This is a genomic window from Geomonas propionica (genome assembly GCF_016458235.1).
Taxonomy (GTDB): domain Bacteria; phylum Desulfobacterota; class Desulfuromonadia; order Geobacterales; family Geobacteraceae; genus Geomonas; species Geomonas propionica.
In genome coordinates this window covers 1-115,343 of the sequence record NZ_JAEMHK010000016.1, presented here as the reverse complement: position 1 = coordinate 115,343, position 115,343 = coordinate 1, and the positions used below count along the sequence as shown (strand labels likewise).

The 115,343-nt window shown below is 63.2% G+C and carries 88 protein-coding genes, 1 tRNA gene, 1 other RNA gene and 1 riboswitch (1 of these 91 running past the window's edge); of the genes, 69 read left to right on the top strand and 21 right to left on the bottom strand.

The genetic code is table 11. The features are described from left to right. On the top strand, nt 1–745 hold the 3' portion of the coding sequence (locus tag JFN90_RS18690; RefSeq protein ID WP_199396634.1) for a formate dehydrogenase accessory protein FdhE. Its footprint begins 206 nt before the window's first position; 745 of the gene's 951 nt are visible here — the last part of the coding sequence; the start codon falls outside the window, past its left edge; the stop codon is at nt 743–745. Continuing rightward, complete coding sequence (gene mobA, locus JFN90_RS18685; protein ID WP_199396633.1) at nt 742–1,386, top strand: molybdenum cofactor guanylyltransferase; 645 nt, start codon at nt 742–744, stop codon at nt 1,384–1,386. The genes JFN90_RS18690 and mobA overlap by 4 nt, the downstream gene beginning before the upstream one ends. A 27-nt stretch (nt 1,387–1,413) precedes the next feature. On the opposite strand, the gene JFN90_RS18680 is transcribed toward mobA, so the two are convergent. Continuing rightward, nucleotides 1,414–4,281 (bottom strand): hybrid sensor histidine kinase/response regulator, encoded by a 2,868-nt coding sequence (locus tag JFN90_RS18680; RefSeq protein WP_199396632.1) that lies wholly within the window; start codon nt 4,279–4,281, stop codon nt 1,414–1,416. Nucleotides 4,282–4,461: 180 nt separating this feature from the next. On the opposite strand from JFN90_RS18680, the gene JFN90_RS18675 reads away from it, so the two are divergent. Further along, entirely contained in the window at nt 4,462–5,958 is a 1,497-nt protein-coding gene (locus tag JFN90_RS18675) for a hypothetical protein (RefSeq protein WP_199396631.1), read from the top strand. Here JFN90_RS18675 and JFN90_RS18670 read toward each other — a convergent pair. The 5 genes from JFN90_RS18670 to JFN90_RS18650 all read right to left on the bottom strand — a co-directional run bounded on the left by JFN90_RS18670 (nt 5,955) and on the right by JFN90_RS18650 (nt 12,194). Then, nucleotides 5,955–6,545, bottom strand: coding sequence for a DUF4337 domain-containing protein (locus JFN90_RS18670; protein WP_199396630.1), 591 nt, complete (start codon nt 6,543–6,545; stop codon nt 5,955–5,957). The genes JFN90_RS18675 and JFN90_RS18670 overlap by 4 nt on opposite strands. 216 nt (nt 6,546–6,761) lie before the next feature. Then, nucleotides 6,762–7,367, bottom strand: a complete 606-nt coding sequence (locus JFN90_RS18665; RefSeq protein ID WP_199396629.1) for a hypothetical protein — start codon at nt 7,365–7,367, stop codon at nt 6,762–6,764. Between the two features lie 254 nt (nt 7,368–7,621). Next, the gene (locus JFN90_RS18660) at nt 7,622–8,410 is read right to left on the bottom strand and encodes a PTS sugar transporter subunit IIA (RefSeq protein WP_199396628.1); all 789 of its coding nucleotides are present in this window, start codon (nt 8,408–8,410) and stop codon (nt 7,622–7,624) included. Further along, nucleotides 8,410–11,094, bottom strand: a complete 2,685-nt coding sequence (gene mgtA / locus JFN90_RS18655) for a magnesium-translocating P-type ATPase (RefSeq protein ID WP_199396627.1) — start codon at nt 11,092–11,094, stop codon at nt 8,410–8,412. Before mgtA ends, JFN90_RS18660 begins: the two co-directional genes overlap by 1 nt. Nucleotides 11,095–11,554: 460 nt before the next feature. Continuing rightward, a riboswitch (M-box (ykoK) riboswitch) is annotated at nt 11,555–11,723 on the bottom strand. Nucleotides 11,724–11,921: 198 nt separating this feature from the next. Next, nucleotides 11,922–12,194 (bottom strand): hypothetical protein, encoded by a 273-nt coding sequence (locus tag JFN90_RS18650; RefSeq protein WP_199396626.1) that lies wholly within the window; start codon nt 12,192–12,194, stop codon nt 11,922–11,924. Nucleotides 12,195–13,206: 1,012 nt separating this feature from the next. Here JFN90_RS18650 and JFN90_RS18645 point away from each other — a divergent pair. Continuing rightward, nucleotides 13,207–15,351 carry a methyl-accepting chemotaxis protein gene (locus JFN90_RS18645; protein WP_456237448.1) on the top strand — a complete coding sequence of 715 codons (2,145 nt, stop codon included), beginning with the start codon at nt 13,207–13,209 and terminating at the stop codon, nt 15,349–15,351. Between the two features lie 121 nt (nt 15,352–15,472). On the opposite strand, the gene JFN90_RS18640 is transcribed toward JFN90_RS18645, so the two are convergent. The 8 genes from JFN90_RS18640 to JFN90_RS18605 all read right to left on the bottom strand — a co-directional run bounded on the left by JFN90_RS18640 (nt 15,473) and on the right by JFN90_RS18605 (nt 26,658). After that, the gene (locus tag JFN90_RS18640; protein WP_199396624.1) at nt 15,473–18,055 is read right to left on the bottom strand and encodes a sigma 54-interacting transcriptional regulator; all 2,583 of its coding nucleotides are present in this window, start codon (nt 18,053–18,055) and stop codon (nt 15,473–15,475) included. Nucleotides 18,056–18,220: 165 nt separating this feature from the next. Continuing rightward, nucleotides 18,221–18,604, bottom strand: a complete 384-nt coding sequence (locus JFN90_RS18635; protein WP_199396623.1) for a hypothetical protein — start codon at nt 18,602–18,604, stop codon at nt 18,221–18,223. A gap of 230 nt (nt 18,605–18,834) precedes the next feature. Next, nucleotides 18,835–20,067, bottom strand: coding sequence for a hypothetical protein (locus JFN90_RS18630; RefSeq protein WP_199396622.1), 1,233 nt, complete (start codon nt 20,065–20,067; stop codon nt 18,835–18,837). Next, nucleotides 20,064–20,870, bottom strand: coding sequence for an outer membrane lipoprotein-sorting protein (locus tag JFN90_RS18625; protein ID WP_199396621.1), 807 nt, complete (start codon nt 20,868–20,870; stop codon nt 20,064–20,066). Before JFN90_RS18625 ends, JFN90_RS18630 begins: the two co-directional genes overlap by 4 nt. A 333-nt stretch (nt 20,871–21,203) precedes the next feature. Further along, entirely contained in the window at nt 21,204–23,756 is a 2,553-nt protein-coding gene (locus JFN90_RS18620; protein ID WP_199396620.1) for an ABC transporter permease, read from the bottom strand. Further along, entirely contained in the window at nt 23,753–24,442 is a 690-nt protein-coding gene (locus JFN90_RS18615) for an ABC transporter ATP-binding protein (protein WP_199396619.1), read from the bottom strand. Before JFN90_RS18615 ends, JFN90_RS18620 begins: the two co-directional genes overlap by 4 nt. A gap of 148 nt (nt 24,443–24,590) precedes the next feature. Next, on the bottom strand, nt 24,591–26,051 hold the full coding sequence (locus tag JFN90_RS18610; protein WP_199396618.1) for an ABC1 kinase family protein: 1,461 nt from the start codon (nt 26,049–26,051) through the stop codon (nt 24,591–24,593). Then, nucleotides 26,041–26,658 carry a TetR/AcrR family transcriptional regulator gene (locus JFN90_RS18605; protein ID WP_199396617.1) on the bottom strand — a complete coding sequence of 206 codons (618 nt, stop codon included), beginning with the start codon at nt 26,656–26,658 and terminating at the stop codon, nt 26,041–26,043. The genes JFN90_RS18610 and JFN90_RS18605 overlap by 11 nt, the downstream gene beginning before the upstream one ends. A 277-nt stretch (nt 26,659–26,935) precedes the next feature. Here JFN90_RS18605 and JFN90_RS18600 point away from each other — a divergent pair, with 277 nt between their 5' ends. From JFN90_RS18600 to JFN90_RS22450, 14 genes are all read left to right on the top strand, one after another. Beyond that, nucleotides 26,936–27,319: a cytochrome c3 family protein gene (locus JFN90_RS18600; RefSeq protein ID WP_236019068.1), complete on the top strand. Its 384-nt coding sequence runs from the start codon at nt 26,936–26,938 to the stop codon at nt 27,317–27,319. A 105-nt stretch (nt 27,320–27,424) separates the two neighbouring features. Next, the gene (locus tag JFN90_RS18595) at nt 27,425–31,042 is read left to right on the top strand and encodes a hypothetical protein (protein WP_199396615.1); all 3,618 of its coding nucleotides are present in this window, start codon (nt 27,425–27,427) and stop codon (nt 31,040–31,042) included. Nucleotides 31,043–31,106: 64 nt separating this feature from the next. Beyond that, nucleotides 31,107–31,700 (top strand): DUF1318 domain-containing protein, encoded by a 594-nt coding sequence (locus JFN90_RS18590; protein WP_236019067.1) that lies wholly within the window; start codon nt 31,107–31,109, stop codon nt 31,698–31,700. Further along, on the top strand, nt 31,685–40,024 hold the full coding sequence (locus JFN90_RS18585; RefSeq protein WP_199396613.1) for a CHAT domain-containing protein: 8,340 nt from the start codon (nt 31,685–31,687) through the stop codon (nt 40,022–40,024). Before JFN90_RS18590 ends, JFN90_RS18585 begins: the two co-directional genes overlap by 16 nt. Nucleotides 40,025–40,073: 49 nt before the next feature. Next, nucleotides 40,074–40,583 (top strand): SH3 domain-containing protein, encoded by a 510-nt coding sequence (locus JFN90_RS18580; protein WP_199396612.1) that lies wholly within the window; start codon nt 40,074–40,076, stop codon nt 40,581–40,583. A 10-nt stretch (nt 40,584–40,593) separates the two neighbouring features. Beyond that, nucleotides 40,594–41,484: a M48 family metalloprotease gene (locus JFN90_RS18575; RefSeq protein WP_199396611.1), complete on the top strand. Its 891-nt coding sequence runs from the start codon at nt 40,594–40,596 to the stop codon at nt 41,482–41,484. A gap of 287 nt (nt 41,485–41,771) precedes the next feature. Beyond that, nucleotides 41,772–42,779: an ABC transporter substrate-binding protein gene (locus JFN90_RS18570; protein ID WP_199396610.1), complete on the top strand. Its 1,008-nt coding sequence runs from the start codon at nt 41,772–41,774 to the stop codon at nt 42,777–42,779. Further along, nucleotides 42,763–44,712: a sensor histidine kinase gene (locus JFN90_RS18565; RefSeq protein WP_199396609.1), complete on the top strand. Its 1,950-nt coding sequence runs from the start codon at nt 42,763–42,765 to the stop codon at nt 44,710–44,712. The genes JFN90_RS18570 and JFN90_RS18565 overlap by 17 nt, the downstream gene beginning before the upstream one ends. A 19-nt stretch (nt 44,713–44,731) precedes the next feature. Further along, entirely contained in the window at nt 44,732–45,382 is a 651-nt protein-coding gene (locus tag JFN90_RS18560) for a response regulator transcription factor (protein WP_199396608.1), read from the top strand. Between the two features lie 125 nt (nt 45,383–45,507). After that, on the top strand, nt 45,508–45,801 hold the full coding sequence (locus JFN90_RS18555) for a hypothetical protein (protein WP_199396607.1): 294 nt from the start codon (nt 45,508–45,510) through the stop codon (nt 45,799–45,801). A 210-nt stretch (nt 45,802–46,011) separates the two neighbouring features. Beyond that, on the top strand, nt 46,012–46,191 hold the full coding sequence (locus JFN90_RS18550) for a CsbD family protein (RefSeq protein ID WP_199396606.1): 180 nt from the start codon (nt 46,012–46,014) through the stop codon (nt 46,189–46,191). Nucleotides 46,192–46,342: 151 nt separating this feature from the next. Next, nucleotides 46,343–46,534, top strand: a complete 192-nt coding sequence (locus JFN90_RS18545; protein WP_199396605.1) for a Thivi_2564 family membrane protein — start codon at nt 46,343–46,345, stop codon at nt 46,532–46,534. Nucleotides 46,535–46,589: 55 nt separating this feature from the next. Further along, nucleotides 46,590–46,739, top strand: a complete 150-nt coding sequence (locus JFN90_RS18540; RefSeq protein WP_199396604.1) for a lmo0937 family membrane protein — start codon at nt 46,590–46,592, stop codon at nt 46,737–46,739. A 72-nt stretch (nt 46,740–46,811) separates the two neighbouring features. After that, a complete protein-coding gene (locus tag JFN90_RS22450) occupies nt 46,812–47,636 on the top strand; it encodes a hypothetical protein (protein ID WP_199396603.1) in 825 nt (274 codons plus the stop codon). A 92-nt stretch (nt 47,637–47,728) separates the two neighbouring features. Here JFN90_RS22450 and JFN90_RS18530 read toward each other — a convergent pair whose 3' ends face one another. After that, on the bottom strand, nt 47,729–50,299 hold the full coding sequence (locus JFN90_RS18530) for a sensor domain-containing protein (RefSeq protein WP_199396602.1): 2,571 nt from the start codon (nt 50,297–50,299) through the stop codon (nt 47,729–47,731). Between the two features lie 183 nt (nt 50,300–50,482). On the opposite strand from JFN90_RS18530, the gene JFN90_RS18525 reads away from it, so the two are divergent. The 9 genes from JFN90_RS18525 to bfr all read left to right on the top strand — a co-directional run bounded on the left by JFN90_RS18525 (nt 50,483) and on the right by bfr (nt 60,468). Continuing rightward, entirely contained in the window at nt 50,483–52,078 is a 1,596-nt protein-coding gene (locus tag JFN90_RS18525; protein WP_456237447.1) for a mercuric reductase, read from the top strand. A gap of 60 nt (nt 52,079–52,138) precedes the next feature. Further along, entirely contained in the window at nt 52,139–52,810 is a 672-nt protein-coding gene (locus tag JFN90_RS18520; protein WP_199396601.1) for a TVP38/TMEM64 family protein, read from the top strand. A gap of 79 nt (nt 52,811–52,889) precedes the next feature. After that, nucleotides 52,890–53,945 (top strand): pyruvate dehydrogenase (acetyl-transferring) E1 component subunit alpha, encoded by a 1,056-nt coding sequence (gene pdhA, locus JFN90_RS18515; protein WP_199396600.1) that lies wholly within the window; start codon nt 52,890–52,892, stop codon nt 53,943–53,945. Then, the gene (locus tag JFN90_RS18510) at nt 53,945–54,907 is read left to right on the top strand and encodes an alpha-ketoacid dehydrogenase subunit beta (RefSeq protein WP_199396599.1); all 963 of its coding nucleotides are present in this window, start codon (nt 53,945–53,947) and stop codon (nt 54,905–54,907) included. Before pdhA ends, JFN90_RS18510 begins: the two co-directional genes overlap by 1 nt. A 134-nt stretch (nt 54,908–55,041) precedes the next feature. Beyond that, complete coding sequence (locus JFN90_RS18505; RefSeq protein ID WP_199396598.1) at nt 55,042–56,352, top strand: dihydrolipoamide acetyltransferase family protein; 1,311 nt, start codon at nt 55,042–55,044, stop codon at nt 56,350–56,352. Nucleotides 56,353–56,437: 85 nt separating this feature from the next. After that, complete coding sequence (locus JFN90_RS18500) at nt 56,438–57,274, top strand: rhomboid family intramembrane serine protease (protein WP_199396597.1); 837 nt, start codon at nt 56,438–56,440, stop codon at nt 57,272–57,274. Between the two features lie 212 nt (nt 57,275–57,486). Next, nucleotides 57,487–58,116: a uracil phosphoribosyltransferase gene (gene upp, locus JFN90_RS18495; RefSeq protein ID WP_199396596.1), complete on the top strand. Its 630-nt coding sequence runs from the start codon at nt 57,487–57,489 to the stop codon at nt 58,114–58,116. Nucleotides 58,117–58,179: 63 nt separating this feature from the next. Further along, nucleotides 58,180–59,460 carry a uracil-xanthine permease family protein gene (locus JFN90_RS18490; RefSeq protein WP_199396595.1) on the top strand — a complete coding sequence of 427 codons (1,281 nt, stop codon included), beginning with the start codon at nt 58,180–58,182 and terminating at the stop codon, nt 59,458–59,460. A 540-nt stretch (nt 59,461–60,000) separates the two neighbouring features. Then, nucleotides 60,001–60,468, top strand: coding sequence for a bacterioferritin (gene bfr, locus JFN90_RS18485; RefSeq protein ID WP_199396594.1), 468 nt, complete (start codon nt 60,001–60,003; stop codon nt 60,466–60,468). Between the two features lie 70 nt (nt 60,469–60,538). Here the strand turns inward: bfr and JFN90_RS18480 are convergent, their stop codons facing one another. Continuing rightward, nucleotides 60,539–60,979 carry a PAS domain-containing protein gene (locus tag JFN90_RS18480; RefSeq protein WP_199396593.1) on the bottom strand — a complete coding sequence of 147 codons (441 nt, stop codon included), beginning with the start codon at nt 60,977–60,979 and terminating at the stop codon, nt 60,539–60,541. 207 nt (nt 60,980–61,186) lie between these two features. Here JFN90_RS18480 and JFN90_RS18475 point away from each other — a divergent pair, with 207 nt between their 5' ends. After that, nucleotides 61,187–63,268, top strand: a complete 2,082-nt coding sequence (locus JFN90_RS18475; RefSeq protein ID WP_199396592.1) for a methyl-accepting chemotaxis protein — start codon at nt 61,187–61,189, stop codon at nt 63,266–63,268. A 663-nt stretch (nt 63,269–63,931) separates the two neighbouring features. Then, nucleotides 63,932–65,530 carry an acetyl-CoA hydrolase/transferase C-terminal domain-containing protein gene (locus JFN90_RS18470; RefSeq protein ID WP_199396591.1) on the top strand — a complete coding sequence of 533 codons (1,599 nt, stop codon included), beginning with the start codon at nt 63,932–63,934 and terminating at the stop codon, nt 65,528–65,530. A 174-nt stretch (nt 65,531–65,704) separates the two neighbouring features. Here the strand turns inward: JFN90_RS18470 and xerC are convergent, their stop codons facing one another. After that, nucleotides 65,705–66,580 (bottom strand): tyrosine recombinase XerC, encoded by an 876-nt coding sequence (xerC, locus tag JFN90_RS18465; RefSeq protein WP_199396590.1) that lies wholly within the window; start codon nt 66,578–66,580, stop codon nt 65,705–65,707. A 61-nt stretch (nt 66,581–66,641) separates the two neighbouring features. Here xerC and JFN90_RS18460 point away from each other — a divergent pair, with 61 nt between their 5' ends. The 5 genes from JFN90_RS18460 (at nt 66,642) to JFN90_RS18440 (ending at nt 73,291) form a co-directional block, all read left to right on the top strand. Further along, the gene (locus JFN90_RS18460) at nt 66,642–67,778 is read left to right on the top strand and encodes a DUF362 domain-containing protein (protein WP_199396589.1); all 1,137 of its coding nucleotides are present in this window, start codon (nt 66,642–66,644) and stop codon (nt 67,776–67,778) included. Between the two features lie 440 nt (nt 67,779–68,218). Beyond that, nucleotides 68,219–69,730, top strand: a complete 1,512-nt coding sequence (locus JFN90_RS18455) for a lytic transglycosylase domain-containing protein (RefSeq protein ID WP_199396588.1) — start codon at nt 68,219–68,221, stop codon at nt 69,728–69,730. Nucleotides 69,731–69,787: 57 nt separating this feature from the next. Further along, a complete protein-coding gene (locus tag JFN90_RS18450; protein WP_199396587.1) occupies nt 69,788–70,516 on the top strand; it encodes a tetratricopeptide repeat protein in 729 nt (242 codons plus the stop codon). Nucleotides 70,517–70,620: 104 nt separating this feature from the next. Next, on the top strand, nt 70,621–72,426 hold the full coding sequence (gene typA / locus JFN90_RS18445) for a translational GTPase TypA (protein ID WP_199396586.1): 1,806 nt from the start codon (nt 70,621–70,623) through the stop codon (nt 72,424–72,426). A 76-nt stretch (nt 72,427–72,502) separates the two neighbouring features. Next, nucleotides 72,503–73,291: an outer membrane protein assembly factor BamD gene (locus JFN90_RS18440; protein WP_199396585.1), complete on the top strand. Its 789-nt coding sequence runs from the start codon at nt 72,503–72,505 to the stop codon at nt 73,289–73,291. A 54-nt stretch (nt 73,292–73,345) separates the two neighbouring features. On the opposite strand, the gene JFN90_RS18435 is transcribed toward JFN90_RS18440, so the two are convergent. Further along, entirely contained in the window at nt 73,346–74,632 is a 1,287-nt protein-coding gene (locus tag JFN90_RS18435) for a sensor domain-containing diguanylate cyclase (RefSeq protein WP_199396584.1), read from the bottom strand. Nucleotides 74,633–75,017: 385 nt separating this feature from the next. On the opposite strand from JFN90_RS18435, the gene JFN90_RS18430 reads away from it, so the two are divergent. The 24 genes from JFN90_RS18430 (at nt 75,018) to JFN90_RS18315 (ending at nt 101,294) form a co-directional block, all read left to right on the top strand. After that, the gene (locus JFN90_RS18430) at nt 75,018–76,142 is read left to right on the top strand and encodes a THUMP domain-containing class I SAM-dependent RNA methyltransferase (protein WP_199396583.1); all 1,125 of its coding nucleotides are present in this window, start codon (nt 75,018–75,020) and stop codon (nt 76,140–76,142) included. Nucleotides 76,143–76,217: 75 nt separating this feature from the next. After that, nucleotides 76,218–76,294: transfer RNA gene (locus tag JFN90_RS18425), tRNA-Ile, on the top strand. Nucleotides 76,295–76,414: 120 nt separating this feature from the next. Continuing rightward, nucleotides 76,415–77,533: a Nif3-like dinuclear metal center hexameric protein gene (locus tag JFN90_RS18420; RefSeq protein WP_199396582.1), complete on the top strand. Its 1,119-nt coding sequence runs from the start codon at nt 76,415–76,417 to the stop codon at nt 77,531–77,533. Between the two features lie 47 nt (nt 77,534–77,580). Further along, complete coding sequence (locus tag JFN90_RS18415; protein WP_199396581.1) at nt 77,581–78,297, top strand: zinc ribbon domain-containing protein; 717 nt, start codon at nt 77,581–77,583, stop codon at nt 78,295–78,297. A gap of 132 nt (nt 78,298–78,429) precedes the next feature. Next, nucleotides 78,430–78,848: RNase P RNA component class A (gene rnpB, locus JFN90_RS18410), an RNA gene on the top strand. Nucleotides 78,849–79,045: 197 nt separating this feature from the next. Further along, nucleotides 79,046–79,540: a hypothetical protein gene (locus JFN90_RS18405; protein ID WP_199396580.1), complete on the top strand. Its 495-nt coding sequence runs from the start codon at nt 79,046–79,048 to the stop codon at nt 79,538–79,540. 19 nt (nt 79,541–79,559) lie between these two features. Continuing rightward, a complete protein-coding gene (locus JFN90_RS18400) occupies nt 79,560–79,886 on the top strand; it encodes a hypothetical protein (RefSeq protein ID WP_199396579.1) in 327 nt (108 codons plus the stop codon). A gap of 277 nt (nt 79,887–80,163) precedes the next feature. Then, the gene (mraZ, locus tag JFN90_RS18395) at nt 80,164–80,646 is read left to right on the top strand and encodes a division/cell wall cluster transcriptional repressor MraZ (protein ID WP_199396578.1); all 483 of its coding nucleotides are present in this window, start codon (nt 80,164–80,166) and stop codon (nt 80,644–80,646) included. Next, nucleotides 80,647–81,585 carry a 16S rRNA (cytosine(1402)-N(4))-methyltransferase RsmH gene (rsmH, locus tag JFN90_RS18390; protein WP_199396577.1) on the top strand — a complete coding sequence of 313 codons (939 nt, stop codon included), beginning with the start codon at nt 80,647–80,649 and terminating at the stop codon, nt 81,583–81,585. It begins immediately after the preceding gene. A 14-nt stretch (nt 81,586–81,599) separates the two neighbouring features. After that, the gene (ftsL, locus tag JFN90_RS18385) at nt 81,600–81,935 is read left to right on the top strand and encodes a cell division protein FtsL (RefSeq protein WP_199396576.1); all 336 of its coding nucleotides are present in this window, start codon (nt 81,600–81,602) and stop codon (nt 81,933–81,935) included. Then, nucleotides 81,932–83,896, top strand: a complete 1,965-nt coding sequence (locus JFN90_RS18380) for a penicillin-binding protein (protein ID WP_199396575.1) — start codon at nt 81,932–81,934, stop codon at nt 83,894–83,896. Before ftsL ends, JFN90_RS18380 begins: the two co-directional genes overlap by 4 nt. Before the next feature lie 13 nt (nt 83,897–83,909). Further along, complete coding sequence (locus tag JFN90_RS18375; RefSeq protein WP_199396574.1) at nt 83,910–85,424, top strand: UDP-N-acetylmuramoyl-L-alanyl-D-glutamate--2,6-diaminopimelate ligase; 1,515 nt, start codon at nt 83,910–83,912, stop codon at nt 85,422–85,424. A 252-nt stretch (nt 85,425–85,676) separates the two neighbouring features. Then, on the top strand, nt 85,677–87,086 hold the full coding sequence (locus JFN90_RS18370) for a UDP-N-acetylmuramoyl-tripeptide--D-alanyl-D-alanine ligase (protein ID WP_236019066.1): 1,410 nt from the start codon (nt 85,677–85,679) through the stop codon (nt 87,084–87,086). Then, the gene (mraY, locus tag JFN90_RS18365) at nt 87,086–88,162 is read left to right on the top strand and encodes a phospho-N-acetylmuramoyl-pentapeptide-transferase (protein ID WP_199396573.1); all 1,077 of its coding nucleotides are present in this window, start codon (nt 87,086–87,088) and stop codon (nt 88,160–88,162) included. The genes JFN90_RS18370 and mraY overlap by 1 nt, the downstream gene beginning before the upstream one ends. A 114-nt stretch (nt 88,163–88,276) precedes the next feature. Next, on the top strand, nt 88,277–89,638 hold the full coding sequence (murD, locus tag JFN90_RS18360) for a UDP-N-acetylmuramoyl-L-alanine--D-glutamate ligase (protein ID WP_199396572.1): 1,362 nt from the start codon (nt 88,277–88,279) through the stop codon (nt 89,636–89,638). 20 nt (nt 89,639–89,658) lie between these two features. Beyond that, the gene (gene ftsW, locus JFN90_RS18355) at nt 89,659–90,738 is read left to right on the top strand and encodes a putative lipid II flippase FtsW (protein ID WP_199396658.1); all 1,080 of its coding nucleotides are present in this window, start codon (nt 89,659–89,661) and stop codon (nt 90,736–90,738) included. After that, the gene (gene murG / locus JFN90_RS18350; protein ID WP_199396571.1) at nt 90,735–91,814 is read left to right on the top strand and encodes an undecaprenyldiphospho-muramoylpentapeptide beta-N-acetylglucosaminyltransferase; all 1,080 of its coding nucleotides are present in this window, start codon (nt 90,735–90,737) and stop codon (nt 91,812–91,814) included. Before ftsW ends, murG begins: the two co-directional genes overlap by 4 nt. A 161-nt stretch (nt 91,815–91,975) precedes the next feature. Further along, the gene (gene murC / locus JFN90_RS18345) at nt 91,976–93,361 is read left to right on the top strand and encodes a UDP-N-acetylmuramate--L-alanine ligase (RefSeq protein WP_199396570.1); all 1,386 of its coding nucleotides are present in this window, start codon (nt 91,976–91,978) and stop codon (nt 93,359–93,361) included. After that, complete coding sequence (murB, locus tag JFN90_RS18340; RefSeq protein WP_199396569.1) at nt 93,358–94,260, top strand: UDP-N-acetylmuramate dehydrogenase; 903 nt, start codon at nt 93,358–93,360, stop codon at nt 94,258–94,260. The genes murC and murB overlap by 4 nt, the downstream gene beginning before the upstream one ends. A gap of 31 nt (nt 94,261–94,291) precedes the next feature. Next, nucleotides 94,292–95,209 (top strand): D-alanine--D-alanine ligase, encoded by a 918-nt coding sequence (locus tag JFN90_RS18335; protein WP_199396568.1) that lies wholly within the window; start codon nt 94,292–94,294, stop codon nt 95,207–95,209. A 154-nt stretch (nt 95,210–95,363) separates the two neighbouring features. Then, nucleotides 95,364–96,188, top strand: a complete 825-nt coding sequence (locus JFN90_RS18330; protein WP_199396567.1) for a cell division protein FtsQ/DivIB — start codon at nt 95,364–95,366, stop codon at nt 96,186–96,188. A 15-nt stretch (nt 96,189–96,203) separates the two neighbouring features. Then, nucleotides 96,204–97,442 carry a cell division protein FtsA gene (ftsA, locus tag JFN90_RS18325; RefSeq protein WP_199396566.1) on the top strand — a complete coding sequence of 413 codons (1,239 nt, stop codon included), beginning with the start codon at nt 96,204–96,206 and terminating at the stop codon, nt 97,440–97,442. Nucleotides 97,443–97,553: 111 nt separating this feature from the next. Next, nucleotides 97,554–98,708, top strand: coding sequence for a cell division protein FtsZ (ftsZ, locus tag JFN90_RS18320; RefSeq protein ID WP_199396565.1), 1,155 nt, complete (start codon nt 97,554–97,556; stop codon nt 98,706–98,708). 420 nt (nt 98,709–99,128) lie between these two features. Further along, on the top strand, nt 99,129–101,294 hold the full coding sequence (locus JFN90_RS18315) for a sensor histidine kinase (RefSeq protein ID WP_215906865.1): 2,166 nt from the start codon (nt 99,129–99,131) through the stop codon (nt 101,292–101,294). Here JFN90_RS18315 and JFN90_RS18310 read toward each other — a convergent pair. The 3 genes from JFN90_RS18310 to JFN90_RS18300 form a co-directional block, all read right to left on the bottom strand. Then, complete coding sequence (locus tag JFN90_RS18310; RefSeq protein WP_199396564.1) at nt 101,260–104,382, bottom strand: DNA polymerase III subunit alpha; 3,123 nt, start codon at nt 104,380–104,382, stop codon at nt 101,260–101,262. The genes JFN90_RS18315 and JFN90_RS18310 overlap by 35 nt on opposite strands. Nucleotides 104,383–104,552: 170 nt before the next feature. Beyond that, a complete protein-coding gene (locus JFN90_RS22560; RefSeq protein WP_199396563.1) occupies nt 104,553–105,803 on the bottom strand; it encodes a DNA polymerase Y family protein in 1,251 nt (416 codons plus the stop codon). Beyond that, a complete protein-coding gene (locus tag JFN90_RS18300; RefSeq protein ID WP_199396562.1) occupies nt 105,779–106,570 on the bottom strand; it encodes a LexA family protein in 792 nt (263 codons plus the stop codon). Before JFN90_RS18300 ends, JFN90_RS22560 begins: the two co-directional genes overlap by 25 nt. A 383-nt stretch (nt 106,571–106,953) precedes the next feature. On the opposite strand from JFN90_RS18300, the gene JFN90_RS18295 reads away from it, so the two are divergent. From JFN90_RS18295 to JFN90_RS18245, 11 genes are all read left to right on the top strand, one after another. Further along, on the top strand, nt 106,954–107,703 hold the full coding sequence (locus tag JFN90_RS18295; protein ID WP_185244103.1) for an SDR family NAD(P)-dependent oxidoreductase: 750 nt from the start codon (nt 106,954–106,956) through the stop codon (nt 107,701–107,703). Beyond that, nucleotides 107,703–108,743 carry an AraC family transcriptional regulator gene (locus JFN90_RS18290; RefSeq protein ID WP_199396561.1) on the top strand — a complete coding sequence of 347 codons (1,041 nt, stop codon included), beginning with the start codon at nt 107,703–107,705 and terminating at the stop codon, nt 108,741–108,743. Before JFN90_RS18295 ends, JFN90_RS18290 begins: the two co-directional genes overlap by 1 nt. Before the next feature lie 74 nt (nt 108,744–108,817). After that, on the top strand, nt 108,818–109,645 hold the full coding sequence (locus JFN90_RS18285) for an SDR family NAD(P)-dependent oxidoreductase (protein WP_199396560.1): 828 nt from the start codon (nt 108,818–108,820) through the stop codon (nt 109,643–109,645). Between the two features lie 86 nt (nt 109,646–109,731). Then, nucleotides 109,732–110,406, top strand: a complete 675-nt coding sequence (locus JFN90_RS18280) for an NAD(P)H-binding protein (RefSeq protein ID WP_199396559.1) — start codon at nt 109,732–109,734, stop codon at nt 110,404–110,406. A 328-nt stretch (nt 110,407–110,734) separates the two neighbouring features. Further along, nucleotides 110,735–111,304 (top strand): hypothetical protein, encoded by a 570-nt coding sequence (locus tag JFN90_RS18275; RefSeq protein WP_199396558.1) that lies wholly within the window; start codon nt 110,735–110,737, stop codon nt 111,302–111,304. 16 nt (nt 111,305–111,320) lie between these two features. Continuing rightward, a complete protein-coding gene (locus JFN90_RS18270; RefSeq protein WP_199396557.1) occupies nt 111,321–111,725 on the top strand; it encodes a hypothetical protein in 405 nt (134 codons plus the stop codon). Between the two features lie 1,259 nt (nt 111,726–112,984). Beyond that, nucleotides 112,985–113,413: a hypothetical protein gene (locus JFN90_RS18265; RefSeq protein WP_199396556.1), complete on the top strand. Its 429-nt coding sequence runs from the start codon at nt 112,985–112,987 to the stop codon at nt 113,411–113,413. Nucleotides 113,414–113,527: 114 nt separating this feature from the next. Continuing rightward, a complete protein-coding gene (locus JFN90_RS18260; RefSeq protein WP_199396555.1) occupies nt 113,528–113,914 on the top strand; it encodes a DUF6228 family protein in 387 nt (128 codons plus the stop codon). 67 nt (nt 113,915–113,981) lie between these two features. Further along, nucleotides 113,982–114,353: a hypothetical protein gene (locus JFN90_RS18255; protein WP_199396554.1), complete on the top strand. Its 372-nt coding sequence runs from the start codon at nt 113,982–113,984 to the stop codon at nt 114,351–114,353. Nucleotides 114,354–114,435: 82 nt separating this feature from the next. Next, the gene (locus JFN90_RS18250) at nt 114,436–114,774 is read left to right on the top strand and encodes a hypothetical protein (protein WP_199396553.1); all 339 of its coding nucleotides are present in this window, start codon (nt 114,436–114,438) and stop codon (nt 114,772–114,774) included. Between the two features lie 217 nt (nt 114,775–114,991). Further along, a complete protein-coding gene (locus JFN90_RS18245) occupies nt 114,992–115,270 on the top strand; it encodes a hypothetical protein (RefSeq protein WP_199396552.1) in 279 nt (92 codons plus the stop codon). Nucleotides 115,271–115,343 lie beyond the last annotated feature (73 nt).

The following is a 115,343-nucleotide window of genomic DNA, read 5'->3' as shown; positions in this document are numbered from 1 at the left end:
CGTCGAGGTGGACGTCGATGCCGCGGCCGCCTTGCTGCTCGCCATGCTGCGCGCAGTGCAAGCCGCCGAGTTGCCGCGCGGCGCATGGCGCATCTGGGACCGGTCGGCGCCAGGCTGGAGCGAGCCGGACATCGCCGCCTTCGCCGCCCTGCGCGGCCAGGCCGGGACGCTTGCTGCGGCGGTGGACGCCGGGGTAGTGGACGCCGGCGAAATGCTGGCGCTTGCGGCGGCAGGTGACCGGGACGGGTTCAGCCAACGGGTGCAACAGGTGACGCCGGGGTGGGAACTGATGTGGACCCTGTCGCACCACGCGCTCAGGCCCTTTCTTCACGAGGTGTGCAGGCAGGCGCCCCTCGAGGAGGTCGGGGTTTGGGAGCAGGGGACGTGCTACGTGTGCGGCGCGGGTGCGACGCTGGCGGAGCTGCAGGACGACGACCAGGTGAAGCATCTGCGCTGTGCCCAGTGCGGCGCCGACTGGCATCACCCGCGCCTGCAGTGCCATCACTGCGGCAACGAGGACCGCACGACGCTCAGATACCTCTACGTCGAGGGGCGCGAGCACCGCCGCGTCGAGGTCTGCGACGCCTGCCGCGGGTACTTGAAGGTGATCACCTCCTTCACCCCGACACCCCCCGAGTTGCTGGTGGTGGAAGACCTGGCGACCCTGGAGCTGGACTTCCTGGCGCAGCAGCAGGGGTACCGCATGCCGCCCCCGGGCGACAGCGGGCGGCAGGTTGCCCCATGAAGCGATCCCGTCCCGTTGCCTTTCCCGACGTGACCGGGGTCATCCTGGCCGGGGGGCAGTCCAGCCGCATGGGGAGCAACAAGGCGCTCCTGCCCTACGGCAACGGGCTGCTCATCGAGAACATCCACCGGCTGCTGGCACCGCTTTTCGGGGAGATGCTGATCGCGGCCAACGACCGGGAAACCTACGCTTTCGTCGGGTGCCGCGTCGCCCCGGATCGCTACCGCGGTCTGGGCGCCCTGGCCGGGCTCCATGCGGCCCTGGCCGGGAGCCGGACCCCGTACATCTTCGCCGTCGCCTGCGACATGCCCTTTCTCGACCTCGAGCTGATCCGGGCGCTGGTGGCGCTGCGCCACGAGGCCGACGTCGTCATCCCGGAAGGAGACATGGGACCGGAGCCGCTGCATGCGGTCTATGCCACGGCATGTCTGCCGCAGGTAGAGGCCGCGCTGCAGGAAAACCGGCGCCGCCTGGTCTCCTTCTTCCCCGCAGTCCGCGTCCTGACCATGGCACCGGACCGGGTGGCCGCTTTGGACCCGACCTTCGCTTCCTTCTGCAACGTCAACACCCCCGCCGAGTACTTTGCCCTGCGCGGGCGCAGCTTCGTTGGGGGCGCAACAGCCGACAGGAAACGGTGCTGATGCCGTGACAGCAACTGCCCGGCACCGTCACTGCGCCAGCATCTGCGCGATCTTCTCGTTCAGCTTCCTCGCGTCCAGCGGTTTCGGGATGTAGTGCATCCCCTCTTCCACTATGCCGCGCTGCGCCACGATATCGGCGGTATAGCCCGACATGAATAACACCTTCACCTCCGGGCGGATCGCCCTGATCCGCTCGGCCATCTCACGCCCGTTCATTCCCGGCATCACCACGTCCGTCAGCACCAAGTCGATCCGCTCCCCTTGGTCGCAAATTCCGATCGCCTTCGCCGGGCTCTGTGCCTGGATCACGGTGTAGCCCATCTCCTCGAGCATCCTGGTCGTGGTCCATAAGAGCATCTCCTCGTCCTCGACCAGGAGCACCGTGCCGCTGCCGGTGGAGGGGATGGCGACATCCATTTCCTCGACGTCGGCTTCGGCATCGTGGAGCCGCGGGAAATAGATGGCGAACACGGTGCCGTGGCCGGGCTCGCTGTAGACGGTGATGAAGCCGTTGTTCTGGGTGACGATGCCGTACACGGTGGCGAGTCCCAGCCCGGTCCCCACGCCCAATCCCTTGGTGGTGAAGAAGGGCTCGAAGATGTGCTCCCGGGTCTCCCGGTCCATGCCGATGCCGGTGTCGCTCACGGTCAGCTTGACGTAGTCGCCGGGGGAGCAGCCGGAGTGATGCCGGCAGTAATCGGGGTCGAGGCGGATGTTAGAGGTCTCGATGTTGAGGGTGCCGCCGTCGGGCATGGCGTCGCGTGAATTGGCGGACAGGTTCATGAGGATCTGGTCCACCTGGGACGGGTCGATGAGGACGGTCCATATCGAGGTGGCCGGCTTGAAGTTGAGGCGGACATCCTCGCCGATCAGGCGGCAGAGCATCTTCTCCGAGTCGATGATCTGGCTGTTCAGGTTCACCGCCTTGGGGGAAACGATCTCCTTGCGCGAGAAGGCCAACAACTGCCGGGTGATTTCGCTGGAGCGTTGCGCCGCCTTCAGGATGTGCTCGAGGTATTTTTGCACCTGGCTGTCCTCGGGGAGCCGGTGCCGGCACAGCTCCGCGGAGCCGATGATGACGCCGAGCATGTTGTTGAAGTCGTGCGCCACGCCGCCGGCCAGACGCCCCACCGATTCCATCTTCTGCGACTGCCTGAGCTGCTCCTCCAGTTTCTTGTGCTCGGTCACGTCGCGCCAGATGCAGTAGTACACCGGGTGGTCCTGGATGTTGATGATCTGGGCGTTCACCTCGACGTTTCTCAGTTCACCGGTGCGGGTACGCTGCACCGTCTCGAAGCTCCCCCTGCCGTTGGCGAGAATCTCGGCGATGCGCGCGCGGGTCTCCTCGCCGGTCTCCTGCGCCTCCACGTCGAAAACCGAGAGCTGCCCGAACTCTTCCCTGCTGTAGCCTAGTTGCCGGCAGACGGCGCTGTTGAAGTTGATGAAGCGCGCCGTCGCCGGGTCGATGATGACGATGCCGTCCGGGGACTGCTCCAGAAGGATCCGGTTGAACCGGGACTCCTCCTCGATCGCTTTTTCCATCTTCTTGCGTTCGGTGATGTCCGTGATGACGGCGATGCGGCAGGTCCGCCCCTGGTACACGGCGTCGTGCGAGGTGACCACGATGGGGAACTCGGTGCCGTCCTTGCGCCGGTGGTGCCATTCGCCGACGTAGGTGTGGCCGGAAAGCTGCGCGGCTACTTGGGTGATTTTGCCTTTCTCGCTTTCCGGATAGAGGTCGGTCAGGTGCAGCGAGAGCACCTCGTCCATGGTGTAGCCGTAGGCGATCAGGAAGGCGTCGTTGACCGCCACCAACTCCCAGGTGGCGCGCTCGTAAATCAGCATCGGGGCCGGGTTGTGTTCGAACAGGTCGCGGTAGCGCTGTTCGCTCGCCCTCAACTCCGCCTCGGCCTCACGGCGGGCCTCCTCTTCCTTCACGATCAGCATGGCCCTCGCGATGAATATCGAAGCCGCCACTCCCACCGCCAGCAGGATCAGCACCGCCAGCACCAGCCGGTTACGGTACGCGGTAAGCGAGGCGAGGATTTCCCGTTCCGACGAGGACACGGCGATGGACCAGAAGGTGTTGCCCACGGTTATCGGTTGGTAGACGGCGAGCTGCCGGGTCGGCGCACCGTGCGGGTCCCGATCGGCGGGGGCGGTATAGGTCGCTGTGCCGGACAGCCCCTGCAGCATCCGCTGCGCCATGGCGAGCAGGGACGGATAGCTCTTGCCGTTGACGAAGATGCTTTGGCCGCTGTGCCCCGGAACCGGGGAATAGAGCACGGTCCCGTCGCGGCTGACCACCCAGGCGTGGCCGGTCTTGCCGATCTTGATCACGTCGAGGTAGCGCTTGGCGAGGTTCTGGAAGTTGATGACGATGGCGATGCTGCCCCGGAAGCGGTTGCCGTCGTAGACCGGCACGTGCAGGGCTATGGCGTCGTATCCCTGCACCGCGCGGAACACGTCGCTCACCACCGGCTTGCGGGTGCGCAGCAGTTCCTGTATGTGCTTTTGCGCCGAGATGTTTCTCCCCGCCGCCTCGCGTTGCGGGATGCTGACCAGGACGATGCCGTTTTCGTCCACCCGGGTGAAGGCGCGGATCTGCTCCTTGTGGGCGTCGTAGAAGAACTCCATCTGCTCCCGGCCGGACTCGTCCGCCGCAGCGATCTCTTTCATGCGCGCCATGGAGCTGAGGATCCCGGTCCAGGTGCTGAAGTAATCCTGGATTCCCTGCGCCGCCTGCTTGGCGTGGATCATCTGCTCGTCGTGCAGCCGCGAGATGGCCGACCCCCTGGCCTGTTGATAGGCCAACAGGAAGACGAGGCCGCACAGGCAGGTACAGATGAGCACCAGGAAGGCCAGTGCCGGTTTCTGGATCAAGCGTGGTTTCATTGAATGGAACGTCCTTGCAACGAGAAAGTGTCTGGTATGCCGCTAAGGCTCTTATCGGAAAGTTGAGCGAAAAATTGAGAAGATACGTGAAGGCTGAGGCGGTTGGGGGGGATCGTTGAAAAAGCCGGCGCGATCGCTACACTTGGTGGGTTGTTTTTAATCTGACAGTGGGGGCTCGCCATGGGAAGCTACAAGGAAATTGTCGCTACAGTCCTCGCGGTAGCCACCGCTTTCTTCTACCTGCTCTGGTTCTTTCTTCCCCCCATCCGCCTGGTCTGGCGCTGTCTCTCCATACAGGAAAACCTCCCCGTCTTGAACACGCTCAAGGCGTGCTATGACTCCGCCTGGCCTTTCCGCCCCGCCATGTTCAGAAGACAGATGCGGCTTTGGCTGGAGCTGCGGCTTTTGCACCCCAAGCCGCGCCGCGAGCCCAAGTGGTTCTTCGACGCCAGGACCAAGCGCTACCAGCTGCAGTACGACGACACCGCCTACCGGCAGGAGGTGGCCGAGTGGAAACGCTCGACCCGCGCCAAGTTCGGGGCGCTGAAGATCAAGGAGAGGGAGCCGGTGATCGAGGTGGTGGACGTCTTCCGCCTGAACGACGACGGCACCAAGGACGGCATCAAGCAGTACCTCCTCGCCGTGTCCGAGTTGAGACTCTCGCTGGACGAGCAGGCCTCCTTTCTCTGCAGCGTCAAGATAGAGCACGGCTTTTTATTGCCGCTGAACCTCCTGGCCGGTCTCATGTCCCGCTTCGCCGACGACTGGGACCCGATCATCTCCTGTTACGACCGCATGGCCAACCGAGCCTTCTCGCCGCCGCAGATGACCATCTTCAACCTGTGGCTTTTGTGGGGACCGAGCGTGCCGATCTGCAGCTGCGACCAGTGGGGCGGCCCGGTGACGTTGCAATACGGCTTCGGGGACGAGAACAACTCGGTGCGGGTCAGGGTCAGGGACGAGAGGAAGGAACAGCTGTTGGCGGACCTGCGCAAGGCGGTGGCGGGCAGAAGCAGCACCGCGCATCCCGCCCTTCATGCCAGCATCACCGGGAGGCTGTGGCCCCCGAGCAGCTTCTTCCAGGGGGAGATCTGCGGCGCCCAGCAGGAGCTTTTGAATCCCGACCGCGAGGCCTTCATCCTCGAGTACGAGGGGCACAGCGTGATCGGCAACCCGGCCAGTTCCCGGCTCTTCTACACCGGGTACGTCTGGGCGCTGTTCGTGGTGGGGCGGGAGCAAAAGCCGTCCGGGGAGCAGGTGCGCCAGGAGCCTTGGCTGCACGTGATCCCCTTCTTCGAGCACGGCAACATCGTCGACGAGTCCTGCTACAACATGGCCAAGCTGCAGCTGGCGCTCAAGGTGATCAACTTTGCGAAGACCAGCGGCCACCTGGAGGCCGACCCCGGGCTTGCCCCTTTGAGGCTCTGGTACGTCTGCGCCCTGGACGACTCGGGGTGCGGGCGGGACATCGAGGTGGTGCCCAAGGGGAAGACCATCCGGAGAACCCTCGAGGAACTGCTGTCGGAGAGCGAGCACCGCCCCTTGAAGAAGCGGATCATCACCGACGACCACGGCTACTGCCTGTTCCTGTCCGGGTGCCACCTCTCCAAGCTGGTGTCCGACCTCTTCGAAACTATCGCCGGCGAGGCGGGGCGCGGGGCGAACCGCCAGGGTTAGGTGAGTACCTTCACCAGGGCGGTCGGGTGCAGCGCAAGCCCGGCGAGGCCCGCAAATCCCATGAGGATGCCGAAAAAGGCGAAACCCAGCGCCAGGTAGAGGAGCTTTCTCTTCCCGGTGAGCGAGGTGATGGCGAGCATGGCCAGCGAGACCGCCAGGGTGGCGTCGGAGAGGTCGAACTGGTCGTCCCGGTAGTTGAGGTCGTCGTACTGCTTGCCGAGCGCGTTGGCCTTGTCGGCGAGCTTTGCCTCCTCCACCTTGTAGCGGGCGATGTTGTCGCCGTACTGCTTCTGCTGTGCCGCCAGGGGAGCCGACACCTTGCCCGGCGCCATCGACTCCAGGGCCACCACCTGGTTCAGCCCCAGCTCTGCCAGGTGCTGTTTCAGTTTCTTGGCTTGGTACTCGTTCCAGGTGTCCACCTGGTCCGACTTCGCCTGCAGCATGGCCTGCACGATGTTGTCGTCCTTCACCTTGCATACCGCCATGAACACCGAGATGAGCGCCACCGCGATGGCGACCCAGTTGTTGAGGGAGTTCCTCGCTTCGGAGGAGTCGAGCCGGTTCTGCAAGTCGTTCAGTTCTGACATCAGTTTCCTCTCCTTTTGGACCGCACGGGGACTGGCTCCGCAGGTGCCAGTCCCCCTTTATCATTGGCAGAAGGATATTTTAAAAGAGACCAGCTTGCAACCAAATGACAAAAACATGACAAAGAACGTCATGTTAAGAGAGTCGCACCGCAAACGACAAAGGGGCAGCCGTAGTGAAACGGCTGCCCCTCGTATTGTCACCCCTGTCCGGAGGTCTTAGTTGCCGGTCCAGCCAGCCTGAGCCAGCAGAACATCGACATCCTCTTTGACCTTGGTTGCGTTGTAGTTGCAGGTGCCGTACTTGCCTTCGTTCATGTTGGCAGCGATCTGGTTGATGATCTTGCCACGTACTTGGTTGAAAGCGTTCGGCAGGTTGATGCCGTTCATGTAGTCATTGGCGATGGCAGGGGGATCCACTTCATCGCAGGCCGACTGGGCGACGGTGAAGGTATGCTCGACGGTTGCACAGCCGAGGTGACCGCCATCGACCTTGTCTGCGCAAACCTTGAAGGTGTGAAGGCCGGGAGCAAAGATGTCGCCACCGATATTGAAGGTGAAGGAACTCTTGTTGCCTACGCCCGTGAAGGTGGGACCGCAAACTTCGGCTCCAGCATCAACGGAAAGGCATGCTCTCATGTTGTTGATGGTCCCGGGGCTGTGGAAGACGGAGCCGGTCACCGGGACCGACATGGGGAGAGTATCCACCTGAGTGGTGCCACCGTTGACCGGTGCCGAGATGGTCACAACGGTCGGATTAGCCATTGCCATGACCGGTAGTGCTACCAGTGCCGCAACCAAAATGCCAGACTTGAACTTTTTCATGTTATTGCCCTCCTGTGTCTGTTGAAAGATTCCATTGTAGGATTAATGGTGTCAGAGATTGTTCTACCTATAAAGCATAAATAGCGATTGCTGAATATATATCCGGGTATAAAGTGACTATAACTTTGGATATATTCATTGAAAGAATAGGCACAGTTGAGGGCTGTCAACCCCAAACAGAACAAAAAGAAAACCCCGCTCGGGAAAGCGGGGTTCGTTGGTACGCTGAGACAGTTAATCCTGTGGTTGGATGTTTATTTGCCGGAAGTCCTGAGGGCCAGGCAGTCGATGAGGAGGCGCTCTCCGGTGAAGGAGGCCTCCTTGCGTTTGACGATGCGCCAGCCGCCGGTATTGAAGGCGCTATGCCCGGTCAACTCCCCGGCCAACCCCTGGAATCCTTCCAACAGTTCGACGAGTGCCTGGTCGTGTCCGAGCACGACCGGCTTCAGGCCGTCGCCCACCAGGATGGTGATCGGCTCCACGATCAGGTTGGCCAGATCATAGGGTGCGGGTTCCACCGCGGCGGCCCGTCCCTGCAGGCGGATCATGCGCGCGCGGGAGTCGGGCCCGACGGTCCCTTTGGTGGTGCTGATCAGGTCGAGCAGGTGGTCACGGATGTCGTTCAGGCTGTCGGCCGCGTTCAGCCGCTCGATCTCCGGGTAGATCTCCAGTGCCTTGGCGAGCAGGGAAACCTCGCGCAGGTAGTTGCTGCGCTGGTTCTCCGGAACCAGGTACATGGCGATCACCTTGACCAGCTTCCCGTCGGGTGAGCCGTAGTCGATCCCCTTCGGGCTCCATCCGACGACGCAGATCAAGTCCTCCTCGAAAGGTACCCGGGCGTCCGGGCAGGCCCAGCCCTTGCCGAGAGCGGTCTTGGAGGTCCCTTCCTTGGCGAGGATCAGCCCCGCGACGTCGGTGTCCGGCGGCAGCGACGGCACGGCCTCGAGGATGTGGGCCAGGAAGCGCAGCGCGTCTTCCTTGTCGTAGTCGTCAGGTATCTCGAGGAGACGTCCTTCCTGTAGTGCGTCGAGCAAGCTGTCCATCAGTCACCTCCAAAACGGTTGAAGAACCAGGTCTTCACGAAGTGTGTCAGTACCGAGTAGGTCAACAGGAACCCGATGATCCAGATCCAGTAGACCGGCGGCAGCGGCACCAGGTTGAGCGCCGCGGCGAAGGGAGAGTAGGGGAGCCAGGCGCCGATGCCCATGATGCCCAGGGTGGTCAGGATCATGGGGATCGAGGCACAGCTGCCGAAGAACGGAATGCGCCGGGTCCTGATGATGTGCACGATCAGGGTCTGGGTCAACAGCGACTCCACGAACCACCCGGTCTGGAACAGCTTGGCGAGCCCCTCCTGCTGCAGCGCAGTGACGCCGGGTGCGTTGTAGGCGGCGCACCCGAAAACATACCACATCAGGGCGAAGGTCGCGTAGTCGAAGACCGAGCTGATCGGCCCCACGCAGAACATGAAGCGCTTGATGTTCTCGATGTTCCACTTGAGCGGCTTGGCCACCAGCTCCGGGTCGACGCGGTCGGTCGGGATCCCGGTCTGGCTGAAGTCGTACAAGAGGTTGTTGGTCAGGATCTGCACCGGCTGCATGGGGAGGAAGGGGAGCAGGTAGCTCGCCCCCATCACCGAGAACATGTTGCCGAAGTTGGAGGAGGCCCCCATCCTGATGTACTTGACGATGTTGGCGAAGACGCGGCGCCCTTCCATGATTCCTTCTTCGAGCACCAGGAGGCTCTTCTCCAGGAGCACGATGTCGGCGGTTTCCTTGGCGACGTCGACGCCGGAATCAACGGAGATGCCTACGTCGGCCGCTTTCAGTGCCGGGGCGTCGTTGATGCCGTCCCCCAAAAAGCCGACCACGTGGCCGCTGGCGCGCAGGCTGCGCACGATCTGCTCCTTCTGGGCGGGGGAAAGCTTCACGAAGATGTCCACGTCCTGCACGATCTGCGGGAACTCCTCCGCGCTGACACGGGAGAGTTCGGCACCGGTCAGCATCCGATCGGCCTTCAGGCCGACGTTGATGCAAACCCTCTGGGTGACCAGGCCGTTGTCGCCGGTGAGCACCTTGACCCGCACGCCCGCTTCCTGCAAGAGGCCGAGCGCCTCGCTGGCCTGCGCCTTGGGAGGATCGAAGAAGGCGATGAAGCCCAAAAGGATCATCTGCGACTCGTCCTTTACCTCGAACTGGGTCTTCTGGCGTGGGAACTCGCGGTAGGCGATAGCGAGCACGCGGAAGCCGTCGCGGTTGTGGCGCTCGACCTCCTCAAACAGGTTGTCCCTGATCATGTCGAAGAGGGGATAGATCTCCTCGCCAATCTGGTAGTGGCTGCAGCACTCGTAGATCTCCTCCACCGCACCCTTGCAGATGAGCACGTGGTCTTCCTCGAAGTCCACGACGACCGACATGCGCCGGCGCTGAAAGTCGAAGGGGAGCTCGTCCACCAGGCGGCAGAGCTGCACGTTCATGTCGGTGTGATCGAGGATGGCGCGGTCGATCAGGTTCCTGAGGCCCGTCTGGTAGTGGCTGTTCAGGTAGGCGTAGGTGAGGACGTCCTCGCTGGTGCGGCCGGTGAGGTCCACGTACTTCTCCAGGACGACCTTGTCCTGGGTCAGGGTGCCGGTCTTGTCGGTGCACAGGATGTCGATGGCTCCGAAGTTCTGGATCGAGGGGAGCCGCTTGATGATGACCTTCTTGCCCGCCATGGTGAGCGCGCCCTTGGCGAGGTTCACCGTCACGATCATCGGGAGCATTTCCGGGGTGAGGCCGACCGCGATGGAGAGGCCGAAGAGGAGGGCATCGACCCAGTTCCCCTTGGTCATGCCGACGATCATGAAGACGGCGGCGGTCATCACCAGCATGAAGCGGATCATGAGCCAGGTGAAGGAGCGGGTCCCCTTGTCGAAGCTGGTCTCCTCCGGCTTCTCGGCCAGCGAGGCGGAGATGGAGCCGAACAGGGTGCGCACGCCGGTGTTGACGACCACGGCGCGGGCCGAGCCGCTGTTGACGCTGGAGCCCAGGTAGCAGGCGTTGGGGAGCTCCCATGCGGAAAGCCCTGCCTCGTGCTCCTTGTCCACCAGCGCGCTTTTTTCCACCGGCATCGATTCGCCGGTCAACGCCGACTGGCTGACGAAGAAGTCTTTGGCGGAGAGGAGCCTGACGTCGGCGGGGATGATGGAGCCCGCCATGAGGAGCACGATGTCGCCGGGGACCACGTCGGAGATGCGGATCTCGGTCTCCTGGCCGTCCCTGAGCACCAGGGTGCGCGACTGCACCCTTTTCCCCAGTGCCTCGACCGCCTGCCCGGAGCGGCGGTCCAGGATGAAGGAAAGCCCGACGCTCAGGATGATCATGGCGGTCACGATGGCGGCGGACTTGGTCTCGCCGACGGCGCCGGAGAGGATGGCGATCACCAGGAGCTGGATGACGAGCGGGCTCTTGCAGCGCTCCAACAGGTCGGCTATGACGCCCAGACGTTTGGCGTGGGCGAGCTCGTTGGCGCCGTACTCGTCGAGGCGCTTTTCGGCCTCGTCGGTGGTGAGCCCTTCCTTGGCCTTGGTGTCGAGTTCCTTCAGCGAGTCGCGCACCGACATCGAGCAGAGCTCGACCAGACGGCGCTCGCAGGCGCCCTGGACGGCGGTCTTTGGCGCCGTCGCGCGCTGGGCGGGAGCCTGCTGCTTCGCGGAGCGCCCGGTGGGTATATTGGAAAACAAGAACATCCTTCCTTCTCCTATCACATCCGTGCTGCTGGGTGGCCGCCTGGGCGGCGGACCACGGCCTTGCGTCGGCAAGCCAAAGAGGCTGCCGGCAAACGGTCACGCGAGGGGACGCCTGGTCCGGGAGGGAGCACGCGAGCGAAAGACGTCGCAGTTCGCACCCGGGCCTGCACGCGGCCGGGCAGACGAACTGCCGCCGATGCGTGAACCGATTGGTGATTGCACTATTGAGGGAGTGTACGACAACTCCCCGCTGCTTCTTTAAGTCCCGTTCTTGGGCGAAAGCGGGTCAAAGCAGGCAGGGAAGGAGGATGGCTTTGAGAGGGGGCTAGCGCCGCAGGAACGGGATGGGTAACGGATATTCGCTACTATGACTGTCCAATTTGTAGAACCACCACCTTTCTTATGTGACGTGCTGATACGAAAAAAGGCCACGGGAGAACCCGGGCCTGAACGTCTGCCTCTGATTCCCCACTCGCAGGTTTTCGGCAGTGCACAACGTAGGTCGCGGGGACCAGCTACCTTAAGTAAAGCCTTAATCCGGCAATACCTGGTCTACCCATTGGCGTCTTTCGACGTTTCCGGGCAGTAGCCTGTGTTTGTGCAAACGCCTCATCTTAACGAGGAATTCGGTGTTGCTATGCGAATGTCGTCAGGTCCGGAGGAATTTGCGGAGGGTACCCGGCGGTCTGACCAAAAATTTGTAGCAGGTTTGGGTGCGGGTGGCAAGCAAAAAGTAAAGCGCGGCGCGGTCATGGCCGGAACGGCGAAGGCCACCGCGGTTACCACGGTGGCCTTTGTCTGCGGAAGACGTGGTGCCGGACGAGATGCTAGTGACCGGGCTTGTTCAGATCTTCCAGGATGCCGTTGGCCTCTTTCAGTTTTTCGTGGAGTTTTTTCAGCTCGTCAGCGGTGTAGACCTTGTTACCCTTGTTGATCTCTCCCTGCAGTTTGGAGATTTTCTGCTGGATGCTGTCCACCTCGTTTTTGCAGTCCTTCGAGATGAGCAGGCACTCGTCCTTGCTGCCAGTGTCCGCGGCATAAGCTGGTACGCTGCTTATTGCCAGAAAACCCGCCATGACGATCAAAGCAATTCTCTTCATTGTGTGCCTCCTGTCTTGAGTGTGACCTCCGGAACAAGTAGTAACACCAGCGCCGCCAGTGTCAAGAAGCTATGACTTTGGCGGCGCTCCTGTAACTGAGATTATCTCATATTATGACTTTACAGGATAGCTCTTAGCGGCGCCAGTCAGGTGGATGATCGGAGGGAGTCCGCGCAGGCGCCCTTTGGGGGCTATGTCGTTGCTGATCCCGCAACCTGTGATTCCGGTCTTTCTCCCCACTCCTGAAGCTGTTGACCATCGGACAGGAGCGCCCGCATTGTAGCAGTAATAGTCCTTATACTTGCAAGATTCAATTGGTGACGAAAATGTATTACAAATTTTTTCGGATGGTTCGCTTGCCAAACCAAGCTTCTTGGAAAGAAATGTATTACAAATCTACAATGTATTCTCACCTTATACACATGAAGTACAATGTATTCCAAAATTATAAGCATTTTTTTCTTCATTTTATTATGGGGGTGCCGATCAGTGCCAGCAACTTCCCCAACTTGGTCAGGGCCTTTTTCGAGAAGTGTCGAGTGCGCGTCAAGGTACCGGATCCCGTCCTGCGGACAGGGAGGCAGGAACGACGAGCTGCATCGATCGGGCGCGTCGGCTCCACCGACGAAACATCACACGTGGCAAAGGATAGGAAACCGGTATGGAAAAACAGACAGTCATTGGAAAAGTGAAGGTTGGTGTCACTATCATCGCTGCGCTCATAGCCGTTTCGGGATGCGCAGCCTTACTGCATTACCCGGCTCTAGCAGCGGGTGGGTGCGCGGCGGCCCTGCTGGCCACAATCGGGAGCGGCGTCTATCTCGGCCGCTTCCTGCACGGCCCCTTCGACGCCCTCGCCGGCACGGTGGCGGAGCAGGAGGGGCGGATCAGCCTGTTGACCGATAGAAACGCCGAGCAGGAGGGGCGGATCAGCCAGTTGACCGATAAAAACGACTGGTTCCGCGCCATCATCGACGCCGTCCCGTTCCCGGTGCACGTCACCGACAATGACATGAACTGGACCTTCATGAACAAGCCGTTCGAAAAGCTGCTGGTACGGGAAGGACAGATCAAGGACCGCGACTCCGCGGTCGGCCTTGCCTGCAGCAACGCGGCAGCCAACATCTGCAACAACGAAGGGTGCGGCATCAAGCAACTGCACAAGGGAGTGAACGAGAGCTTCTTCACCTGGTGCGGCTCGGAATGCAAGCAGGACACCTCCTACCTGATCAACAGCAAGGGGGAGCGGATCGGCTATGTCGAGGTGGTCACCGACCTGACCGCCATGATCAGGAACCGCAACTACACCCAAGCCGAGGTCGAGCGCATGGCGGACAACCTGACCAAGCTGGCCCTGGGCGATTTGAGCCTCGACCTCCAGGTGGCGGAGGCGGACGAGCACACAGCACTGGCCCGCGAAGATTTCCTCAAGATCAACGCGAGCCTGGCCCGCGTCAAGGACGCGGTGGGCGCCATGATCGAGGACACGGAAACCCTGGTCAACGCGGCCCTGGTCGGCAAATTCCAGACCCGCACGGACGCCTCCCGGCATCGCGGCGAGTTTAGGGCCATCGTCGACGGCGTCAACAAGACCCTCGACGTGGTAGTGGAGAAGAACGACTGGTACGAGGCGATCATCGACGCGGTCCCCTTCCCCATCCACGTCACCGATAACGACATGAACTGGACCTTCCTGAACAAGCCCTTCGAGGCGCTCCTGGTCAAGGAAGGGCGCATCAGGGACCGCGGCACCGCCTTGGGGCTTCCCTGCAGCAACGCCGCCGCCAACATCTGCAATGCCGAAGGGTGCGGCATCAAGCAGCTGCACAAGGGGGTCAACGAGAGCTATTTCGACTGGTGCGGCTCCGGGTGCAAGCAGGACACCTCCTACCTGATGAACCGCAAGGGGGAGAAGATCGGCTACGTCGAGGTGGTGCAGGACCTGACCGCCATCATCAGGAACCGCGACTACACGAAGACCGAGATCGAGCGCATGGCGACCAACCTGCAGCTTCTTTCCGACGGGGACCTAGACCTGAACTTCGAGCTCGGGCAGCCGGATCAGCACACCAGGGATTCCCACGCCGATTTCTCCAGGATCAACGAGAGCCTGAAGAGCGTCAAGAGGGCCATGGACCACGTCATCGCCATCACCAAGGATATCGCCGACGGTGACCTGACGGTCCAGGTGACGCCGCGCTCCGAGAAGGACGAACTGCTGAAGGACCTGGCGGCCATGGTGCAGAAGCTCTCCGACGTGGTCCTCGACGTGAAGCAGGCGGCGGACAACGTGAGCATTGGGAGCAAGGAACTCGCCGACAACGCGGAGAATACCTCGCAGGGAGCCACGGAACAGGCCGCCTCCGCGGAACAGGCATCCTGCTCCATGGAAGAGATGAGTGCCAACATCCGGCAGACCGCCGACAACGCGATGCAGACCGAGAAGATCGCGGTGAAATCCGCAGCCGACGCCCAGGAAGGGGGCAAGGCCGTCGCCGAGACCCTGGCGGCCATGAAGGAAATCGCGGGCAAAATATCCATCGTCGAGGAGATCGCGCGGCAGACCAACATGCTGGCATTGAACGCGGCCATCGAGGCGGCCCGCGCCGGTGAACACGGCAAGGGGTTCGCGGTGGTGGCGGCTGAGGTGAGGAAGCTGGCGGAGCGGAGCCAGAAGGCGGCCGGAGAGATCTCCACCCTTTCCACCTCGAGCGTCGAGATAGCGGAGAAGGCGGGAACCCTCCTGGGCGAGATCCTGCCCAACATCCAGCGGACCGCGGAACTGGTTCAGGAAATCAGCGCGGCCAGCAAGGAGCAGGATGCGGGAGCCCAGCAGATCAACCAGGCGATCCAGGTGCTGGACCAGGTGATCCAGAACAACGCCGGCGTCGCCGAAGAGATGTCCTCGACCGCCGAGGAGCTGTCGTCGCAGGCGGCCCAGTTGCAGGGAAGCATCTCCTTTTTCAAGGTGACCAACACCAACGCCGTCGACACCAGGGGCGGCCAGCGCCAGAGCCCTGCGCGCGGCGCCTCCGCATTTACCTACTCCCGTTCCGGCGCCAAGGGCGTGTCGAAAAAAAAGGGGGCAGTGTTGGCCGCTGAGGACAGTGGAGTCGCTCTTAGGATGAATTCCAACGACGACTTCGAGCGCTTCTAGAACCGAAGCGGATTCACTGCAGCGACTCCGGCTAGCTTTGGCGGGACAAACAGAGGGCAGGCCTTCCCGGTTGTGACACAACGGGTGAGGGCCTGCCCTTTTTTACGACCTGACGGGAAGCTTAAAGGATCACCATGAAGACCGCCGCGGCGGCAAGGATGAGCAGGCGGTGCGCAAAGAGCGCCTGTGGCGGCAGGCCGTCCTGGCGCTGCAACTTGTTCAGGATCACCCAGGAGAAGAGGGCGGCCAGCAACAGCAGCGGGTAGATGAGCAGACGCAGCGTGCCGAGCTCCGGGGTGAGCGTCGCCGCGTCGAGCACGTTGTCGAGCCCGAGCGCATGGACCAGGAGCGGGACGATCTGCGCCCCCCCCTCGACCAGCGCCCGGAAGAAGATCATGAAGAGACCCGCTACCGCCAGGGGGAGGTAGGCGAGGCCACTGGTGGTGAAGACCGCGCGCCAGCCGGTGCCGCGCACCGTGGCGGAGGCGAGGCAGGTGAGCAGGGTGAAGCCCGCCACGATGGCGAGGGCAAGGAGGTAGTCCTGCACGCTCCAGATGGTGCGCGAGAAGATCTCCAACGGGCGCCCTGCCACCAGCGGCGTTCCCTTGGCGGCGATCACTACGCCGACCAAGGTGGTGCTGAAGAGCGCCTCGCGGAAGCCGCGCCGGGCCCGGTTGAAGCCGCCCCAGGTGGGGTTTCTCAGGTCGAGCTGCATGGAGCGGTGCGGACAGCTCCTGACGCAGTTCAGGCAGAGCACGCAGTGGTCGGAGCTGTCGACGCCGGAGGGGTGCAGCCCCATCGGGCACCCCTTCTCCTTGATGCAGTCGTCGACGCGGCAGCGGCTCAGGCAGACGTTGTGGTTACTGTGCATCTCCAGCGGCGAGATGCGCGACACGAGGCTCACGATCCGCCCCAAGGGGCAGAGAAACTTGCACCACCCCCGGCGGCCGATGACCAGGTCCGCGCTCACCGTGGCGCAGAGGATCCCCGAGAGGAGCACGCCGGTGGCGCCGGCGTAGCTGAACATGCCGGTGGCCTGCTCCAAAAGGAGGATCACCACCAGCGCGGCGAAGGAGAGCGACGGCCCCCAGCGGCGCAGCCAGGGGGCGGGGTCGCGCACCACGCGGCTGGAGACTCCGACGAACTCGCCGATCGCCTCCATGGGGCAGAAACTGCACCAGCCGCGGGCGAACAGGAAGGCGGTGAGCAACAGAGCGGGCCAGCCGATGGTCCAGGCGACCAGGTTGGCGGCGTTGTGCTGGCGCGGCCCGAACAGCGTGTAGAGCGTGACGCCGAGAAAGAGCGGCACGGTGAACCAGCGCAACAGGCGCGGGAAGCGCGGATTGCGGGCCAGGTTCTCCACCGCGGGCAAGGTGAGCAGGTTGAAGCGGCCGTCCCCGAAAGGGTGCCCCTGCAGCGAGATGTGCTCGGGCTGGATCTCGTCGTCGTTACAGACCACCACCGCGCGCGACACGACCTGGTATAGCTCGCTCGCGTTCAGGGGCCAGTCGTGGTCCACCAGGCGGTTCAGGGCGTCCTGGGAGAGGCGTCGCACCTCTTTGTGGTGTTTGGCGTTCAGGGACTTCAAAAGGCTCCGGGCGATGACCGGGATGTCCTTCTTGCGCTCGCGCAGGGGTACGAGCTCCAGGGTCTCGCCGGAGAGCTTCTTGAAGAGCACCGCGCTGAACTTGCCGCTTTCCACCAGCGGCTGCAGCGGCTTGCCGCTGGTGGCGATGATGCGCAACTGGGCGCTTCTGAGCTTGGTCTCGCCGCGGCGGGTGAAATGTCCGGTCTCCATGAATTCGACCAGCTCCTCCTGCACCGCGCTGGAGAGGCAGTCGATGTTCCTGAGGATGATGTCGCCGCCGGCGGCGAGCTCGATCATGCCGCGCCTGATCCGGCGGGCGTACATCGCCCCTTCCGGTGCGTGCCCGAACAGGGCGGCCTCCTGGGCGAGCCCCAAAAGGAGCGAGTTCTGCTGGGCAGAATCGCTGGCGGAGCATTCCTCGCCCATCACCGGAGGCGGTGAGGCGCAGTCGAGGAAGAGGACCGGACGGTCCCCGGTGCTGTGGAAATGGATCAGGCGGGCGGCGAGGTCCTTCCAGGTCCCAGGCTCGCCTAGGATGAGGACGTGGCTCCTGGTCCCGGCCAGGTGCTGCAGGCGCTGGTTCAGAAGGCGCACCCACTGCGAGGTGCCGGGGAACTCGCCGAATTCGGGGAGGAGCTGCCAGCCGATGATGTTGGTGATCACCTCGCGGTGCTCGCTCTCTTCACGCTGGTGGCGGTGCGCCCAGCTCCCGAGTTGCGCCGCGAGGATGCGACTTAGGTTGGCGTAGAGCAGCGGCATGCCCTCCAGCAACTCCTCGAAGTGCTGCCGGGTGAGCCGGGCGGCCTGGACTTCGGTGATGGCGCGCACGTCGGCGGAACGCTTCTCGTCGGTGAGGATGGCCCGCTCGCCGATCACGTTGCCGATGCCGAGCTCGGTGAGATTGAGGATCTGCCCGGAGCGGTCCAACAGCTCAACCCGGATCCTGCCGGAGAGGATCACGTAGAGCTCCTGCGCCGGTTCGCTCCTGGCGAGGATGACGTCTCCCGCAGCGAAATCGCGCAACTCCAGGCGCTGCGCGATGCGCTCCAGGTCGTGCTGGTTGAGGCCGCTGAAAAGGCGAATGCCCGAAATGGTCTCGGAACTGATTGAAGCCATCGTTCTCCCGGCTTCGGCAGGAGGTTGACCGGTGCGTTGGCCGTTGGGCCGGGGCGGCTGCCGAAGAGTTTACGATGGTAGCGTAAAAGGCGGGGCGGTGTCTAAAACGTATACCGCGCAAATGGTTGCAGGCGCGTATACGTCTCAGGCCGCTGTGGGCGGGGATCAGTGACGGATGATGGAGGGGGTGCTGCGGAGAGCTTCCATGGCCTTGTCGCGTTCCGCCGCGGCAAGGCGGCGCTGCAGCATGCCGAGGAAACGGAGCCGGCTCAGTATAACCAGGGCCAGCCTCCGGTTGTTCTCCATGCGGGACTCGAAGTAGAACCCCTCCTGGGCCTCGCGTAACTGCTGCAGATCGAGGATGAAGCGGTAATACTCGTCATCTTCCTGGTAGCGCTCGAGGAGCTTGGTGTAAATGACGACCTGGGCGAGGGCCAGGGTGGCGCGCAGTTCGTTGCCGTCGGCCTGCGCCTTCATGTGTTTCGAGATTAGTTTGGGCCCGATGCTGTTCAGTTCCTTGCCCAACATAACGGTGAGGCCGATGTCCATGGGGCACCTCCGTCTGGCGTGTCGAATTGGGAAAGGTTAATTTCTCGCATCGCGTTGTCAAGACGGTGCCCGGTCCAGCGTTGAGCCCACTCCCCTCGCGGGAGGATCTTCCGGAAATTCCGGAAACGGTTGCCTTGGTCCCCCCTCCCCTTGCGGGAGGGGGAGCCTCAAGCGGTCATCTGTCCCGAAAATTCTGGAAGAATCTCGCGGAGGGGGAGGGCATGGGACGGTCACCAACTGCGGCGGACGGCCGCCACCAGGCGCCGGGCCCAGTGCAGCGCGCCCAGTGGGCCGCGGTCGGAGCCGTAGGGGAGATCGCCACCGACGGTGACTTTCCAGGTGTCGGTGACGTTGTAGCCGACTTCCCCTTTGAGGAGGCCGTCGCCGCGCTCGAGGCCGCAGTCCCAGACCAGCTTCCAGGCTCCCCATTCCTCGGTCTGGTTCCAGGCGACGATCAGTGCGGGGAGGAGGCCCCGGTCGAAGAGGAGAGTCCGATCGACCGGCGGGGCGATGGCGTTGCCGGCCAGGGTGATGAGGAGCGTTCCGTCGCCGAAGCCGCGCTCGACGCTCAGGGTGCCGATCAGGGCGTCCCCAAGATCCCGGTCCCCCGAGAAAAGGGCGGCAGCCTCGCCGCGCAGGACGTACGGGCCTGCCACCCGCGATACCTCGACCCCGACTCCGTGCTCGCGTGGATAGCGCCGGGCCACCGAGAGCACCGGGACCGGTCCGGTTTGCAGCGCCGGGTCGAGAGAGAATTCGAGGATGGGCGCCGGACGCACCCCGCTTCTCGCCCAGACGCCGAGGTCCCAGTCGCCATGGGTCGCAAGTAGGCGCAACGCTACGAAGCCGGGGAGCGGCGGCGCATCGTCCACTTCCTGGAACCTAGTCCCCGCCGGGAGGGCGCCCGAGGCGATGGGAGCGTTGCGGCTTCCCAAGGGGGGCAGGCGCCAAGGCGTCGTCACCGGCACCAGCACCGCCTGGTAGCGCAGGTTCTCCTCTTGGCCGCTTAGGCGAACGGCCCAGAGCGGCAGCTTTTCGTCGGCGAAGGGATCGGTTACATCGCGGGGGAGGAAGGCGTCGGCGGGGGAGTAGCCGTCGGTCTTGCCCCAGCCGAGCTGGAAGCGCCCGAACTCCAGGTCGTGCGACGGGGCGAGCGGGACGCGCAGCCAGAGTTCCGGCACCGAGAGCGGCGGGCGCCTCAGTTTCCGGTCAGCCGGGTCTAAGACGATGGGGCTCGTCTGGGGCGAGGTGAGCCACTCCGCGCGGACAGACGCCGTGAACTGGTTCTCGGCGAGGCGCTGTTCCCATTTGTTGTAGAGCGTGCCCCAGCCGGCACCGTACGGCTCGCCGGCGAAGCGCTCCCCGTAGGCGAAGCCCTTCAGCTCCGCGTAGCCGGAGAAACCTTCGGCGAGCGCGGAGCAGGGGAGAAGCAGCAGTACTAGGAGCAGGAGGACCGGTCTCAATCGCCCCCCTCGCGGGTGAGGTTCTGCAGCGTGAAGCGGCTGGTCGGTTGGGGACGGTTGAAGGAAATCTGCTTCAGCGTCACCGTGGTGTGGCTCCCCTTCTTGAGGTCGGTCATCTCCATGCGCGCAGCGACGTAGTGCCCCTCGACGTTCTTGATGTCAGAGAGAATCAAGCGCTTGGCCGGCTCCTTGTCTCCCTTCCTGATCAGGTCCTCGCGCACCAGGTAGAGGATGTCTTTTCTCAGGTAGAGGATCAGCTTCTGGTAGATCGATTTGCTCCCCTTCTCCAGCGGGATCGCCGTGATGACCCAGCAGGGCTGGCCGCCGACGGTTTCCTCGCCCTGCAGCGAGACCTTGTACTTCTCGTGGTCGAACTCCTCCATGTCCTCGTAGTTGAAGTCGGTGCCGACGAAGGAGGCATCCCGGTCCTGCGGCGCGATGCGGCGCTCCCGTTTCATGGAGGGAAGGTAGAGCCACTGGTCCGGGTTGTCCGAGCCCGGCCGCGGCAGGGAGAGAAAGCCCACCCCCTTCACCTCGGGGGGGTCGGTGAAGCGGATCAGGTTCTTGGAGTCGCCCGCGTACCCCTGGCGGTAGCTGTTCCACCCCTTCTTGCGGATTTTCCCCTCCTTGTTCACCACGGTGAGGTCACCCGAGTACTGCTGGGTCTTGGTGCGGTGCCGGCTCTCGGATTCCTTCAGGAGCGAGCGTGCGTCGGTGCCGGCGAAGGTGGGGGTGGACGGAAGCGGCAGGAGCAGTGCTGCTGCGAGCAACAAAAGAAGCGGTTTAAAACCTTTACGAGTCATCGTGCAAAACCTCCTGTTGAATAAGTTTGTCCTGGAATCCTGGGGGATGTTGGCCACGTACCGGACGGGTGACCCAAAGTTCCCCCCTTTTGCGAAGGGGGGACAGGGGGGATTTGCTCTTTGCAGCAACACCAGCAACATCCCTTCCTGACCGAAGCCAGCTCTACCCCAACCAAATCCCCTCTGTCTCCCCTTCGCAAAGGGGAGGACGCGAGTTCTTACGCTGCGCTTCGTGACCAGCAGATAGGCGTCGCCGGAATTTCCGGATGAACCTTGCGAGAGGGGGCGATTCAACTGTAGGGGCGAATAATCATTCGCCCGGTTCGTCTTTGCCTACTCGTACTCAATCGCCTCGGTCACCTTGACCCCCGCTGCCTGCCGCGCGGGGATGCCCGCGGCGAGGAAGGAAACCAGCGGCAGCGCCACGATGAGCTCGCCCAACACCTCCCACGGGTAATGGTGCGGCATGGCCCATCCGGTGAACGCCTTGGCCACCGGCCCCTCCATAAAGGAGGCGAACAGGTTCCCGGCGGGAAGCGCCAGCATGAGCCCCACCAGGGCGAGCACCAGGGCCTCCAGCACCACGCTGCGGGCGATCTGCCCGGGGAGCGCGCCGAGCGCCTTCAGTATCCCAATTTCGCGGGTCCGCTCCGCGACCGAGATCAACAGCGAGGTGACGATGCCGAGGAAGGCGACCCCGAGCGCCAGCAATACAGTAATGCGCATAACGGCGTAGAAGGCGTCGATGGCCTTGCCGATCTCGTCCTTGAACTCGCGCTGGGTCGAGATGAGCGCGGGATACCGGCCGGAGAGCTTGGCGCGGATGGCGTCCCGCACCTTACCCGGGTCGGTCCCCGGCGTCACCGAGACGTCGTAGATGTCGACCCGGTCGTCCTGCCAGTGCTTCAGGAATACCTTGCGGTCCAGGAATACGGCACCTTGGTCGGAGGAGTAGTCGTGGAGCACGGCGACGATCGGAAACTGCACTACGCCCCCGGGAGTTTGGAGCGGCACCTTGTCGCCGACGCCGAGGCCGAAGCGGTCGTGGAAGTTCTCGGTGACGGCGCACATCTCCTTGTTGAGGAGCCCCTCCTTCATGGATTTGAGATCCCCCTGGGCAAAGCTGTAGCGCACCCGCTGCATCAGCGTGTCCATTTCCACCGATCCGACCAGGATCTGCCGGCCGCGGAACTGGGGCCGGATGGCGCGGTAGCTCTCCACCGTGCGCACGCCCGGCAGCGCCAGGATCTCCCCCTTCACCGCGCCCGGGTAGAGGAAGTCGGGACGGGAGAAGTTGGCCGATGCGCGCACGAACAGGTCGCAGGTGAGGATGTCGTCCATCCAGCGCACGATGGTGAGCCGGGTGGAACCCATGTAGCCACCAAGACCCAGTACGAAGGTGAGCGAGAGCGCCATGGCCATGATGGTGCCGGAGCTGCGGCGCGGGTTGCCCAGGAGCGAATCCGAGGAGAGTGGGCCGGCGGAGGGGAAGAAACGGGTGAGCAGCGGGCCCAGGGCGACCAGGATGGCGCGGGAGAGCGGGCCGATCAGGAGTACGAGACCGATGCCGCCCAAAAGGAGCACCGAGAGCACCAGGGCGTTCCCCTTGACCACGCTGCTCAAGGCGAGCGCCACGGCGCCGGCCACGAAAGCGACCCCGGCGGCGATACGCGGCCCAACCCGGCGCTGCACCTTAGCCTGAAACGAACCCTTGGCGAACGCCTCGGTGGGGGAGATGCGCGAGGCGGAGAGGGCGGGCCCCCAGGCACCGATCAGGGAGGCGATCAGGCCGAGCAGCATGGACTGCAGCACGATAGCCGGGGTGAGGTGCACCACGCCGGAGCCGGAGATGCCGTACACCATCTCGGTGCTCTGCCCCATGCTCACCAACAGTGCCTGCGAGAATGCGGTGCCCGTCAGGCAGCCGAGCGCGCCGCCGAGCAGGCCGATGATGAGCGCCTCGGCCAGGAACAGGACCTGCACCTGGCGCGGCGTGGCGCCAAGGGCGCGTAGCGTGCCGATGTCTCGGCGCCGGCGATTCACGGAGACGTTGAAGGCGTTGAAGATGAGGAAGATGCCGATGGAGAGGGCGAAGGCGCTGGAGACGTTGAAGCCGGCGGTGAAGTTGGCCACCAGGCGCTCCATCTGCTCGCCGCGCCGTGCCGGTGTTTCGACGCGGTAGGCCGGGCCGAGCGTCTTTTGCAGCATCTCGGTACCCTGGGCGACGGTGACGCCGTCCTGGAGGCGCACGTCGATGCGGTCGAAGCGACGCCCGCGGCCGAAGAGTTCCTGCGCGGCGTAGACGTCCACCACCATCAGGTTGCCGCCGAAGGCCTGGGCGAACCCCTTGGGGCTCATCAGGCCGCGCGCGGTCACCTTCCTGACGCCGCTGGGGACCTTGACGGCGAGGGAGGTGCCGGTGGTGAGTCCGGCCCGCTTGGCGAACTCGCGGGTGAAGAGTGCGGAATCGGGCTGGGCCAGGAAGAGCAGGGGATCGTCGAGGTCGGCGTCGTCCCCTTCGAAGCCGTAGTCGCGCATCTCGCGGTCGCCCAAGAGATCCACGCCGATCACCATCAGGCTCCCTAGTTCCCCCTTTTCCGGGATAACGATCTGTTCGATGACGGGGGAGGTGGCCCGGATGCCGGGGAGGTTACGAAGCCTTTCCTGCAACGCCTCGGGGACGCCCCCCTCCATGGTCACCTGGAGCTGCGCCTTGCCGGCGACCCGGTCCACCGTGGACCCGATGCCGACCACCAGTGCGTCCTGCGCTGTCTTGATGGAACTGAAGGTGGTGACGCCGACCACGACACCCAACAGGGTCAGGATGGTCTTGGCCAGGTTGCGCCGGGCGTAGGAGAGGGAGAGGTGACGCAGCAGGAACCTCATCTGTCACCTCCCGGGGCCGCTCCGTCGTCCTCGACCTGGCCGTCGCGCAGGCGAATGAGGCGGTCGCAGGCGGAGGCGGCCTCGCTGTCGTGGGTCACCATGACGATGGTGGTGCCGCGCCGTCCGTGGATGGAGCGGAGCAAGGCCAGGATCTCCTTGCCGCGGGCGCTGTCCAGGTTGCCGGTCGGCTCGTCGGCCAACAGCAGTGGCGCGTCGGTGACCAGGGCGCGGGCGATGGCGACGCGTTGGCGCTCCCCCCCGGAGAGCTCGTCGGGGAGGTGGTCGGCGCGGTTTTCCAGTCCCACCTCGGCCAGCACCCGCTCCACCCTGGCCTCCGCCTCCTTGGCGGCGACCCCGGCGAGTCTGAGGGGCAGGGCCACGTTCTGCCGGACCCGCAGGGTGGGCATCAGGTGGTAAGCCTGGAAGATGTAGGAAACATGGGCGCGCCGGAACAGGGAGCGCTCCTTCTCGCTCTGGCGGGCCAAGTCGGTACCCGCCACCAGCACGGAGCCGGAGCTCGGCACGTCGAGCCCTCCCATCAGGTTCAACAGCGTCGACTTGCCCGAGCCGGACGGACCCATGATAGCGACCATCTCGCCGGCGGCGATGGAAAGGGTGATGCCGGCCAGCGCCGTCACCGTCGATTTCAGTTCGTATGATTTCACCACGTCGCTAAGTTGCAGCACCTTTGGTTCCTCCTTGCAGGGCCGAAAGGTTTTCGCCCCTTTATGCATGTACTCCTCCCCCCGGAGGGGGGAGGTTGGGAGGGGGGAAGCATGAAGAAGCCGCTAGGTTCCCCCTCCCTAACCCTCCCCCTCCGGGGGAGGGGGCGCTTCATTTGGAGGTGGCAGCCCCGCTCATTCCGCATCCGTCTCTGCCGCTCTCCCGCCGATAGATCTCCTGGAAATCACAGCGTCCCTTCAGCCGGTACACGACGCCGCGTGCCCCCAGGATGAAGCGGTTAGTCCAGATGTGCACCGGCATACCGCGGGTGAACCCCTTGCGCATCACTTCGACCATGGCCTCCATACCGCGACGGAAGAAGTCCTCGTCGCCGAAGTCGAATATCCCTTCGCTGAGCCACGGCTCCAGTTGCCAGCGGATCACCCTTCCGATCAGCTCCAGCCGTTCTTGCCCCATCTGCTCAGCCGAATCGTAGAGCGAGGCCTTGACGATGAGACGCTCCATCTCCGTCTCGTCCCTGCGCAGCAGCGCATCTTCCACCTCGACCTGCAACTGCCACTCCTCATCGCTCAGTTCACGGGTGCACCCGAAGTCCACCAACCCGAGACGCCCGTCCGGCATGAAGATGTAATTGCCCGGGTTGGGGTCGGCGAGGAGCCAGTGGGTGCGGTACAGCATGCGCGTGGTGGCGACGGTCATCAGGTGGGTGTAGCGGTCGCGCAGTTCCTGGGATGGGGCGGAGTCGAGCAACTCCTCCAGGTGCACTCCCTCCAGGTGTTCCGTGGTCAGCACCCGGCGCGTCGAGTATTCCGGGTAAACGCGCGGGATGACGATCCCCTCCTCCGGGGTGAAGGAGTCGCGCACGGTCTGGGCGAAGCTCGCCTCCGCCAGGTAGTCGGTCTCGGCAAGGAGCACCCGTTCCACCTCGGCCAGCTTGACCACGGTGTTGCCCCAGTCCTCGCCCAGTCGCATCGGCTGCATGAGCAGGCGCAGGTTCCTGAGGTCGGCCTCGATGGTGCGGGCGATGCCGGGATACTGGATCTTCACCGCCACCTGTTCGCCGGAAAGCAGCCGGGCACGGTGCACCTGCCCCAGGGACGCGGCAGCGAAGGCCTCCCTCTCAAAGCTCGCAAACAGCTCGTGGGGCTCCTTGCCAAACTCGTCCAGGAACACTTCGCGCACCATGGCGTAGTGCATGGCGGGAGCCTCGAAGTGGAGCGCCGGGAGGAGGCGGGCGAACTCGTCGGGGAGGGCGTCCGGGAAGGTCGCCAGCATCTGCCCGAGTTTCATGACAGCCCCCCGCAGGTAGCCCATGGTGCCAAGAAGCTGGAGCGCCGCCTTCAGGTGGGTCTCGCTTTTGAGCCGCTCCCGTTCGTCCGCGTCGGCCCAGCGGCTGCGCAGCCAGTAGGCGAGGTAGGCACAGGTGACCTTGGCCTGCAGCGACCCGAGGATCCAGAGCCGCGAAAACGAGGTGGTGGGGGGACGTTTGGCCGCGACGCTTTCGACCAGCTCGGCCAAGCGCCGTCGTGCCGCCTCTTCCTGGCGCGGCATCAGGTTGAGCAGCGCCGCCCGGTCCTCGATCCCTGTTTTGCGTCGGGCTTCAGTGGCCATGGTCGCCTCCCTGCGCGGTGCCGGAGATCATCTGCACGAAGGTGCGGATGGCGTAATCGATGAGGCCCCGGGAGGCTTCCTGGTTTTCGGATTGGTCGCCGGTCCAGGAGGCGAGGATGCCGAGGTAGAGCGACCAGTAGATGGTGCCGGCGACGTCTTCGGGGGTGGCGCTGAAACCGTGGCGGCGCATGACCTGCCGCACGCACTCCATGTGCTCCTGGCGCGCCGTTTCCCCCTCAGGGCAGACGCTCTTGCGCGGGAAGGTGCTCAGGGAGCGCTCCAGCACCGGACCCAGGAAGGGACGCAGCGGGCGCAGGCGGCGCAGTTCCGTGCCGATCAGCAGGAACAGCTCCTCCTCCAGCGCTTCGCTGCCGTCGAGCCGGGTCTGAAATTCCTCCCGTCCCCGCGCCAGCGCCTCGTTCACCATGGTCATCGCCATGGTTTCCTTGCTGGGGAAGTAGTTGAACATGGTGCCGGCGGCGACGCCGGCCGCGAGCGCGATGTCACGGGTGGTAGTCTGGTCGAAGCCGCGCGCGGCAAAGAGCTCGGCAGCCTTTTCCAGGATCCGGGCCCGGCACAACTGTTTTGCCTGCTCGCTGATGCGCATCGACTCTCCCAAGTAAAATGAACGCGCTCACTATAACAGAAGCGTCGTGGCCGTCAACATATAAAGTGAGCATGCTCATAAATAATGCGCCGTGCCCCGTCGCCAATGAGGCCAATATAATCGCACTTTCGTTGTCTGCGTTGGACCCTGTGCTATGATTGCCGATGTGCCAAAAGTGGTAGATAAATCATTGGATGTCTAAAGAAGTTCAATGGCGGTCTAAACACATAGGTGCCTTATGCTTAGTTCAGGGAAGGTGCATTTAAGGCTGAAAGCGATGATAGCTGTTGCCTTGGGTGGCATGTTCTTTTTCAAGGTGGGAGACGCCAACCTCGACCATTTGACCGGCGCCAACCACATCCTTACCATGGCAGAGTGCCTGGCATGTCATTCGGCAGGCTCGAAACGGCCGGTTTCCGTTTGTCTCCACGATCACTGTCTATACACGAACGAGCATCCCGTCATGCGCAGCTATCCTCCCCCTAAGACGGTGGAAGATTTTGCACCTGTGGCGGACATTCTCGCTGCCGGGTGCGTACTGGAGGGCGGTAAGCTCACCTGTCTTTCCTGCCATGACCTTACGAAGCCGCCGCCTCACTTGGTCAGAGACGGCGACGAGCTGTGCTACATCTGCCACAGGTACCTGAAGTCCGATTCTTGAGGGGCAAACGAGTTTGACTTTAAATGACGGAGATGATAACAAGGCACCTAGCTTAATTTCTTGCCCACCTTTCGCTATTCCAGCATACCTGTGGGATTTTTGCTGATGCTCCGTCGCCTCCTCTCTTACATCAGTACCCTTCGCGTCAGACGCGTCATCTTCGTCGGCTGCACCCTGACGTTCTCCGCCCTGCTCCTGCTGGTGTTGCTGGTGGTGTCGCTACCGGCCATCCTTTCTACCGACCCCGCACAGTCCCTGCTGCGGTTGGGGATCTCCAAGGCACTGAAAAAGCCGGTTTCCTGGTCCGACCTTAAGGTCTCCTGGACCGATGGCATCGCCCTTACCGGGCTGGTGCTGGGGGACGGACCGCCGCCCCTGGTGCACGCTTCCCTGCAACACATGAAACTCGAGCCGGACGTTTCCCGTGACAAGGCGACCGGGCGCTGGTGCGTGAGCCTCGACCTCAAGGTAAAGAAGCTGGAGGCCGAACTGGCTCCGGGGCCCCCGAAGCCCCCGGAGGCGAAGCCGGTCAAGGATCCGCTCACCCGCATCGCCGAAGGGGTGCAGAAGTTCCAGTCCCTGGAGTGGCCGCTGCCGCTCGACCTGCGCCTGTCGGTCCAGGCTTCCCCCATGAAGATCTATTACGCCGATCCCGTTTCCAAGCGCGAAGCGCTCTTGAGTGACTTTTCCTTCGGTCTCACCGCACCTTCCCTGAGCAAGCTCCCCATCCGCACGTCCCTTTCCGGGCAAGTCGCGGTGGACGCCGGCAAGGCGCAGCCGATCAGACTGAGCGTGGAGGTCGCCGACCTCGTCACCGCAGCCTACCGCATCAAGCCCGCGGCGGCTTCCCTGACGGCACGGGTGGATCTTCCCGGCGTCGCGCTCAGCGCAGCTGGCGGGGTGACCCGGCCGGAGGGGCTCAAGGCAAACCTGGCACTCTCCCTGCCGGAGCTGGTTCGACTGGCGGCGCCCTTCGTCAAGAAGCCCCTTCCGGACGTGGGCGGCAAGCTGGCGCTGGACCTCAAGGCCCAGACCGATCGGGCGGGAGACCTGCGCATGGCGCTCGCGCTGGACGGCGACCGGCTGGCGGTGAGCCGGCTCCCGGGTAGGAAGGGGAGCCTCGCGCCGCTTGACCTGCATCTGCGCCAGAAACTGGTCAGTAACCACCAGCGCCAGCAGGTCGCTTTCGACGAAGGGAGTCTGAGCAGCCCGGGACTCATCACTGCCTCCTGGCACGCGCTGGTCGACCGCCCCACCGAAAAGTCGCGCAGCGTAGCGGCGGAGCTGGGGCCGTTGCGCCTGGACCTGGGGCGGGCCCGGCAGGTGGCGGCGCCTTTCCTGCCGAAAACCCTGCCGGTGCGGGATCTCCAAGGTACGGCCTCCCTCACCCGGCTGAGCGCGCGGCTGCAGGGCCCGGGCAACGACGGCACGGTGCAGATCGAGAAGCTGGGGCTGGACCTGCCGCGGCTGCAACTGGCGCTCGCCGGCGGCCCGCTGCAAGGGGAGGGGATAACTCTCTCCATAGACAAGGGCATCATCCCCCTGAAAAAGATGAAGCCCATGCGCGTCGCGGCGGATCTCTCCTGGTCCGGGCGCCGCCTCGACCTGGCGGGGAAGAAGCCGGTACGGATCGACGGCATGAAGGGGGGCGTGAGCCTCGTCCTGACCGAGATCGACCTGAAGGGGAAACGCGCCCTGGTCGACGCCCGGCAGAAGCTGGAACTGGAACGGGTCGGCGTGGGTAACGAACTGGCGCTGGAGCAGTTGCGGGAGGAGCTGGAGCTCAAGGCCCGCGCCTTTTCCGGCGGCGCCCTCGATCTGGCGCTCCCGGCGCTGCAGGTTTCCGCAAAGAGCGTGCAGGCGCACCAACAGGGCAAAGAGGTGACGCTGCGGCCGTTCAACGCCCGCCTTGCCGTCGAGGGGGTACATCTGCCGCCCAAGGGGCAAGGGAGCCCGACCGTGCAGCGCGCCACCTGCTCGCTCTCCGCATCCGACGCCCTGGTGCTGGATGCCGAAGCGGCGCTGACCGGGCAAGGGCGGCAGCTCGCCGCCAGCAAAGGAAATCTGCGTCTCGATCTGCGCCGCCTGATGCCGGTCGCGCGCCCGTTCCTCCCCGCCGGCTTCGACGCCACCGGCCTTGCCGCCGCCACCTGGGATGTCGCTGCGCCCCTGCCAGTAGCCCAACTCCCCAAAGAAGAGAACCCGCTGCGCAAGGCGAAGGGAAGTCTCGCCTTGCTGGATCGCGCCGACTTGGCGCTCACCTTGAACGACCTGGATCTGCGTCTCCCCAATGCCAAAGGTACCTACCGGGTACAGGGGCTCACCACCGCACCGCAACTGCGCCTTGCCCTGCCGCGCCCCGGCGAGCCGCTCACGGTCGATGGCGCGTTCCGCTTCGCCTCGCTCAGTGGCCTCTCCGGCACGGCCGGCACGCTGCCGCTGCAGGCGGGGACCTTGACCCTGCAAGGCGAGCTGGCGGGGTGGAAGGAGTTGCGGCTCACCGAGGAGTTGAAGGTCGCCTCGTTGGGGCTCTCGCAGATCGCCGACCTCACCGTCGGGCGCATCGACGCGCTCCTGGAGGACCAGGGGGGCAAGTTCGACGCCGCGACGCTTCTGCGACGCCTGGACGCCACCATGTTCGCCCACATGGACGGGAACTTCCCGGCCGAGGCCAAGAAGGTGCTGGCGGGGTGGCAACTGGCGGGCAATGTCTCAGCCGGCGCGCGCATAGACCTCACCGCGGCGCGCGAGTTGAGGGTGCGCGGCTACGGCAAGTGCCGCGACTTCGGCGTGGCGGACGGTAAGGGGGTGGCGGCCAGCGGCGTCCGGGCCGACCTGGTGCTGGACCGCAGTTACGCCCTGGCCCAGGCGCAGGGGAAGGGTGAGGAATGGGTGCCGCTTTCGACCGGCTTGGTGCGGCCGGCGCCGGTGGCTCCCTTGGGCGCTGTCGATTCGGATCTCGCCTCCCGCATCTACGAGGACCTGCGCGGGCTGATGGGCGCACCACGCAAGATCGGCATCCAGCGTGCATCCTTCAAGTCCGGCGCTGTGCCCATCGAGGCCAGCGCACTGGAGGCGGACCTCCTGCTCGAACCCGAGGCTTTAGGTTTGAGTTTCTTTCAGGCCGAAGTGGGGGGCGGGACCGTGCGGGCACGCGGCATGATCGATCTCTCCCGCGAGGTTCCGGTGCTCACCACCTATTTCAACTTCTCGAAGCTTGATCCGGTGCTCCTGTTCCCCGCGGCGGGGGGGCAGCGTCCGGGCGGCGAAGGGGAATTGACCGGCGAACTGAGTCTGTCGGCGCCGCTTGCCACCGAGCAGCGCGCGCTCCTGGAGGGGATGCGCCTCAACCTGAACCTGCGCCGGTTCAGTTCGCGCATCCTGGACCGCGCCCTGTTCGCGCTCGACCCGTACCAGCGCAACGAGAAGATCGTGGCGCAGCGAAAATCGTTGCAGACCGCAGATTTGAAGGGATTGCGGGTCAGCGCCGTCGACGGCGCCCTCGACTGCGAGGGAGAACTGGCCGTGAAGGGGCTCGACATTGCCATCCCGAGGATCGAGCGACTGCGTCTCTCCGAGCTTCCCATCCAAAACGAGTTGAAGCGGCTCCTCGTCTCCATCGCCTCGTCCCGGACCCTGTTGGACCTGGTCCGTTCCGACACCCTGGTGATCGACGAAAAAGGAAAGCCGTCCCTGAAAAGGAGGAGCAATGCGGGTATCTAAAACACGTTCAACGCGTGACGTTCAACGTTTGCAGCGCCGTTCGCTGTCCATTGTCCATTGTCCATTGTCCATACTGGCCCGGCTGTCCTTTGCCGTGCTCCTGCTCGCAACGACCGGCTGCACCCTGGCCAAGGTCGACGTCAACGTGGTGAGCGAGCGGACCTCGCTGGAAAACCAGGTACTGGGGACCTACAACGCACTCTCCGAGGACGTGCTCCTTGTGGCGTCGGTGCGCGGGGTATCGCCGACGGGCAAGGTGGAAACGCCTCCCAAGCATTCGCCGGAACAGCAGGAAGCGGCCCAGGCGCTGGAGAATATCGCGTTCCACGCCGACGATGTCGAGGCCCTGAAACGCCTGGGCTGGGTGGGGGAAAACCTGGAGGGGACACTGACCAGCTTTAGCCGCGAGGTTCCCGAAAAGGCACCGGCCGACTTGAAGGCTTTCGCCGGGCGCTTCGGCGAGGGCGAGTTCCGCCAGGTGGTCAATGAAGTGAACCGCTCCCGTGAAATCCTGATGCTGAGGGTAGTGCAGACCAACGAGAACTTCACCGCCAAGGACCTCCCCGCCATCCGCAAGGTCTTCGCGCGGGTGAACCGTCAGAACAGCGCCCCCGGCACCAAGGTGCAGGAGGACGACGGGAAATGGGTAACCCGATGAACGCCGCGACCAGGAAGATCACCCTGTTGCTGGCCCTCGCCGCGCTCCTGACCGGGACGGCTCAGGCGGTGCCGCTGGGGGAGGAACTGCTGGCCCCGGCCGCCCCGCGCCCGGCCCCGCGCTCGCGCCCGGAGGTGGCGCCGATGCCGGCGGTCTACACACCGCAGTCGGTGCTCTACGTTGCCCGCTCACGGGACGGCAGGTGGATCGCCACGGTGGAGAAGGGTGACGCAGGATACGAGCTCTGGCTGCACCCCGCCGGCAACGTTGCCGAACTGCCGCGCCTGCTGACCAAGGGGCCGGTGCGCATCTCCGCTCCCGCCTTCGACGCCACCGGGACCAGGCTCGCCTACGCCGACGAGCGCGACGACCTGAAGGGGGACATCTGGCTCGTCGACCTGGCCAAGCCGGGCGCCGAACCGCGCCGGCTGACGGGCAACGATGCCGGCGAGGACGCTCCGGGGTTCGCCCCCGACGGCAGTGCCATTTACTATCAGCGTCAGCTCCCCGGCGCCGAGCACCGCGACTTGGTGCGCCTGGAGCTTGCCACCGGCAAAGGGGAGACGCTTCCCATCGCCATCGCCGCCGCCTTTGCGGCAGTATCCCCTGACGGCAACCGGATCGCCTTCGTCTCCCGCGACAAGGATCCCGGCGGCGACCTCTGGCTTTGGGAGAAGGGAGGGCGCCTGACCCAGTTGACCGCCGGCGCCGAGCGCGATCTCTACCCGGTCTGGCAGGATGCCGACACCCTCCTCTTCACCCGGTTCGCGCCCCCGGCTGGGGATACGGCCAACGGGCCGGACGGGGGCGCCGTGTTCCGGCTGCAGCTCAAGCGCGACGGGAGCCACGGTTTCCCGGCCGCTTTCCCGCTTACTTCTGGACTTCTTTCCACCGCGGCCCCGATCCCGGCCGGAGAGCGTGTGCTCTTCGTGGCGGGTGCGGCGGCGGGGGGGCAGGTGCTGTCTCTGCCGGCTTCGGGCGAGATCCCGGAACAGGCGGACGCCGCCGCCCAGTGGCAGGTCGCCCGGGTGATCCTGGAGCGCCAGCCGGCGGACCCGGCCACCGCGCGGCTTGCTTGCCTGCGCGTGCTGGCGCGGGAAGACGCGCCGACCCGGGAAGGGGCGCTGGCGTCGCTGGCCCTGGCCAGGCTCATGGAGCAGGCCGGCGAGCGGAGCCAAGCCGAAGATCGCTACGCCGAGGCCGCCCTTCGCTATGCCGCCTTCCCGGAAGCGGCCCTGGCCGACATCGCCCAGCTACGCCTGGAAGCCGCCAGCCGCAGCGAAGAGGTGGTGGTCGCGGGACGACGCAAGAGTGTCATCGCCGATGCTCAGGAAAATATGTTGCGCGCGGCGAAGGGGAAGGGAGCGGACGCTACGGCGCGGGCCCTGGTGGACGGCGCTCGGCTCGAGGCCGAGTACGGCTCCGGCGCCGAGGACCAGTTGGCCGCCATCGCCCGCTTCGAAAAGGCGCTGGCCGAGGCTGCCGCCGCTCCTGACATCCTGGCCGAGGCTGCCTACCGCCGTGCGCGGCTGCTGGCCCGCATCGAGGGGGGAGAGGGGGCGGTTGCGGCCCTGGTCGAGGTGGCCAAGAAGTACGACCGGCAGGAACAGTGGGCCGAGGCGGCCATCGCCGAGATCCTGGACCAGCTGACGGCGAAAAACGCCGACGCGCGGGAGCGCCTGGCGGCCCTGGCCGAGCAGTACCGCACCACTCTGCCGCGCCTCGCCATGGGCGCCTGGAACCGGGTCGGCGACCTGGCCTACCGCGGCGGCGACTGGGTCCGCGCCAAGGACGCCTATCGCACCGTGCTGGAGCAGTTCCCCGCCATTGCCACACCGACCGCCGCGGCCCGCTTCGCGCTGGCCGAAATCCTCTACCGCGAGGAGCGCTACGGCGAGGCGACGGCGCTCTACGAGAAGGAAATGGGGGAGCATCCCGAAGATGCGCCGCTGTACCAGCTCGCCCGCGCCGCCTACCTGAGAAAGAGCCTCGCCGCGGGCGAGAGCCTGTACCGCCTGGGCGAGGTCTCCGCCGCCCGTGCCGCCTTCCTGGACCTGATCCGCTACGAGGGGAGGAGTCTCGAGGCCCATCGCGGCTACATCAAGTCCGTCGCCGCCCAAGGTCAGGCCCCGGAACTGTTGGCCTTGTACCAGAAGATGCTGCAGTCCTACCCGGACGACCCGGTGCTCCTGTACGGTGCCGGTCTCTGCTACACCTACCTCCCCGGAAAGGATGCCCTCAAGGAGGGGGATCGTTTGATCGCGCGGGCCGCCGAGCGGCTGCCGGGTTCAGAGTATCCCTTCCAGACCCGCGGCTACATCGCCGAGGTGCTGGAAACGGTGCACGGCGAACAGGGGGGGCTGGAGCGGGCACTCAACCTCTACCGCCGCGCCAAGCTCTTGAACCATCCCCAGGAAAACCCGGAAAACAGCGCCAACCTCTCGCTTAACATCGGCAACATCGCCTACCTGTTGGGGCGTAACGCCACCGCCTGGAGTTTTTACAGCCAGCGCCTGGCCGCCAAGGTTCCCTTTGACAACGTCGATACCGAACTCCTCTTCGAGCAGCGCTACGGCGCGGTCGCCTTCCAGGTAGGGGAGAAGCAGGCCGCCATCGACGGCTACGGGCGGGCGCTCAAGCTCGCCGAGTCGCGCCTCGAGCCGGCGCGCTCTCTGGAGCAGTTCGGTCGCCTGACCCGCCGCGTCAACGAGCGCATCTTCGCTGGACAGAAGCTATCGGCCCAGCAGGAGCAGCGGCTCTCGGAACAGCAAGCAATTAACGCGGATTTGGAACTGCTCGGGGCGGACCGGGTGGAGGCACCTCCCGCACCGGGGTGGCAGAAGTTCGACGCCGCCCTCAGGGCTCTCTTGGTGCGGCAGCGCAAGCTGGTTGCTGCGGCCTGTGCCGGGGTGGCGCAGGGGGACAAGTTCCTCCTGGAGCTGAACGGGATGGCGAGCGCAGTGGAGCGCGAGCAGGACAACGTGCCCCGCCTGGTGGAGACCACTGCGGAGCTGCACGATCGGCTCGGCCTCGCCAATTTCGATGCCGAGCGCTTCCAGCCGGCCCTGCCCCATTTCGACCAGGCCTACCGGCTGAACCGGGCGCTTGGGCGTCACGCCAACTTGGCCGCCAATCGCCGCTCTGCGAGCATCGCCGCCTATCGCCAGGCCGAGACCGCCTCAGGTGCGGAGAAGAAGAGGCTCCTGTTGCTGTCGCGGGACGGCTTCACCGATGTGCTGTCGCTTTTGGACCAGTACCCACCCGAGAAGAAGAGCGCCCCCAAGCGCGGCGGCGGGTTGATCAACGTGTCCGCCAACGTCGCCCTCAACAAGGGGGGCGCCACTGAGGCCGCGTACGGTTTCTCGGCTGAGCAGGAGCGGCGCCTGGCGCAGAGCTACCTGGCGCGCATCGCCACCGACCTGGGCGACAACGCGGCAGCCGAAAAGCTGTTCAAGGAGCTGCTCGGGCGCTACCCGGAACGGGTGGAGCAGGTGGCCGAGGGGGACCTCTTCGGGGTGGGGCTGTTGAGCCATCGGGCCGCGCAGCTCGCCTACGCGCGTGGCGACCGTGCCGCTGCGGCCGCCGGTTTCAGGAAGGCGACCGCCGTCGCGCTCAAGAACGGCAACGCCGTAGGTGCCATGTTGAACTTGGTCAACTGGGGCATGCTGTTGCCGGGGGATGCCGCGCCTGGCGAGGTGGCGGAGTTCCTGGAGTCGCAGGCGGCCTGCTCGGCGCTGGCCGACTCCTACCGCGACGCACTCCCCCCTGATGCCGTGGCCCGCTACGGCAACGACGCCGGCGCCATCCTGGCTCGCCTTGCCTCCGGGCGTGCCGACGATGTTACCAGGCAAGCCTTGCTGTACCGGGCGGTGGCCGTCTGGGACCGGGTGCTACCCTCGCCTCCCCCTCCCTTGACGGGAGGGGGCAGGGGGGTGGGTGACCTCGCCAAGGGCACGGACTTGCCTAGTGGCACCTTCCCCCACCCCCAACCCCCTCCCGCAAGGGGAGGGGGAGAGGTCAACCGTGAGGCCTCGCATGCGCGCCTAGCGGCGCGCCTGAACCGGGCGGCGACGCTTGCCGCACTAGGGCTGTCCGAGGCGGCCCAGGCCGGCTACACTGCGGCGCTCGCCGAGGCCCGCGCCGCCGGCAACGACGCCATGGTCTGGCGCGCGCAGGCGGCACTGGGCGACTACGACGCGGCACTCAAGGTGCTGGACCGGCTCCCCCCCACCGACTACGACCTGCGTCTCGGCGAGCTTACCGAGCGCTTCTCCCCGCGCATCGAGGCGGTGACCGCCAAGGACCCGGAGCAGGGCTTCGCGCTGGTGGAGCGCATCTCCGAGCTGGAGCGGGTGCAGATCCTGGGGCGAAGCCTCCTCGGGGTCGACGATGACGCGACGGTGGACCTGCTGCGCAAGGCCGCGCCGCACCTGGCCGAGCTGGACCGGGTGCGCGCCGCGCTCACCAAGGCTGCGCCGGAAGACGCCGCTTACCTGAAGCTGCGCGCGCAGCAGGAGGAGACAGTTCTGGACGCCCTCCTGGGCAAGAAACTGGAACTGCTTCCCCCGTACTATGCCGTCGCCGGCCCCGGCGCGCTTCGCCTGGCCGCCTCGTCGGCCGCGCTCTCGGCGGGCAACGCGAATGAGCGAGAGCGCTTCGCCGCGCTCCTCACCTCCTTCCGCAAGGAGTGCTCTTCCGGGAAGGGGGGCAAGCTGTGCCAGGCCCTGACGCCGCAGCCTGCCGAGGCGATCGACGTCATGGAACGTCTCCCGGGACGTCCCGTGCTGCGCCTGGTCGCGCTCCCCGGTGACCGCTTCCTCGTCTTCACCTTCGGCGCCAAGGACGGTGTCCGCGCCGAAACCCTGCTGCGCACGGCGGTTCCGTCCCGGCTGAACGACCCAGCCCAGGTCGCCATCTACGAGCGCCCCGAGCAGTTCGCCTCGGCGCAACCCCTCAGCTGGGGGGTGAGCGCGAGCCAGTTGCTGAAGAGCGTGGAGGGGCGCCGCCCGCTGCGGTCCCAGGTGCTGGATCCGGCAGGGCTGTGGCCGGCACAGTCGCCGTTCGCGAAGCTCCCGGCGGACTCACGGCTCGGCCGCCTCCCCGACGCCCACACCCTGGCGCTTCCGGCCGCCGTTGGGCTCCTCCCTGCGGCTCCCAACCGTCCCGGTGCCGGCGGCGCTTACAGCGCCGCCTGGGAGGACGCTGCCGGCGTGCGTCACGACCTGGTGCAGCTTGCCGACGGCGACTCGGTGTCGCTCCTGCTGGCCCCCAAGGGGGGGACGGGGCAGGCGTGGTACCTGGGGCAGTTGGCCTCCCTCATCGGGGTGCCCAGCGTCCTTCTCGCCGACCGCTTCGCCGACCTCACCCCCTTCGTCAAGAGCTACGCCGACCGTTCCCTCGCCCAGGCGCGGCGGGAGCTCCCAGGTGACTGGCTCTTGATCGGCGACTGGGGCGGCGACGCCGCCGAGAGCGCCAAGCTCGCCAAGAAGCTCTTCAACGATTACGTAAAGAAGGCCGTGCAGTCCCACAACGACGGGCGCTATGCCCAGGCCTTGGCCCTCTTCGACAACGCCCTGGTGGTCGCCGAGGCGACGCCGGAGCTGGCCAAGAACCGCGCCGCACTGCACCGCCACGCCCGGGAGAGCGCCTTCGGCGCCGGCTTCACCGAGCGCGCCGTGAGCCATGCCGACAGCTTGGTGCAGCGGCTGGCCAAGGAGAAACCGTACTCCGCCGAGCACGCCGACGCCCTGTTGCGGCTCGGGCTGCTGCAGGGACGCCTGGAGCACTTCAAGGAGGCGACCGCCGCGCTCAAGGAGGGGATCTCAATCTTCGCCGACCTGGGCCTCGCCAAGGACCAGGCCGCCGCCCTCTCCGATTTCGGGGTAGTCATGGAGAACGCGGTCGATTACCCCGCCGCACGCTCGCTCTTCGAGGAGGCGGCCGGGCTGCGCGCCCAGTTGAAGGACGAGCTGAACCTGGCCGACCAGTATAGAAATCTCGGCCGCATCTTCGACCTGCGCCTGAACCAGTTCGCAGTTGCCGAAAGCTACTACCGGAAAGCCCAGGACCTCTACGCGAAGAACGGCAACGCTGCCCTCGAGGCCGAGACCATCCTGGAGCGCGGCCGCTGCCAGCGCCTCTTGGGAAACTTCCCTGCCGCCGATACCCTCTACCGCGAGGCGCTCGCCAAGGTGGGGAACACGGAACTGAAGACCCGGATGAGAATCGTCCTGGAGCAGGGGAACAACGCCTGGTTCCAGGGGCGCTACCAGGAGGCCTTCGACCTGCGCGAGCAGGTGGAAAAGGCGGCGCTCAAGGAAAACTGGGCGCTGGAACAAGTGATGGCCAAGAACACCGGCGGCTTGATCTGGTGGACCCTGGGTGACAACAGGCGCGCCCTGGTGGAACTGAGGCAGGCCCTGGACCTGGCCGGCAAACTGGAGGTGCGCCGCGACGAAAGCGCCACCACGCTGAACAACATCGGTCTGGTGCGGCGCGAGTCGGGCGACTACCAGGGGGCGCTGGAGAGCCTCGGGCAGGCGCTCGCCATCGACCGCGCCCTCGGCTCGCGCTGGGCGATCGCCTACGACCTGAGAAACCTCGGCCAGACCCGGCTCAAGATGGGGGACCCGGCGGGAGCGCTGAAGCTTCTCACCGAGGCAGCGGGACTGGCCGACGCCATCGGCGATAAGGTGAACCAGGCGAAGATCCACCTGGCGCTGGGGGACGCACGGGCCCGCAGTAACCAGGGTGGACCGGCGGCGGAAAGTTACGGCAAGGCGCTGGAGCTCGCCGACGCCATGCTGCTCAGGGAAGTGCGCTGGCGCGCCCTGCTCGGTCTCGCTCGCCTGAAAGAGCAGGCCGGGGACCGCGACGGTGCCGTCGTTTCCTACGGGCAGGCGCTGGAGACCGTGGAGGGGCTGCGCGCCGAGATCAAGCTGGACCAGTTGAAAGACGGCTTCCTCGCCGACAAGATGGACGTTTACCAGGGGCTGGTGGGGCTCCTGGTAGAGCTTGGCCGTAATGACGAGGCCTTCGCCGTCGCCGAGCGCTCCCGCGCCAGGAACCTGATCGACATCCTGGGGCGGCAGCGCCTCTCGCTCGCCGGCGGCCCCGACCAGGACCTCTACGACCGCCAAGGGCGGCTCAGGGAGCAGATCCAGGAACAGGAACAGCTCGCGCTACAGGCGGCAAACCCCGCAGAGCGCGCCATGTACGCGGCCGCACTGGACAAGCTGCGCGGGGAGTACCAGGATCTCCTGCTTGACATCGAAAGGCGCCGCCCCGAGCTCCTCTCACTGGTCAAGGTGACCCCGGTCACCGTGGCCGAGGTGGAGAAGCTGCTGGAGCCGGGGGTGACCCTCTTGTCCTACTACCAGCTCCCGGACCGGCTCCTGTGCTGGCGCCTGGAGCGGCAGGGCTCGCGGCTCTTCGTCCTCAAGGCTCCCGCGCGCGAGGTCGCCGAAAAGATCGCCACCTACCGGCGCATGCTGCAGAACCTGGAGCCGCTGGAACAGAACTCACGCGAGCTGTACCGGCTGCTGCTGTCCGAGCCGCTCGCCGGCGTGCCCGAGGGGCAGACGGTCGGCATCGTGCCGCACGGCAGCCTGCACTACCTCTCCTTCGCCACCCTCTACGACGGCAGGGATTACCTGGTGGACCGGCATACCCTGTTCCACCTCCCCGCCGCCTCGGTGTACCGGCACACCCTGGCCCGGCGCCAGGCCGGCAAGAACCTGCGCATCCTGGCCATCGGCAACCCGGACCTCGGCAACGCCTCCCTCGATCTACCCTTCGCCGAGAAGGAGGCCGGGACGCTGCGCTGGAACTACAGCGACGTGACCACACTGACCCGGGAGCGGGCCACCGAGAGCTGGGTGCGTGATAACATCGCCAAGTTCGGTATCATTCATCTCGCCTCGCACGGCGAGTTCGACACCGTCAATCCTCTCTTTTCCTCTATCCGCCTCGCCAAGGACGGCAAAAACGACGGCCGACTGCAGGCCGAGGAGGTATTCGGGCTGGACATCAAGGCTGACCTGGTCGTTCTTTCCGCCTGCCAGACCGGACTGGGTGACGTGAAAAGCGGCGACGACGTGATCGGCATGAACCGTGCCTTCCTCTTCGCCGGGACTCATGCCCTGGTCTCCAGTCTCTGGCGCGTCTCCGACGTCTCGAGCGCCATACTGATGAAGCAGTTCTACCGGGACTACAGCCGCAGCGACAAGGCCCAGGCGCTGAGGCTCGCCATGCTGCACGTGAGAAAACGCTACCCGCACCCCGGCTACTGGGGGGCGTTCGTATTGACCGGTGACTACAAGTAAACTCGACAGCACGGCCGGAGCGATCCGGCCGACTTACGGAGGTGAAACCATGAACAAGAGAGCTTTGGGCGGCGCGCTGCTGCTTCTGGTCCTGTGCGCGGGCCAGGCGCTTGGCGCCGAGAAACGGTGGGTGGTGAGCGAGGGGACCACCCTCAAGAAGGAACAGTCGGTGAGTGCCGCAAACGTGGCCGACCTGCCGGTGGGCGCAGAGCTGACCCTCGTGGAAGGGGAGGGGCGCTGGCTCAAGGTACAGACCGCCGACGGCAAGGAGGGATGGGTCTACGCGGGGCGCGTTTCCGACACCCAGCCGGTCGCCGAGGTGGGCGGGGGTGACGGCCTTTTGGGAGACAGCATGCAGAAGAGCCAGATCAACACGGCCAAGGCGGACAGCGCCCGCAGCGTGCGCGGCCTCTCCCCGGAGACCGCCGCTTACGCCAAGCAGCACGGCACCCCGGAGGCCCTGAAGAAGGAGCTGGACAAGATCCTGGCGCGCAAGGTTTCCAACAACGAGGTCAAGGCCTTCCTCAAGGAAGGCAAAATCGGCGAGTACGCCCAATAAGGAGGGAGCCATGAACAAACTACGTCTTTTACCGCTGGTCGCGCTCTCCTGCCTGGTCGCCGCTCAGGCCCACGCCGGATGGCAGGATACCATCAACAACATGATGAAGCCTGATTCCAAGGAAGGGAAAATCTTCTCCGGCGCCACACAGGTGCTTTCTTCCTCGCAGGAGATGACCTACCAGACCGAGTGCACCGTGGGCGAGAGCCTCGCCCTCGACAGCATGCAGCGCTTCGGCAAGCCGGTCCAGAACGAGGCGCTGCAGAAGTACGTGAACCTGGTGGGCAACGCGGTGGCGAGGAACAGCCAGCGCTCCACCATTCCATATCGCTTCGTGGTGCTGGACAGCCCGGTGCAGAATGCCTTCGCCGCTCCCGGCGGCATCGTATTCATCAGCCGCGGCCTCCTCAACGTGCTGGACAACGAGGCCGAGCTCGCCGCGGTGCTGGCGCACGAGGTGGGGCACGTAGCCGGGAAACACGCGCTGAAAAGCATCCGGCGCGCCCAGTTCCTGCAGGGGGCCAGCGCCATCACCGCCGCCACCATGAAGGGGAGCAAGGGGCAGCAGTTCGAATCCATGGTCGGCGACCTGCAGAACACCCTGTTCGACAAGGGGCTCGACCAGGGGATGGAGTACGAGGCGGACCAGGCGGCACTGGAAACCACCTATCGCACCGGCTACGACCCCGGCGCCATGGTGAGCGTGCTGCAAAAGCTCAAGAAACAGGAGGCGACCGCGGCGAAGACCGGGTCCTGGTTCTCGACCCATCCGCCGTTAGACGAGCGCATCGCCAGGCTCTCAGCCCAGCTCGCCAAGTACCCGGCGGCAGGGTCGGCGAAGCTCCCCGCCCGTTTTGCCAAATACGTGAAGCCGGCGAAAAGCGGCAAAGCATCCAAGTGACGGTAAGGCAGTTATAGGCCCGGATGTTAGGGTGTCAACTGTCATCGGCATGGCAAGGGCAGGCTCAAAAAGCCTGCCCTTGCTTTTTGTGCACTTTCTTCTTTCTGATACATGGGTACAATTGCCTAGTCCATGGTAAAATTAATTGCACTTTGTTAGCTGCTTGTCATATATTTGCTTACTACTTTGCGCGACAAAGAGTGAAAGCCGCGTGGGCAATGACAGTTGCCAGGGTGCGGCCGGCGTCGATAGCCCCCACAGAAGCTGTGCCGAACCTAAAGGAGTGGATGCTGAGAGCAGCGCTGATACTGATACTGATGCTGTGCCTGGCCGGTTGCCAAAGCCCCGTTCAGCACCAGACGGGGCCCCCCCTGCCCCTGCGCCTGGCCTATTCCACCCAGCACGACTGCGCGCTGGTCCACATCGCCATCGTCCGCGGATTCCTGCGGGACGAGGGGCTGAACATCGAGGCGCACGCCGTCGGCTACGGCAAGGAGGCTCTGCAGGCGGTGCTGGAAGGGAAGGCGGACCTGGCCACCGTCGCCCAGGCCCCGGTCACCTTTGCTGCCCTGCAGGGGGAGCGGCTTTCCCTGTTGGCAAGCATCTTCACCTCGAACAACAATCACGCCATCGTCGCCGACCGTAACAGCGGCGTCCTCCGCCCCGGCGACTTGAAGGGGCGGCGCGTCGGGTTCACGCCGGGAACCACCACCCAAATGTTCCTTTCCTCCTTCCTTGTCGCCAACGGCATGAGCATCGAGGATGTCGTTCCGGTCCCCTTGACGCCGGAACTGATGCAGGGCTCCCTCCTCTCCGGCGGGGTCGACGCGGTCTCCACCTGGAGCCCTAACGAGAAGATCATCGCTAGGAGCCTTGCCGGTAGAGGTGTCATCTTCGAGGACCCGTACATCTATACCGAGACCTTCGTCATCGCCGGGAAGACCACGTACGTGGCAAGCAATCAGGAGGCGGCGCGGCGGCTTTTGCGCGCCCTGGTGCACGCCGAGGAATTCGCTTCCGCCCACCCCGAAGAGGCCCAGGCCATCGTGGCCTCCATCTCCAAACTTCCCCCGCCGGTGCTTGCGGAGTGCTGGGGCGAGAGCGCGCGCAAGGTGACCCTCGACCATGCGTTGTTGATAGCGTTGGAGGATGAGACGCGCTGGGCCGGCAGGCTGCGCCTGGTGCACGAGGCTGGCATGCCCAACTATTTGCACTACATCGACCCGCGTCCGCTCTTGTCGGTGAAGCCCGAAGCGGTCGAACAGCAGGTGCTGACAAGTGACCTTCGCCCGTAGACTCAGGATAATCTCGCTGCTCTCCTTCACTCTGCTGGTGATCGTGACGGCACTATTGGCCTGGTCCTTCAGGGAATTGTCCGTCGCCGAGCGCAACCACGTCATGGCGGACCAGATCCAGTCCACCGTGTTCCACCGGGTCACCATGCGCGACGAGTATTTTCTCTTCGGGCTGGAACGGGCCAGGGAACAGTGGTTCGCGCTCAACGATGCGGCCACGCATCTGCTGGCGCAGGGGCTGCCACAGGCCGATGACCATTCCGCCACGCAGATCCTGGAGCGGAGCCGGCTCTACCTGGCCGATTCGGTGCAAATATCGAAGCGCCTGGTGGAACAGATGCGGCGGGTCCCTGTCGCCGACCCGGCGGTTGCTCATCACGACGAGTTCGCCAGCCGGCTCTACAGTCAGATCATGCTCAGGGACTCGGCCCTGCAGCGGGAGGCGGTGCTCCTGCAGAAAGTAGCCCGGGACCGTTTCGAGCGCGCTGGCGAGCGGATGATCTATCTCACCCTGCTGCTCGTCATCCTGATGGCGCTGGGTACCATCATCAATGCCGCCTTCCTGACCGGGGTGTTGCGCCGGCGCATGGCCACCATCAAGCGGGACGCCGATGTCATCGCTGCCGGGGACCTGAGCCGCGGCATCGAGGTCGAGGGGAACGATGAACTGGCGGAACTGGCGCGGGTCTTCAACAGCGTGACCCACAAGATCCGCGACTACACCCAGGCCCTGCACGACAGTGAAAAGCGCTACCGCATGCAGTTGCAGGAGCTGGCCAACATCTACACCCACACTCCCGTGGGACTGTTCGTCGTGGACCGCGAGCTGCGCTACCTGCGTCTCAACGAGCACCTGGCGCAACTCAACGGCAAGAGCATCTGCGAGCACGTGGGGCGCCGCATTGACGAGGTGCTGCCGCCGGGGGTGGCTGCCCGCATCGAGGAGCTATGGCGCCCCGTCCTGGAGCGGGGAGAGTGCGTCCTCAATGTCGAAGTGCAGGGGGAGCTTGATCCGACCGACCCGGTGCTGCACCACTGGCTGGCAAGCTACCAGCCGCTCATCTCGGAGGCAGGGGAGGTGAGCGGGGTCATGGGGGTGGTGCTGGACATCACCGAGCGCAAGCGGACGGAGGAGATGCTGGCAGGCGTGCGCCAGCACCTCGAGGAGGAGGTGCAGCAGAGAACGGCCAAGCTGCAGCTCATCAACGAGCACCTGACCCAGGAGATCGAGATCCGCAAGAAGGTGGAGGTCGAGCTTTTGAGGCAGCAGCAGAAGCTGCAGGACATGGCACTCGATCTCGCCATGGCGGAGGAGCGGGAGCGGGACCGGATCGCCAGCGAGCTGCACGACCAGGTGGGTCAGCGGCTCATCCTGGCCAAGATCAAGCTGGATGCCCTGGCCAGCAGCGTCCCCGACGGCGAATGCGAATCCGAGGCCGAGGTGGTTGGGGGGCTGGTCCAGCAGACCATACAGGACATCAGGTCGCTCACCTTCCAGCTCCGCCCGCCACTGCTGGCCAGTGCGGGCCTGGAAGCGGCGCTGCGCTGGCTCGGGGAGGAGCTGAGCGCGGACTTCGGCCTACAAACTGAATTCCGCGACGACGGCAAGGACAAGACCCTGCCCTACGAGATCCGCTCCACCGTCTTCCAGGCGGTGCGCGAACTCATGCTGAACGTGGTCAAGCACGCCGGGACCCAGCGCTGCCGGGTAGCGCTGTCCCGGAGCGAGGACGATTTCCTGGTCATCGGGGTGGAAGATGACGGCGTCGGATTAGGTCGGGAACATGATGCGGCGGAGAGCCGAAGCGGCAGCGGTGGCTTCGGGCTCGCCAACGTCAGGCAGAAGATACAGCATCTGGGCGGGAGTTTTAGCGTCACCAACAAGGCAGCGGGCGGGACCGTGGCCACCATCAAGGTGCCGCTGCGGGCCTAGGGACATAAAGGGGGGGGAGATGAAGATGAAGATTTTGATCGCCGACGACCACGCCATCGTGCGCCAGGGGCTGCGCGCGTTGATCGACAAGGAAGACGACATGATGGTGAGCGCCGAGGCCGGGACCGGAGCGGAGGCTATCCGGTTGACCCGCGACGAGCGCCCCGACATCATCGTGATGGACATCTCCATGCCAGACACTAACGGCATTGACGCCACCCGCAGCATCACCGCCGCATTCCCCGAGGTGAAGGTGCTTGCCCTGTCCATGGAATCGGACCGCCGCTTCGTGGTCGAAGTGCTGAAGGCGGGGGCCAACGGTTACGTGCTGAAGGATGCGGCTTTTTCCGAACTCGCCACCGCCATCCGCGCCGTCGCCGCTGGAGAAACCTACCTCCCCTCGCGGGTCACCACCCTCCTGATCAAGGAATACCTGCAGCGCATCCCCGAGGACGTCCCCGCGACCTACGAGAACCTTTCCACGCGGGAAAGGGAGATCCTACAACTGATCGCCAACGGCTCCAACGCCAAGGAGATCGCTTTCGCCTTCGGCGTCAGCGTGAAAACCGTGGAAAATCAGCGCCACAGCATCATGAAAAAGCTTGACCTGTTCAGCATCGCGGAGTTGACCAAGTACGCGGTGCGCCAGGGGTTGACCTCTTTGAAGTGATCGTGCCCCGCTCCGACGGCGTGTGATATGCCGTAGCGGTGGTTGCCGATTCACCTATTTATTTGCATGGCGCTTCACCGCATACTGGCGTCGGTCTGAACACGTAGACCCGCCAGGAGTAGGAGATGCCCACGAAAACTCGACCGGAGGAGACCCTGGACTCCGCCCCGGCTGATGAACCTGCAAAGCTCCGCGAATTCGCTGATAATCAAGCGGAAGAGGCGGCTGGCGGCCCCGATGCCGCGGCCGGTGAGTCCGTCGACTGTTGCTGCCGCACCCACCCGCTGGTGCCGGCATTTTCCCTCTGCCTGCTGAGGAAACGTTCCTGCCCTTACGCCATGTCGTTCGGCCACCAGTACCTGTGCCGGCACCCCGAGCACGTCAAATTCCTGGTACCTCTCCCCAAGCACAAAAAGTAATTTCCTCTCCCCTGTATTAGCCCCGCGTTCCCCGTCACCATTCGCTTGACACAAAAGCGCCGCACTATAAACTTGTCGAGTTACAAATTAGTAAAATTTAATAATATCTATACATCCCCTGTCAGCCGTCGAGTCGATCGCCAGCAGAGCGACCGCAGCCACCATGCAGTCCGCACCCTCCCGCACAAAAGAACGCTCAGGAGGTACATCATGAAAGCGAGCACGAAAGACCAAGCTAAAGGGAAAATGCATGAGTTGAAAGGACAGGTCAAAGAATCGGCTGGAAAGACCACCCGTAACGTTTCCATGGAGCAGCAAGGCAGGGGGGAAAAAATTACCGGCAAAGTGGAGAAAAACGTCGGTAAGGCGGAGAAAAAACTGGAGAAATAGTGCCGCACCTGGCCTGCCACCGGGTGGAAACAACGCTGCGGAGGGTGCCTTCGCGGGACGTTTCCGGATGGTGGTGGCTGCGGTCGCTCTGCTGGTGATCGCGGCGCTAGTTTGAATTGCAGCGGACAGCGGGTCCAAGAGGAGGTGCTTCATGCCCCTGGTACATGTTTTACTGGTTCTCATCGTGGTCGGGGTTTTGCTGTGGTTGGTCAACACCTACATCCCCATGGCGGGATCGATCAAGTCGATACTCAACGCGGTCGTAGTCATCGTGGTGGTGCTCTGGCTTTTGAACGTCTTCGGACTCATGGACAACCTGACGAAGCTCAGAGTTGGGAAGTGAAACAGGCAACGGGGGAGAGCCGGCAGGTAATGGAAGGCTCCCAAAGGAGGCAGAGATGCTTTGGACCATCGTAGTGATTCTTCTGATACTGTGGCTGCTGGGACTGGTGACCAGCTACACCCTGGGCGGGTTTATCCACCTGCTGCTGGTCATTGCCATCATCATCGTTATACTGAACCTGATACAGGGACGCAGGCCTCTATAGCCAGGGGGCCGCGGGCAAAGAGAGTCGGGGCCGTTCGCCCCGGCTCGAATGAAACCAAGGGGGGGATACAAAGTGAAATCAGTTTTGACCGTGTTAGCAGTTCTTGTCGCTTTGCCGGCCTTTGCTGCCGGTCCGGCCCCGGACGGGACGCCCCAGGTGACGGATGCCGTCCCCGCTTCCCCGGGGTACGTCATGAAGAGGCCGATGGGGCGCCAGGCGATGCGCTCCCCCCAGCAGATGCTGATGATGGCCTACCACAGAAACATCGCCAACTTCGGTCATCTCCTTTACGCCGCGGCGCAGGACGGTGCCACGGTACCGACGCAACTGGCGCGGGTGGCGGTGGCCGAAATGAGGCGCAGCGTCGAGGAGATGGAGAAGTACCGGGCCTCCCTGATCGGCGAGGTGCCGCCCGAGCGGCAACACATGATGGACGAACACCTGGTGCAGGTGAAGACCCACCTGAGGGACCTGGAACAGTTGGTGCGGCAGGACCGCATCGACTCCGACCAGGTGAGGCGGCATGTCGAGCCGATGCTCGCCGGTTGCGGCGCCCCGGGTTGCAATCCCGGCAGGGGGGCACGGCGTGGTGGATACCGCGGCCCCGGCGGGCACGGCATGATGATGGAAAGCATGCTGCAGAAGGTGAAGGGGCAGGATGAGGAACTGGCGGTGCTGGTGCGCGATATGGAACAGGCGCCGAGGGATAAGAAGCTGGACTTGGTCTCCGAGATCGTGGCCAGGATGGTGCGCCAGCGGGCCGAGATGACCGACGAGATGGAGAGAAACCACCACGAGATGATGCACCGGTTCGGGCCGATGCAGCAGCAAGAGATGGACGAGGATGACTCCGACGACGATCGCGGCATGAACGACGACGATGACGACGATGATTGACCGGTGACGGCGCGGCGCGTGCCGTAGCTGGTGGCAACAGCAACAGGCCGGCGCTTCGGGATAATGATCTCCCGGGGCGCCGGCCTTTTTCGTCAAATTTGCCGGGCCTGCAGCCGGCCGCGCGGGTTGTGCAGGAAGTTCGCCTTTTCCCTGAGCAGCGCCGTCATCTTCTGCACCGGCACCGGTCGGCTGAAGTAGTACCCCTGCGCCTCCTCGCTTCCCTCGGCCTGCAGCCAGGCCAGTTGCGAAGCGTTTTCCACCCCCTCCGCGATCACCCTGAGCTGCATGCTGCGCCCGATGCTGATCACCGCCCGCACCACGGCGGCGTTGTCGTTGTCGCGGGCGATGTTGCGGATGAAGGACTGGTCGATCTTCAGCTTGTCTACCGGAAGCTTCTTGAGATAGCTCAGGCTGGAATAGCCGGTGCCGAAGTCGTCGATGGAAAGCTGCAGCCCGAGCGCCTTCATGGCCGCCATGCTCCCCAGCACCCGTTGCGGGTCGCTCATGATGGTCGCCTCGGTGAGCTCGAGTTCAAGGGATTCCGGCGGAATGCCCGTCTCCAGGAGGGAGGCCTCGATGGTCTCCTCGAAGTCGCGGTGCTGGAAGAAACTGGCCGAGAGGTTGATCGCGGCGGAGACCTGGCCTAGCCCCAGATGCTGCCACTGACGAATCTGGCGGCAGACCGTGGGGATGATCCACTTGCTGATCTGGTGTAAGATGCCGCTTTCCTCGGCGATCTGGATGAAATGTTCCGGCATGATCAGGCCGCGCTCGGGGTGCTGCCAGCGGATCAGCGCTTCCATACTGGTGAAGTGGCCGGTGGCGAGGTCCACCTTGGGCTGGTAGTGCAGCACGAACTCGTCGTGCTCCAGCGCGTGCCGCAGTTCCGCCTCCAGGGCGAAACGCTCATGCGCCATCTCGTTCAGCCGGTGGGTGAAGAACTCGAAGTTGTTACCGCCGCCTTTCTTGGCGTGGTACATGGCGATGTCGGCGTGCTTCAAGAGGTCGAGGTAGTCCTTGCCGTCCTCGGGGTAGATGCTGATGCCGATGCTCGGGGTTACGATGACGTTGGTCCCCGGCAGCGGGAACCCGGCGTTGATGATCTTCTCGGCCACCGCGGTCGTCTCGTTCACACCGCAGTCCCAGAGCACCACCACGAACTCGTCCCCCCCGAGCCGTGCCACCACATCGCAGGAGCGGGTGCAGTCGCCGAGCTTGCGCGCGACCGACTGCAACAGCCGGTCCCCCACATCGTGCCCCATGGAGTCATTGATCTGCTTAAAGCCGTCGATGTCGAGGAACAAAAGGGCGACGCTGGTGCGCGTTTTCTGGGCCACCCTGAGCACGTCCTCGATCCTCGCGTAAAGCGTGCTGCGGTTGGGGAGCTTGGTGAGCGGGTCGTGGTGGGCAAGGAAGAAGATGTTCTCCTCGGCGCGCTTGATGTCGGTGATGTCCAGGATGAAGCCGTCCAGCCGCGAGATGGTGGCCCGCCCCCCCTTGCGGATCCGCTGCACCGCGCAGTTGTTCAGGATCCAGCGGATCGAGCCATCCTTGTGCACGATCCGGTGCCGGATTGGGTCCTGGTCCTCACCGGCGAAGATGCTGTTCAGGAACTGCACCACGCGGTTGCGGTCCTCTTCGTGGATCATGGTGAACCACAGCAGCGGGTCCTGGTAGTACTCATCCGGACTGTACCCCGTGATATCGAGGCACTTGGGGCTGTGGTAGATGGACTTGATGTCGCCCTCCTCGAAACGGACGCTGTAGACGTACTCGTTGATGTTGCTGACGATGGTGCGGCACTGCTCTTCGCTTTTCAAAAGCGCCTCTTCGGCGTTCTTGCGGATCGTGATATCCCGGATGTTGAACTGCAGCACCTTGCTCCGGTCGATGCGGTAGCCGGTGAGCACCACCTCCACGGCCACGCTGCGGCAGTCGCGGGTCACCAGACGCAGATCGTCGTTGTGCAGGTAATCCCGGTGCTGGAGTACGGCGAACTCGATCTGGCTGGCGGCCAGCGGGGTCAGCGGCGCAACCTCCCAGAGCGGCCTCCCCACCAGTTCATCGCGCCGGTATCCCAGCAGCTCCATCAGGAAGGGGTTCACGTCGTTGATCTCGCCGGTGGCGGCATCGACGATCATGATGCCGTCCTTGGCGGCCTCGAACAGACCCCGGTAGCGCGCTTCGGAGATCTGCAGCGCCTTGGCAGCCTTTTCGCTTTCGGTGATGCCGATCAGGGCGAGCCGGATCTCGGAACCTTCCCGGCAGGGGATCGCTTCGATGCGCAGCTGCTGCAGGGCGTCGCCGGCGTCGGAGAGGAGCGCATTGCAAGAAGTGCTCTCGTTGGAGGCGAGCACCCGCTCGAAAAACTCGGCCAGGGGCGGGCGGGAGCTTTCGCTGAAGAGGTCGGCAAAGGAGCGCCCGAGCAGGGCCTCGCGGTCCACCCCGAGCATCCGTTCTCCGGTGAGGTTGACGGCGCGGATCACACCGGAGCCGTCCAGGGTGATGTGGGCAACGGGCGCGTGCTCGTAAAGGTCAGTGTACAGCTTCAACTCCGCGGCGAGTTCGTGGCGGGAAACGCGCGCGGCCTTGGTGGTTTTTTTCGAGCTGCTCATTTCGGAACGAATCCCGGTCCTGCTCCTCGTCCCAACTGCTCCGCTCATGGGCTCCTCCGTGTCGTCGGCCAAATGAGATCTATGGCTGTTGGCGGTACTGTGATTCCAGCTGGTTACCTGTCGGGACTCGGTGCTGCTCTTAATTGGCACGGCGCCCCTGTCGTTATTATGATAAAAATGATAAGGGAAAAGGAATAAAAGTGCACCGGGAATTATCGAAACGAAGGTTCATTGATCCCCTGCAACGGACGATATTTCAGCATCTTGCTGGATGCGGCAACTGAAGCGGGAACCACCATGATGGCCAACGACCTGGAACTGTTACCGGATACCGAGGCAAACCGACTGCTGGCGGCGAGCGTGCATCCCGACGGGTGGCACAACCCGCAACCTGCCGAGCGCTATAACCTCGTGGTGGTGGGCGCCGGCACTGCGGGACTGGTCTGCGCGGCGGGCGCGGCCGGGTTGGGAGCGCGGGTGGCCCTCGTCGAGCGCTCCTTCCTAGGGGGGGACTGCCTGAACGTCGGCTGTGTCCCTTCCAAGGCGCTTTTGCGGGCGGCCCGCGCCGTCTTCGATGCCCGCTCCGGCGGTGGCTTCGGAGTGGTGGGGGGCGAAGGGGTAGGCGCCGATTTCGGCGCGGCCATGGAGCGGATGCGGCGCCTGCGGGCGGGCATCGGCCGGCACGACGCGGCACTGCGCTTCCGGGACGAACTGGGCGTCGACGTCTTCTTCGGCGCGGCGCGCTTCACCGGCACGGACCGTATCGAGGTGGCGGGGGCGGAGCTCAAGTTCTCCCGTGCCGCCCTTTGCACCGGCGCCCGTGCCGCCGTCCCCCCCGTTCCTGGTTTGGCCGAGGCGGGGTATCTCACCAACGAGACCGTCTTCTCCCTCACGGAGCTCCCGGCGACGCTGGCTGTGATCGGCGGCGGCCCCATCGGCTGCGAGCTGGCCCAAGCCTTCGCTCGCTTTGGGGCGCAGGTGACCCTGGTCGAGCCCGGGGCGCAGCTTCTGGGCCGCGACGACCCAGACGCCGCCCTCCTGCTGCACGAGGCCTTCCGCCGCGAGGGGATCGCGGTGCAGCTGGGGACGGAGGTGGTCGCCGTCGAACGGCGCGGCGGCAGGAAGATTCTGCGGCTGCAGTGGCAAGGGAGGCCGTTCGAGGTGGAGGTCGAAACGATACTGGTCGGCGCCGGCCGCGCCCCCAACCTGGAGGGACTGGGTCTGGAGCAAGCCGGGATTGCCTACGACCGAAACGGCGTCACTGTGAGCGACACGCTGCAGACGGCCAACCCGCGCGTCTATGCCGCCGGAGATGTCTGCTCGCGCCTGCGCTTCACCCACACCGCCGACGCCCAGGCCCGCATTCTGATCGCCAACGCGCTCTTCAAGGGGAGACGCAAGAACTCCTCTTTCACCGTCCCTTGGTGCACCTACACCGATCCGGAGATCGCCCACGTCGGCATGTACCCGGCAGAGGCGGCGGCGCGCGGCATCGAGGTGGACACCCTCACCGTCCACTTCGCCGAGGTGGACCGCGCCGTCTTGGACGGCGAGGAAGAAGGGTTCGCCCGGGTGCACCTGAAGAAGGGGGGCGACACCATCCTGGGGGCAACCATCGTCGCGCGGCATGCGGGGGAGATGATCAGCGAGATCACCCTCGCCATCGGCTCGGGACTCGGGCTCACCGCCATCGGCAACACCATCCACCCTTATCCCACCCAGTCGGAGTCCTGGCGCAAGCTGGCCGACGCCTACCAGCGCCGCCGCCTGACCCCCCTGGTGCGCAGGCTCCTGCACGCCTGGCTGTCCTGGCAAAGAAAATGGTAACGCCCGGCGCGTGGCTATGTTAAAACCTGCATATCCCACAGATGCAGGAGCACCGCTTTAATGAACCTGAAGAAAATCCTGGTCCTTTTCGCTGTCGTCGGCGCGGTGGCGCTGTTCTTCCTTTTCGACCTGCAGCGCTTCCTCACCCTGGAGGCGCTCAAGGCGAACCGGCAAATGCTCGCCGGTTATTATGCAGCGCACCAGGGGGCAACGGTCGCCCTGTTCATGGCGATCTACATCCTGCAGACCGCACTTTCCCTTCCCGGCGCCGCCGTTCTCTCCCTCGCCGCGGGTGCGGTATTCGGGGCGTTGGCCGGCACCGTCTATGCCGTTTGCGCCGCCACCATCGGCGCCACCCTTGCCTTCCTGGTCACCCGCTACCTGCTGCGGGACCTAGTCGCGGGGCGCTTCGGAGCCCGCCTGGAGGGGCTCAACCGGGAGCTGGAGCAGCGCGGCTTCAATTACCTGCTGTTCTTGCGGCTGGTGCCGCTCTTTCCCTTCTTCCTGATCAACCTCGCCGCCGGTCTCACCCGCCTGCCGCTACGTGTCTTCGTCCTGGGGACGCTGGTCGGCATCATTCCGGGGGGCTTCGTCTTCGTCAACGCAGGGGCGAGCCTTGCCGCCATCAACTCCCTTGCCGACGTCGCCTCGGCGCGGGTCCTGGGTTCCTTCGCCCTGCTGGGGCTGTTCGCGCTGGTGCCGGTCCTTTACGGCAGGCTGAAAGGGCGATAGAAACGTTTTTTGACATCCTGCAAGTGTCCGTTTACACTCTCCTAATCGCCCAGCCCGCATTTTAATAAGTGAGTGTGCTATGCCGGAAGTGTTACTTGCCGAGTACCAGATCAAACGCCTGGAAGTCCTGAACGAGAAGGGGGAGGCGGACCCGGAGTTGTTACCAGATCTCTCCGAGGCCCAGATGTGGCGCCTGTACGAGCTGATGCTACTGGCGCGCATTTTCGACGAGCGCGCCGTGGCCCTGCAGCGCGAGGGGCGCATCGGTACCTATCCCCCAATCCGGGGGCAGGAGGCGGCCCAGGTCGGCAGCGCTTTCGCCCTGACGCAAAAGGACTGGCTCTTCCCTTCCTTCCGGGAGATGGGCGCCCACCTGACGCTGGGTTACCCGATCCCGCAACTTCTGCAGTACTGGGGAGGCGACGAGCGGGCCCAGAAGGTACCGCCGGAATTGAACATCTTCCCCTTCTGCGTCGCCGTGGGGAGCCAGATCCCGCACGCGGCGGGAGCGGCCCTCGCCGCGCGCTACCGGCGCGACCCGGTGGCGGTGGTCACCTACTTCGGCGACGGCGCCACCTCCAAGGGAGACTTCCACGAGGCCATGAACCTCGCCGGGGTCTTCAACCTTCCCCTGGTCTTCATCTGCCAGAACAACCAGTGGGCCATCTCCATCCCGCTCAAAGGGCAGACCGCTTCCGCAACCCTGGCACAGAAGGCCGTGGCCTACGGTTTCGAGGGGGTCCAGGTGGACGGCAACGACGTCTTCGCCGTGTACCGCGCCACCCGCCAGGCGGTTGAGAAAGCCAGAAACGGCGCCGGCCCCACCTTCATCGAATGTCTCACCTACCGCATGGCCGACCACACCACCGCCGACGATGCCGGGCGCTACCGCTCCTCTGAGGAGGTATCCTTCTGGGCGGCACGCGATCCCATCCTACGCCTGGAGCGCTTCCTGGAGGGGCGCGGGCTCTGGAGCCCGGAAAAGCGTGAGGAGGTGGCGGCGCAGGCCACCGCCATCGTCGATGCCGGGGTCGCGGCCATGGAGGCCTCGGCCCCGCCGGCAGCGGGGGAACTGTTTGACGAGGTCCTCGCCACGCTCAGCCCGCGCCAGGCCGGCCAAAGGAAGGTGCGCTGATGGCCCAACTCAACATGGTCCAGGCGATCAACCAGGCGCTGTCCCAGGAGATGGCACGAGACGACCGGGTGCTGCTGCTCGGAGAGGATGTCGGGCGCGACGGCGGGGTGTTCCGGGTCACCGAGGGGCTACTGGAGCGCTTCGGCAGGGAGCGCGTGCTCGACACCCCGCTGTGCGAATCCGGCATCATGGGAGCGGCCATCGGCATGGCGGCCTACGGGCTGCGTCCGGTGCTGGAGATCCAGTTCCTGGGCTTCACCTATTCGGCCTTCGAGCAGCTTTTCGCACACGCCGCGCGACTCCGCTCACGCTCCCGCGGTCGCTACAGTTGCCCGCTGGTGGTGCGCACCCCCTACGGCGGCGGCATCAAGGCGCCGGAGCTGCACGAGGAGAGCACCGAGGCACTCTTTTGCCAGATTCCGGGGCTGAAGGTGGTGGTGCCGTCCGGGCCCTACGTCGCCAAAGGGCTCTTGCTGGCGGCACTGCGCGACCCCGATCCCGTCCTCTTCCTGGAGCCGACCCGGCTGTACCGCCTACTGCGCGAAGAGGTTCCGGAAGAGGAGTACCTGGTGGAGCTGGGGCGGGCCCGGGTGGCGCGGCCGGGGAGTTCGGTGACCGTGGTGGCCTGGGGGAGCATGCTGGAGCGGGTCCTGAAGGCGGTCGAGGGGTACGATGCCGAGGTGTTGGATCTCCTCACTCTAAACCCCTTCGACAGCGAGGCGATTATCAAATCGGTGCAAAAGACCGGACGGCTGGTGATCGTGCACGAGGCTGCCAAGACCTGCGGCTTCGGCGCCGAAATCGCTGCTACCGTCGCCGAGGAGGCGATCCTGCACCTGCGCGCCCCCATCCTCCGGGTCACCGCACCGGACGTCCCGGTCCCCCTGGCCAAGCTGATCGACCACTACCTGCCTGATGGGCAACAGATCAGGTCCGCCCTGGACCAGGTGCTGCAGTACTAGAATCCCCTCCCCTGGAGGGGGAGGGCTAGGGAGGGGGAATGCAGTGGCGTATCGCACCCCTTCCCCCCTCCCAGCCTCCCCCCTCCGGGGGGAGGAGCTATGTCGGGCCTATCGAATTTCAAGGAGAAAAGCGCATGCCTTTCGACTTCAAGCTTCCGGATCTGGGCGAAGGGATCGCCGAGGTGGAGCTGCGCCGCTGGCTGGTCGCCGCTGGGGATGTGGTCCGCGAACACCAGCCGCTTTTGGAGGTGGAGACGGACAAGGCGGTGGTCGAGGTCCCCTCGCCGCGCGCCGGTGTCGTGTCGGGACTGCGCCATCAGGAAGGGGCCACGGTCAAGGTGGGCGATATCCTGCTGACCCTGGCCGAACGCGAGGACCAAGGGCTACAGTCGCCGGGTGCGTCCCCGCCGGCGCCGTCGTCATCGTCATCACAGGGGCAGGGGCAGGGGCAGCCACCCCGGCCAGCTTCGGTCGGCATCGTAGGATCGCTTCCCGAGGCGGAGGATGAACCGCGCCCGGCATCGGTCGGTATGGTCGGCTCGCTGCCGGAGGCGGCGGAGCCTCCAGCCTCGGCGACTTCCGGCGAGTTCGAGGGGCTGGCGACGCCGATGGTGCGCAAGCTGGCGCGCGAGCGCGGCATCGACCTTAAGAGCGTCAAGGGGAGCGGCCCGCGCGGCTGCATCAGGCCCGAAGACCTCGACCGCCAGCTTCCTCCCGCCGCCAGGGTCATGGGGGGCGCCGGGGTGGAAGAGCGGGTCCCTTTGCGCGGCCTGCGCCGCACCATCGCCCGCAACGTGGCCGCCTCACAGAGGACCACGGCCTTCGTGACCAGCATGGAAGAGGTGGACATCACCGACATCTTCGAGATGCGAATCCGGGAGCAGGGGGAGGTCGAATCGCGCGGTACCCATCTCACCTTCCTGCCCTTCTTCATGAAAGCCGTGCAGCACGCGCTGAAGGACCACCCGCTCCTGAACGCGTCCGTCGACGACGAAGCCCAGGAGTTGGTGTTGAAGCGGCACTACCATTTCGGCATTGCGGTGGACACGCCGGAAGGGCTCATGGTCCCGGTGATCCGGGATGTGGACCAGAAGAGCATCATCGAGCTGGCGCAGGCGATCCAGGAGCTGGGACGCAAGGCGCGCGAACGGAGCATCACCCTGGAGGAACTGCGCGGCAGCAGCTTCACCATCACCAATTACGGGCACTTCGGCGGCACCTTCGCCACCCCCATCATCAACTGGCCCGACGTCGCCATCATGGGATTCGGGCGCATCGTCGAGCGTCCCTGGGTGCACCGCGGCCAGATCGTCATCAGGAAGATCCTGCCCCTTTCCCTCACCTTCGACCACCGGGCCACCGACGGCGCCGACGCCGCCAGGTTCCTCGGGAGGGTGCTGCGTTACCTGGAAGACCCCGCCCTGTTGTTCCTCGACTGCGGCTAAAAGGCCGCGCCTGCAACCTCGTTGTTGTTTTCTGCAATGAAAATGGTAGAGTGGGGCGCGCAATCTTTCTCAGAGGTATCCCGAAATGGCTCACCCCTCCATCACCTGTCCCCAATGTGGACGCGCCACCGACGCCAGATATTCCTCCTGCCTTTGGTGCGGCGCCGCGCTGCCCCCTTCCGGCGGCAGGGTGATCGAGGTGGTGCATGGCGAACGGGGGGGCGACCTCATCATTAACGGCATTATCGTCGCCAACGTGCTCTACTACCTCCTTTCGCTGCTGATCTCCAGCAAGAGCACGCTCGGCGGGGGGATCTTCGGCTTCCTGTCCCCGGACGACAACAGCCTGGCGCTGCTGGGGGCCACCGGGACCTACCCCGTTTTCCGCTACGGCCTCTGGACGCTCGTCTCCGCCAACTACCTGCACGGCGGGGCGATGCACATCCTGTTCAACATGATGGCGCTGCGCCAGATCGGACCCTGGGTCTGCGCGGAGTTCGGCGCGAGCCGCATGTTCGTCATCTACACGGCAAGCGGTGTCGCGGGATACCTCCTCTCCGTGGCGGCCGGCGTCCCCTTCACCATCGGCGCTTCGGCGGCGGTCTGCGGCCTGATCGGCGCCCTGTTCTATTTTGGCAAGAGCCGCGGCGGCAATTACGGCCAAGCCGTCTCGCGCGAAGTGAGCGGGTGGTTGATCAGCCTGGTCGTCTTCGGCCTGATCATGCCCGGCATCAACAACTGGGGGCATGGCGGCGGCATCGTCGGCGGCATCATCGCCGCCAAGCTGCTGGGCTACCGGGAGCGGCGCCCCGAGACTTCGCTGCACCGCGTGGCGGCTCTCGCCTGTCTTCTGGTCACCCTGGCCGTTCTCGCCTTCGGCGTCTGGAACGGTCTGCGCGTCCTCTCCTACCGTCATATCTAGCCTCGCATCCCCTGAACTCCGGGACCACTGGCGGTTTTTTCGCCCCCGTTGGCTCTCGCCTCTGGCGGCGTACCCGTTCAGAGCAGCCCGCCCGAAAGTTGTCCGACCATATCAAACACCCCCTCCCGATTGGCTCCGTCTAATGCGTAACTGCTTGTTTGCAGACATAAAATCCGGTATGGTAAGGCCAAAATTTTAGATGGGAGAGGCAGATGAGCGTCCATGAAGTAAACCACCCCCTGGTGAAGCACAAGATCGGGCTGATGCGCGAGTCCGGCATCAGCACCAAGAAGTTCCGTGAACTCACCGCCGAGATCGCCTGCCTGCTCGCCTACGAGGCCACCCGCGACTTCCCGTTGGAAGCGCGCTCCATCACCGGCTGGGACGGCAGCAGCATCGACATCCAGCAGATCAAGGGGAAGAAGGTGACTGTGGTTCCCATCCTGCGCGCCGGCATCGGCATGCTGGAAGGGGTGCTGGACATGATCCCCAACGCGAAGGTGAGCGTGGTGGGACTGGCCAGAAACGAGGAGACCCTTGAGGCGCATACCTACTTCGAGCGCTTCGTAGGGAAGCTGGACGAGCGCCTCGCGCTGATCATCGATCCCATGCTCGCCACCGGCGGCTCCATGGCCGCCACCATCGAGATGCTCAAGAAGAGCGGCTGCCGCCTGATCCGCGTGCTCTGCCTGGTCGCGGCACCGGAGGGGCTCCAGAAGATCACTTCGGCCTATCCCGACATCGACATCTACGTGGCCGCCATCGACCAGCGGCTCAACGAGCACGGCTACATCCTCCCCGGGCTCGGCGACGCCGGAGACAAGATCTTCGGCACCAAGTAGCGCCCCTGCTGCACCTTAGCGGGGGGGCCCCCTCCGTATCATCTTCCAAGCGAGGTCAATTGCATGTCTGAAGTAAAAGAACCGGTCTGGCGCCAGGCGCTGTCCGGCGCGCAGATCCTTTTTGTCGCCTTCGGCGCGCTGGTGCTGGTACCGATCCTCACCGGTCTGAACCCGAGCATGGCCCTCCTGGGCGCGGGTATGGGCACCCTCATCTTTCAGCTCTGCACCAAGCGGCAGGTCCCCATCTTCCTGGGCTCCTCGTTCGCCTTCATCGCGCCCATCATCTATAGCGTGCAGACCTGGGGCCTCCCCTCCACCATGGGTGGGCTCTTCGCCGCCGGTTGGCTCTACCTCGCCTTCTCGCTCGCCATCTACCTGCGCGGCGCCGACTTCGTACACCGCATCATGCCGCCGGTCGTGGTAGGTCCCATCATCATGATCATCGGCCTGGGACTCGCCAACGTGGCGGTCAACATGGCCATGGGCAAGACCGGCGACGGCAAGGCGGTCCTGGTCGACTACAACACCGCGCTCCTCGTGGCCGGCATCTCGCTTGCCACTACCGCCACCGTGGCGGTGCGCGCCCGCGGCATCTTCCGGCTGTTGCCGGTACTCTCGGGTGTCGCCGTGGGCTACGTCGTCTCCATCTTCCTCGGCCTGGTCGACTTCTCCAAGATAGCCGCCGCTCCCTGGCTCGAGGTGCCCAAATTCACGACGCCGGAGTGGAACTGGTCCGCGGTCCTGTTCATGATCCCGGTTGCCCTGGCGCCCGCCATCGAGCACGTGGGTGACGTGGTCGCCATCGGCGCGGTGACCGGCAAGGACTACACCGTGAAGCCGGGCCTGCATCGCACCATGCTGGGGGACGGCCTGGCGGTCTGCGCCGCGGCCCTCGTGGGCGGCCCCCCGGTAACCACCTACGCCGAGGTCACCGGCGCCGTCATGATCACCCGCTGCTACAACCCGGTCATCATGACCTGGGCCGCCGGCTTCGCGATGGTGATGGCCTTCTTCGGCAAGTTCAACGCCATCCTGCAGTCCATCCCGGCGCCGGTCATGGGGGGGATCATGATGCTGCTGTTCGGCTCCATCGCCTCGGTCGGTCTGAACACCCTGATTCACGCCCAGGTCGACATGCACCGCCCGCGCAACCTGATCATCGTGTCGCTGGTGCTGGTCTTCGGTATCGGCGGGCTCAGCGTCAACGTGGCCGGCCAGCACCTGCACGGCGTGAGCCTGTGCGGCATCGCCGCCATCCTTTTGAATCTCCTGCTCCCGAAAGGGGAGGCCGCCCCGATGGGCGGCGACGCCGTCGAGGAAGAGCCCGAGGAGACCGTGGCGTAGTTTCCTTACCGACGCCTGCAGCAAAACCGTACGCCGCCCCGCGCCAGTGGGGCGGCGTTTTTGCGTCTTGCGCGCGCCCATCCCTTGAACTCGCCCCCCCCTGAACTGGCCACCTCGCGTCCTCCCCTTTGCGAAGGGGAGACAGAGGGGATTTGCCGTTGGGTAAACTACGCAGTCCCTTGTTTAAGGGAGGCATCCCCGGAGCTCATAGCTTCGGTTCAGGACGAGATGGTGCTGGTGTGTAGCTAAGAGCAAATCCCCCCTGTCCCCCCTTCGCAAAAGGGGGGGACTCCATGCCACGTGTATTCCTAGTGGTCGGCACTCGACTCCCTGCCAGAAATTCTCAGATAAGCCTTTGCAGAAATGGATTAATAAAGATCTTGATTGGGGGGGAGGCAGGAATTGCCAACCCAGCCGACATGGGTATAATCTATTCGTTCAAAATTAGAACAAATTAACCAATTTAGCCGGCGCACCCTTTCGGTTGCCGGAAGCGAAACGCGCTCCGCAGTGCTCGGGGTGCCCAAAAGGAGGTCGACCATGAAGGGAAACGAGAGGGTGATCGAGCAGTTGAACGTCCGGCTGGCGGAGGAGCTAACCGCCACCAATCAGTACATGGTGCACGCGGAGATGTGCGAGAACTGGGGCTACAAGAGGCTCTACGCGGCCATTCGGGAGCGGGCCATCTCCGAGATGAAGCACGCGGAGAAGCTGATCGAGCGGATACTGTTCCTGGAGGGGAGGCCCATCGTGAGCAGGCTGGACCCGATCCACATCGGCGGGGAGATTCCGAAGATGCATCAGTTCGACCATGCCCTGGAGGAGAGCGCCATCAAGGGGTACAACGAGAGCATCAAGCTGGCGATGGAGTTGGGGGACCACGGCACCAAGGAGTTGCTGGAATCGATCCTCAAGCAGGAGGAGGATCACATCGACGACATCGAGGCCCAGCTGGACCAGATCTCGCAGATGGGGGTGCAGAATTACCTGGTCGACCAGGTCGGCTGACGCGGGTACCGGGCAGCGGGATGAGAGAGAGGGCGCCGGAAAACTCCGACGCCCTCTTTTTTGTCAGCGGCTAGGCGTCCTGCGCCTTTTCCAGTTCCGCCAGGCGTGCCCGTAGCGCCTTTTCCTTCTGCCAGCGGGCCGACACGTCGCGCATCACCGCCACGGTGCCGGCGACCTTTCCCTCGGCGTCCCTGATGATGGTCATTGAGAACTCGGTAGAGATGCGCGTGCCGTCCTTTTTCAGGGCCGGGGCCGCCAGCAACTCCTTCGCGTAGCGCGTGCTGCCGGTTTCCATGACGCGGTAGTACCCTTCCCAGTGGCGCGCGCGCTGGTTTTCCGGGATGAAGATGTCCAGTGACTGCCCGAGCGCCTCCTTGGCGCTGAACCCCAGCATCTCTTCCGCTCCCTTGTTCCACAGTCTGATCAAACCCTCCCTGTCAGAGAAGATGATCGCGTCGTTGCAGTTCTGTACCAGTTGCCGGTGCAGCTCCTGCTCGTCTATCTCGTGCATGGTTGCCTCCCTTGCCGTTTCTTTCAATGATACCATCCCTTGCATAACCGGCTCTTGACCGAAATCAAAACCCTGCAGTGCGTACGGTGTGTGACATTGTTTAAATATTAAATTTATATAATTGTAAACGCTGTTTCTAAAGATGCAGTAGCAGTTGCCGATATTCCCACTAATGACAGAGGACTCTGGGGTCCATTGGGAGGCGTGATGTTCAAGAACAAGCTGATGCACAAGATCCTGGCGATCATCGGTGTGAACCTCCTGGTGGGGATCGCCATCGTGGGTTGCCTCGCCATCTGGCTCCAGTACAGCTCCACCATGAAGCTGCAGGAGCAGAGCAGTCGCACCATGTCCGCGGTCATCATCGACGAGATCAAGTCTTTCATGATGAAGGACGATTCCAAGTCGGTGCTGAACCTGGCCAAGACGGCCAAGGACCAGAACTTCGGCTTCGGCTTGCAGATCTTCGGCAAGGACGGCAAGGATCCGGTCACCGGGGCGGTCGACAAGGACGTCACGGAAAGCTTCGCCACCGGCAAACGGGTCGAGAGGCGCGAGACGGTCGGTGGGGTGCACACCCTGCGTGCCGCGGTCCCCATGAAGAACGAGCAGCGCTGTCAGCAGTGCCACGACGCCGGAGACAAGTACCTGGGAGCCGTTTTGCTCACCTCCTCCCTGGAGGACGGCTACCAGAGTGCGCTCCACATGATCGCCCTGCTGGTGGGGGCGGGGTGCGTCTTCTTCATCTGCATGATGGGGGGGATGTACTTCTTCTTCCGGAAGTCGGTGATGCGGGAGATCCTCTTTTTCTCCGAGAAGCTCAAGGACATCGCGGAAGGGGAGGGGGACCTCACCAAGGAAATCCCGGTGCGCTCGGACGACGAGGTCGGGGACCTGGCGCGCCACATCAACCACCTGGTCCACAAGCTGCGCGAGACCATCACGGTGCTCTACGACCTGGCCGAGAGCATCTCGATCTCGCTGTGCCATGTCTCCAGCCGCGCCACCAAGACGGTGAGTTCGGCGGCGGACCAGAAGCAGCGGTCCGAGGCGGTCGCGGTAGCCACGGAGGAGATGGCGGCGACCTTGAACGTCGTGGCCGGCAACACCCACCAGGCTGCCGGGTTCTCCTCCGAGGTGGATGAGGCGGCCAACCGCGGCATGAGCGTGGTGGACAGCGCCTGCAATTCCATCACCATGATCAGGGAGAATGTGGCGCAGACCCTGGGGACCGTGCAACGGTTGGAGACGTCGTCGGCGCAGATCGGAGACATCATCGTCCTCATCGAGGACATCGCCGACCAGACCAAGCTCCTGGCCCTCAATGCCGCCATAGAGGCGGCCCGCGCCGGGGAGCACGGGCGCGGTTTCGCCGTGGTAGCCGACGAGGTGAAGATGCTTTCGGAGAAAACGGCCACCTCGACCAAGGAAATCGCCAAGATCATCACCAACATCCAGATGGAGAGCCGCGAGGCGGCCCGTTCGATCACGGAGGAGCAGGGGCGCGTGGAAGACGGCGTCGAGAAGTCCGCGGCGGCCAAGGAGTGTTTGGAGCGGATTCTGGGGCTGGCAGGCGAGACGGCGCAGCTCATCAACCAGATCGCCTCAGCCACCGAGGAGCAAAGCGCCACCACCAACGAGATCGCAGAGAAGATCCACAACGTCTCCAGCTCCGCCTCCGGGGTGCACGAGGACATGCTGGAAAGCGACCGGGCCTTCACCGAGCTGACCCGGGTGGCGGAGCAGATCTTCTCCACGGTGGGGAAATTCAGCGTTGGTAACCGGCACGACGAGATGAAGGCTCTCGCCACGGAGTTGAGGGATAAGCTGACCGCGACCATAGAGCAGGGGGTGGCGTCGGGCAGGATCACCATGGCCGACCTCTTCGACCGCAACTACCGCCCGATCGCCGACACCTCTCCGCAGAAATACCACACCGCGTTCGACAGCTTCTTCGACCAGTACGTCTCTCCGGTGCAGGAGGAAGTCCTGGGACGCAAGGGGACCATTTTCTTCGCCATCTGCGTCGATGACCACGGCTATGTCCCCTGCCACAACCTGCGCTACTCCAAGCCGCTCACCGGCGACGCGGAGACGGACAAGGTGAACAACCGGACCAAGCGGATCTTCGACGACAAGACCGGGCTCAAGGCGGCCCAGAATATGGAGCCGTACCTGCTGCAAACCTACATGAGGGATACCGGTGAGATCATGAACGACATCTCCACCCCGATCATGCTGAACAACCGGCACTGGGGGGCGGTCCGACTCGGATACCTCGCCAAGTAACGCTTTGCCGGGTGCCAGACGGGCTGCCTCAGGGCGGACCTGCCTCGCACCCGGCGCCGCTAAGGCGGATCCGCCGGCCACCTCCGTTCTGTTTTATTTTGGTGTAAGACGCGCGGCCCACAGATGTCGCTGCGGCTGCGCCCCATTGGGCCGCGGCTCGCGGCGCAGCCTCTTCCCGCTGTTGCGCCCCCGCCCCGGCCGGCCGCGACGCCGTCCCATAGAGCGGCAGAATTGAAAAGAAAAATTCCATCTGCGCTCAAAGTCTCCCCTTCATGAAAATACCCAATTTAACAGAATAAACCCCGGCCGCCGTCCTCGGGTCAGCCCGCGCCGGAACACGAAACAACTTTTTATTCTTGACGTGAACGGCAAGTTCAGATTAGATTGCATACTGTATACATCGCCGCAGTCTCGGCTCAGCGCCCTCCAGGCGCAGTAGAATAGGGTCTGGAGCGGTGACGGGAGCCCGGTGCGGCCGATGCGGGTTTTTAGTTGACTCTGTGGTCTCCCTTAAGTAGAATCCGGTTCTAATTTTTCCCTGAAACACGATAAATCCCCGTCAGACAGCAGGTTTGTCCGGTGTGGAGTGGCAGTAAAAACCATGTGATTTGTCAGCTTTATGCTGATTAGGTTGTAAACATCAAAACAAAACAGGAGGCAGATATGTCCGAGTACGGCACACTTCAAGACCGGGTAAAATGCAAGCAACTTTTGAACAAGGTCATGGCTCCCGAGCAGACCATTGACTTCTTCAAGAACGGGATGAACCTTGGTTGGTCCGGTTTTACCCCGGCCGGTTATCCGAAAGTGGTGCCCATCGCCCTGGCTGACCACGTCGAGAAGAACAACCTGCAGGGCAAGCTGAAGTTCAACCTCTTCATCGGTGCCTCCGTCGGCGCCGAGACCGAAGACCGCTGGGCGACTCTGGACATGATCGACCGCCGCTGGCCGTACCAGACCGGCAAGAACATCGCAGCGGGCATCAACGCCGGCCGCATCCGTATGGGCGACAAGCACCTCTCCCTGTTCGCTCAGGACCTGGGCTACGGCTTCTACACCAAGGACTCCGAAAGCGGCAAGCTCGACCTCGCCATCATCGAAGTCTCGGCCATCAAGGAAGACGGCTCCATCGTGCCGACCTCTTCCTGCGGCGTCATCCCCGAGATCCTGATGATCTGCGACCGTATCATCCTCGAGGTGAACACCGGACAGCCCTCCTTCGAAGGGATCCATGACCTCCTGACCCCGCTCACCCCGCCGAACCGCCAGATCTTCGGCATCACCCATGCCGGCGAGAGGATCGGCTCCACCTCGATCCCCTGCGATCCGAGCAAGGTCATCGCTGTGGTCGAGTCCAAGCTGCGTGACCAGGGGCGTGCCTTCGCCGAGCAGGACGACACCTCCGAGGCGATCGCGAACCACATCATCGACTTCTTCACCGCCGAGGTGAAAGCCGGCCGTCTGCCGAAGAACCTGCTCCCGATCCAGTCGGGCGTCGGCTCCATCGCCAACGCCGTCATCGGCGGCCTGGCCAAGGGCCCCTTCAGCAACCTGACCGTCTACACCGAAGTGCTTCAGGACACCATGCTGGATCTGTTTGACTCCGGCAAGCTCGACGCGGCGTCCTCCTGCTCGCTGTCCCTCTCGGCAAGCCCCGGCTTCCCGCGCTTCTTCGAGAACATGGACAAGTACTTCGACAAGATCACCCTGCGTCCGCTCTCCATCTCCAACGCTCCCGAGCCGATCCGTCGTCTGGGTTGCATCGCCATGAACACCCCGGTCGAGATCGACATCTTCGCGCACGCCAACTCCACCCTGGTCGGCGGTACCCGCATGATCAACGGCCTGGGCGGCTCCGGCGACTTCCTGAGGAACGGCTTCCTCAAGATGATGCACACCCCGTCGTCCCGTCCGAGCAAGACCGACCCGACCGGTATCTCCTGCGTCGTGCCGCACTGCTCGCACATCGACCACACCGAGCACGACCTCGACTGCGTCATCACCGAGCAGGGTCTGGCCGACCTGCGCGGCCTGGCACCGAAGGAGCGCGCCCGTCGCATCATCGAGAAGTGCGCCCACCCGGATTACAAGGCGCAGCTCACCGAGTACCTCAACATCGCCGAGAAGGACTGCCTGGCGAGGAAGGTCGGCCACGAGCCGCAGTTGTGGGATCGCGCATTCAAGATGCACCTCAACCTTGAGAAGAACGGCACCATGAAGCTCAAGAACTGGGATGTGAAGATCGACCTCTGCGAAGACTAGTCTTGCAGCGCAAGCAGCAAAAAGGCCCCGCCGGCAACGGCGGGGCCTTTTTTTGTAATCAGCTCGGCTCAAACAGCGCAAACAATCGCATCTTCCCCCACCCCCTTACCCCCTCCCGCAAGGGGCGGGGGCAGCGGCAGCGTGTCTCTTGAATTGGGATGATGCCGCCGCGGGCTAGCCGCGCGCCTTGGGGTGGGCTTGGTCGTACACCTCCATCAGCTTGTCGATGCTGACGTGGGTGTACTTCTGGGTGGTGGAAAGCGAGGCGTGCCCTAAAAGCTCCTGGATGGCCCGGAGGTCGGCGCCCCCTTCCAGGAGGTGGGTGGCGAAGGTGTGGCGCAGGGTGTGCGGGGAAACCTTGCGCATGGCGGCGATGAGCATCATGTGGCTGTCCACGATGCGCGTCACGCTGCGCCGGTTGATCCTCTTGCCCCGGCTGTTCAGGATGAGCGGCTCCGACGGGGCGGGCTCGCCGCGCTCGGCGAGGTAGGCGGCGAGGGCGCCCCGGGCGAAGGATCCCACCGGCACGATGCGCTCCTTGCCCCCCTTGCCCATGACCCGCGCCACTGCGCCGGCAAGGTCGAGGTCCGCCACGTTCATCCCGGTCAACTCGCTCACCCTGATGCCGCAGGAGTAGAGGGTCTCCAGGACCGCGCGGTCCCTTAGCGGCAGTCTGCTGCCGGCCGGCGCCTCCACCAGCGCGCTCACCTGGTCGATGTTCAGATGGAAGGGGAGCCGTTTCTCCTTCTTGGGGGTGCTGACCAACTCGGCGGGACTCTTCTCCAGGCGCCCCTCACGGAGCAGGAAACGAAACAGCGCCCGGATCGCGGAGAGCTTGCGCCCGATGGAACTCTTGGCGTGCCCTTTGTGCAGTTGGGCTAGGTACTGCCTGATGGCGAGGTGGTCCACCTTTTCCGGGGTCGGCTCGCCGCGCCCCTCCAAAAAGGAGGCGAACTGCTCCAAGTCGCTCTTGTAGGCGGCCAGGGTGTGGGGCGAGACGTTGCGCTCGGTCTCCAGGTAGCCGCAGAATTGCTCGATGGCGCGTTTCATGGTATGTGAATCTACCTCAGGGCAAGGCAACATTACAACAGCTTTTGAAGGGGAGGGTGAGATGTACCAAGTGGTGCTGGAGCGGGTTTCGGAGTACGGCCGCGAGGAGATGCGGGAAGCGCTGGCCCGGCTCCTGGAACCGCTGGGGGGGATGGAGCGCTACGTGAAGCCGGGCGAGCGGGTGTTGATCAAACCAAATCTCCTCTCGGCGAAGCCGGTTGAGGCGGCGGTGACCACGCACCCGGAGCTGTTGCGCGCGGTGATCCTGGAGGTGCGCCGGGCCGGCGGGGTGCCGCTGGTGGGGGATTCCCCCGGCGTGGGGAGCGGCCGGCGCGTGGCCGAGCGCTGCGGCATCATGGCGGTCATCGAGGAGACCGGCGCGGAGTTCGTCCCCTTCAACGAGTCACTCCCCGTCGCCGGTGTCGGCACCTTCAAGGAGTTCCTGCTGGCGCGCCCCTACCTCGAGGCGGACCGCCTGATCAACCTCCCCAAGCTGAAGACCCACGAGATGATGACCATGACCTGCTGCGTGAAGAACCTGTTCGGGGCCGTGGTGGGGACCGCCAAGGCGGCCTGGCATCTCAAGGCGGGCGCGGACAAGGAGCTCTTCGCCAACATGCTCTTGGAGCTGTACCGGCTGCGCGAACCGGACCTGAATATCGTCGACGCCGTGGTGGCCATGGAGGGCAACGGCCCGGGGAGCGGCGACCCCTGCCCGGTGGGCGTTCTTTTGGCCGGGGACAACGCGGTAGCCGTGGACCAGGTCGCCGCCCGGGTGGCGGGTATTCCCCGGCAACTGCTTTACCTGGAAAGCGCGGCCCGGCGCATGGGACTTCCGGGGACCAATCCCGAGGAGGTCGCGGTGCTGGGGCCGGACCCGGATCAGGTGCTGGAGCGCCCGCTGCGGCTCCCCCATCTTTCCGACGTACAGTTCGGGCTCCCCGGCTTTTTGAAGAACCGGCTCAGAAACCAGTTCACCTCCCGTCCCGAGGCGGCCCCGGACAAATGCGAACTCTGCAGCGTCTGCGTCAAGGCGTGCCCCCCGGCGGCGATACGGGTCCAGGGGGGGAGGCTTCGTTTCGACTACCAGCGCTGCATCCGCTGCTTCTGCTGCCGCGAGCTTTGCCCCCACGCGGCGCTGACACTCAAGGACGGCTGGCTGCTTTGGCTGATGAAGAAAAGCGGCCGTTCCTTATAGCGCCGGGGGCGGTTGACAAGGGGAGGGGGGGCAATTATATTTTTCCCCATCCTCCGGGAACGACACAGCGAGGGATGCAAATCCAACCAGGGAAAAGGAGATCACGCCATGTGGACTAACTTCTTTATGATCCGTCCGGTGACCCACTGCAAGGAAGGTTGCCCTAGTCGGCCCGCCGCCTGACCGCGACGGGCTCCCCTCATGAAAAAAGCCCCCCGTACACCACGGGGGGCTTTTTCTTTTCGGTCGGCAAATCTTGGCAAGCTAAAGTCCTGGGCCGCATCACCCGATGCGGAAGTCAGGGGCGGGGACGACGCCGGCCGCTTCCTCCCCCGTGCGCCTGCATTTCTTCAAAACCCGTTTGAATTGACAACTGTGCCAAATTCCGCTATTCTGCGCACCTGTGCGTACGCGTGCCGCCACTCAAAAATAGGTATTGAATGCTTAAAGTTACCCTTGTCATACTTGCACTTCTGACCCCCTGTCTCGCCCTCGCGGCGCCCGCAAGCCTGCTCCAGGATTCCGGAGGCAAGGAGCATAGGACCCTGCAGCTCGCCTCGGCCGATCTCGCCCTTTCCAAGGGGCTCGGCCTTACCTCGGCCGACTTTCCCGGCAACGAAGACCTCGCCGCCGCCGACCCCGACGACTTCGAATTGAAGCTGCCGGAGACCGAACTGCCCGACTCCGACATTCCCCTTACCTTCAACTCCAAGGTCGAGTACTTCACCCGCTACTTCCAGGGTCCCGGCCGCGGCTTCTTCGCCAAGTGGCTCTCCAGGAGCGAGCGCTACATCCCCATGATGAAGACGGTGCTGAAGAAGGAAGGGCTCCCCGAGGACCTGGTCTACCTGGCCATGATCGAGAGCGGCTTCATCCCGCACGCCGTTTCGGTGGCCGCCGCCGTCGGCCCCTGGCAGTTCATGCCGGCTACCGGCAAGCGCTACGCGCTCAGGATCGACCCCTGGATCGACGAACGGCGCGACCCCCTGAAGGCCACCGTCGCCGCGGCGCTCTACCTGAAGGAGCTTTACGCGCTGTTCAACAACGACTGGTACCTGGCCGCCGCGGGATACAACGCCGGGGAGAACAAGATCCTGCGCGCCATCAGCATGTACAACACCCGCGATTTCTGGGAGATCTCCAAGGGGAGCTACCTGGCCCGCGAGACCAAGGACTACGTCCCCAAGCTTCTGGCTGCGGCCATCATCGCCAAGGAGCCGGCCAAATACGGCTTCGCCGACGTCGCCTACCTTCCCCCGATCGAGTTCGACCAGGTGTCGATCCCGTCCCGCACCGACCTGGACGTGATGGCCAAGGCCTGCGGCATTCCCCTGCAGAACATCAGGGAACTGAACCCTGAGCTGCGCCGCGCCACCACGCCGCCGGATTACCCGGGCTACCAGTTGAAGGTGCCCAAGGGGGTCGGCTCCACCTGTGCCGCCGAGTACGCCAAGATTCCCGAGTCGGAGCGCTACGTCGAGCGGATCAGGAACGTGCAGTACCGGGCCAAGAAGCGCGACACCCTCGCCTCCATCGCCAGGCGCTTCAACACCAGCCAGCAGAGCATCGCCGAACTGAACAGCCTGGGCAAAAAGAAGGTGAAGCTCGCCGGGCGCGTGCTGACCATCCCGGTCCAGGTGGCTTCGGCGCATGCCGAGGCGCATCCGGCCACGGCGGACGCGAAGCTGGAAGCGAAGGCCGAGGTGAAAGTCGAGACCAAGCCCGCCACCCAGGTCGCCAAGGCCGAGGCGGAGTTAAAGGAATTCCACAAGTACTACACGGTGAAAAAGGGTGATACCCTCACCTCGCTCGCCAAGAGGTTCAACGTAACGGCCAGGCTCCTCTCCGCCTGGAACAACCTGAAGACCCGGGTGGCCCTCAAGCCCGGCAAGCGCATCATCGTCGCCAAGTACCAGGAGAAGAAGGGCGCCCTGGTCAAGGACGAAGGGTAACCCCGTCGACCGCTTCGCAACTCACCTGACCCGCATCACGAAAGGATAAATCAACCGATGTACAACCTTCTCATTTCCGCAGGCGCAGCTATCGCAGTTTTCCTCGTCGTCATCCTCGCCGCCGGCACCTCCTACTGGTGGGCGGCGCTTGTGGGCGCCCTGATCGTCTTCATGGCGAGCTTTCTGATCATTTCCCGCATCATCACCAAAAAGCTCGAAGAGATCATGGAACCGGCCATGAAGGATATCCAGGCCCAGCGCTTCGAGAAGGGGATCCGCGACCTGAAGGCGGCGCTGCGCTACGGCAAGTGGCAGATCTACGTGGAGAGCCAGATCAATTCGGCCATCGGCATGGTCTACTTCGTCAGGCGCGAGTTCGCCACCGCCTTCCCCTACCTGGAGAAAGGCTTCTTCAAGAACTGGGTCACCATGGGGATGCTCGGCGTCACCTACATGAAGAAGAACAAGCACGACAAGATGAAGGAGACCTTCGACAAGGCGCTCATGGCGAGCCCGAAGGAGTCGCTTCTCTACGCCCTGTACGGTTACTGTCTGAACGAGATCGGTGACAACGTGAAGGCCTGCGAGGTGCTGGCCAAAGGGGTGGCGAAGCTTCCCGGCGACGAGAATCTGAAGCAGAACCTGGAGCTTTTGCGCGAAGGGAAGAAGATGAAGATGAAGGCCTACGGCGAGATGTGGCTGCAGTTCCACCTGGAAAGCATGGCGACCATCCAGAAGCAGCAGATGGCGGCCATGGGTGGAAAGCGCCGAATTATCAGAAAATAGCTTGTAAAGATATCATAAAAATGCCATATTGGGCTGTTTTTAAGACGGGCTTGCTGCTCGTCTTTTTATTTGTAGACGAGCCAAGCGCAAAGGAGCTGTAGAGCATGCAGGAGAAGATCAGAAACATCGCCATTATCGCCCACGTCGACCACGGTAAAACCACCCTCGTCGACGCCATGTTGAAGCAATCCGGAGTTTACCGGGAAAACGAAGCGATCACCGAGCGCGTGATGGATTCCAACGACCTGGAGAAGGAGCGCGGCATCACCATCCTCGCCAAGAACCTCTCCATCCACCACGGCGATTACAAGATCAACATCGTCGACACCCCGGGACACGCCGACTTCGGCGGCGAGGTGGAGCGCGTGCTCAAGATGGTTGACTCCGTGCTGCTGCTGGTCGACGCGCTCGACGGTCCGATGCCGCAGACCCGTTTCGTGCTGAAGAAGTCGCTCGACCTGGGGCTGCGTCCCATCGTGGTCATCAACAAGGTCGACCGCCCCGGCTCCCGCCCCGCCGAGGTCGTGGACATGGTGTTCGACCTGTTCTGCGAACTGCAGGCCTCCGACGCCCAGCTCGACTTCGCCATCTGCTACACCAGCGCCAAGATGGGCTACGCCATGCGCGAGATGGACCAGCCGTCCGACAACATGGAGCCCCTTTTCGAGCTCATCAAGGACAACGTCCATCCCCCCGAGGGGAACCCGGAAGCGCCCTTCCAGCTCCTGGTCACCAACATTGACTACAACGACTACATCGGGCGCATCGCCACGGGCAAGATCTTCAACGGCAAGGTGACCGCCGGCGAGACGGTCGCGCTCATCAAGCGCGACGGCGTCATCTCCAAGGCGCGCGTCTCCAAGCTTTTGGGCTATGAGGGGCTGAAGCAGGTCGAAATCGAGGAGGCCTACACCGGCGACATCGTCACCATCGCGGGCTTCACCGAGGTAGGTATCGGCGAGACCCTCGCCTCCGCCGACAACCCGATGCCGCTTCCCTACGTCGCCATCGACGAGCCGACCCTGTCGATGAACTTCATCGTCAACTCCTCCCCCTTCGCGGGGCGCGAGGGGAAACTGGTCACCTCGAGGAACATCCGGGAGCGCCTGGACCGCGAATTGAGAACCAACGTCTCGCTGCGCGTGTCGGACACCGCCAACGCCGACACCTTCCAGGTCTCCGGCCGCGGTGAACTCCACCTCTCCATCCTGATCGAGAACATGCGCCGCGAAGGCTTCGAAATGGCGGTCTCCAAGCCCGAGGTCATCATGCGCATGGTGGAAGGCGTCCGCCACGAGCCGATGGAGTACCTGGTCGTTGACGTCCCCGCCGAGTACCAGGGCGCCATCATCGAGAAGATGGGCCCGAGGAAAGGCGAGATGGTCTCCATGAACCCCATGGGCGAGACCGTGCGCCTTGAGTTTATCGTCCCGGCCCGCGGCCTGATCGGCATCAGGGGCGAGTTCCTGACCGAGACCCGCGGCACCGCCGTGATCACCCACACCTTCCACGACTACGCGCCCTTCAAGGGGGAGATCCCCGGCCGTAAAAACGGCGTGCTCATCGCCATGGAGCAGGGTGAGACCACCGCCTACTCGCTGGACGCGCTGCAGCCGCGCGGCACCCTCTTCCTCGGCGCCGGGGTGGAAGTGTACGGCGGCATGATCATCGGGCAGCACGCGAAGGACAACGACCTCGAGGTCAACCCCTGCAAGGGTAAGAAGCTCACCAACGTGCGCGCCTCGGGCAGCGACGACGCCATCAAGCTCACCCCGCCGCGCGTCCTGACCCTGGAGCAGGCGCTCGAGTTCATCGACGAGGACGAACTGGTCGAGGTGACCCCGGTTTCCATCCGGCTGCGCAAGAAGGAGCTCGACCCGAACAAGCGCAAGCGCGCCGGCCGGTCCTGATAAATCTGCCCCCGCGGCCGCGGCGTTTCGGCCTCGGGGGCTTTTTATGAACTGATCGCACCTCAAGGAGGCACACATGCACTCTCGATCCCTGCGTTTCCTGGGCCTTTGCTCCCTGGTGGCCCTCTTGGGCGCCTGCGCCACGGCCCCCGCCCCCGTGAAGAGTCCCGAGACCTACTTCAAGGAAGGTGAGGCCGCCTACGCCTCCCAGCATTTCGAGGACGCCATCGCCCAGTTCAAGAAGGTGAAGGAAAGCTACAGCAATCCCGAACTGACCGCGCAGGCCGAGCTGAAGATAGCGGACGCCCATTTCGAGAACGGCGCCTTCATCGAGGCGGCTGCCGCCTACGAGGATTTCCGCAAGCTCCACCCCAGTAACGAGAAGGCACCCTACGCGCTGTACCGCCTCGGGCTCTCCAATTACAGCCAGATCACCGGCATCGATACCGACCAGACCGCGGTCAAGAACGCGGTGCACTACCTGGAGATGTTCCTGGCCCAATACCCGAACTCGGAGTACGCGGCGGACGCCAAGGCGAAGCTGGCCGAGTGCCGCGGCAAGGAACTCGCCTACGAGAACTACGTCGGCAACTTCTACGTGAGGACCAAGAAGTACGCTGCCGCCGTCAAGCGCCTGAACGAGGCGCTGCAGCGCTTCCCGGGTGAACCGGGGCTTGCCGACACCCTGTTCTACCTGCAGCAGGCCTACCAGAAGTCCGGGGATACGGCGCGTGCGGAAGAGATACAGAAGAGGCTCGATGCGGAATATCCGGCCAAGGCGCGCGAGGTGAAGGGGGAGGAGGCGAAGCCGGTCCCGGGCAAGGACGAGCTTCCCATGATCATCTTCAAGGACTCCGGGAAATAAAAAAAGGCGCGCGCCCCGATGCCGGGACGCGCGCCTGACTGCTTTCCGCCGGCTCTAGGCCACCAACTGGTGCTGCCTGCTGCCGGCGTTGCTGTTTTTGCGCCCTTTCTTCTGCCGGTACATGCGCTGGTCCGCCAGGCGCCAGGACGCCATCAGTTCGTCGCCGTCGTGGGCGGTGGCGGCCCCGATGGAGAGGCTTAAGGTGAGCCCGGCATGCTCGTGGTTGCTCTGCGCCAGGTGGGCCTGGAGCCGCTCCATCGCCTCGCGCAGCGCCGACTCGTCGGTGTTGGGAAGCAGGGCGGCGAATTCGTCCCCGCCGACCCGCGCCACTACGTCCTCGCGCCGGAAGGCGTTTTTGAGCACCTCGGCCGCGTGCCTGAGCAGTTCGTCCCCGGCCGCGTGCCCCTGCTGGTCGTTGACGTCCTTCAATCGGTCCACGTCGACCATGACGATGCTGACCGGGAACTTGCGACCCTTGCTGAGCCGCTCGAGCTCCTCGTCGAAGTAGGCGCGGTTGTAGATGCCGGTCAGGATGTCGTGGCTGCTTAAGTAGCGCAGCTTCAGTTCGGCCTGCTTGCGCTCCGAGATGTCCAGGAGCGCCCCGACCACACCTCCGGTGCTGTTCCCGGAGTTCTTGAAAGTGGCGCTGTAGAAGATCATGTCCCGCCGCTCGCCGTCGGCGCAGGTGATGGTCCCCTCGAAGCTGCGCGGGCCGACCCCGTTTTCCGCGGTCTCCTCGCCCCGGGTGTAGAGTGCGGCCAGGTCGGGAGGGAGTATCTCATAGATGCTCTTGTTGGCGTGCTCGCCCGGCTTCATGCCGATCTGCTCCTCGAAGGCCTTGTTGCAGCCGAGGTACAGGCCGTTGGGGTCGTTGTAGAAGATCGGGGTGGGGAGGGTGTCGATCAGCACCTGGATGAATTCCAGCTTCTCCTTGAGCTCCTGCTCGTGGCGACGGCTTTGCTGGCGCAGGGTGGCCTCGGCGATGGAGCGCTGCACCGCCGGCACCAGCCGGGCTAGGTTCCCCTTGAGCACGAAATCGTCGGCCCCGGCGCGAATGGCGGCCGCTGCGGCTTCCTCGCCCACCTTCCCGGAGATCATCAGGAAGGGGATGTCGCAGCCGAGCTCCTTGAGTATCTGCAGCGCCTTCAGCCCGCTGAAGCCGGGCATGACGTAGTCGCAGATGATGACGTCCCACGGGGAGCTGAGCGCCTCGGTGAGGGCTTGCGCACTGTCGACCCGCTGGCAATGTACGTCGAATCCCCCCTGCTCGAGCTGGATCACGATCAGTTGGGCGTCGTCCGGGGCGTCCTCCACGATCAGGACTCTTAACAGTCTCTTCATGTGCTGATTTCTCCGATAAATCAGGGGATTGTGGCGCCTGACACTGCAAAGTGTAATCTATGCCGACGCAATGGCAAGCCGCGTGCCGGAGGGGGGCGTGACCCCCTCGACAGGCGGTGAGGCCGCGCAGCCAAGCCTGCATCGCGTTCATGAAAACACTTATCGGCATTCAACTCCGACAACTGAATAAATTAATTTTTTATCATTATTTTTTAATCAGCGCAATGCCCGATCAATATTAATTTGTGCTTTGACGTTGCGGCGCCAAAGCCGCTGCGTGTATAGTTCTCATGAAGGTGAGCGGCCACCGCGCGGCCAGGCCGTAGCTCAGGGACCGGCAGCTCTCATGACAGAGGGCACCGTCAGGTTTTTCCAAGGAGAGAGGATGAAGCAGTTTTTTTTCGCCACCACTGCCAAGGGAGTGGAAGAGGCGTTGGCGGCCGAGCTGGTGCGGTTGGGAGTCCCCGAAGTGACTGTGGAGAGCGGCGGCGTCCGTTTCGGGGGGGGGATGGAATCCGCCTACCGGGCCAACCTCTGGCTGCGCACCGCGAGCCGCGTGCTGATGACCCTCGCCGAGTTCCCCTGCGAGACCCCGGAAGAGTTGTACCGCGGCGTGCGCGCCATCTCCTGGGAGCGCTTTTTGAACCCCGAGCTCACCCTCGCCGTCGACTGTAACCTGAGGGACTCCGCGCTCACCCATTCCGGGTTCGTGGCGCTGAAGGCCAAGGACGCCATCGTGGATGCCCTGCGCGATCACTACGGCAGCCGGCCCAACGTCGACACCAAGGACCCCGATCTGCGCGTCAACGTGCGTCTTTTCAAGAACCGCTGCACCCTGAGCCTCGATCTCTCCGGTGAACCGCTGGACCGGCGCGGCTACCGTCTGGACCGGCACGAGGCCCCGCTGAAGGAGAACCTGGCGGCGGCGCTGGTGGAGCTTACCGGCTGGGACGGCAGTACCCCGCTGGTCGATCCCATGTGCGGCACCGGGACAATCGCCATCGAGGCCGCGCTCAAGGCGCTGCGCATCCCCCCCGGGCTGAACCGCCGCTTTGGCTTCCAACGCTGGCAGGGATTCGACCGCGGGCTGTGGGACCGCATCGTTGCCGAGGCCCGGGCCGGGATGCTGGATCGGCTCCCCGCGCCGGTGCAGGGGACCGACCTGTCCCACTCGGCCGTCGGGATGGCGGCGCAGAACGCGAAACGGGCCGGGGTGCTCGAGCACCTGGTGCTGGGGCGCCTCCCCATGGCCGAGCTCACCCCGCCTCCGGGGCCCGGGGTGCTGATCGTCAACCCTCCCTACGGCAAGAGGCTCGGGGAAGAGGAGGAACTGAGCCCGCTCTACAAGGAGATCGGCGACACCCTCAAGCAGCGCTGCAAGGGGTACACCGCCTACCTTTTCACCGGCAACCTGGAGCTCGCCAAGTCGGTGGGACTGAAGGCGACCCGCAGGATGGTGCTCTACAACGGCCCGATAGAGTGTCGCCTGCTCAAGTACGAGATGTATTAGCGAAGTCCGTTTCTGTCATTAAAATAGAAGCTTGACACGCTAATCCTTTTACTATATGTTTTAATTTCGCTTTTCGGGCCTATAGCTCAGTTGGTTAGAGCTACCGGCTCATAACCGGTCGGTCCCAGGTTCGAGTCCTGGTGGGCCCACCACCTTACAAATTAGGATGATGTGGGGATGCCCTTAAAGCACCTGTTCAGACGAAAAAATACACTTCTAGTGGGGAGAAAGAGTGCACACCAAGCGGTTGCACTCTTTTTCTTTTGAGCGTGATGATAACTCCAAGACTTTCCGATCTAGTTGGAATAACTGGTAAAATTGCCCCGATTCACTTCGCTGAATCCTGGGACAACGTGGGGCTGCAGCTTGGCGACCCCGTCGCGCCGGTTTCCCGGATCATGGTGGCGCTCGATCCCGGCCGTCCCGCCGTCGAGGCCGCCATCGAGGCCCGCTGCCAGTTGCTGGTCACCCATCACCCGTTCATCTTCTCCCCGCTCAAAAAGATCACCGCCGCCGACGAGACCGGCCGTCTTACCATCCTCGCCCTCAAGCACGACCTCGCTATCATCTCCCTGCACACCAACCTCGATATCGCCCACGGGGGCGTCAACGACCTTCTGGCCGGCCGCCTGGGGCTCCAGGGCGCGCAGCCTCTGAAGATCACCGGCTCCGAGGAGTACGTCAAGATGGTGCTGTTCGCGCCGCGCGGCTTCGAGGAGAAGCTATTGGCCGCGCTTGCCCCGTTCATGCCCCTGATCGGCAACTACCGCGACTGTTCCTATCAGGTCGATGGGACCGGCCGCTTCACGCCGCTGGCCGGCGCGAAGCCGTTCGTGGGCGAGGTGGGGGCGGGGCACGCCGAGCCGGAGAGCAGGCTCGAGTTCCTGGTCCTCAAGGAGCGCATCGGGGCCGCCGTGACCGCTCTCAAGGGGGCGCACCCCTACGAGGAGCCTGCCTACGACCTGTACCCGGTGCTGAACCAGGGGCCTCCGCGCGGGCTTGGGCGTATCGGGACGCTGGCCGCCCCGGTGTCGGCAGGAAGTTTCGCCAAGGAGGTCCGGGAGCGTTTGGGCGCCGCAGGAGTCAGGCTGGTGGGGGATCCGGAGCGCCAGGTGAAGAAGGTGGCCGTCTGTGGCGGTTCGGGCGTTTCCCTGCTGCATGACGCGGCGCGCAAGGGGGCCGACGTCTTTGTCACCGGCGACGTGAAATACCACGAGGCGCGCGAGGCCGAGGCTCTCGGGGTGGCGCTGCTCGACGCCGGGCATTTCGCCACCGAGCGGCTCATGGTGCAGGGGCTCGGGGCCCAGTTGAAGGAAACCCTCGCGGTGCGTCGCTTCGAGGCGGAAATAGTGGAATACCAAGGAGAGCAGGATCCTTTCAGCTTCTGGTGAGGCGTCTGTTCTTTAAGCACATAAAAAGGTAGTTGGGGAGGCGGAATTTGCGCAACAAACTGAAGGCGTTATACGAATTGCAGGAGATCGATCTGAGGATCGACGGACTTGACGGCGAGAAAGCGCAACTGGTGAACGAGTCCCAGGCGTTGGACGCGAAGCTTGCGGAAGCCCGGGAGAAGATCGCGGCGCGGCGTGAGGAAGTGAGTGCGCTCGAGGAAGAGAAGGGAACCTTCGAGGCGAACCTTGTCTCCGAGAACGACAACATCAACCGTTCCGAGTCGCACCTGAAGGAGATCAAGACCCAGAAGGAGTACCAGGCGGTCTCCAAGGAGATCTCCGGCGCCAAGAAGCTGATCGCTGAGCTGGAGGAGCAGATCCTGCAGAAGATCAACGCCATCGACGAGATCAATGGTGACATCGCCAAGCGCGAATCCGATCTCGTCGAGCTGGAAGCCAACGTGGCGACGCAGCAGGCCGAAGTGCAGCAGAAAGTTGATGCGCTCGAAGGGGGCATCGCCAAGGATGCCGCCTCCCGCGAAGAGACCATGAAGATCATCCCGGCCTCCGTGATGAAGCGCTACAGCAAGCTGCGCGACCAGCGCCGCGGCATCGCCGTGGTCGAGGCTCGTGAAGGGAACTGCATGGGGTGCAACATGCACCTGCCGCCGCAGCTCTACAACACCCTGTTCCGTGCCGACGACGTGCTGACCTGCCCGCACTGCCAGCGCATCCTGATCATGAAGCAGGAAGTGCAGGACTAAAGAGACCGTTCTACGTTCTATGTTTTAGGTTCTACGTTAAACCTCTTCTCTCGCAGCGTCAGCGCGTGGAGGCAGGGCCTGCAACGTAGAACATAGAACGTAGAACCTAGAACCTGATTTTTGTTTTTGGCCGAAGCAGACCAGATGGCCGCCGTCCCCGTAGCCTCGTGCGAAGGGGAGGGAGGAAAGTCCGGGCTCCACAGGGCATGGTGCTGGATAACGTCCAGCGGGGGCAACCCCAGGGATAGTGCCACAGAGAGAAGTCCGCCCACCAAGCGGGGCAATAGGGGGCTAGCCCCCCGAAGCCTTGGCGAAGGGGGGTAAGGGTGAAAGGGTGAGGTAAGAGCTCACCGGGTTCGGCGGCGACGCCGGATGCCAGGTAAACCCCACCAGGAGCAAGACCAAATAGGGAAGCGTTAAGGACGGCCCGTCCGTGCTTCCGGGTTGGTTGCTTGAGGGTGTCGGCAACGGCACTCCTAGATGAATGACCATCGCCCGCCGCCGGGTAACCGGCTGCGGGAACAGAACCCGGCTTACGGGCTGCTTCGGCCAAAAAACAAAAAAACTGAACCGCTTTTAAACGCAAAGCCGCGAAGTCGCAAAGAAAAGCAAAAATCTCAACGGCTACAAATCTTGCAGTCCCTTGTTTTGCGTTGTCTCTGCGTCTTTGCGCCTTTGCGTTACAAAAGGTTTTTAGACCCGCCTTCCGGTCGCCCTGGACGGCGTTTTTTTATTGCACGAGGTTAGTGTGACCGGTTGGAATAATGAATGGCAGGAGGCGGTGAGCAGGGTGACGGCGGCGTTCGAGCGGCTCTCCGTTCCCGTCCGGCGGAACCTGGAAACGCTGGCCACCCAAATGGCGGCGCACAAGGAAGGGATGCAGCAGCTGGTCTCCGGCGTTGACGCCGCCGCCCATTGCGCCGGCTGCGGCGGCGCGTGCTGCGTCAAGGGGAAGTACCACTTCAGCGCCGTGGACCTCTTGGTCTACCTGGCCACCGACAAGCCGCTCTTCGCACCGCGCTTCGACAACGGGCTCTGCCCGTTCCTCGGCGAGCCGGAGTGCCTGATCCCCGCAGGCTACCGTCCCTTCAACTGCATCACCTTCAACTGCGACCTCATCGAAGATCAGTTGGCGCGGGAGGACGTCTCCCGTTTCTACCGGATGGAGCAGGAGCTTGTCGCCCGCTACGCCGCAATCCGGGGCCTGTTCCCGGCGCGCAGCATGGACGGCCCCCTGCTTTGACCCCACAGGAGAAGTGACCATGACGACAACCATCAATGACATCGTGCTGGCGCACATAGACAACAAGCCCGCCTTCTACGCCCGGATCGAGGACATCACCCCGGACGCCAAGCCCGGCTGGTGGCAGGTGCAGCTCCTGGTGCTCACCGTGCCGCTCCAGGTGTACCACTGGATCCTGGACGAAAGCCAGGTGAACGGCGCCCCCTTCACCATGTCGGGCACCCCGGTCATGCTCGAGAAGGTCGTCTCCCCGGAGCCTCCCCAGACGCCGGTGGCGCCGGTGGACAACGGGGGGAGCCCGAAGAAGGGAAACGTGGTCTCGCTCTTCGACAGGAAAAAGAATTAATAATCTCGCACCGTTCCCGGGCGGGGTCTTCGTGACCCCGCCCGCCGCGTTTTCTCCTCCGCTGTCCGCTGCCCATTTTAATTTACCCCGGCTCACTCCCCCGCTTTTACCACTTCTTGCCACCGTTGCCGTCCGCCCGCTTAACCCACCGGAAAACCTCCCCAAAATTCCCTATTTGTCTCTAATTTTGCCTTGACAGCAAAGCGTGCCTCCCGTATAGTTCGTGCACGAAAGTGGTATGTAGTGGTATAAAGTGGCAATGAGTGCCGGGGAAACCATGTTCAGAGGGAAGTTCGACACGACCATCGACGCCAAGGGGCGCACCAGTATTCCCGCGAAATTCCGCGAGGTTCTGGTGGACAGCTTCGGCGACGAGCGCTTCTTCCTCACCAAGTCCATTCCGATGCGACTGGGGGGGGAGCAGATGAGCTACGGTCTCGTCATCTATCCCCACAGTGAGTTCCTGGCCCTCGAAGAGAGGCTCAAGGACGGAGGGGCTTTCGGTTTCTCCGTGGAACAGCTGGCCGCCCTGCGCCGCATCGTGCTGGTCCCCGCGGTCGAGTGCACCGCGGACAAGCTGGGGCGCATCCTGGTCCCACCCGACCTGAGAAAGGCCGCGCAGTTGGAGCGCGAGCTCCACTTCGTGGGCATGCAGAAAAAGATCGACATCTACAGCCAGCCTGTCTGGGCCAAGGTCTGCGCGCAGGACGAGCAGAACTTCCCGCTCGACGCGCCGGGCCTTACGGCGCTGGGGCTCTAGATGGCCGACTTTCATCACATATCGGTGCTCCCGGACGAGGTCCTCGACTTGCTCGCCCCCAAGTCTGGCGGCGTCTACGTGGACGGCACCCTGGGAGGCGCCGGCCACGCCGGCCTGGTGCTTACCGCGAGCGCACCGGAGGGCCAGTTGATCGGCTTCGACCGTGACGCGGAGGCGATCGCGGTGGCCCGCGAAAGGCTCGCACCCTTCGGCGACCGGGTCCGGATCTTCCAGAGGAACTTCGCCTCGATAGCGGCGACCCTGGCGGAGATCGGGGTGGATGCCATCGACGGTTTCGTTCTCGACCTCGGGGTCTCCAGCCACCAGCTGGACAAGGAGGAGCGGGGCTTCAGCTTCCAGGCCGACGCGCCCCTGGACATGCGCATGGACCGCAGCTCCGGCGCCAGCGCCGCCGACCTGGTAAACACCCTCTCCGAGGGGGAGCTCTGCCGCATCATCACCGAGTACGGCGAGGAGCGCTGGGCCAAGCGGGTCGCCTCCTTCATCGTCAAGGCAAGGGAAGAAGCCCCCATCGAGACCACCATGCAACTCGTGGACATCATCAAGGGGGCGATACCTAAGGCGAAGTGGGAGGAGCGGCTGCACCCGGCCACGCGGACCTTCCAGGGGTTGCGCATCGCGGTGAACGAGGAGCTGAAAAGCCTCGAGGACGGACTCGCCGACCTGTTGCGGCTCCTGAAACCGGGTGGGCGCGGCGCGGTGATCTCCTTTCATTCCCTGGAGGACCGCATCGTCAAAGAGGCCTTCCGCAACGCGGCCGCCGGCTGCACCTGTCCCAAGGAACTCCCGATCTGCGTCTGCAAACGGGTGCCGCAGTACAAGGTGCTGACCAAAAAGGCGGTCAAGGCTGGGGACGAGGAACTGAATGTGAACCCGCGCTCCAGGAGCGCACGTCTTAGAGGCATCGAGAAGCTTTAACAAGAGGTAGCACTATGGCACAGAGCAAAGTTGCCTACGGTAAGGTCGCCGCACCGGCACGCCCGGGCGCGGTAGTAAGAGAAAACTGGATCAGCTTCCGCTACCTGACGGGGGTCATGGTGCTCCTCACGCTGGTCTCCATCTTCCACGTCTGGTCAAGGGTCGAGGTGATCGACCTGAACCTGAGGATCGGCGAGTCCAACCGCCAGTTCAGGGACCAGCAGCAGGAAAACAAGCGCCTCAAGGTGGAGGTGGCGTCCCTGAAGGCGCCGGCCCGCATCGAGGCGCTGGCCAAGGGTGAGCTCGGCATGGCGCTCCCCACCGACCAGCAGGTGGTCCTGGTCAAGTGATAGATAAGTGGGAGAAATGGGCCAGGGTCCGCATGCGTTTCGTGGCTCTGCTCTTTGTAGGGTTCTTCATAGCGGCAACCGGGCGCGCCTTTTACCTGCAGGTCGTGGACAACGACAAGCTGGTGAAGATCGCCGAGAAGCAGCACCAGAAGAGCATCCCGCTGACGCCCAGCCGCGGCGGGATCTACGACCGCAACAACGCGCCCTTCGCCGTCTCCATCGAGATGGACTCCTGCTATGCAGAGACCAGGAACATGGAGAGCATCCCGGAGGCCGCGACGCAACTGGCGCCGGCCCTGGGGTTATCCCGGGATGAGCTCGAGGCGAAGCTGAAAGCGGCCAAGAACTTCGTCTGGCTGGCCCGCAGGATGCCCCCCGAGCAGGCCAAAAAAGTGAAGGCGCTGGATTTGGAGGGTGTCGGTTTCGTTAAGGAAAGCCGCCGCTTCTACCCGAACTCGCAGGTCGCAGCCCATGTGATAGGCTTCACCGGCTTGGACCCGAGCGGCCTGGAAGGGGTGGAAAAGAAGTACGACAACATCATCCTCGGCAACACCGGCTACCTGGTGACCGAGCGCGACGCCTTGGGCCGCGACATCGCCCTCAAGAAGGGGAGCGAGGGGAAGGCCGGTTCCAAGGGGAGTAACGTCGTTCTCACCCTGGACAAGAACATCCAGTACATAGCGGAGAAGGAACTCACCAAGACTATCGAGAAAAACGGCGCCAAGGCCGGCATCGCGATCGTCATGGAGCCCGATACCGGGCGGGTGCTGGCCATGGCCAACTACCCCTCCTTCAACCCGAACAACGTCAAGGAACTTACCCCCGGGGTGATCAGGAACCGCGCCATAGCGGACAGCTTCGAACCCGGCTCCACCTTCAAGATCTTCCTGGTGGCGGCAGCGCTGGAGGCGGGGGTGATCCGACCCGGGGATAGCTTCAACTGCGAGAACGGCTCCTGCAACATGTACGGCAGGACCATTCACGATACGCACAAGTACGGTGCCCTGACCGTACCGCAGATTCTCAAGTACTCGAGCAACATCGGCGCAGCCAAGATTGGCCAAAGGCTCGGCTCGCAGCGCCTCTTCACGGCGCTCACCGGGTTCGGGTTCGGGGAAAGGAGCAGCATCGACCTCCCCGGCGAAGTGGGCGGTATGCTCCGCCCGCAGGAGAAATGGTACGGCATCGACCTCGCTACCATCTCCTTCGGCCAGGGGGTGACCGCCACCGCCCTGCAGTTGACCGCCGCGGTCTCCGCAGTCGCCAACGGCGGCAACCTGATGAAGCCGTACCTGGTGGACCGGATCGTCGACGACGAAGGGGTCGTCCTGCAGCAGTTCGGGCCGCAGTTGAAAAGAAGGGTGATCTCGCCTGAAACCGCCAAAACCGTGGCCCGCATGCTGGAGGGGGTCGTGGTCGAGGGGGGAACCGGCACCGGCGCCGCGGTCGACGGCTACCGTGTGGCGGGCAAGACCGGCACAGCCCAGAAGGTCGAGGGACGCAGCTACTCGGCCAGCAAGCGCATCGGATCCTTCATCGGGTTCGTGCCGGTAGAGAAGCCGCGGCTGGCCATCATGGTGATGGTGGACGAGCCGACCGCCAACGTGTACGGCGGTGTCGTCGCAGCTCCGGCCTTCAGCGCCATAGCGCAGCAGAGCCTGTGCTACCTGAACGTCCCGCCGGACAAGAGCATCAAGAAGAAGCCGGCGCAGGCACCCGACAAGGTCACCCCGCAGGCGGAGCAGGCGGCGGTCGAGGGGGTGACGGTGGAAGGGGCTGACGCGGGCACCATGCCCAACTTCCGCGGCATGAGCATGAGGCAGGTACTGAGGGTCATGGAGCAGCGCAGCCTCAACGTCAAGTTGCAGGGCAGCGGTCGCGCGGTGGAGCAGAACCCGCCGCCGGGAGCCCGCATCACCACGCAGGATCAGGTCTGGGTACGCTTCGTGCCGTCGGCCTGACCATGGGGGAAGTATGAAACTGAGACAACTTCTGGCCTGTGTCCCGGGCGCCAGCGTCACCGGGGACGACGCCATCGAGATAGAGTCACTCTGTTACGACTCGCGACAGGTGACGCCCGGTGCGCTCTTCTTCGCCCTGCGCGGGGTAAAGAGCGACGGGACCGAATTCGTGGCATCCGCTGTAAAGGGGGGGGCGGTCGCAATTATTGCGGACCGCCCCTGCGCCGTTGCCGGGGTTACCTGCGTCGAGGTCCCCGATGCGCGCCGCGCCATGAGCCTCATGGCCGCCGTTTTCTACGGCACCCCAACCGGGGACATCCCGCTGGTCGGCATCACCGGCACCAACGGCAAGACCACCACCACCTACCTGGTGGAGGGGATCATGGAGCGGGCAGGCCTGCCGCCGGCGGTCATGGGCACCATCAGCTACCGCTTCGGCGAGACCAACATTCCGGCACCGAACACTACCCCGGAGTCCGTGGATCTGCAGCGCATCCTCAGGGAGCTAGTGGACCAGGGGGCGAAGGGCGCGGTGATGGAAGTCTCCTCGCACTCGCTGGAGCAGCGCCGGGCCGACGGCTGCGTCTTCGACGTGGCCATCTTCACCAACCTGACCCGCGACCACCTCGACTACCACCTCGACATGGAGTCCTACTACCAGAGTAAGCTCCGGCTCTTCACCGACCTGTTGACGCCCAACGTGCACAAGCCGCTCAGGCGCGCCGTGGTGAACCTGGACGACCCTTACGGCGCGCGCATCGCGGCCGATTCTGCCGCGCCGGTCTTGACCTACGCCGTGAACGGCCCGGCCGACCTGAGCGTCGCCGAGGTGAACTTCTCGGTGCACGGCATCCGCTGCCGCCTGAACTCGCCGGTGGGGGAGATCAACATCAACTCCGACCTGCTCGGGCGCTTCAACCTGTACAACATGATGGGCGCCGTCGGTGCGGGGCTTGCCCTCGGCATACCCAAGGAAACCATCCAGGCCGGGATCGAGGGGCACAAGAAAGTGCCGGGACGCCTGGAGCGGGTGCCCAACGACCAGGGGATCATCGTGCTGGTCGACTATGCCCACACCGGCGACGCGCTGGAGAACGTACTCTCCACCATCGCCGAGCTGAAGACGGACCGGATCATCACCCTCTTCGGATGCGGCGGCGACCGCGACAAGGGGAAGCGCCCGGTGATGGGGGAGATCGCGGCCCGCTACAGCGACCTCGCCATCGTCACCTCGGACAACCCGCGCACCGAGGATCCGCAGGCGATCCTGGCGGACGTCCGCGCCGGCATCCCGGCGGGGCTGAAAGAGTACAGCCTGGAGGAGTTGGAGGGGGGGCTGCGGGAAAAGGGCTTCGCCACCATCGAGTCCCGGCGCACCGCGGTACGCGCCGCGATCCTGGCCGCGCGGCCGGGCGACGTCGTGCTCCTGGCGGGGAAGGGGCACGAGGATTACCAGATCGTCGGCACCGAGAAATTCCATTTCGACGACCGGGAAGAGGCGGCCGCCGCCCTGAAGCTCAGGGCGTAAAAAAAGGTTCCCTTTTCCCTTATTTTGCGGCACATTAGTCAGTTTCGGCCAGGCCTGCTCCCCCCCCTCCCTTGACGGGAGGGGGCAGGGGGGGGGTGAAGCCGCAAGCAGAGCGACTCCGTGGCACCTTCCCCCACCCCCTATCCCCCTCCCGCGAGGGGAGGGGGGAGTGAAGACACCACCTAGCCTTGACAGGGATTAAGAATTAAGGACGCCTCTAGCGTTCGGTGGCATAAGGAAACAAGGATCAAGATGGCGATGTTCACGCTGAAAGAAATAGCCGAGGCAACCGGCGGCAGGATGATCGGGGAGGCGCAGACCGTCGTGTCGGGCGTATCCACCGACTCGCGCCAGGTCGCCCCGGGAGAGCTGTTCGTGCCGCTCGTGGGAGAGCGCTTCGACGGCCACAACTTCATCGAGGCCGCTGCAGGACGCGGGGTGGCCGCGTTCCTCATGACCGAGAACTGGCACGCCGGACATGGCGTCCCGGCAGGCGCCTGCGCCGTTCTTGTCAAAGACACCCTGCGCGCCCTGGGTGACCTGGCTGCCTGGCACCGCCGCCGCTTCGACCTCAAGGTGGTCGCGGTGACCGGCAGCAACGGCAAGACCACCACCAAGGAAATGCTGGCCCGCATCCTGGCCCAGACCGGCCCCGGCTTGAAGACCGAGGGCAACCTGAACAACCTGATCGGCCTGCCGCTTACCCTGTTCCGCTTGACCGGTCGCGAACGCTGGGCCGTTGTCGAGATCGGCATGAGCGAATTCGGCGAGATCGATCGCCTGGCCGAGATCGCCGAGCCGCAGGTGGGCATCATCACCAACGCCTTCCCGGCGCATCTGGAGACCCTGGGGAGCGTCGAGGGCGTGGCACGCGCCAAGGGCGAGCTCTTCCTGCGCCTGAAGGAGGGCGCGGTTGCTGTCTACAACGTGGACGATCCCCTCGTCTCCGCCTGCCCGACCCACTTGAACGTGACCCGGCTCACCTTCGGCCTGCGCGGCGCCGAGGTTTCCTCTGCCTCCATCAAGAGCCTGGGCAAAGAGGGGGAGAGCTTCACGCTGCGGCTCCCCGACGACGAGGAGCAGGTTGCCCTGAAGGCCTACGGCCGGCACAACATCTACAACGCCCTGGCCGCTGCCGCCGCGGCATACGCCCTGGGCGTGTCCGGCCCGGTGATCCGCCAGGGGCTCGAGGAATTCACCCCCTACGACAAGCGCTTCCAGCTTGAGGACGTGGCCGGCGTGACGCTCATCGACGACAGCTACAACGCCAACCCCGCCTCCATGGCGGCCGCCCTCACCACCTTGAAGGACGTGGCAGGTGGCGCGAGATGCGCGGCGGTCCTGGGCGACATGCTGGAATTAGGCCTGGGCACCGAGGAAGCGCACCGGGAGCTCGGCCGCAAGGCGGCGGCGACCGTCGAGCGGCTCTACCTCTTGGGAGAGCTCGCCGGGGAAATCGCCAAGGGCGCGCTCGAGGCGGGGCTCCCCGCCGAACGGATCCTCCACGCGGCGAGCCACGAGGAACTTGCCTCCGCGCTCACCGCCTGGCTCGAGCCCGGCGACTGCGTCCTCTTCAAGGGGTCGCGCGGCATGAAGATGGACAAGGTGGCAACGGCGTTAAAAGAGGCGCTGGCACCCACGAAACAAGGGGGGCATGACTGATGCTGTACCATCTGCTATATCCGCTCGCCTCGGATTACAAACTCTTCAACGTCTTCAAATACCTGACCTTCCGCACCATCTACGCCATGATCACGGCGCTGGTGCTCTCCTTTATCGTGGGGCCCTGGGTGGTCAGGAAGCTGGAAGGTCTGCAGGCACGCCAGGTAATCCGTACCGACGGTCCCGAATCACACTTGAAGAAGCAGGGGACCCCCACCATGGGCGGGGTGCTCATCCTGGTCTGCATCATCGTGCCGACGCTTCTGTGGGCCGACCTGAAGAACGTCTTCATCTGGCTCACCCTGCTCATCATCGTCGGTTACGGCGTGCTCGGCTTCGTGGACGACTACAAGAAGGTGGTCGAGAAGAACCCCAAGGGGCTCTCGCCGCGCCAGAAGATGTTCTGGCAGGTGATCCTCGCCGGCGGCGTCGGCATCTTCCTCTACAACCTCCCCGGCTTCTCCACCGAACTGTACTTCCCGTTCTTCAAGAGGCTGCACCCGGAACTGGGCATCCTCTTCATTCCGTTTGTGACCCTGGTCATCGTGGGCGCCTCCAACGCGGTCAACCTGACCGACGGACTGGACGGCCTGGCCATAGGCCCGGTGGCCATCAACGCCGCCACCTACATGCTGTTCTGCTACATCGCCGGTAACGCAAGGCTCTCTGGCTACCTGCAGATCCCCTACGTTCCGGGGGGCGGCGAGTTGGCGGTCCTGTGCGGGGCCATGGTCGGCGCGGGGCTTGGTTTTCTCTGGTACAACAGTTACCCCGCCGAGGTTTTCATGGGTGACGTCGGCTCCCTGTCGCTGGGGGGCGGGCTCGGCACCCTGGCTGTCCTCACCAAGCAGGAGATCCTGCTGGTCATCGTGGGCGGCGTGTTCGTAGTCGAGGCACTCTCGGTCATTTTCCAGGTGGGTTCCTACAAGTACCGCGGCAAGCGGATCTTCCGCATGGCGCCCATCCACCACCATTTTGAATTGAAGGGGGTGGCCGAGCCGAAGATCATTGTCCGGTTCTGGATCATCACCATCATCCTGGCGCTGGTCGCCATCTCGACCCTGAAGATGCGCTAGCTGCCATCTCCCTGAAAAAGCGCTAGCAGCCATCACCACCCCGGTTGCCATAGCGTCCCCCCCTTTACGAAAGGGGGGACAGGGGGGATTTAGGTTCTTGGAGAAGAAGGTCACATGGAATTAAAGGATAAAAAAATACTGGTGGTCGGCCTGGCGAAGACCGGCGTAGCCGTGACCCGCTTCCTGGCTGAGCGCGGTGCCCTGGTCACCGTGACCGACATGCGCGACGACGAGGCTCTGCAGGACGTCCTGGCGGAACTCTCCGACCTCGACCTCTGTCTGGAGCTCGGGCGCCACGTCCCCTACAGCTTCCTGATGGCCGACCTGATCGTGGTCTCCCCCGGCGTCCCGATGGACATAAAGCCGCTGGAGATGGCGCGCGCCCAGAAACGCCGCGTGGTAAGCGAGGTGGAACTCGCCTCCTGGTTCATCGAGGCCCCCATGGTCGCCATCACCGGCACCAATGGCAAGACCACCACGACCACCCTGACCGGCGAGATCTTCAAGGGGTGCGGCTTCGACACCTTCGTCGGCGGCAACATCGGCAATCCCCTCATCGAGCTTGCCATGAGCGGCGAGCGGGTCGAGCGCGTCGTGGTCGAGCTCTCCTCGTTCCAACTGGAGGGGATCGAGAGCTTCCGCCCGCACGTCGCGGTGCTCCTGAACCTGACCGAGGACCACCTGGACCGCTACCATAGCTTCCAGGAGTACATCGACGCCAAGCTGCGCATTCTCGAAAACCAGGGTCCCGACGACTTCGCTGTGCTGAACATCGACGACCCGCTGGTGGCCGCCTGCGCCTCCAAACTCAAGGCGCGCCTCTTCCCCATGAGCCGCTTCCACGAGCTCGAGGAGGGGATCAGCTACCGCGACGGCTTCATCACCTTCGCTCATGACGGCAAGGTACTTCGCTTCGGCACCGAGGGCTTCAGGCTCAAAGGGGTGCACAACTTGGACAACATCATGGCGAGCATGGCCTCCACGCTCCTCATGCGCTGCGACGGCGACTGCGCCTACGGCACCGTGAAGAATTTCAAGGGACTGCCGCATCGCATGGAGTTCGTCGAGGAAGTGAACGGCGTCGCCTACTACGAGGACAGCAAGGGAACCAACGTCGGCAGCGTGGTCAAGTCCCTGGAGAGCTTCGATTCCGGCATCACCCTGATCGCCGGTGGCAAGGACAAGGGGGGCTCCTATGAGCCGCTGGCCCAGCTGGTATCGCAGCGGGTGAGCCACCTGGTCCTTATCGGCGAGGCGCGCGAGCGCATGCACCAGGCGCTGGGCGATCTGACCGACACCCATTTCGCCGACACCCTCGAGCAGGCGGTTGAGACCGCCCGCAAGCTGACCCAGCCCGGCGGCGTGGTCCTCTTCTCGCCGGCCTGCTCCAGCTTCGACATGTTCAAGAACTATGAGGAGCGCGCGGAGCGCTTCAAGGCGGCGGTACGCGCGGCCAAGGAGGAAGCCAAGGCGTGAGGAAGCTGGAGGGGTACGACATGATCGTGCTGATGATGGCGGTGATCCTCACCTGTTTCGGTGTGGTCATGGTCTACTCCGCGTCCTCCGTAATGGCGGCCAAGAAGTTCCACGACGGTTTCTTCTTCCTGAAACGGCAGTCCCTGTACGCCCTGATCGGCTTCATCGGCATGGGGCTCGCCATGCACGTCGACTACCACGTCTGGAAGAAATGGGCGGTGCCGCTCTTTTTGGGCACCTTCTTCCTGCTCCTGTTGGTGTTCGTCCCGGGCATCGGCGGGACCGCCAAGGGCGCCTCGCGCTGGATCCGGCTCCCCGGCTTCAACTTCCAGCCCTCCGAGCTCGCCAAGGTGGCGCTGATCATGTACATGGCCTACTCGCTGGAGAAGCGCCAGGAAAAGCTGAAGCAGTTCATGTCCGGCTTCTTCCCGTACATGCTGATCTTGGGTGTCTTCATCGCCATCCTCCTGGCGCAGCACGACATGGGGGCGGCGCTCACCATGCTGGTGGTGGCCATCGTCATGCTCTTCGCGGCCGGCACCAAGGTGCAGTACATCCTGGGGATGGGGCTCGTGGCGCTGCCCGGCATCTGTTATCTGGTCTTCACCAAGGCCTACCGCATGAGGCGCATCACGGCTTTCCTCGATCCCTGGCAGGATCCCACCGACGCCGGATTCCAGATCATCCAGTCCTGGCTGGCCCTCGGGACCGGCGGCTTCTTCGGGCAGGGGCTCGGCGAAGGGAAGCAGAAACTGTTCTACCTTCCGGAAGCGCATACCGACTTCATTCTTTCCGTGCTCGGTGAGGAGATGGGGTTCATCGGGGTGGTGGTCATCGCCTCGATGTTCCTGTTGTTGGTGCAAAGAAGCATCCGGGTCGCCATATCCGCCGAGGACAGCTTCGGCCGTTTCTTGGCCTTCGGCATCGCCACGCTGCTTGGCCTGGAGGCTTTCATCAACATGTCGGTGGTCACCGGGCTCCTGCCCACCAAGGGGATCGCGCTGCCGTTTTTAAGCTACGGCGGCAGTTCCCTGATCATCTCGCTCTGCGCGGTGGGCATCCTGCTCAACGTCTCCACGCGGATGAGGGGGACACCATGAGGCTGATCATCGCGGGAGGCGGCACCGGGGGGCATCTCTTCCCGGGTATAGCGGTGGCCGAGGAGTTCCTGGCCCGCGGGGCGGAGAACGAGGTCCTGTTCGTGGGGACCGAACGCGGCATCGAGGCGCGCCTTTTGCCCAAGCTCGGTTACAAGCTGGAGCTGATCTCCGCCAGCGGCATGAAGGGGATGGGGACCGTCAAGAAGCTCCTGAGCGCGGGGCGCCTGCTGTACGGCTATTCCCAGTCGAGGAAGATCCTGAAGACCTTCAAGCCCGACCTGGTGCTCGGAGTCGGCGGCTACGCCTCGGCGCCGATGCTCCTTGCCGCGCGCGGCATGGGGATCCGGACCTTCATCCACGAGCAGAACGCCGCCCCCGGTCTCACCAACAAGGCGCTGAGCCGGGTGGTCGACGGGATCTTCATCTCCATGGAGGAAGCGGCCAGTTTCTTCCCGGGCAAGAACACCCAGATGACCGGTAACCCGATCCGCAAGGAGATCCTCTGGAGCTTCCAGGAGCAGCGCACGAAGACTACGGGCGACACCTTCGGCCTGCTGGTCTTCGGCGGCAGCGCCGGCGCCCAGCGCATCAACAGTGCCATGCTGGAGGCGATCCCCCACCTGGGAGAGGTGAAGTCTAAGCTGCGTATCACGCACCAGACCGGGGAGAAGGACGTGGCGCGGGTGCGCGAGGGATACCAGGCCCAGGGCGTCCAGGCGCAGGTGCTCTCCTTCATAGACAACATGTCCGCGGCCTACGGCGCCGCCGACTTGGTTCTCTGCCGGGCAGGGGCGACCACTATCGCCGAGGTGACCGCCTGCGGCAAGGGGTGCATCTTCATCCCGTATCCGTTTGCGGCCGACGACCACCAGAAGAAGAACGCCGAGTCGCTGGTGAAGCGTGACGCGGGGCGGATGATCCTGGAAGAGGACTTGACCGGCGAGCACCTGGCCGCCGAAATTCTGAACCTGATGAATCACCCGGAGCAGGTAGCCGAGTTGGAGAAGAACGCGAGGTCCCTGGCGCAGCTCGACGCCGCCCAGGCCATCGTCGCGGCCATGGTGGTGAAAAACTAAAGGCGAGTAAAGCGAGTTCTAGGTTCTACGTTCTATGTTCTACGTTGGAACCTGAACCACGGCCGCTTCGCCTGATCACAGTGCAGCCACCCGCAAGGTGCGAAAGAAGTTAACGCAGAACGTAGAACATAGAACGTAGAACGGCCTCTAAGGAGTTTTAAGTGTACGGAAAGATAGAGCGGATACATTTCGTCGGCATCGGCGGCATCGGCATGAGCGGGATCGCGGAAGTGCTGCTGAACTTGGGGTACAAGGTCTCGGGCTCCGACCTGAAAAGCTCGGACACCACCCAGCGCCTGGAAAGCCTCGGGGGCGAGATCTTCATCGGCCACGCCGCCGAGAACGTGGCCCAGGCGGACGTGGTGGTCATCTCGAGCGCAGTGCATGAAGACAACCCCGAGGTGATCGAGGCGCACCTGAAGCTGATCCCGGTGATCCCGCGCGCCGAGATGCTCGCCGAACTGATGCGCATGAAATACGGCGTGGCGGTCGCGGGCACCCACGGCAAGACCACCACCACCTCCATGGTGGCGACGCTTTTGGCCAAGGGGGGCATCGACCCGACCATGGTGATCGGCGGCAGGCTCAACTCGCTCGGGAGCAACGCGCGCCTTGGGCAGGGACAGTTCCTGGTGGCCGAGGCGGACGAGTCGGACGGCTCCTTCCTGCTCCTCTCCCCGACCATCGCCGTGGTGACCAACATCGATGCCGACCACCTCGACTTTTACAGCGGCATCGAGGAGATCAAGGATACCTTCGTCGAGTTCATCAACAAGGTGCCCTTCTACGGCCTGGCCGTGCTGTGCCTGGATAACGGCAACATCGCCGACATCCTGCCGCGCGTGAAGAAGCGCTTCACCAGCTACGGCCTGTCGGCACAGGCGGATTTCCGCGCCACCGACGTGCGCCTCTCCGGCTTCTCCACGAGCTTCGTGGCGCACCACAAGGGAGTCAGGCTGGGCGAGATCACCTTCTCCATGCCCGGCGCGCACAACGTGCTCAACGCGCTGGCCTCTATCGCGGTCGCCATGGAGCTGGACATCCCCTTCGAGACCATCCAGGAAGGGTTCAAAGCCTTCGGGGGCGTCGGACGCCGCTTCTCGCTGAAGGGCGAGGTGAACGGCATCATGGTGGTCGACGATTACGGCCACCACCCGACCGAGGTCAAGGCCACCCTGGCCGCCGCCAAGGCCGGCTTTGCCGAAAACCGCCTGGTGGTCGTGTTCCAGCCGCACCGCTACTCGCGCACCAAGGAGCTCTTCGAGGACTTCGTCAAGGCGTTCCACGACGCTGACGTGCTGATCCTCACCGACATCTACGCGGCGGGCGAGGCCCCCATCGAGGGGATCACGGCCGAGTCGCTGGCGGCGCGGGTCAGGAGGCACGGCCAGAAGGACGTCACCTGGATTCCGGAACGCGACAAACTCTGCGAGCACCTGGAGCGGGTACTGGCCCCCGGCGACATCCTGCTCACCCTCGGCGCCGGGAACGTCTGGCAGGTGGGTGAAAGCATGCTGGAGCGCCTGAAGGCGGTGGAGAGCAAATGACCTGGTCGCGCCCCGATCTGGAGCAGGTGGCGCAAGGGATGAAGGGAGTCGTCCTCTGGGACGAGCCCATGTCCCGGCACACCTCGCTCAGGGTGGGCGGACCGGCGGATCTCTACCTGGAACCGGCGGACCTCGATGAGCTGGAGCAGGCCCTGGCGCGGACCCGGTCGGCAGGCATCCCCTGCCTCGTTATCGGAGGGGGCTACAACCTCCTGGTCCGCGACGGCGGCATCCGGGGGTGCGTAATCTCCTTGAAAGGCTTCAACACCCTGGAGCCGCTGCCGGGCGCGCGGCTCGAGGTGGGTGCAGGGGTCACCAACCAGGTCCTCACCCGCTTCGCGGCGGAGCAGTGCCTGGGTGGGATCGAGTTTCTGAGCGCGATACCGGGAAGCTTCGGCGGCGCGCTCACCATGAACGCCGGTGCCCACGGGGGCGAGACCATGCAGCGGGTCGAGCTGCTGACCACGCTACGGCAGAGCGGCGCGCTGGTCAGGAAACGGGAAGAGTTGGAGTACGGTTACCGCTTTCTGAAGCTGGAGCCGGGCGAGATCGTGCTGGGGGCGCGGCTGAGACTGGAACCAGTCGAGCGGCGCCTGATCGAGGAGAACATCCAGGAGTACATAGCCAAGCGCGGCGGCCAGCGGGTCGGCTTCCCCAACGCGGGATCGTTCTTCAAGAACCCCGCCGGCGCGAGCGCCTGGCGCCTGATCGACGAAGCGGGGATGCGCGGCTGGATGATCGGAGGGGCCCAGGTTTCCGAGGTGCACACGAACTTCCTGGTGAACAAAGGTGGCGCCAATGCCGCCGACTTCCTGGCCCTGGCTGAGCTGATCAAGCTCCGGGTGAAGGAGAAAGCCGGGGTAGAACTGGAAGAAGAAGTAAGGATAGTAGGCGAGTGATAGCCGTAAAAAAGAAAGAGGATGTAACGCGATGACCGCAGCGGAACTGAAAACCAAGAAGATTGCCGTGCTGATGGGGGGACTTTCCGCCGAGCGCGAGGTGTCCCTGAACTCCGGCAAGGCCGTGCTCGCGTCGCTCACGCGCCAGGGCTTCAACGCGGTCGGCATCGACGTCGGGCGCGACCTGGCCCAGCGCCTGGCCGAGGAGAAGGTGGAACTCGCCTTCATCGCCCTGCACGGCCGCTTCGGCGAAGACGGTTCGGTCCAGGGGCTCCTGGAACTGATGGCGATTCCCTACACCGGTTCCGGCGTGCTCGCCTCCGCGCTCGCCATCGACAAGGTCGCCGCCAAGGTGATGTTCGCCGCCGCGGGACTGCAGCTCGCCCCCTACCAGGTGCTGCGTCGCGGCGAGGAGCTGAAACTCGCCAATCCGCTCCCGGTGGTGGTGAAGCCCTCCAAGGAAGGCTCCTCGGTCGGCGTCAGCATCGTGAAAGAGCCCGGCCAGATGGAAAAGGCTCTGGCGGAGGCGTTCCGCTACGATTCCGAGATCCTGGTAGAAGCCTTCATAAGCGGCAAGGAAGTCCAGGTCGGCATTCTGGACGGCCGCGCCATGGGCGCCATCGAGATCGTCCCGAAGAACGAGTTCTACGACTACGAGGCCAAGTACACCGACGGCGGCGCGGAGCACATCCTCCCGGCCCGCCTGCCCGAGAACGTGTACCAGGCGGTTTTGAAGGAAGGCGAGAAGGCCCACGCCGCCCTCGGGTGCGACTGCTACAGCCGCGTGGACTTCCTGGTCAACGAGGCCGGCGAGTGCTACCTCCTCGAGGTAAACACTCTGCCGGGCATGACCGACCTGAGCCTGCTGCCGGAGATCGCCCGCGGATCTGGCATCGATTTCGATCAACTGGTGGTGCGGATCATTTCCGCCGCGTCGCTGAAAATCTAAAAAACAGATAAAGATTAAGATAAAGATTAAGTTTCAGGTTTTCAGTCTTAGTCTCAGTCTCAGTCTTAATCTCAATCTTAGTCTTAGTCTTTGTTTTAGTTTGGTTCACCGCTGTTATGTGTTGCACTGAAATTCAATCTATACGGTAACTGCCATGCGCGATCTACACGCCAAAAAACAGAGGGTGCCCCACAACAGGGTCAAGAAGGCGCCCAAAGAGCGTAAGCCGGTCAACTGGGGCCCCATTCTCAAATGGCTCTCCCGGGGGATAGGCGCCTCTGCCATCTGCGCCGTCGCCGGTTTCGGCGGCTGGAAGGCGTACCACCTTGTCTCGCGCACCACGCTGCTCCGTCTGGAAACGATCGAGGTGTCGCCGCTCAAGAAGGTGTCTCGCGACGAGCTGATCACCCTGGCCGGGGTGAGGCCCGGCGACTCCATGATCGGGCTCGACCTGAAGACCGTCATGGCGCGGCTCGCCAAAAACCCCTGGCTGGAACAGGTCCAGGTGCGCCGCTACTTCCCGCACACCCTTGCCATCATCGCCTCGGAAAGGACCCCGCAGGCAGTGGCCAACGTCGGCTGCCTCTACTACCTGGATGAGAAAGGCGTGCTGTTCAAGTCCCTCTCCGAGGGGGACCGGCTCGATTTCCCGCTCATCACCGGCATCACCGAGGAGGATCTGTCCCAGGACCCGAAGGGGAGCCAGGAGGCCCTGAAGAGCGCGCTGCAACTGATCGGCACCCTGAGGTCGGGGAGCGTGTTCAGCCTGGCGGATATTTCCGAGATTCATTACAGCAAGGGGTACGGCTTCACCCTGTTCACCATGCAGGGGGGCGTTCCGGTCAAGCTGGGCAACGGCGACTTCAGCGAGAAGCTTGCAAGGCTGTCCAACATCTACCGCGACCTCAAACCGCAGATGCATGCATTGGATTACATAGACCTCGATTACATCGACAAAATCATAGTGAAAAAAGTGTAGGAAAAGGGGGGGAGCATGTCCGCAACCAGAAGGGATAACCTGATCGTCGGCCTGGATATAGGCACAACCAAGATCTGCGCCATCGTCGGCAACGTAACCGAAGACGGTATCGACATCGTCGGGATCGGCACCAGCCCGTCCAAGGGGCTCAGAAAAGGTGTCGTGATCAACATCGAGAGCACCGTCTCCGCGATCAAGAAAGCGATCGAGGAGGCCGAGCTGATGGCCGGCTGCGAGATCAAGTCGGTGTACGCAGGCATCGCCGGGGGGCACATCAAGGGCTTCAACTCCCAGGGCGTCATCGCCATCAAGAACCGCGAGGTGTCCCCCGAGGATGTGAAGCGCGTGATCGAGGCCGCCAAGGCCATCGCCATCCCGATGGACCGCGAAGTGATCCACATCCTCCCCCAGGAATTCATCATCGACGACCAGGACGGCATCCGCGAACCGCTGGGCATGAGCGGCGTCAGGCTGGAGGCGAAAGTCCACATTGTCACCGGCGCCGTGGCCAGCGCCCAGAACATCGTCAAGTCCTGCAACCGCGCCGGGCTGGAAGTCGCCGACATCGTCCTCGAGCAGCTCTCCTCCTCCGAAGCAGTGCTCTCCGCGGACGAGAAGGAACTGGGCGTCGCGCTGGTGGACATCGGCGGCGGCACCACCGACATCGCCATCTTCGTGGACGGCGCCATCAAGCACACATCCGTGCTCTCCCTGGGTGGCAACCACCTTACCAACGACATCGCCGTCGGCCTCAGGACCCCCATGGCCGAAGCCGAGCGCATCAAGCAGAAGTACGGCTGCTGCCTCTCCTCGCTGGTTGGCAAGGACGAGACCATCGAGGTCCCGAGCGTCGGCGGCCGCAAGCCGCGCATCCTCTCCCGCCAGCTCCTCTGCGAGATCCTCGAGCCGCGCGTCGAGGAGATCTTCACCCTGGTGAACCGCGAGATCGTGAAGAGCGGCCTCGAGGACATGATCGCCTCGGGCGTGGTGATCACCGGCGGCTCCACCATCCTGGAAGGGATGCCGGAACTGGCCGAGCAAATCTTCAACCTCCCGGTGCGCCGCGGCCTGCCGCAGCGTATCGGCGGCCTCACCGACGTAGTTAATTCGCCGGTTTACGCGACCGGCGTCGGCCTGGTGGTCTACGGCTCCAAGAACGTCGGCGTGCACGAGTTCCCGACCCAGCAAAGTGACGAAACGGTCTTCCGCAGGGTGAGCCGCAGGATGAAGGAGTGGTTCGGCGAGTTCTTCTAAAAAAACACAAGATATAGTGTATTAGGACTTCCATTATTGGGGTAAACGTAGTATAAAACCGGCTAATATTTTTAACGCCGCCGGGGGGCGCGATAATAAGGGGGGTAGTTCATGTTCCATTTCGATGAAAGCATCGACCAAACTGCGAAGATAAAGGTGATAGGCGTTGGTGGTTCCGGCGGGAACGCCGTCAACACCATGATGGCTGTGGGCATCGCCGGGGTCGATTTCATCGTTGCCAATACGGATGCACAGGCGCTCAGGATGTCCAAAGCGCCGGTTAAAATACAGATCGGAACCCAGCTCACCAAGGGTCTCGGCGCAGGCGCGAACCCCAACGTCGGCCGCGACGCTGCGCTTGAGGACAAGGACAAGGTCATCGAGTCGCTGAAGGGTGCCGACATGATCTTCGTCGCCGCCGGCATGGGCGGCGGCACCGGCACCGGCGCCGCCCCGATCATCGCCGAGATCGCCCGCGAGCAGGGCGCGCTCACCGTGGGCGTGGTAACCAAGCCGTTCACCCGCGAAGGGCGTCAGCGTCTCGCCAAGGGCGAGGACGGCATCAAGGAACTCAAGAAGCACGTCGACTCCCTGATCGTGATCCCCAACGACAGGCTCCTGGGCCTGGCCGGCAAGTCCATGTCCATCCTGGACGCCTTCAAGCCTTCCGACGACGTGCTGCGCCAGGCGGTGCAGGGCATCTCCGACCTGATCACCCAGTCCGGCCTGATCAACGTCGACTTCGCCGACGTGAAATCGATCATGAGCGAGCGCGGCATGGCCATGATGGGCATCGGTCTGGGCAACGGCGAGAATCGCGCCGTGGATGCGGCCCTGAAAGCCATCTCCAGCCCGCTGCTGGAAGACATCGACATCTCCGGCGCCAAGGGCGTTCTGGTCAACATCTCCGGCTCCTCCTCCATGACCATGGACGAGTTCGACGCCGCCAGCAAGGTGATCCACGAGAAGGTGCACGAGGACGCCAACATCATCGTCGGTCTCGTCATCGACGAGAACCTCGGTGAGACCATCAAGGTCACCGCCATCGCCACCGGCTTCGGCGACCGTTTCGACCTCGAGAAGGGGCGTCACGAGATCAAGAACGTGAGCACCCTGGTCAAGCCGCAGCCCGAGGTGAACCGCGAGATCCCGACTTACATCCGCGCCAAGCAGGAGCGTGAAGTCTCCAGGCAGCAGCGCAGCTTCCTGAGCGACGACGAGGACCAGTACGATATTCCGACCTTCCTCAGGAAGTCGGTCGACTAGCACCGGCTAAAGAGAAGAACGAAAGGCCCGGCCCCGCAAGGGAGCCGGGCCTTTTTTCTTTTAATGCGTCCCCCCCTTTCGCAAAGGGGGGGACGCATTAGCATCTACGGGTCCTTCGAGGCAACAGATTCTCGTTTCTGAGATTTATCTGGCTTGGTACCTTTCAATGCTGATCTGTCTGACTTCGCATCCTCCAACAGTTTCTGCAGACATTCTTGAGCACCAGCTATCTTTGTCCACGAAGCTCCGCACGCGCCCTCACGTTCCCCACTTTGCAAAAGGGGGGACAGGGGGGATTTGTCTTGCCTTACCCCCCCCCAACCCATCCGATCCCTAAAGCATCCGCAGATTTATCCGATACGTGCACAATGGCCTTTTAGTGTAGGCCGCCCCTTTGTCGCACGCAATTCGGAGCCACCCTTGTCGATCGACGATCAGCCACTCTACAACAGCAAGATCATCAGCATCTTCGTAAGCCTCCTGCAGAAGAAATATCCGCACGTCGACGTGCCGGAACTGCTGCGCTACGCCGAAATCAAGACCTACGAGGTGAACGACGAGGGGCACTGGCTCACCCAGCGCCAGGTGGACCGCTTCCACACCCGGATGACGCAGATGGTGGGGGCGGACATCTCCCGGGAAGGGGGACGCTACGCTGCGTCCGCAGCCGCTCACGGCATGATGATGAAGTACACGCTGGGGCTGATCGGCCCGGCCAACACGCTGCTGGCCATCGGCAAGTGTTCCCGGAACTTCAGCCGGTCCGGGACCTACACGGCGGCAAAGCTGGCCGACAACAGGGTGGAGATCACCTTCACGCCGCAGGAGGGGAGCGAGGAACAGCCCTACCAGTGCGAAAACCGCATGGGCATGTTCGAGGCGGTGGTGATGCTGTTCAACTACCATCCCCCCCAGATTGAGCACAGCGACTGCATCTTCCAGGGGGGCGAGAGCTGCCGCTACATCATCTCCTGGAAGAAGACCTGGTACGCCACGGTGCGCAGCCTCAGGAACCGGCTGGTCCCGATCGCCCTCATCGCCTACGCGTTGTGCTACCACTTTGGGCTGGTGGGCCACCCGGTACCGATTCTCACCGCCCTTGCCTTCTTCGCCCTGGGGAGTTCCTACCTGGCACAGCGGATGGAAACGCGGGAGATCGTTACCGCGCTGGCCCAGGTGGAGGAATCGACCCAGCAGATAGTCGCGCAGATGGGCGTCAACTACAACAACGCCCGCATGGTCAACGAGGTCGGGCAGGCGCTCAGCAAGCAGAGCGGGATCAACGAGGTGCTGAGAAACGTCACCAAGGTGATCGAGAAGCGGCTCGGTTACGACCGCTGCGTCATCATGCTCGCCGATGCCAGGAAGTCACGCCTGACATTCAGCACCGGCTACGGTTATACCGTGGCGCAACGGGACGCGCTGCTCAACGCCTCCTTCGACCTCACCGCCCCTGACACCCAGGGCGTCTTCGTTACCTGCTTTCGCGATAATCAGAGCAGGTTCGTGAGCGACTTCGCCGAGGTGGCGCACCTGCACACGCCGCAGAGCATCGACTTCTCCCGGGAACTGGAGGCGCGCTCCTTCATCTGTTGCCCCATCGCCTGCGACGGCGAGGTACTGGGGGTTCTGGCGGTGGACAACAAGAAATCGCAGCGCCCGCTGATGCAGAGCGACCTGAGCCTGCTGGCCGGCATCGCCCCCGTCATCGGCATGAGCCTGCGCAACGCCATCCACCTGGAGCGCGAGCGGCGCATGTCCGAGCAGATCCGGCAATCCCAGAAGATGGAATCGGTCGGCGTCCTGGCCGGGGGCATCGCCCATGACTTCAATAACCTGCTCACCGGCATGATGGGATTCGTGGCGCTGGCCCAGATGAAGCTGAAAAGGGACGACCCGGCCCAGGAGTACCTGGAACAGGTGCTGAGCGCGGCCGAGCGGGCCGCGTCGCTGACCCAGGGGCTGCTCGCCTTCAGCAGGAAGCAGGTCAACCATCCCGAGCCGATCAACCTGAACCAGATAGTGGACAACCTGCGTAAACTCCTGAGCCGGTTGGTCCCCTCGAAGATCCAGCTGCAGTTCGAGATCTGCAGCGAAAAACTCCCCGTGGTGGCCGACTCGACCCAGATCGACCAAGTCCTCGCCAACCTGGTCAACAACGCCCGCGACGCCATGCCCGACGGCGGCGAGATCACCATCAGTACCGGCTCCATCGAGATTAACGACGAGTGGATTGACGCGCGCGGCTACGGCAGGCTGGGGTCTTTCGCCGTGGTCTCGGTGACCGACACCGGCACCGGCATCGACGAGGCGACCAAGGCCCACGTGCTGGAACCGTTCTTCACCACCAAGGAAGTCGGCAAGGGAAGCGGCCTGGGGCTCGCGATAGTCTACGGCATCGTCAAGCAGCATGACGGCTACGTCGAGATCGACAGCACCCCGGGCGTCGGCACCACCCTGAATGTCTACCTCCCGCTCCGCACCGGCCCCGCTGCGGCAGGGGGTGCCGAGTTGAGCCCCGCCGACCCGCAGGCGCAGGGAGGCGGCACTTTCAGCCGTCCAGAAAACCGACCCATTTCACCCTGAGCGTCGCCACGCCGAACTCCTCCTCGACCATCCCCTTGAGCAGATAGGGGCGGCGCTGCGAGAGTTTGCGGCAAAAGCGCGCATAGACGTCCGGGAAAAAGGTGGCGTCGAAGATCGCCGTCACATCCTCGAAAGAAACGAATTCCATCGGTCGGCCGCGCTTGTCCTCCACCATCTTGGTGGTGATCCACCATCCCACCATGGTCACCCACTGACCCGAATGCTTGATCAGCTCCGACGCCCTGATGGGCCGGTGCCTTTGCCACTGGGCCTTGTACAGGGCGAGCGGGTGCCGCGAAGCGAGGAAGCCGAGCGCCTCCGCCTCCTGCCTCAACACCGTGCCCGCATCGTAGGGGGGCGGTGTCGGGAGCTCGGTCTTCTGCTCGAAGAGAAGCGCCGTCGACTGCTGCTGAAAATGGAGCAGCTCCCACAAGAGCGCCGGTCGCCTCTGCTCCCCCTCCAGGACGTCGAAACATCCCGCCTTCACCAGCCGCTCCGCGTCCGCCCGCTGCACGTCAGCCCGGCGCAGGAAGTCCCGAAACGAGGTGAATTTTCCCCGCTCGCGGCGCTCCTTGAGGAGGCGCTGCGTCCCCTCCCGGGTGAGCCCGTCGATCTGCATCAGCCCGATGCGCAGCGATTTGTCGAAGCCGGTGTAGTGGTGGTCGCTCTCGTTCACGTCCGGCGGCAGGATGGTGAGCCCGAGCCGTCGCCCCTCAGAGATGTAGGCGAAGGGGGAGTAGTACCCTCCCTGGTTGGAGATCACTGCCGCGATGAACTGGGCGGGGTGGTTTGCCTTCATGTAGGCTGCCTTGGCGCTCAAAAGGGCGTAGCTCGCCGAGTGCGGCTTGCAGAAGGAGTAACCGGCGAAGGAGAGGATCTGGTCCCAGATCGCGTCCAGCACTGCCCCGGTGACGCCGCGCTCCTGCCCCCCCGCCATGAACTTGGCGCGGAAGTCCTCCAGACGCTTGCCTCGGTGCTTCTTGGTGATCACCTTCCTGAGCTGGTCCCCTTCGCTCGCCGAGAAGCCGGGCAGTTCCATGGCGATCTGGGTGATCTGCTCCTGGTAGATGGCGATCCCCAGCGTCTCCCCCAGGACCGGCTCCAGGAGCGGGTGCAGGTGCGCCCATTTTTTCCCCTGCATACGGGCGATGTATTCCTGGATGAAGCTGTTCGCCGCCGGGCGGATGATCGAGGAGGCCTGCACCAGCACCTCGAAGAGGTCGATGGCGAAGGTCTCCGGGGGCGCAGTGGGGCTCCAGATCTTTCTCAAGAGCAGGCGCACCGACGGGGATTCGAGGTAAAAGCAGCCCATGGTGAGACCGCGGCGCATCAGGCTCTGCGTCCTTTCGTCCTCCAGCGGGCGCCAGCTCGCGTAGTCGATCTCTATCCCCTTTTGCTCCTTCACCGCCGCCATCGCGTCGCGGATCACGGCCAGCGATCGATTGCCCAGGATGTCGATCTTCACCAGCCCCGCGTCCTCGGCCTGGTCCTTTTCCCACTGGATCAGCGGTAGCCCCTTGTGCGAAATCTCCACCGGGACGTACCTGCGGATCTCGTCCGGGACGATGACCAAGCCGCCGCAATGCAGCGAGAGGTGGCGCAACTGGCCGTTTAGGTGGCGCGCCGTGGCGACAATCTCCTGCCAGTCCGGCGAGAGCGTCTCCCCTTGGAACAGCGGGTGCCCCGCCATCGCCGCTGCACTTTGTTCCGCGCGCCAGAACCCCGAGATGCGCTCCGTCATCTCCTTGATTTCGAAGTCGGGCAGGCCGTACACCTTGGCCACCTCGCGCAGGGCCGATCTCCCCTTGAAGCCCACCTGGTTCGCCACCATCGCCGCGCGGCTCGCGCCATAGCGGGCGAAGGCGAAGTCGAGGATCGCGTCGCGCTCGTCCCAGGGGAAGTCGACGTCGATGTCGGGCGGGTCGCTGCGCCCCTCGTTCAGGAAGCGTTCGAAGAAGAGGTTGTGGCGGATGGGATCGACGTGGGTGATGCCGAGGCAGTAGGCGACCAGGGACGCCGCGGCGCTCCCCCGGCCGCAGGTGCGCTGGGACTGCTTGGTGATTTCCTCCACCACCAGGAAGTAGTGGGCGAACCCCTTGTCGCGGATGATGGCGAGTTCCTTTTGCAGGCGCGCCTCCACGTTGGGACCGATGGAGCCGTAGCGCCAGAGGGCCCCCTCGCGAGCGCGGCGGTTCAGCGTGGTGAAGGCGTCGTCGTTGCCCAGTCCGCGGAAGGCGGGAAAGATGGTGCGGGAGAAGTCCCACTCCCTGCGGCACATTTCAGCTATGCGCCGCGAGTTCTCCAGCGCCTCCGGGCAGTGCGGGAAGAACTTCGCCATCTTGGCCGCCCCGTAGAGCGCATCCGACTCCGAAGCCGTCTGCTCCGGCGTCAGCCGGGACAATTTCGTGTTGAGGTCGATCGCACGCAGCACCCGGTGCAAATGGAAGTCGCTTATATCCCCCCCTAAAGGGGACTGTTTGGGAGGGGACTGGCTCCGCCAGGTGCCAGTCCCCTTTGTCGTGATGTCGGCAGTATTGGAGTGAGGGGCGCAGGAACGAGGGGGACAGGCACCTGCGGAGCCAGTCCCCAGGCGCAGGAGTGCTCGCGACGTCGCCACCGCTGGCAGCTTCAGTTCCCGCGACGTCGCCAGCGCCCGGTGCATGTCGTGTCCCGGCGACAGCTCCACGAAAAGCCCGTCCGCCGAGACCCGCTTCAATGCGGAGAGCAGGCGCCGGTCGTCGCTCAAGACGATGATGCCGTGCCGGTAGCGGGTGAGCGCGTGGCAGAGGTCGAACGACTTGTCGCAGTGCAGGTCCGAGAGGAGCCGCGAGATGTTGGCGTACCCTTCCTGGTCGGCCGCCAGGAGCACCGCGCGGTTTTGCTGCGTCACCGCCTCTGTGCCGATGATAGGTGAGATCCCCGCCTCGCGCGCCGCATCGAGGAAGCGCGGCACCGCGTAGAGCCCGTTGCGGTCGGTGAGGGCAAGGGTATCGAACCCCAGCCGCACCGCCTCCGCGCAAAGCGCCTCCGGCGACAGCACCCCCCAGTTGGGGGAGAGAGAAGAATGTACATGGAGATGGACGAACATCAGGAAACCCAATTAACAGGGATAAAAGGGATGCAACGGATGAATGCATGTTCCCGCCCCCGGAGGGGGAGGGCCAGGGAGGGGGAAGATTGGAGCCGGCCGTTAGCTGCTAACCAGAAGCCTGGTTTATGCCGTTATCCCTTTTATCCCCTTTATCCCTGTTAAATGCCTTAGTTTTTAGTCACCGTCATATACTTATTCTGCTCCGGATCCCACTCCGGCGGCGTTTCGCTGGCGAGGGTGACTTCCCGGCGCGCCGCCAGCCCCTTGCCCCAGCGCACCGCGTTCCGCCCATGCTTCTCCCTGAGCAGATCCAGCGTTTCCTGCAAGTCGGTCTCCTTCCGTGACACCTGCGCCGGCGTGACCGCGAAGAGATCCATCTGCCCCGCATCCTCCGCCACCTGATCGCAACTGAGCCTCAAGCCCTTGACCCGCTGACGCCGCTTGCAGGTGGTGAAAAACAGCTCCTCCACGGCCGCCAGCAGCGGCAGGTCCAGTGAGGTCGGCACCGGCAACACCTTCTTCCCCTGCTGCGCGACCCCGTCCGCGTACATAACCGAGAGCGTGATCTTGCGCGCCCCCTTGCGCAGCCGCCGTAACCTCAGCCCGCACCCCTCCACGAGCCGCAGCAGCTCCGAAAGCAAGATGGCGTCGTCGTTCTCCTCCTGCTCCAAGAGTCCTTCCTCGACGATCTCCGTCGACATGCGCAGCGGCTGTACCGGAGAACGGTCGATGCCGCAGGCCCGGTCATGCAACAACGGCGCGAAGGGACCCACGGCCAGCCGCAGTTGCGGCACCGAGAGCGCAGCGATCTCCTGCACCAGTTTCAGGTTGAGATCGCGGAAGAGGAGCGTCTGCCGCGACTCGCCCACGCCAGGCAGCACCGACACCGGGAAGGGAGCCAGGAAAGGACGTTCGGCGCCATGGAAGACGTCGTACACACCCGGCTCCCGCATGGTGTCCGCCGCGACCCGCGACACCAGCTTGTTGCCGCCCGCGCCGGCCATCGCCTCCAGCCCCAACTCCACCGCTATCGATTTCTCCAGGCGCGCCGCCACGTCCCGCGCCGGCCCGAAGAGCCTTCGCGACGCGGTGACGTCCAGGAAAACCCGTCCGGCTCCCGGCTCGACCACGGGCGTGAATTCCGCCGAGAGCTCCATGAGCGCTTGGTTGCCCTTGGCCGCCAGGTGCAGGTCAGGTGCGATGACGATGAGCGACGGACAGGACCTGCGCGCGTGGTAGATGGGCGTCCCGACGTGGACCCCCTCCGCCGCGGCCTCCGGGGAGATGCACTGCAGCAGCGCGCGCTCAGAGTTGAGCGGCGCCACCGCCACCGGGCGTCCGCGCAGGTGCGCGTGCACCACCCGCGCCAGCGCGATGGGGAAGGCCGGCACCGTTATGTGGAGGATTTCCCGGTCCACTTGCGATAAAACCTCATGGAGCCCACCAGCACTCCCCTGATATGAAACTCGTCTTTTTCTGTAACCGTGATGGGGCTCATCGCCGAGTTGGCCGGCAGCAGTTGGATCGTGTTCCCCTTGCGCAGGTACTTCTTGATGGTGATCGAGCCGTTCACCTCCGCGATCACCGTCTGGCCGTTCTCCGCGACCGACTGCGGGTGTACCGCCACGTAGTCGCCGTTCATGATTCCCATCTCCACCATCGAATCGCCGCGCACCTCGTAGACCACGTTCCCCGGACCCGCCATGGCGGAAGGGACCTCGATGGCGTCCGCCAGTTCGTAAGCGTGCACCGGTTTCCCCGCCGCCACGATCCCCACCAGCGGCAGTTCCAGGAAGCTTATGCTTCCCCCCTGCGGAAAAGTCCCCGCTGCGAGCCCGACTGCCGCAAGCGTCCCCCCCTCAGCCAAGGTGGGTGTCGTAAGCATCGCTCCCTCAGCAAAGTTGGGAGAGGTAACCGTGTCTCCTTTAGCAAGTGAATGTGCCGCAACCGTCCCCCCCTTTGCAAAGGGGGGACAGGGGGGATTTGCCGTCAGTTGCAACCCCCTCTTCGCATTCGCCTGCCGCGCCAAGTACCCATGCCGTTCCAGCACCCGCAAGTAATGCTGCACCGTCCCGAGCGACTCAAACCCGCACCCCTGTGCGATCTCCGACTGCGAAGGCTGGTACCCGTGCTCATCCACGAACCCCAGGATGAAATCAAGAACCCTCTTCTGTTTAGGCGTCATCCCCACCTCCATCCCATCGTTCCTTACCCGCACCGGTAGCATCGCTTCTGCTGATGGTGCCGAATCAGGAAAGCGAGAATACTCGTAAGTTTCTCGTAAGTCAAGGGCGGGCGAAAGTGAAGCACAACATTGATGGGTAAAATCTCCAAGTAGATCCCACGGGATACAAGTGGATCAGAATGGGGACCGGCAGATGTCGGAAGTTCACATTAGGTGAGGATGAGAGTGGGATGTTCCTGGAGAGAATCCTCTGGTTAGTGATTTGGCGTCTTTTGCAGGTTTTTTGGCGTTATGTGCATATTATCGCCAGAGGCAAGTTGCTATACTGGTTTTACCTCGGGGTAAGCATTTTAGGTTTCCACTAAGCGACAAAGGAGTACGTTATGACAAATTCAGTTGCTCTCATTACCGGTGGTGCTACTGGCATCGGCAAAGCCACCGCCAAAAAACTCGCCAGCAAAGGTGTATCAGTTGTGATCAGCGGCCGTCGCCAGGAGTTGGGGAGGGACGCCGTCAAGGAAATCGAGGCGGTCGCCACAAACGGAGCTCAAGTGCGCTTCATCCAGAATGACATCACCGATGAAGGAGCCGTAAAGGAGCTAATTGCCCAGATCGTCGCTGAGTTCGGTCGTCTCGATATGGCAGTGAACAATGCGGGCCTGTACAACGAAGCGGCTACTATTGACAAGTCAAACACAAAGAACTTCCAGGACATGCTTGAAGTGAATGTCCTTGGGGTTTACTACAGTATGAAGTACGAAATCGAGCAGATGAGGAAGCAAGGCTCGGGCGCCATCGTAAATCTGGCTTCAATCGCTGGCTTAAACGGCATCCCACAAACGGGAACCTACGTGAGCACGAAGCACGCTGTGGTAGGCCTGACCAAAGCCTCGGCCATTGATCATGCCGCTGAGGGGATCCGCATCAATGCAGTGGCGCCTGGCGCCATCAGGACCGACATAATAGCGGCGCAAATCGACGCGGATGAGCAAGGGCTTGCAATGATGCACCCAATCAAGCGCATCGGCAAGCCGGAAGAAATCGCCAATGGTATCGCGTGGCTGCTGTCGGATGAGGCAAGTTTTGTGATTGGCCACATCCTGAATATCGATGGCGGGTATCAGGCGCAATGATGCCCGCTAACCGCTCCCTGGACAAAATAAAGATTCCTACAGCATTCTGGGAAGGATTGCGACGTGTGGGAATTGCGCCTGCGAACCTGATAGGCTCTGCACAGATTCCTGTGAGTGCCATTCAAGACGGTGCATCTGTCTCGACAGCGCAGTTCTTTGCCATGTGGCGAACTCTGGTGGACATCAGCAACGACCCCGCAATCGGTCTTCGCTTAGCAATCGGGTTGGAATGTGCCGTTATGCCCCCATCCTTCCTCGCGGCTTATTACGCGCGGAACTTCCGTGACGCCTTGCAGCGCGTGGCACGATTCAAACGCCTATGTGCCCCGGAAGAGATAGTCATCAATGAGCGCGAGGAGCGCTGTGATATAGCGGTGAAATGGGCGCACGCCGAGGGCTTGGCCGCACCTCCTGCACTGATAGACGCGACCTTCGCCTCCATACTTGAGCTGGGGCGAAAGGGAACGGCTGCGCCGCTCGTCCCCTTTTCGGTGGAGTTGGCACGTCCCGAAAGCGCAAGAGACTTCTACGAACAATATTACGGCTGTCGCGTCCGTTTCGGTGCGGAGGCCAACCTTCTGAGCTTCCACCCCGCCGACCTCGAAAAACCCTTTGCGAGCTACAACGCTGAACTACTCGACATCCTGATCCCCGAATTGGATCGAAGGCTAGAGCAGCAGTCGCACCGGGCCACGCTAGCCGAGCAGATCAAATGGGTTCTGCGTCGGAGACTGACCGCGGGCCGTCCCGATATCCGCTCTGTTGCGACCGAACTGGCCATGAGCGAGCGTTCATTACAGCGCAAGCTGACCGAGGAGGGGTTGACCTTTCAAGGGCTCCTCGGCGAAACCCGCCATCAGCTTGCTCTTGAATATCTGGCAGACGAAACGCTCACCAGCATAGAAGTGGCTTACATGCTGGGCTACGACGATCAGAACTCCTTTTTTCGCTCATTCCGCCTCTGGGAAAACCAGACTCCTTCGGCCTGGCGTGCCCAACAACGCCACCAGGCCCGGCTTCAGCCTGACACACCGAGTTGACGCTGATTTCTGTCCTTGACGCCAACTGCCTTTGCAGGTGGCCACCACCCTTTACCTATTTAAAGGAGCATCAAATGGCAAAAGTTTGGTTCGTTACCGGTAGTTCCCGCGGCCTCGGCCGCAAGATCGCTGAAACCGCTTTAGACGCAGGAGACTCGGTAGTTGCCACCGCACGCAAGGTGGAAGACCTTTCCGCATTGGTCGACAAGCATGCAGATCGAGTGCTGCCGCTCGCTCTTGACGTCACCGACATCGACGCGGTACACCGTGCCGTAAAGATCGGACACGAGCGCTTCGGTCAGTATGATGTCGTCGTAAATAACGCGGGCTACGGGAACACTGCTGCCGTTGAAGACATGACTATCGAAGATTTTCGTGCCCAGGTGGATACCAACTTTTTCGGTGTCGTCTATGTAACGAAGGCGATGATACCGATCCTGCGCGAACAGGGCAGCGGCCATATTTTCCAGGTCTCCTCCATTGGTGGGCGTATCGGTTCGGTCGGGTTAAGTGCTTACCAAAGCGCCAAGTGGGCCGTTGGTGGTTTTTCGACCAGCGTTGCGCAGGAGGTCGCGCCCTTTGGTGTAAAAGTCACCATTCTTGAGCCGGGGGGCATGCGGACGGATTGGGCCGGAGCTTCGATGTCCATCCCTCCCATCAGCGCACCGTACCAGCAGACCGTTGGCCTCTTTGCCCAAATGCTGCGGGATTTGACCGGGAACGAAGTCTCTGATCCGGTCAAAGTCGCCCAGGTCATCCTGGACATTGCTAACCGTCCGGATGCACCTCTTCATCTGTTGCTAGGAACAGATGCGGTGCAATACGCAGGGGCTGCGGCTAAAGCGCTGGCCGAGTCGGATGCCCTGTGGCGTGACCTCAGCGTTTCGGTGGCTGTTGACTAACAGGGCTGAGGAGTAGGGATAGGTTTACCCGTGAATGATGGCTCGCGAAATCACAGGCCATCATTCATGGGTGGAGAGGAGAGGCCATGAGGGTACTGGTATTCGGTGCGACAGGAATGGTTGGACAAGGGGTGCTTCGGGAGTGCCTTGCTGCTCCGGATGTCAGCCAGGTCATGGTGGTCGGGCGCACGTCCGTGGAGCAGGTGCATCCCAAGCTGCAGGAGTTACTGCTGGCCGATTTGATGACCTTACACCAGCACGAAAAAGAACTCCAGGGATTCGACGCGTGCTTCTTCTGCTTAGGGGGCAGCTCCTCCGGGATGAGCGAAGAGGCATACCGACGCCTGACCTACGATCTTACTTTGGACGTGGCTTCCCTGCTGGCGCGCCTTACCCCCTCGATGACCTTTGTCTATGTCTCAGGTGCAGGCGCTGACCGTTCCGAACGCGGCCCTAGCATGTGGGCGAGAGTTCGCGGACAAACGGAGAATGCCCTTTTTCGTCTTCCCTTCGCTCAGGTTTACTCAATTCGCCCTGCCATAATTCAGCCGCTTCACGGCATCCGCTCGAAGACGTTGTCATACCGAATGCTGTATCAGGTGCTTAGTCCATTGTTTCCATTGGTGCGCTGGCTCGCTCCGAGGATGGTACTAAGCACCGAACTAATGGGGCAAGCTATGCTTGAGTTGGCGCGCAAGGGAGCCGACATTCACGTGCTGGAAGCGCGGGACATTCATAGGATGGGAAAGCGTCAAGGCTGATGCAGGCAGCAAGTTTACACAGGTCGACACTACGCCTCAGTGTTCATTAGGTTGAGGTACTGCTATTTCCTCTTTCACTAACAATCCACCTGTGAGAGTACCTTCTGGTAATCTCATCTTCTCGTTTAAAGTTTCGGCTCCTCTTGTTGTCTATTCCAATTTTTTAGCGTCTTCTATGTCGTCAGGCAGAGGGGAGCATACGATGCTAACGAGCTGTTTTCTCTAAATGTGCTCTTGTATCCTGTTATGGCATTTACCATTGAACAACAGGTAAAGGGTGGTATAAATCCGTGGTTGATTAAAATAACCCAATGTTTTGGAGGTCGGTATGGACGGGAACACACTCATCATTATCGGATTAGGCGTTGTCGTAATTGTGCTGGCCATAGCTGTCTTCGCCCTGTTTCAAAAGCGGCAGACTGCGGGCCTGCGCGGGCGGTTCGGCTCTGAGTACGATCGTACCCTCAGGGAAACCGGGAGCCGCGCCCGAGCGGAGGCTGATCTGAGGCAGCGCGAAAAGCGCGTGGAGCGGCTGAACATCCGGCAGTTGAGCTCCGAGGATGCCACGCGTTTCAAGGAGTCCTGGGCGAGGGTTCAGACCCGATTCGTCGACGACCCTAAGGGGGCGGTCACCGAGGCGGATCAACTGCTCGGGGAGGTCATGGTGAAGCGTGGCTATCCAGTTGGGGATTTCGAACAGCGCGCGGCGGATATTTCGGTCGAACATCCGCGGGTGGTTGAGCATTACCGGGCCGGTCACGAGATCGCCCTGCGGCACGCGAAGGGGCAGGCCACGACGGAAGATTTACGGCAGGCGATGATCCATTACCGCACCCTGTTCACCGAGCTGGTCGGTGAACAAGAGACCCCGAGTGTGGTGTTGCGCAAAGAGGTATAGACAACGGAGGATAAAAATGGACGACAAGCTTATCAAAAAGGACGAAAGAGCGCGTGAGGGGCTTACTACCGCGGATTTGGCCGGGCGCACGGACGCAGGCGGCCCGGGCAACGTTCAGGTGACAGGGGGGCAGGACGTCTCCGGCGAAGAACAGCTGCAACTGCTGTCCGTCAACGAAGCCAACAATCTGCGCCGTCGCTGGGACGAGATTCAGGTGGGATTTGTGGACGAGCCCCGTCGTTGCGTGGAGCAGGCGGACAACCTGGTAGCGGATACGATGAAGCGGCTGGCTGAGACCTTCGCCGATGAGCGGGCGAAACTCGAGGCCCAGTGGGATCGTGGCGGCGACGTTTCCACCGAGGACCTCAGGCTGGCTCTGCGCCGCTACCGTTCCTTTTTCAACCGACTCCTCTCCATTTGATGGCGGCACGGTCTGTCATCAATGTCCGCGTTCCGTTGCGTCTCTTGATCCTCACTAAAATGGCTGCCGGTACGCTCTCCGGCAGCCCTCTTCCCAAGCGGTTTACGTGATATGGTGATCGTCCTGGGATAAAACCAGCACGGTCGTCGTAAAGTCGGAAAGTATAAGCAAAATCGCAAACCCTTCCTGAAAAATCCCGAAACGCTCCTGCAAAATCCTAAAACACTCCTGCAAAATCCGGAAACGCACTCGTAAAGTACGAAAACGAATTCGCAAAACATGAAAACGCACTCGTAACATACGAAATCACGATGACGAAGTGCGAAAACACGATGACGAAATGCGAAAACGGGATGCCAAAATACGAAAACGTAACCACAAAATAACAAAATGTGATCGCCGATCACAAATGGGGGGCGAACCTCGATCCGATTGATCACTTCGCCTTTGACTTGTATGCGGGATCTCTATATATTGCGATCGATTTGTGGTGGCAAATGAAAGGCTTTATAGGTGGTGCATCTTCTACGTAAAGGGAAGGGAAAAGAGGATGGCCAGTTTTCTGGCCATCCACCCAAATGGCACAAATTCCAAGCAGCACAGTATGTGATATCAGTGTCTTACGCCAGTAAGCTTGTTGGCATAATCAATATATATGCGGTGATGTGGGAGGATGGTGGCAATTTCCCACTAATAAGTTGTTGGCTCAGAGCAAGGAATGTAATGAGAATGATTAACGCCATCATAATTGGTGCAGTTGTGATGTTTAACTTAGGGGTTGGGTTTAAACTCGCTGAAATTGTAAACATCATTAGACTACATGGTTACTCTTATAACGAGCTTTTTCCCTTGTGTTTTACGATAATCCTGCTTCTTGTTCTGTGTTACAAAACAACATATAAAGGTGGTGATTATCAGCTACTATCAGCGAAATTTTGGCTTGTTGTGCTAGCTACTTATATGGTCCCTCTTTTGCTCGGAGTTCTGTTTTGGATTCTCTAAAAGATATGCCAATTAGATGTACACAGCAGGGTCTCGCGGAGTGGCTGAACGAACGATGCCACGCTCTGAAGTTGGCGTAAGGTCCCCCTGCTAAAAAGAAAAACGGTAGGGCTAGGCATTGATAAACTGACATCTTAGAACGGACGTGTCCCAACCAAGCGGGTGGACCAGGTCTCCGCGGCTCATGATTGCTGGTGAAAGCTGGTAGGAGCCAGGCGCTCCGCCGGTCACCTCGCGCCGTTGGACCAGGTAAAAATATGGAAAGAGGATGGAAGAAGACTCTTTTGTGGGTTGGCGCCGTAGTCGTGGTTGCTCTCGTGGTGGTCAAAATAATCGATGTCCAGAGACGACCCAAGCAGGTGGCCTCTATCTTAAATATTCCCTCGCTCCCAACTTCAGTACGAGTGGTTGACTGCAAAGATGAACCTATTCCGACTGATGTAGTGGTTGGGTGCTCAATTGAAATGGATCCCAGAGATCTCCCAAACCTGCTCAGGGGATACAAGTTCACAGAAACAGCGGTAAATGAAACAAGTCATACTGCAATTCTCACCAAAGTAGGTCCGGAATTTCCTGTTACCTCTGAATTCGTTGTGGAACCCAAGGAATTTAAGAACGGTGGACACGTAAAGGTATGCACCGACCGAGAGCGAAAACGGGCTGTAATTGATTTATACATCGAATAGGCATCCAACCAGAGCGGGTGGAGACGGACTTCGCGGGTTTGGAATGCAGGTGTCTGCTTGAGAAAGCCAAGCCGCTCCGCCGCTCACCCTTAGGTGTTGTACAAAGGAAGAATGATGTTCCAAATCAAATCAACAGAGACTGATGGTTTGCCGGAGTTCTTTGACTTTGAGGGGGACTCTTTCAAAGTTTCTGTTCGTTCGAAATCGCACTCAGCACTTCGAGAAGTATACGGATACCCAGACGCCGAAGGAATTGCCCAAATCTTCCGAGAAGCCGCGAACCAATGGCGCGGCTGGAGTGGTACGAAGATGTGGGAGTCTCTCGAGGGAGAATTTAAAATCGAATTAAAGGCAGACAAGACGGGCCATGTAACTATCTACATAAATATCAATCATGATGGCGGAAACACGGAACCGTGGAGATTGAAAAGCTGCCTCCTGATTGAGGCTGGTCAGCTCGAAGCGATTGCCAAAAGAGCAACAGAGTTCTTCAAAGCTTGACCCGAACTGTACAACCACATCCTTAGACGCGGACGGCTAACGCCGCCGGGCAAGGACATCCCCGTTGGTGGATAAAATGAAATGTAAATGCAAAGAACTCCCTGATGTCTTTTATCTCGAAGAAGGTCCGAAAGGTTTTGAGCAGCATCTCCATCAGGAAGAAATGGCGAACTGGAAAAGGCTCTACTCCTGTCATTCTTGCGGGACGCTTTGGGCAATTGATGAATGGGACAAGTATACGTGGCAAGTTGTCAGCCGCGTGAAGGAACGAGCGAAATGGACCGGGGAAGAGCTAATTCAAGAAAGAAAACAACTTCTTCTGAGTAGCAGAGGCGGTGAGACGGAAGAGGAGTGCATGTGGATGGGGTGTAAAGGAAAGGCAGTGAAGGGAGTTGCCTACTGCATCAATCACCTCTGGAATACTGGCGCACGAAAATAGGCAGCACCAGTTAGTTGAGGGGACGTAGGTAACTTATGTAACTTAAATGTTGATGCGACTTCCGCCGTTGGGAAGGTGAAAAATGATTCCAAAAAATGAACAAGTCTGTGCGATTTTGAATGCAAGAGAGTGGGAGTTAGCACGAAAATACTTCGACGGAAACCTATCTGCGCTCGAAGCGGCATTAACAGTAACATGCCAGGACCTGAAGGATTACATAGAGGAGCATGGGTTTCCAACAGGTTGGTGGCACTTCGCTGAGGGAACTCAAGATGGTCTTTACCTTGTCGAAAAAAATGGAATGTGGATAGTGTATATCCAGGAACGCGGGAGGATTGACTACGAGTACCCCGAAAAATTCAATACTAAGGAAGAAGGTATTGACTACGTACTCGACAATATTTACTTGAAGCGGAGATAAATTCTGAATCCGTGAATCAGTAGAAGCGGGAACAACTCTTGAAAGCGGACTTCTCCTAAGTATGGGATTCCTAACCACAAAATACGACCGGTCAAGCCGGTCAATTCCGGAACCGTTGTGTGACAAAAGAGAGAAAAAAGTGAGATTACCCTTCGCTTTTGCTTTCCTCGCCTTGACCTTCGTCGCCTCCGTCGCTTCTGGAACAGAGTGGAGGACCGTGGAAAAGGTAAGTTACGACTGGCGTGGCGACAAAATCCAATACAATTTCGTGCTTAGGGCACCTGCTGATTATGATGCCGGTGGTGACTACACACAGTTACAGATAATGCGGGAAGGGAAACTCGTTCTTGAAGTCAATGATAACGACGGACTAGCAAAGCTTGCTGATGCCTTAACCGCTGAAAACAAGAAGCTTAAGAAAAAGAATATTCTGAAGTCAAAACATCTCCTGATGATTTCTTCCCTAAAAGGAAAATCTAAGCACCCCCTCCTTTGACCTGTCTTCGCAATAGAGGACACGTTAAAAACCCTTATGCTGCCATCTTAAACTCCTGCTGTTCGAACTCTTC

Excerpts from the sequence above, each read along its gene's own strand:
- JFN90_RS18420 (WP_199396582.1), top strand. The coding sequence starts at position 76,415 with ATGATAACTCCAAGACTTTCCGATCTAGTTGGAATAACTGGTAAAATT.
- JFN90_RS18460 (WP_199396589.1), top strand. The coding sequence starts at position 66,642 with ATGTACCAAGTGGTGCTGGAGCGGGTTTCGGAGTACGGCCGCGAGGAG.
- JFN90_RS18530 (WP_199396602.1), bottom strand. The coding sequence starts at position 50,299 with ATGAGCGGAGCAGTTGGGACGAGGAGCAGGACCGGGATTCGTTCCGAA.
- JFN90_RS18520 (WP_199396601.1), top strand. The coding sequence starts at position 52,139 with ATGAACCTGAAGAAAATCCTGGTCCTTTTCGCTGTCGTCGGCGCGGTG.
- JFN90_RS18250 (WP_199396553.1), top strand. The coding sequence starts at position 114,436 with ATGATTCCAAAAAATGAACAAGTCTGTGCGATTTTGAATGCAAGAGAG.
- JFN90_RS18540 (WP_199396604.1), top strand. The coding sequence starts at position 46,590 with ATGCTTTGGACCATCGTAGTGATTCTTCTGATACTGTGGCTGCTGGGA.
- JFN90_RS18450 (WP_199396587.1), top strand. The coding sequence starts at position 69,788 with ATGTACAACCTTCTCATTTCCGCAGGCGCAGCTATCGCAGTTTTCCTC.
- JFN90_RS18645 (WP_456237448.1), top strand. The coding sequence starts at position 13,207 with ATGAACTGGACCTTCATGAACAAGCCGTTCGAAAAGCTGCTGGTACGG.
- JFN90_RS18510 (WP_199396599.1), top strand. The coding sequence starts at position 53,945 with ATGGCCCAACTCAACATGGTCCAGGCGATCAACCAGGCGCTGTCCCAG.
- JFN90_RS18585 (WP_199396613.1), top strand. The coding sequence starts at position 31,685 with ATGGGTAACCCGATGAACGCCGCGACCAGGAAGATCACCCTGTTGCTG.
- mraZ (WP_199396578.1), top strand. The coding sequence starts at position 80,164 with ATGTTCAGAGGGAAGTTCGACACGACCATCGACGCCAAGGGGCGCACC.
- JFN90_RS18635 (WP_199396623.1), bottom strand. The coding sequence starts at position 18,604 with ATGGACATCGGCCTCACCGTTATGTTGGGCAAGGAACTGAACAGCATC.
- JFN90_RS18555 (WP_199396607.1), top strand. The coding sequence starts at position 45,508 with ATGCCCACGAAAACTCGACCGGAGGAGACCCTGGACTCCGCCCCGGCT.
- JFN90_RS18475 (WP_199396592.1), top strand. The coding sequence starts at position 61,187 with ATGTTCAAGAACAAGCTGATGCACAAGATCCTGGCGATCATCGGTGTG.
- JFN90_RS18560 (WP_199396608.1), top strand. The coding sequence starts at position 44,732 with ATGAAGATGAAGATTTTGATCGCCGACGACCACGCCATCGTGCGCCAG.
- ftsZ (WP_199396565.1), top strand. The coding sequence starts at position 97,554 with ATGTTCCATTTCGATGAAAGCATCGACCAAACTGCGAAGATAAAGGTG.
- mobA (WP_199396633.1), top strand. The coding sequence starts at position 742 with ATGAAGCGATCCCGTCCCGTTGCCTTTCCCGACGTGACCGGGGTCATC.
- JFN90_RS18610 (WP_199396618.1), bottom strand. The coding sequence starts at position 26,051 with ATGGCCACTGAAGCCCGACGCAAAACAGGGATCGAGGACCGGGCGGCG.
- JFN90_RS18650 (WP_199396626.1), bottom strand. The coding sequence starts at position 12,194 with ATGAAGAGAATTGCTTTGATCGTCATGGCGGGTTTTCTGGCAATAAGC.
- JFN90_RS18480 (WP_199396593.1), bottom strand. The coding sequence starts at position 60,979 with ATGCACGAGATAGACGAGCAGGAGCTGCACCGGCAACTGGTACAGAAC.
- upp (WP_199396596.1), top strand. The coding sequence starts at position 57,487 with ATGAGCGTCCATGAAGTAAACCACCCCCTGGTGAAGCACAAGATCGGG.
- JFN90_RS18505 (WP_199396598.1), top strand. The coding sequence starts at position 55,042 with ATGCCTTTCGACTTCAAGCTTCCGGATCTGGGCGAAGGGATCGCCGAG.
- JFN90_RS18675 (WP_199396631.1), top strand. The coding sequence starts at position 4,462 with ATGGGAAGCTACAAGGAAATTGTCGCTACAGTCCTCGCGGTAGCCACC.
- JFN90_RS18595 (WP_199396615.1), top strand. The coding sequence starts at position 27,425 with ATGCTCCGTCGCCTCCTCTCTTACATCAGTACCCTTCGCGTCAGACGC.
- ftsW (WP_199396658.1), top strand. The coding sequence starts at position 89,659 with ATGATCGTGCTGATGATGGCGGTGATCCTCACCTGTTTCGGTGTGGTC.
- JFN90_RS18660 (WP_199396628.1), bottom strand. The coding sequence starts at position 8,410 with ATGGACAGCTTGCTCGACGCACTACAGGAAGGACGTCTCCTCGAGATA.
- JFN90_RS18260 (WP_199396555.1), top strand. The coding sequence starts at position 113,528 with ATGTTCCAAATCAAATCAACAGAGACTGATGGTTTGCCGGAGTTCTTT.
- JFN90_RS18290 (WP_199396561.1), top strand. The coding sequence starts at position 107,703 with ATGCCCGCTAACCGCTCCCTGGACAAAATAAAGATTCCTACAGCATTC.
- JFN90_RS18600 (WP_236019068.1), top strand. The coding sequence starts at position 26,936 with ATGATAGCTGTTGCCTTGGGTGGCATGTTCTTTTTCAAGGTGGGAGAC.
- JFN90_RS18300 (WP_199396562.1), bottom strand. The coding sequence starts at position 106,570 with ATGACGCCTAAACAGAAGAGGGTTCTTGATTTCATCCTGGGGTTCGTG.
- JFN90_RS18620 (WP_199396620.1), bottom strand. The coding sequence starts at position 23,756 with ATGAGGTTCCTGCTGCGTCACCTCTCCCTCTCCTACGCCCGGCGCAAC.
- JFN90_RS18375 (WP_199396574.1), top strand. The coding sequence starts at position 83,910 with ATGAAACTGAGACAACTTCTGGCCTGTGTCCCGGGCGCCAGCGTCACC.
- murB (WP_199396569.1), top strand. The coding sequence starts at position 93,358 with ATGACCTGGTCGCGCCCCGATCTGGAGCAGGTGGCGCAAGGGATGAAG.
- JFN90_RS18455 (WP_199396588.1), top strand. The coding sequence starts at position 68,219 with ATGCTTAAAGTTACCCTTGTCATACTTGCACTTCTGACCCCCTGTCTC.
- JFN90_RS18575 (WP_199396611.1), top strand. The coding sequence starts at position 40,594 with ATGAACAAACTACGTCTTTTACCGCTGGTCGCGCTCTCCTGCCTGGTC.
- JFN90_RS18435 (WP_199396584.1), bottom strand. The coding sequence starts at position 74,632 with ATGAAGAGACTGTTAAGAGTCCTGATCGTGGAGGACGCCCCGGACGAC.
- JFN90_RS18605 (WP_199396617.1), bottom strand. The coding sequence starts at position 26,658 with ATGCGCATCAGCGAGCAGGCAAAACAGTTGTGCCGGGCCCGGATCCTG.
- JFN90_RS18335 (WP_199396568.1), top strand. The coding sequence starts at position 94,292 with ATGACCGCAGCGGAACTGAAAACCAAGAAGATTGCCGTGCTGATGGGG.
- pdhA (WP_199396600.1), top strand. The coding sequence starts at position 52,890 with ATGCCGGAAGTGTTACTTGCCGAGTACCAGATCAAACGCCTGGAAGTC.
- JFN90_RS18370 (WP_236019066.1), top strand. The coding sequence starts at position 85,677 with ATGGCGATGTTCACGCTGAAAGAAATAGCCGAGGCAACCGGCGGCAGG.
- JFN90_RS18285 (WP_199396560.1), top strand. The coding sequence starts at position 108,818 with ATGGCAAAAGTTTGGTTCGTTACCGGTAGTTCCCGCGGCCTCGGCCGC.
- JFN90_RS18665 (WP_199396629.1), bottom strand. The coding sequence starts at position 7,367 with ATGAAAAAGTTCAAGTCTGGCATTTTGGTTGCGGCACTGGTAGCACTA.
- JFN90_RS18550 (WP_199396606.1), top strand. The coding sequence starts at position 46,012 with ATGAAAGCGAGCACGAAAGACCAAGCTAAAGGGAAAATGCATGAGTTG.
- JFN90_RS18500 (WP_199396597.1), top strand. The coding sequence starts at position 56,438 with ATGGCTCACCCCTCCATCACCTGTCCCCAATGTGGACGCGCCACCGAC.
- JFN90_RS18570 (WP_199396610.1), top strand. The coding sequence starts at position 41,772 with ATGCTGAGAGCAGCGCTGATACTGATACTGATGCTGTGCCTGGCCGGT.
- JFN90_RS18400 (WP_199396579.1), top strand. The coding sequence starts at position 79,560 with ATGACGACAACCATCAATGACATCGTGCTGGCGCACATAGACAACAAG.
- ftsA (WP_199396566.1), top strand. The coding sequence starts at position 96,204 with ATGTCCGCAACCAGAAGGGATAACCTGATCGTCGGCCTGGATATAGGC.
- JFN90_RS18430 (WP_199396583.1), top strand. The coding sequence starts at position 75,018 with ATGAAGCAGTTTTTTTTCGCCACCACTGCCAAGGGAGTGGAAGAGGCG.
- JFN90_RS18280 (WP_199396559.1), top strand. The coding sequence starts at position 109,732 with ATGAGGGTACTGGTATTCGGTGCGACAGGAATGGTTGGACAAGGGGTG.
- JFN90_RS18580 (WP_199396612.1), top strand. The coding sequence starts at position 40,074 with ATGAACAAGAGAGCTTTGGGCGGCGCGCTGCTGCTTCTGGTCCTGTGC.
- murD (WP_199396572.1), top strand. The coding sequence starts at position 88,277 with ATGGAATTAAAGGATAAAAAAATACTGGTGGTCGGCCTGGCGAAGACC.
- JFN90_RS18265 (WP_199396556.1), top strand. The coding sequence starts at position 112,985 with ATGGAAAGAGGATGGAAGAAGACTCTTTTGTGGGTTGGCGCCGTAGTC.
- rsmH (WP_199396577.1), top strand. The coding sequence starts at position 80,647 with ATGGCCGACTTTCATCACATATCGGTGCTCCCGGACGAGGTCCTCGAC.
- JFN90_RS18545 (WP_199396605.1), top strand. The coding sequence starts at position 46,343 with ATGCCCCTGGTACATGTTTTACTGGTTCTCATCGTGGTCGGGGTTTTG.
- ftsL (WP_199396576.1), top strand. The coding sequence starts at position 81,600 with ATGGCACAGAGCAAAGTTGCCTACGGTAAGGTCGCCGCACCGGCACGC.
- xerC (WP_199396590.1), bottom strand. The coding sequence starts at position 66,580 with ATGAAACGCGCCATCGAGCAATTCTGCGGCTACCTGGAGACCGAGCGC.
- typA (WP_199396586.1), top strand. The coding sequence starts at position 70,621 with ATGCAGGAGAAGATCAGAAACATCGCCATTATCGCCCACGTCGACCAC.
- murG (WP_199396571.1), top strand. The coding sequence starts at position 90,735 with ATGAGGCTGATCATCGCGGGAGGCGGCACCGGGGGGCATCTCTTCCCG.
- JFN90_RS18310 (WP_199396564.1), bottom strand. The coding sequence starts at position 104,382 with ATGTTCGTCCATCTCCATGTACATTCTTCTCTCTCCCCCAACTGGGGG.
- JFN90_RS18680 (WP_199396632.1), bottom strand. The coding sequence starts at position 4,281 with ATGAAACCACGCTTGATCCAGAAACCGGCACTGGCCTTCCTGGTGCTC.
- mraY (WP_199396573.1), top strand. The coding sequence starts at position 87,086 with ATGCTGTACCATCTGCTATATCCGCTCGCCTCGGATTACAAACTCTTC.
- JFN90_RS18330 (WP_199396567.1), top strand. The coding sequence starts at position 95,364 with ATGCGCGATCTACACGCCAAAAAACAGAGGGTGCCCCACAACAGGGTC.
- JFN90_RS18490 (WP_199396595.1), top strand. The coding sequence starts at position 58,180 with ATGTCTGAAGTAAAAGAACCGGTCTGGCGCCAGGCGCTGTCCGGCGCG.
- JFN90_RS18270 (WP_199396557.1), top strand. The coding sequence starts at position 111,321 with ATGGACGACAAGCTTATCAAAAAGGACGAAAGAGCGCGTGAGGGGCTT.
- JFN90_RS18440 (WP_199396585.1), top strand. The coding sequence starts at position 72,503 with ATGCACTCTCGATCCCTGCGTTTCCTGGGCCTTTGCTCCCTGGTGGCC.
- JFN90_RS18640 (WP_199396624.1), bottom strand. The coding sequence starts at position 18,055 with ATGGCTTCAATCAGTTCCGAGACCATTTCGGGCATTCGCCTTTTCAGC.
- JFN90_RS18470 (WP_199396591.1), top strand. The coding sequence starts at position 63,932 with ATGTCCGAGTACGGCACACTTCAAGACCGGGTAAAATGCAAGCAACTT.
- mgtA (WP_199396627.1), bottom strand. The coding sequence starts at position 11,094 with ATGTTCTTGTTTTCCAATATACCCACCGGGCGCTCCGCGAAGCAGCAG.
- JFN90_RS18275 (WP_199396558.1), top strand. The coding sequence starts at position 110,735 with ATGGACGGGAACACACTCATCATTATCGGATTAGGCGTTGTCGTAATT.
- bfr (WP_199396594.1), top strand. The coding sequence starts at position 60,001 with ATGAAGGGAAACGAGAGGGTGATCGAGCAGTTGAACGTCCGGCTGGCG.
- JFN90_RS18295 (WP_185244103.1), top strand. The coding sequence starts at position 106,954 with ATGACAAATTCAGTTGCTCTCATTACCGGTGGTGCTACTGGCATCGGC.
- JFN90_RS18625 (WP_199396621.1), bottom strand. The coding sequence starts at position 20,870 with ATGACTCGTAAAGGTTTTAAACCGCTTCTTTTGTTGCTCGCAGCAGCA.
- JFN90_RS18670 (WP_199396630.1), bottom strand. The coding sequence starts at position 6,545 with ATGTCAGAACTGAACGACTTGCAGAACCGGCTCGACTCCTCCGAAGCG.